We start from the raw sequence: 115,343 nt of genomic DNA on the forward strand, positions 1-115,343 counted from the left end.
GCGGCATCGAAGCAGAAGCCGCGATGCTCGGCCAGCCGCTCTCGATGCTGCTGCCCGACGTGGTTGGCTTCAAGCTCAAGGGCAAACTCCGCGAGGGCGTGACCTCCACCGACCTCGTGCTCACCGTCACCCAGATGCTGCGCAAGCTCGGCGTGGTCGGCAAGTTTGTCGAATTCTATGGCCCCGGCCTCGATTTCCTCTCGGTCGCCGACAAGGCGACGATCGGCAACATGGCTCCGGAATACGGTGCCACCTGCGGCTTCTTCCCGGTGGACAAGGCAGCGCTCGACTATCTCAAGACATCGGGCCGTGCGGCAGCGCGTGTCGCCTTGGTTGAAAAATATGCCAAGGCGCAGGGCCTGTTCCGCACGTCCGCCAGTAAGGACCCGGTCTTCACCGAGACCCTCGTGCTCGACTTGAAGGACGTGCAACCTTCACTCGCCGGTCCGAAGCGTCCGGAAGGCCGTGTGGCACTGGAATCCGTCGCAAGCGGTTTCGAAACCGCACTCACCAATGAGTACAAGAAGCCAAACGATCACGATCAGCGCTTCGCCGTCGAAGGCCGCACGCATGACTTGGGCCACGGTGACGTGGTGATCGCTGCGATCACCTCCTGCACCAACACCTCGAACCCAAGCGTTCTGATCGCCGCTGGATTGCTGGCCCGCAAGGCTGCAGCCAAGGGCCTGAAAGCCAAGCCTTGGGTGAAGACGTCGCTCGCTCCGGGCAGCCAGGTGGTCGCCGAGTATCTGGCGAATTCCGGTCTGCAGAAGGATCTCGACGCGGTTGGCTTCAACCTCGTCGGCTTCGGCTGCACCACCTGCATCGGCAACTCCGGTCCGCTGCCGGAAGAAATTTCGAAGACGATCAATGACAATGGCATCGTGGCCGCTGCCGTGCTGTCGGGTAACCGCAACTTCGAAGGCCGCGTGTCGCCGGACGTCCAGGCCAACTATCTCGCCTCGCCGCCGCTCGTGGTGGCTCATGCGCTTGCCGGCACGGTGACGAAGAATCTCGACACGGATCCGATCGGCACCGGCAAGGACGGCAAGCCGGTCTATCTCAAGGACATCTGGCCGACGTCGACGGAAATCAACGCCTTCATCAAGAAGTACGTCACCTCGACGATCTTCAAGAAGAAGTACGCCGATGTGTTCAAGGGCGACACCAACTGGCGCAAGATCAAGACCACGACGAGCGACACTTACAAGTGGAACATGAGCTCGACGTATGTGCAGAATCCACCCTACTTCGAAGGCATGAAGATGGAGCCCGAGCCGACGACCGATATCGTCGAGGCACGCATCCTTGCCATGTTCGGTGACAAGATCACCACCGACCACATCTCACCGGCAGGTTCGATCAAGCTGACCTCGCCGGCAGGCAAGTATCTCTCCGAGCATCAGGTGCGGCCGGCCGACTTCAACCAGTACGGCACGCGGCGCGGCAACCACGAAGTGATGATGCGCGGGACGTTCGCCAACATCCGCATCAAGAACCACATGCTGCAGGGCGCTGACGGAAACATTCCGGAAGGCGGCTTGACCAAGCACTGGCCCGACGGCGAACAGATGTCGATCTACGATGCCGCGATGAAGTACCAGGAGGAGCAGGTGCCGCTCGTGGTGTTCGCAGGTGCGGAATACGGCAATGGATCGTCGCGCGACTGGGCGGCCAAGGGCACGCGTCTGCTCGGCGTCCGCGCAGTGATTGCCCAAAGCTTCGAACGCATCCATCGTTCGAACCTGGTGGGCATGGGCGTGTTGCCGCTGACCTTCGAAGACGGAGCGTCGTGGCAGTCGATCGGCTTGAAGGGCGACGAAAAGGTCACCATTCGCGGCCTTCAGGGCGATCTCCGGCCGCGGCAGAAGCTGACGGCGGAAATCGTCGATGCCGGCGGTTCGCTGAAGAATGTTTCGCTGCTTTGCCGCATCGATACGCTCGACGAGCTCGAATATTACCGCAACGGCGGCATCCTGCATTACGTGCTGCGCAAGCTGGCCGCGTAATAGGGCTTGCCAACGCAACCGTGAACGGGCTCACTGCGACGTGAGTAGAAGCTTAAGGGAAGGCGGCCTATCACAGGGCCGCCTTCTTCGTAAGGCAACTGAGTCAAAATAGGATGCGACGTGGCTTATCGGGATTCCAGTGCTGATGCGAAAGCGGCGGGCAAACTTGCCCAGCTGTCGTGTCTGCTTGGAGTCTGTATGGTTTTTGCCGCGGTTACGCCTGCTGGAGCAGAACCGCGTGCGGTGGTTGAACTGTTTACCTCGCAAGGGTGCTCCTCATGTCCCCCTGCAGACAAGGTTCTGGGTGATCTCAGCAAGGATCCCTCTGTCATCGCATTGAGTTTGCCGATCGATTACTGGGACTATCTCGGTTGGAAGGACACGCTGGCGGACTCTCGTTTCAGCGCGCGTCAAAAAGCTTATTCGCACGTCCGAGGCGATCGTGGTGTCTATACGCCGCAGGCCATCGTCAACGGCTCTGCGAACGTCCTTGGCAGTGACAAGGCCGGTATTGAAACTGCAGTCAGCCGGACAAAGGGCGTCGATGGTGCGATGTCGGTGCCTGTGACGATGACGAGGTCTGGTAAGCAAATCAACGTATCGGTCGCGGCCTCGGATACCGCGGGTCGAAGCGGTGAAGTTTGGATCTGCGCGGTGTCGAAGGCGGTTCCGATTACAATCGCGAAGGGTGAAAACCGCGGACATCAGATCACGTATCACAACGTGGTACGGAATATGCTGAAGGTCGGCGACTGGAACGGCAGCGCGAATAGCTGGAGCGTGCCGATCGAGAACATCGCGCGTGATGGCGTCGATGCCGCCGCCGTGTACGTTCAGGACGGCAATCGCGACAAGCCCGGACCGATGCTCGGCGCGGCCTTTACCTCCCTTAACTAAATCAGAAATTTTTCAGTCGTGAGCGCGAGGCTGCAAGTGGCCTGGGCAGCAGGCTGTTACCTGCAACAGCTTCGGTGAATTCTTTCCTATGCAAAGCAAGGCGAGGACGATTGGCCTGCCAACAAAAAAGGCCAGCTTTCGCTGGCCGGAAGGATTGGGGATCTACCTGACTGCGAATTAGACCCGATCCTATCGACCCCGGGGGGCTGGGGGCTGAGGAATCCGGTGCCAAAAGGACCGGGTCAACGCAGTGCAGTGTTATTCGCAGCCCAGCACGGCGGCGTATGGGCCGAATTCAGGCAGCATTATGATTTCGACTAACTTGCGTGTGATAACTCGTTGAGCAGCCTCGTGGTCCGATTTTAGCATTCGCATCCTGTTACCGCAGGCACCTCTTGCGAATGTTGGAATCGCAGGACCACTAGAAATTGTAAGTTTCGAGTTTGGAGTTTGACATTCGCTTACCTGCGGCCCGGTGAATCGCGAATGTCAAATCCACTCCACTCGCTGTTCCAATGGCTATTTCAAGCTTGCAGGTCCCGGCAGACCGGAGGACTATGTCGGTTAAGTGACAGGAGGCGCCGATGAATCCGATATCAGGGGATACAGACCCAAGCGAGACCCGGGGGCAGGAGCGCAGCAGCACCACACCGCTCCCGCCCCAGAATGTCACGTTCAACCGCCTCGAACTGAATCGCATCCTCAACCTCTACGGGCGCATGGTCGCCGACGGTGAATGGCGTGACTACGCCATCGACTTTCTGAAGGACCGGGCGGTGTTTTCGATTTTCCGCCGAGCTTCGGAAGTGCCGATCTATCGCATCGAGAAAGACCCGCGCCTGGCGCGCAAGCAGGGTGCTTACAGCGTGATCGCGGCCAGTGGACAAATTCTCCGCCGGGGTCACGAACTGGAACGCGTGCTGCTGGTCATTGACCGCAAGCTGGCACTGGTGTGAGCCTGGTGTCCCGATTCGGAAGTTCGCACAGACGCGCGGCGTGCCCGGATGCGGACTTCGGAATCAAAGGGACACCGGCAAGTCTATAATCCTGGTGCCGCTTTTGGATTTGAAGTCCTTCATCGCGCTTGGGACTTCACACGGAAGAATTTCAAATCCGCGGCGCTAGGCCGGAACGGTGGTGGCGCCGGCCCCCAGCGCGCGTTGCATCATCACCGTATCGAGCCACCGCCCGAACTTGAACCCAACATCCGGGTGCGTGCCGATCATCTGGAATCCTGTCCGGGTGTGCAGGGCGACGGAGGCTGCATTCGCGGAGTCGCCAATGACCGCGATCATTTGGCGATAACCTCGCGCCTCCGACTGCGCGATCAGCTCGATCATCAAGGCCGTTCCAATGCCGCGCCGATGGCTTGCAGGCGCCAGATAGACGGAATTTTCCACGGTGAAGCGGTAGGCAGGCCGGGGGCGATAAGGCCCCGCATAGGCATAGCCCACCACGTGTCCCTCGAGCGTCGCCACGAGATAGGGAAAGCCTGCTTCCTGAAGCGACGTGAAGCGCCGGGTCATTTCAGCGACATCCGGAGGGGTCAGTTCGAAGGTCGCGGTGCCGGTGCGGACCTCGTGGTCATAGATGCGGGTGATGGCAGGGATATCCGCCGGAGCGGCGGATCGGATCGCGGGATTCGACATGCGGGCAGCTTAATTTTGTAGTCCGCAAAACAAAAGCCCCGGCTTTTGGCCGGGGCTTTCCGAAAATCGATCGATCCTGATTAATCGCGCTGTCCGAGCAGCTGCAGCAGCAGCGTGAACAGGTTGATGAAGTTCAGGTAAAGCGAGAGTGCGCCGGTGATTGCTGCACGCTCCGCGATGTCGCCGCCCTGGCCGGCGTAGCCGTAGATGTAGTCGTTCTTCAGGCGTTGCGTATCCCAGGCGGTGAGGCCCGCGAACACCAGCACGCCAACCACCGACACCACGAACTGCAGCATCGAGCTTGCCACGAAGATGTTCACCAGGCTCGCGATGATGATGCCGAACAGGCCCATCATCAGGAACGAGCCCATTCCCGTCATGTCACGCTTGGTGGTGTAGCCGTAGAGGCTCAGCGCACCGAACGAAGCCGCCGTGATGAAGAACACCCGCACGATCGAGGAGTGGGTGTAGACGAGGAAGATCGACGACAGCGAGATACCCATCAGCGCCGCGAACACCCAGAACAGCATCTGGGCTGTCGCGGGGCGCAGGCGGTTGATGCCGAACGAAATGGCGAACACCATCACGAGCGGCGCAAGGATGAATACCCACTTCAGCGGGCTGACGAACATGGCCACGCCGAACGACGTCAAATAGGTGCTGCCGATCCTGCCGGCGGCGCCGGCAGCATCAGGCGTCACCGCGCCCATGTAGACGCCAAGGGCGGCAAAGCCGGTGATGGCCAGGCCGATCGCCATATAGTTGTAGATCTTGAGCATGTACGAGCGCAGGCCCGCATCCACGGTCGCGGCATCAGCGCGCCCGGCGGCCCGGCCGAACGGAGAAGCATAATTACGGTCCAAGTCCGACATTGTCGAAACCTCTTGGTTGACTGACGAAAGCGAAGGGTCTGCGCCGTCAGCTGTGAGTCCTTCCCGGAGACCGAATTGATAGACCATTCCGTGATGGCATCAAGCCGAATTCCGAACCCGCTCGGTATGTGGGAAATTAACACACACGACGCAAGCTTGGGCGCGCGGCTGAATGTCGCAAAACCAGCATGCGCCTGCTACATATTGTCATAAGTTACGTAGCACGGTCGCTGGTTTTTGGTTAAGGGCAAGTAATGTTCCCGCGAGCCCGAGACCGACCGTCACGGCAAGAGCCGCCACGACCACGATGGCCGCGCTTCCGGCCTGCCAGACAAAGCTCAACGTCATCAGACGTGTCACGATCTGCCAGGCGGCGATCGAGCCCACAGCGACCCCGAAGATGGCGGTCGCAAGGCCGATGATGAGGTATTCGAGTGCATACGCGCCCATCAGCCGCACGCGTGTCGCACCGAGTGTTTTCAGGATCACCGCATCATAAACGCGATGCCGATGGCCGGCTGCCAGCGCCCCGCCCAGGACCAGAAGCGCTGAAATCAATGTCACCAGACTGGCCCCGCGAATGGCGAGGATGAGATTTGTGACAACTTTTCCGACGGACTCGAGGGCCTCGCGGACCCGGACGCTGGTCACATTGGGAAAGGCCGCCGCAACCGCCTTGACCAGTTTGGCGTCGGTCTCGGTGCTGGAGTTGAGCTCCGTCAAAGTTGCAAGGTCGGTATGCGGCGCGCCGGTGAAGGTTTTCGGCGAATAGACCAGGACGAAATTGATGCCGAGACTCTGCCAGTCCACATTCCGCAAGTTGCCGATCTTGGCGGTGATGTCGCGGCCGAGGACGTTCACGGTAATGTCATCGCCAATCTTGAGGTGGAGTCCTTCGGCGATCTTCTTCTCAAGCGAGACCAGCGGCGGTCCGCTGTAATCGGCGTCCCACCATTTTCCTTCCACCACCTTCGAGCCGCGTGGCACATCGGTGGCGTAAGTCAGACCACGGTCGCTCTGAAGGACCCAGGCGACATCAACGCCGGGCTTGAGTTCTTCGGCTCTCACGCCGTTGGCTGCCACGATACGTCCGCGCAACATCGGTACGGATTCGACGTTGGCGTTGGGTGCTTTCTCTTTCAGGAAATTCGTGAAATTTCCAGCCTGGGCCGAGGGAATGTCGATGAAATAGAAGGACGGTGCATGCTCCGGCAATGACGCGGCAAACTGCCGGCGAAGATTGCCGTCGATCTGGGTCACCGTCACCAGCACCGCGAGGCCAAGTCCGAGTGAGATCACCACCGATGGCGTTAAAGCGCCGGGGCGGTGAATGTTCGTGATCGCCAGCCGCAGCATGGTCAGGCGCGGGCGCGGCAGGCGCCGCGCCAAGGCCATCAGCGCAAATGCTGTTCCGCGCAGAACAATGAAAACGCCGATCGATGAGACGACAAAGACCGTCGCGACGCGCTTGTCGTAGGCCAGACCAATTGCGATCGCGACCAGAAGTGCAATCACACCCGCCATGAAAGCGAGATAGCGCCGCCGCGGCCAGTGAAATTCAGAGGCAACACTTTCGCGAAACAACGTCGCCACCGGTACATCGTGAACTTGAGACAGCGGCCACAGTCCGAAGGCGAGGGCGGTGAGAAGGCCGTAAACAAACGACAGTGCGAGTTCACCGGGATGGAATGTCGGATCGACCGGCAGCGGCAGGATATTCCCAAACACGCCGACGATGATAAACGGCAATGCAGCGCCGATTACGAGTCCGATCAGTGATCCGACAGCCGCAAGGATCATCACCTGTGTCAGATAAATGATGAAGACCTCGCGTCCGGTTGCACCGAGCGCCTTGAACGTTGCGACCACATCACGCCTGCGGTCGAGATGGCTTTTGACGGCATTGGCAACGCCGACACCGCCGACCAGGAGTGCGGCCAGGCCGACCAGCGTCAGAAATTGCGTGAACCGTGTGATGTTGCGCTCGAGCTGCGGTGACGCGTTGCTGCGGCTGCGGATTTCCCAACCTGCTTCGGGCAAAGCTTTCTGCGCTTCGTCCGTGAGGCTCTGGGACGCAAGCTCCGTATTTGCGTTATCTGGCAGGCGGACGCGATAGACCCAACGCACCAGTGAGCCGGGCTGCAACAGACCCGTTGCCCGCAAGGCGTCTTCGCTGACGAGGAAGCGCGGTCCCAGGCCGACGCCGGCCGCAAGCTTGTCAGGCTCCGCCTCGACGGCGCTGCGAATCTGGAAGGTGGCGTTTCCGACGGTGACCCTGTCACCAACCTTCAAACCAAGACGGGCCAGCAAAATCGGATCGGCACCGGCCCCGAATGTACCGTCACGCTGCGCCAGCAAATCATGAACCGGCATCTGCGGCGTCAACGACAGCTCACCGAGCATCGGATAGCTGCTGTCGACCGCCTTCAAATCGATCAGCGCAAATTCACCGCTGCTCGATCGCGCCATGGCGCGCAGGAATGCCGCGGAGGAGACCTGACCATGTGCGTCAAGAAAGCTGCGCTCTTGCGGGGTTGCTTCGCGTTGAATCAATGCGAAGGAGAGGTCGCCGCCGAGCAAGGTGCGGCCCTGATGCGCGAGCCCTTCGCTGAGGCTTCCGGCAACCGAGCCCACGCCGGCGATGGCCATCACTCCCAAGGCGATGCAGGCAATGAAAACGTAGAAGCCCCGTAAACCGCTGCGCAATTCGCGCACCGCGTAACGGAGTGCGAGGCCCAACATGTGATGAGCTGTCATTGACGTGCTTGCCGCTGTCACAGGGACGCCGTCTTTATCCGCTGCATGTCAGTTGCCGCTCCATCGATGCGGCCCGACCGCAGCCGGATCACGCGATCGCAGCGTTGCGCCAGATTGATATCGTGCGTGACCAGGACCAGCGTCATACCGCGCTCGAGATGCTTGGCGAATAACAGGTCGACGATCTGTTTGCCTGTGGTTTCATCGAGATTGCCGGTCGGTTCGTCCGCGACCAGGATGGCAGGGTCAGGTGCAAGCGCACGCGCCAGTGCGACGCGTTGCTGTTCGCCGCCGGACAGTTGCGCCGGATAGTGGTGCAAGCGTTCGCCGAGGCCAACGTCTGCCAGCTCTTTGGCGGCACGGATGGATGCATCCGTCCGGCCGGCAAGCTCCAGCGGAACAGCAACGTTCTCCAGCGCCGTCATGGTCGGAATCAGATGAAACGATTGAAAGACGATGCCGACATGCCGCCCGCGAAAGCGGGCAAGGTCATCTTCATCGAGGTCATTGAAAGAAATTCCATTGACCACCACCTTTCCGCTGTCAGGACGCTCTAATCCCGCCATGACCATGAGGAGGGTCGATTTTCCGGAGCCGGAGGGGCCGATCAGGCCGACGGTTTCGCCGGAAGCAACGCTCAGGCTTATGTCCTTCAGGATGTGAACGCGCGCGGCGCCGCTTCCAAGTGAAAGGTTAACGCCTGAAACAGCAATGGTGTCGGATGTTTCGCCCGCGGGCGACGGGGGTGCAATGAAATTGTCCATGGATATGTCATATGGGGCGCGGGGCCGCGTGGTCGAGAGGCTTGTGCGTGTGCTCATGGTCGCAGCGGCGGGGATAATGATGGCGATGTCGGGGCCGGCGCAGGCACAAACCTCCGATGTCAAAAATGTGAAGCCGATCAAGTTGGCAGTTCTCGGCGATTCATTGACGGCCGGCTACGGGTTGCCGGCGTCGGCGGCCTTCCCCGTTCGCTTGCAGAAAGCCCTGCAGGATAAAGGGATCGCGGCGGACGTCCTGAATGCCGGCGTGTCGGGCGATACCGCGACAGGCGGGCGCGATCGCCTCGACTGGTCCATTCCCGAGGGGACGGAAGCTGTGATTGTCGAGCTTGGCGCCAACGACGCGCTGCGTGGTGTAGATCCGGCGACGACCCGTGCGGCCCTCGACGACATCCTGAAAAGACTGAAGGCGCGGAACATCGCTGTCTTGTTGTGCGGCATGTATGCGCCGCCAAACCTCGGCGCGGACTACGGTACGAAGTTCAACGGCATTTATCCGGATCTTGCGAAAGCCTACGGTGTTCCGCTGTATCCATTCTTTCTGGACGGCGTTGCCGGTGACGCAAAACTGACCCAGCCCGATGGCCTGCATCCAACCGCCGCCGGCGTGGACGTGGTCGTTCAGCGCATTCTGCCCACCGTTGAGGCCTTTCTGAAGGATCGTGGGCCGAGCTGAAAGGATTTTTGCCGTTCCCGTGATGGTCGCTTCGCACTGTCATGGCACTGCGGTAAAAATGATGACGGGTGATTCGTGATCCTCTTCAGCATCGAGGAGACCTGTGATGCCACGTTTGTTCACCGGACTGGAAATTCCCTCCGACATTAGTGAGAAGCTTTCGAGTCTGCGCGGCGGATTGCCGGGCGCGCGCTGGATCGATCCTGAAAACTACCATGTGACGTTGCGCTTTATCGGCGATATCGACGGTCTGGCGGCAAACGAAATCGCGTCCACCCTGTTCCGAATCAATCGCAAGCCGTTCGAGGTCGAGCTGCAAGGCCTGCAGAGCTTCGGCGGCAAGAAGCCGCGCGCCGTGGTGGCATGCGTTGTACCAAGCCGGCCGCTGATGGAACTGCAATCGGAGCTCGAACGCCTGATGCAGCGCTTCGGGCTCGATCCTGAAGGACGCAAATTCATTCCCCACGTGACGTTGGCGCGGTTGCGGGATGCGTCCGACCGGGATGTTGCGGATTACCTGTCGCTGCGCGGCTATTTCCCGAAGCGCACTTTCATGGCCTCGCGCTTTGTTCTGTTCTCCTCCCGAACATCGGTGGGTGGCGGCCCCTACGTTGTCGAAGCCCCCTATGCGCTGAGTGCATAGAGAACATTGGCTCAGTAAAAATCGGCTATTGCAGGCCGCGTCCCATCTGGCGAGACCGCGATTCCGCGGTTTCGGCTCTTTGTAGTCTTGCATTTTTCGTGGCGTTGAGGCCGTTAGCGGGTCATGAACGCTCCGACGCCCGCCTCCTTCCGCAGGCATTATCAAGCTCTCGTTGCCGCTGGGACAATCGAGGCCGATCCGGCCCAGGCCCAGGCCGTCGAGGCTTTTTCGGCGCTTGAGGCGCGCCTCGCAGGCTACAAGCCGGGGCGCGGCGGACTGCTGCAACGCTTATTCGCCGACAAGGACGCGGCGCCTGTCCGCGGTCTCTACGTTCATGGCGAAGTGGGTCGTGGCAAGACCATGCTGATGGATCTGTTTTTCAACGACAGCTCCGTCGCCCACAAACGCCGCGCGCATTTCCATGAATTCATGGCCGACGTTCATGAGCGCATTCATGGCTTTCGCCAGAAGATCGAGCGCGAGGAGATCTCCGACAGCGATCCGGTGCGGCTCGCGGCCAATTCGATCTTCGATGAGGCGTGGCTGCTGTGCTTCGATGAATTTCACGTCACCGATATTGCGGACGCGATGATCCTCGGCCGGCTGTTTTCGCGGTTGTTCGAGCTGGGCACGGTGGTGGTTGCGACGTCGAACGTTGCGCCCGACGATCTCTACAAGGGCGGTCTCAACCGGGCGTTGTTCCTGCCTTTCATCGAGCAATTCAAGTCACGGATGGATGTGTTGCGGCTCGATGCGCGAACCGATTTCCGTCTGGAAAAGCTTGCCGGCATCAAAATGTGGCTGGTGCCCGCGGATGACACGGCCAAGGCAACCCTCGATCAGGCCTGGGTCAAGCTCACTGGCGGTGCTGCCACCAGGCCACGCGATATCACGATCAAAGGGCGGGTTCTCCACGTCCCGCATTCGGCGCACGGCGTTGCGCGCTTCACGTTTGCGGATTTGTGCGAGAAGCCGCTTGGGGCGTCGGATTATCTGCGGCTTGCGCGCGACTACCATACGTTGATCATCGACCGGATTCCGGCGATGGCCTACGAGCATCGCAATATCGCCAAGCGATTCATCACGCTGATCGATACGCTTTACGACAATGCCGTGAAGCTGATGGCGTCCGCCGACGTCGATCCGCTGTCGCTCTACAGTGCGACCGAAGGCATCGAGGCGAACGAATTCAAGCGAACCGCGTCGCGACTGATCGAAATGGGCTCCGAATCGTATCTTGCGCTGCCCCACGGCCGCAGCGATTCGACCGCCAGCGGCTCGACGACCGGCCTGGTTGAGACCTGATGTCGGGGCCGGCGGAATCGCGCGCCGGGCCCTTGAGCCGCTTTATTGAGCGTGGGGCGACTTGAACGCGTCCCGCGAAAGGTCTAACCAGCCATCCAGACTTTCCCTCCTTCCCAACGTCGACTTCAAAGGACAGATTTCCCATGGCACGTGACAAGATTGCGTTGATTGGCTCAGGTCAGATTGGTGGCACACTCGCACATCTCGTTGGCCTGAAAGAGTTGGGCGACGTGGTCATGTTCGATATCGCGGAAGGCATTCCGCAGGGTAAGTCCCTCGACATCGCGCAGTCGTCCCCGGTCGACGGCTTCGACGCCAACTTCTCCGGCGCAAACTCCTATGAAGCCATCGACGGCGCCAAGGTCGTGATCGTCACCGCCGGCGTCCCCCGCAAGCCGGGCATGAGCCGCGATGACCTTCTCAGCATCAATCTCAAGGTCATGGAGCAGGTCGGCGCGGGCATCAAGAAGTACGCCCCCGACGCCTTCGTGATCTGCATCACCAACCCGCTCGACGCCATGGTCTGGGCGCTACAGAAGGCCTGCGGACTGCCTCACAAGAAGGTCGTCGGCATGGCCGGCGTGCTGGACTCGTCCCGCTTCCGTTATTTCCTCGCTGACGAATTCAATGTGTCGGTCGAAGACGTCACCGCGTTCGTGCTCGGTGGCCACGGCGACACCATGGTGCCGCTGACCAAGTATTCGACGGTGGCCGGCATTCCGCTGCCTGATCTCGTGAAGATGGGCTGGACCTCGCAGGCTCGCATCGACGAGATCGTCGACCGCACCCGCAACGGCGGCGCCGAGATCGTCAATCTGCTCAAGACCGGTTCGGCCTTCTACGCGCCAGCCGCTTCCGCGATCGCGATGGCGGAAAGCTATCTGCGCGACAAGAAGCGCGTGCTGCCTTGCGCTGCGTATCTCAACGGCGAATACGGCGTGAAGGACATGTATGTCGGCGTTCCGGTTGTGATCGGAGCGAAGGGCGTCGAGCGCGTTGTCGAGATCGAACTGGCCGGCAAGGACCGTGAAGGCTTCGACAAGTCCGTCGGCGCCGTGCAGGGCCTGGTCGACGCCTGCAAGAAGATCGCTCCCGATCTTCTCGGCAAGTAAGGCACTCACTTCAGCACTGTTTGTCTGATTGAGCGCGATCTGGTGGGAAGTCTCTCTCCGGATCGCGCCCCAAAATCCTCAGAGGCGATCCATGAATATCCATGAATATCAGGCCAAAGCGGTGCTGAAGGAATTCGGCGTGCCCGTGTCACGCGGCGTGCCGATCCTGAAGGCGTCGGAAGCTGAAGCTGCAGCGAAAGAACTCGGCGGTCCGTTGTGGGTGGTGAAGAGCCAGATCCATGCCGGTGGCCGCGGCAAGGGCAAATTCAAAGAAGCATCGGCCGGCGACAAGGGTGGCGTCCGCCTCGCCAAGTCTGTCGATGAGGTAAAGCAGTTCGCACAGCAGATGCTCGGCGCGACGCTGGTGACGGTGCAGACCGGCCCGGCCGGCAAGCAGGTCAACCGTCTCTACATCGAAGAAGGCTCCGACATCGAGAAGGAGTTCTATCTCTCGGCTCTGGTCGATCGCGAAACGTCTGAAGTTGCTTTCGTCGTCTCCACCGAAGGCGGCATGGACATCGAGAAGGTCGCTCACGATACCCCCGAGAAGATCGTCACCTTCTCGGTCGATCCCGCCACCGGCGTGATGGCGCATCACGGCCGCACGGCTGCGCAGGCGCTGGGTCTCAAGGGTGATCTGGCCAAGCAGGCAGAAAAGCTGATCGCGCAGCTCTATGCAGCCTTCATCGCCAAGGACATGGCGATGCTCGAGATCAACCCGCTGATCATCACCAAAGACGGCAACCTGCGCTGCCTGGACGCCAAGATCTCGTTCGATTCGAACTCGCTGTATCGCCATCCGGACGTCGTCGCGCTACGCGACACCACGGAAGAGGATGCGAAGGAAATCGAAGCCTCCAAGTATGACCTCGCTTACATCGCGCTCGAAGGCACCATCGGTTGCATGGTGAATGGCGCGGGTCTTGCGATGGCGACCCTCGACATCATCAAGCTCTACGGCGAAAGCCCGGCCAACTTCCTCGACGTCGGCGGCGGCGCGACGGAAGAAAAGGTGACGGCGGCGTTCAAGATCATCACCGCTGACCCCAACGTGAAGGGCATTCTCGTCAACATCTTCGGCGGAATCATGAAGTGTGATGTCATTGCCGCTGGTGTGGTTGCCGCAGTGAAGGCAGTCGGCCTCAAGGTGCCTCTGGTCGTCCGCCTCGAGGGCACCAATGTCGAAGAAGGCAAGAAGATCATCCGTGAATCCGGCCTCAACGTTCTGCCCGCCGACGACCTCGACGACGCCGCGCAGAAGATCGTCAACGCCGTGAAGGGAAAGTAAGCCGATGTCCGTCCTGATCGACAAGAACACCAAAGTCATCTGCCAGGGCTTCACCGGCAAGAACGGCACCTTCCATTCGGAAGCAGCGATTGCCTATGGCACCAAGATGGTCGGCGGCACATCGCCGGGCAAAGGTGGCACCAAGCACCTTAACTTGCCGGTTTTCGATACTGTGTCCGAGGCCCGCGAAAAGACCGGCGCCGACGCCAGCGTGATCTACGTTCCGCCGCCAGGCGCGGCTGACGCGATCTGCGAGGCCATCGATGCCGAGATCCCGCTGATCGTCTGCATCACCGAAGGCATTCCGGTGCTCGACATGGTGCGGGTGAAGCGTTCGCTGTCGGGCTCCAAGTCGCGCCTGATCGGGCCGAACTGCCCGGGCGTCGTCACCGCCGGCGAATCCAAGATCGGCATCATGCCGGCGAACATCTTCAAGCCCGGCAATGTCGGCATCGTGTCGCGCTCCGGCACCCTGACCTATGAAGCCGTGTTCCAGACCACCCAGGCTGGCCTTGGCCAGACCTCGGCCGTCGGCATCGGCGGCGACCCGGTCAAGGGAACCGAGTTCATTGACGTGCTGGAATTGTTCCTCGCCGACGACAAGACTGAGTCGATCATCATGATCGGTGAAATTGGTGGCGCGGCTGAAGAAGAGGCGGCGCAGTTCCTCAAGGACGAAGCCAAGCGCGGCCGCAAGAAGCCGATGGTCGGCTTCATTGCCGGACGTACTGCACCTCCGGGTCGCCGTATGGGCCATGCCGGCGCGATCGTCTCCGGCGGCAAGGGTGATGCTGAGTCCAAGATTGCAGCGATGGAAGCCGCTGGGATCACCGTCTCGCCGTCGCCTGCTCGCCTCGGAACGACGCTTGTCGAAAAATTGAAAGGCTAGTTCAGTCCTTCGTTCTTTTCAGCGCGAAGTTTTACCCTAGATAGGGTAAAAGGTGCGGCCCAACTAAGATGCCGCCGCTCAAACCGGGCGATTTCTCCCGGTTTTTCCGCGCGATGCCAAGAATCAGGACGCGAACATGTCTCGCCAGGACGCGAATGCAAATTTCGCAATTACCTCCTTCCTCGACGGCGCCAACGCCACCTACATTGACGAACTCTACGCCCGCTACGAAAACGACCCTTCCTCGGTCGACGTCGAGTGGGCGGACTTCTTCAAGAGCCTGAAGGACCAGCCGGCGGATGTTCAGAAGAACGCCTCCGGCCCGTCCTGGGAAAAGGCCAACTGGCCCACAACCCCAAATGACGATCTGACGTCAGCGCTCGATGGCAACTGGGCCCAGGTCGAGAAGGCCGTCGGTGGCAAGATCGCGGCCAAGGCGCAGGTCCCCGGCAGCGGGTTCACCGCCGCCGATGTGCAGCAGGCGACGCGTGATTCGGTCCGCGCCCTGATGCTGATCCGCGCTTACCGCATGCGCGGCCATTTCCACGCCAATCTCGATCCGCTCGGCATCGAAGGCCAGAAGGATCACGAAGAGCTCGATCCCCGCTCTTACGGCTTCACCGACGCCGACCTCGACCGCAAGATTTTCCTCGATCATGTGCTGGGTCTGGAGACCGGGACGCTTCGCGAAATCGTCGCGATCTGCCAGCGCACTTACTGTCAGACGGTTGGCGTTGAATTCATGCATATCTCCAATCCGGCCCAGAAGGCCTGGATCCAGGAGCGCATCGAGGGTCCGGATAAGGAAATCAGCTTCACCCGTGAAGGTCGCCGCGCGATCCTGATGAAGCTCGTGGAAGCCGAAGGCTTCGAGAAATTCTGCGACATCAAGTTCACCGGCACCAAGCGCTTCGGTCTCGATGGCGCTGAAGCGCTGATCCCGGCGCTGGAACAGATCATCAAGCGTGGCGGCAATCTCGGCGTGAAGGACATCGTCGTCGGCATGCCGCATCGCGGGCGCCTGAACGTTCTGACCCAGGTCATGGGCAAGCCGCACCGCGCTCTGTTCCATGAATTCAAGGGTGGTTCGGCCAACCCCGACGAGGTCGAAGGTTCGGGCGACGTGAAGTACCACCTCGGTGCTTCGTCGGACCGTGAGTTCGACGGCAACAAGATCCACCTCTCGCTGACCGCCAACCCGTCGCACCTCGAAATCGTCGACCCGGTGGTGCTCGGCAAGGTGCGCGCCAAGCAGGACCAGAACGGTGATCCGCCGGATCAGCGCATCTCGGTGCTGCCGGTCCTGATGCACGGTGACGCCGCGTTTGCTGGCCAGGGCGTTGTGGCGGAATGTTTCGCGCTGTCGGATCTGAAGGGATATCGCACCGGCGGTTCGCTGCACTTCATCGTCAACAATCAGATCGGCTTCACGACCTATCCGCGCTACTCGCGCTCGTCGCCGTATCCGTCGGATGTGGCGAAGATGATCGACGCGCCGATCTTCCACGTGAACGGCGACGATCCGGAAGCGGTGGTGTTCGCCGCGAAGGTGGCGATCGAATACCGGCAGAAATTCCATAAGCCGGTCGTCATCGACATGTTCTGCTACCGTCGCCACGGCCACAACGAAGGCGACGAGCCCGGCTTCACCCAGCCGGTGATGTACAAGAAAATCGCGACCCATCCGTCGACGCTCGACATCTACGCCAAGCGCCTGATCGGCGATGGCGTCATGACCGAAGGCGAAGTCGAGAAGGCCAAGGCTGATTGGCGCGCACGGCTCGATGCCGAACTGGAAGCAGGTTCCGGCTACAAGCCGAACAAGGCTGACTGGCTCGACGGCAAGTGGGCAGGCTTCAAGTCGGCGGACCTGGGTGAAGATCCGCGCCGCGGTAACACCGGCGTGGCGATCAACGATCTCAAGGAGATCGGCCGCAAGATCACCAAGGTGCCGGATGGCTTCCGCGTTCACCGCACGGTGCAGCGCTTCCTGGAGAATCGCCTGAAGGCGATCGAGAACGGCGAAGGCATCGACTGGGCAACCGGTGAAGCCCTGGCGTTCTGTTCGTTGATGCAGGACGGTCATAACGTCCGCCTGTCGGGACAGGACTCCGAGCGCGGGACCTTCTCGCAGCGCCACACGGTGCTGTTCGATCAGGAAGACGAAAGCCGTTACACGCCGTTCAACCATCTCGGCGAAAATCAGGGACACTACGAGGTCATCAACTCGCTGCTCTCGGAAGAAGCGGTGCTCGGTTTCGAGTACGGCTATTCGCTGGCTGAACCGAACGCGCTGTCGATGTGGGAAGCGCAGTTCGGCGATTTCGCCAATGGCGCACAAGTGGTGTTCGACCAGTTCATCTCCTCGGGTGAGCGCAAGTGGCTGCGCATGTCCGGCTTGGTCTGTCTGCTGCCGCACGGCTACGAAGGCCAGGGACCGGAGCATTCGTCGGCCCGTCTCGAGCGCTTCCTGCAGATGTGCGCGGAAGACAACATGCAGGTCGCCAATTTGACGACGCCTGCGAACTACTTCCACATCCTGCGTCGTCAGCTGAAGCGCGAGATCCGCAAGCCGCTGATCCTGATGACCCCGAAGTCGCTGCTGCGCCACAAGCGCGCGGTGTCGAAGCTCGACGAACTCGGATCGGACACCTCGTTCCATCGCGTGCTGCGCGATGATGCGGAGAAGGGTGGCGAGCTCAAGCTCGTTCCCGACGACAAGATCCGTCGCGTGATCATCTGCTCCGGCAAAGTCTACTATGACCTGTTTGAGGAGCGCGAGAAGCGCGGCATCGACGACACGTATATCCTGCGTGTCGAGCAGCTGTATCCTGTGCCGCTGAAGACGCTGGTGCAGGAGCTTGAGCGCTTCAAGAAGGCTGAAGTGGTGTGGTGTCAGGAAGAGCCGCGCAACATGGGTGGCTGGTACTTCATCGAGCCGTACCTGGAATGGGTGCTCAACCAGATCGGTGCGACCCACAAGCGTCCACGCTACGCCGGCCGCGCCGCGGCCGCCGCGACTGCGACGGGTCTGATGTCGAAGCACCTGGCGCAACTCAAAGCGCTGCTCGACGAAGCTCTCGGCTGATCAACAGATGCCCGCGCCTTCCGCGGGCATCTAATTCTTCGGCATCTCTCGTTCCCGTCTTTTGATTTGTTTGAAGCGCTGACGGCGGGCCACGCCGCTCACGACGCAAGAGGAAGAAAAAATGGCTGAAATTCGCGTTCCGACACTCGGCGAGTCCGTCACCGAGGCTACCATTGGCCGCTGGTTCAAGAAGCCCGGCGATGCGGTGGCCGTTGATGAACCGTTGGTTGAGCTCGAAACCGACAAGGTGACCATCGAAGTCCCGGCGCCGTTTGCCGGCACGCTTGGCGAGATCGTTGCCAAGGATGGCGAGACGGTCGCAGTTGGCGCGCTGCTCGGTCAGATCACGGAAGGTGCGGGCGGCGCGAAGCCGGCTGCAGCAGCTCCTGCCGCGAAAGCTCCGGAAGCACCGAAGGCGGCACCCGCTGCGGCTGCGCCGGCCCCGGCACAGAAATCTCCGCCAGCTGACGCGCCGCAGGCGCCATCCGTGCGCAAGCTCTCCGCTGAAAGCGGCGTTGATGCCTCCACCGTGCCGGGCTCCGGCAAGGATGGTCGCGTGACCAAGGGCGACATGCTCGCCGCGATCGAGAAGGCTGCATCGTCACCGATGCCGGTGAGCCAACCGGCCGCGGTTCAGGTCCGTGCGCCGTCTCCGGCTGACGATGCTGCGCGTGAAGAACGCGTGAAGATGACGCGGCTCCGCCAGACCATCGCGCGCCGTCTCAAGGACGTGCAGAACACTGCGGCCATGCTCACGACCTTCAACGAGGTCGACATGACCAACCTGATGGCGCTGCGCGGCCACTACAAGGATCTGTTCGAGAAGAAGCACGCCACGAAGCTCGGCTTCATGGGCTTCTTCGTGAAGGCCTGCGTGCAGGCGCTCAAGGAAGTGCCGGCGGTCAACGCTGAAATCGACGGCGGCGATCTGGTTTACAAGAACTACTACCACATCGGCGTCGCGGTCGGCACCGACAAGGGTCTGGTCGTTCCGGTGGTGCGCGAATGCGACCACAAGTCGCTCGCCGACATCGAGAAGGGCATCGCGGACTTCGGCAAGAAGGCGCGCGACGGCCAGCTCAAGATCGAGGACATGCAGGGCGGCACCTTCACCATCTCGAACGGCGGTGTCTACGGCTCGCTGATGTCGACGCCGATCCTGAACGCGCCGCAGGCCGGCATCCTCGGCATGCACAAGATCCAGGAGCGGCCGGTGGCCGTCGGCGGCAAGATCGAGATCCGTCCGATGATGTATCTCGCGCTGTCCTACGATCACCGCGTCATCGATGGCAAGGAAGCAGTCACGTTCCTCGTCCGCGTCAAGGAAAGCCTGGAAGATCCAGCGCGACTGGTGCTGGATCTCTGATCAAGGTGCTTTGTGACTGACGAAACTCAAGCTAGTCCACCTTGGTTGTCGTCGGGACCTCCCGATGGCAGCCGGCCTCAATGGGATCAGGACGCAGCGGATGGCTTGGTCGGTCAGTTGGTTTTGACGGGGATTACTTATCTTGCGTCGGACGGAGAGACCGTGGAGTCGCAGGTCCAGTATTACGGCAGAGTCGTGAGTGCGAAGTCCGTTGGCATCGAGATTATGTGTGAGGGTAGATTGGCGGGGCAGACCATGACGTTGCCGCCGGACTTGCGCGCATTTCAGCCGGCGAGCCCTGGAGAATACAAACTGCGATCGACTGGAGAGACGGTCGAGAATCCTGATTTTACAGCCACTTGGACTGTCACAAGTCCGACGACATCATGATCTCACGGAACGGAATGAATTGTTGGGGGCAATTTTGACGGGACAGGTTGCAGTTGTTACGGGAGGCAGCCGCGGCATTGGCCGCGCTGCTGCCATTGGTGCCGCCAAGCTCGGCTACAAGGTCGTTGTCGGCTATGCCAGCAACGAGGCTGCGGCGCGCGAAGTCGTCTCTCAGATCGAAGCCAGCAACGGCAAAGCCATCGCGGTCAAATGCGATGTCGGCATCGAGGCCGACATCGTCAATCTGTTCAAGGCGGCGGATGGTTTCGGCAAGCTCGGCGCCCTGGTCAACAATGCGGGCGTCGTCGACAAGACAACGCGCGTGGATGAGATGTCCGCGGAACGCCTTGTGCGGATGATGAACATCAATATCGTCGGCAGCATCCTGTGCGCGCGGGAAGCGGTGAAGCGCATGTCGACCAAGCACGGCGGTCCAGGGGGCGTGATCGTCAATCTGTCGTCGGTTGCCGCAACGCTCGGCTCGCCGGGCCTTTACGTCGATTACGCAGCCTCCAAGGGCGCCATCGACACGTTCACCGTCGGTCTCGCCCGCGAGGTGAGCGATGAGGGTATCCGCGTCAACGCGATCCGTCCTGGTCTGATCGACACCGATATTCATGCAAGCGGTGGTGAGCCCGGCCGTGCGCAGAAACTCGCTCATACCATACCGATGAAACGTGTCGGGACCGCGGACGAAGTCGCCAATGCCGTCGTCTGGCTGATGTCCGACGAAGCGTCATATGTCACCGGTACAATTTTCGATGTCTCCGGCGGACGGTAATTTCCGTCACGTCTCTCTGAATGCAGGATAGTTACAATGGCCTCTTATGATCTCGTCATTATCGGCACAGGACCTGGTGGTTATGTCTGCGCGATTCGCGCAGCACAGCTCGGCATGAAGGTCGCGGTTGTCGAGAAATGGCCGACCTTCGGAGGCACGTGTCTCAATGTCGGGTGTATTCCCTCAAAGGCGCTGCTGCAGGCATCGGAGCGGTATGAGGAAGTCACTCATATGCTCCCGAAGATGGGCATTGAGGTTGGCAAGCCAAAGCTCGATCTCGCGACGATGATGAAGTTCAAGACCGATGGCGTCGATGGCAACGTCAAGGGTGTCGGCTTCCTGTTCAAGAAGAACAAGATCGATCCCTATCAGGGCACGGGCCGCATCGTTTCTGCCGGCAAGGTTGAAGTGAAGGGCGCTGACGGCAAGACCGAAATCCTGGAAACCAAGAATATCGTCATCGCCACGGGCTCCGATGTCGCCAAGCTGAAGGGCATCGAGATCGACGAAAAGCGTATCGTGTCGTCGACCGGTGCGTTGGTGCTCGACAAGGTGCCGGAGAAGATGCTGGTCATCGGCGCGGGCGTCATCGGCCTCGAACTCGGCTCGGTATGGCGACGGCTTGGGACGGAAGTGGTCGTTGTCGAATTCCTCGACCGCATCCTTCCCGGCATGGACGGCGAAGTGGCGAAGTCCTTCCAGCGCATCCTCGAGAAGCAGGGCATGACCTTCAAGCTCGGCACCAAGGTGACCGGCGTCGACAGCTCCGGCAAGCGACTCAAGGCGCAGGTCGAAGCCGCTGCCGGCGGCAAGGCCGAAACCATTGAGGCGGACGTGGTGTTGGTCGCGATCGGACGCGTGCCTTACACCGAGGGCCTCGGTCTGAAGGAAGCAGGCGTCGAGCTCGATCAACGCGGCCGCGTCCAGACCGATGGGCACTTCGCGACCAGCGTGAAAGGCATTTATGCCATCGGAGATGCGATTGCCGGGCCGATGCTGGCGCACAAGGCCGAAGACGAAGGCATCGCGATTGCCGAAATTCTCGCCGGCCAGGCCGGGCACACCAATTACGATGTGATCCCGAGCGTGGTGTACACCTCGCCGGAGGTTGCTTCGGTCGGAAAGACCGAGGAAGAATTGAAGCAGGCCGGCGTCGCCTATACGGTCGGCAAGTTTCCGTTCACGGCCAATGCGCGCACCAAGGTCAATCAGACCACCGATGGTTTCGTGAAGATCCTTGCGGATGCGAAAACCGACCGCGTGCTCGGTGCACACATTCTGGGCGCAGAAGCCGGCGAAATGATCCACGAATGCGCTGTTCTGATGGAATTCGGTGGTTCGGCTGAGGATCTGGCACGCACCTGCCATGCCCATCCGACCCGGTCCGAAGCCGTCAAGGAAGCCGCGCTTGCGGTCGGAAAACGCGCCATCCATATGTAACGTGATCCGGCGGAACGCCGGTCGCGAGGATGATGAGAGTGCGCAATGCGTCGGCTGCTTCGTCCGCTGTGGATTTTGCTTGCGCTGATCTTCCTGCTCGAGGCGTGGCTGTGGGATCGCGTCGAGCCGATCATTGCGCGCATCGTCGCGCTGATTCCGCTTCCCGCCTTTAAGCGGTGGCTGGCGGCACAGATCGATCATCTTTCGCCCGGGGCGACGCTGATCGTGTTTGCCGTGCCGCTGGTTGCGTTGTTTCCACTGAACCTTCTTGAGGCGTGGCTGCTGGCGCACAAGTATTTTGTCAGCGCGACGGTCCTGCTGGTGTTCCAGAAGATTCTGGGTGTTGGCGTTATCGCGTTCATCTTTGATGTGACGCGGGACAAGCTGTTGCAGATGGACTGGTTCCGCAGGCTCTATGAGTTCGTCCTGGATCTGCGCGCCCGCGCGACCGCCCTGGTCGCGCCATTCAAGGATGCCGTTCGGCGGTGGGTGGCGCGTTTGCGACGGCGAGCGTCGCTTGGCTTCGTTCAACGCCTGCGCCGCCGCATGCAGGCGTCGCGATCGTCGTCCTGAGTTCAGCTACATGATGTGAACGGCGTGGGGTGCGAACAGCCCGATCGCCGTAAACGCCAGTCCCGCGACCGTCAGCAGACCAGCAATCCACGCGAGTGCGATCATTCCGGTGATGATCGTTGCTGACGCTAGCACGATGCCGATCTGGAAGGCGGCAGATGCAAGCTCGTAGTGATGGTATCGCGCCATGGCGAGATCGCGTTCGTGCTCGGCGTGCTTGGCGCGTGCGGCCAGTTGTTCGGAGCCTTCGCCGGTTTCGGGCTCGGAGCGATACCGCGCCGCGGTTTTCTGCCAATCGTCGATCTGCTTCGCGAGTGCTGCTTTCTGCGCCTCATCGCCGGCGAGCCCGAGGCTCAGCTTGGCGTGTTCGGAGGTCGCCTGAACCACCGTGCGGCGAATGCTCTTGGCCTGGAAGAAGGCCCAGAGATTGGACGCCTCGACGTTCTTGCTGATGGATTCCGTCTGCGCCCCCTTGCCGAGCGTTTCAGAAAACGCGAGGAACAGGGCCATGACCGCGATCAGCAGTGCGATCTTCTTGTTGGAGCCGGATGCGTGTTCGGCGTGCTCCGCATGCTCCATGCTCTCGTGTGCGCTCATGGCAGGCAGTTCTCCCCATCGAATTGGTGGTCACGATTGACCGAACTGCATGCCCTGCGCAAGGGGCAGCTATGTGACATTGCACGACAAAATTCTGTCACGCGCGCGGGTGAGCCGTCTTGTAGACGTCAAGCAAGCGATCAGCGTCGACCCCTGTATAGATCTGTGTGGTCGACAGGGACGAGTGGCCGAGCAGCTCCTGGATGGCGCGAAGGTCGCCGCCGCGCGACAGCAGATGGGTCGCGAAAGAATGGCGCAGCGCGTGAGGGGTTGCGCTGTCGGGCAAGCCAAGTGCGCCGCGCAACCGCTCCATCGTCAACTGAATGATGCGTGGACTGAGCGGGCCACCGCGTGCGCCGACAAAAATCGGTTCGCTCGGCGCGATGGTGTGAGGGCACATCGCCAGATAATCCTGCACCAACTGAAGGACGGTCAGCAGGACCGGCACCATCCGCGTCTTGTTGCCCTTGCCGGTGACCACAATGACGTCGCCCTTGCCGGGCAGCGGCACATCGCGACGCTTAAGGCCGAGTGCTTCGGAGATGCGCAGGCCGGAGCCGTAAAGCAGTGCCATGACGGCCGCGTCCCGCGCCCAGATCCACGGCTCGCGGTTTTCGCCGGCGCGGATATCCGCATCGGCCATCTGCCGCGCCGACTCCATCTGGATCGGTTTCGGCAGGCTCTTGCCGATTTTAGGGGCACGGATCGCGGACAGGGCACCGACCTTGCCCTTGCCTTCGCGCTCGAGAAATTTTCCGAACGACCGCAACCCGGCAAGCGCCCGCATCAGCGAACGACCGCCGATGTCATCTGCGCGGCGGGACGACATGAAGGCCCGCACATCCGTCGCCTCGATGGTGGCAAATTGCTTCAGCGTCACGGCGCCGCCCCAATGCTCGCTGAGAAAGACCAGGCACTGACGCAGGTCGCGCGCATAGGCCTCCAGGGTTTTGGGTGACAGGCGTCGCTCCGCCCGCAGATGCGACAGCCAGTTCGTCATCTCCGTAAGAAGATCGGGCGTGGCGCAGGTCAGCTGCGCTGTGGTCGCATCCGGGCCGGTTGCGTCGGCGGCTTTGGCCATGTCTTATGTCCAATGCTAGATAGGAGCCACTTTATTGCTCCCTTTCCTTAACATCTCACCTCCTTCGGACCTTTCGCTGGCATGGCAAGACGAGTTGTCGACGTTCTCGTGCCGGTCGCCCTTAACCAGGCCTATTCCTATCGTGTTCCGGACGGTACCGATCTCAACCCGGGCGACGTTGTCAGCGTGCCGCTGGGCCCGCGCGAGGTCACGGCGGTGGTCTGGGCCGAGAACGGCAATCCCGACCCCCGCCTGCACAATCGCCTGAAGGAAACCGGCGATAAGCTCGATGTCCCTGCGCTAAAGCCGGAACTGCGAAGCTTCGTCGACTGGGTCGCCAATTACACGCTGTCGGCGCGTGGAATGGTGCTGCGGATGACATTGCGGATGGGCGAGCATCTTGGGCCTGAGCGGGTCCGGATGGGTGTGCGGCTCGTGGGCGCGCCGCCGCAACGCCTGACGCCCGCACGGCGCCGGCTGATCGATCTTCTCTCCGATGGCCTGCTGCACGCAAAGACCGAGGCCGCGAAGGAAGCGGGCGTCAGCGCCGGGGTCGTCGATGGACTTGTCGATGAAGGCACGCTGACCATCGAGCCGATGCCGCGCGAACTGGCCGCGCCTACGCCTGATCCATCCTTCGCGGAGCCGGATCTGTCGACTGACCAGCGTGCTGCGGCGGATATTTTGCGAGAGCTCGCCTCGAAGGACGAGTTCAACGTGGCGCTGCTGGACGGCGTCACGGGATCCGGCAAGACCGAGGTCTATTTCGAGGCGGTGGCCGAAATCATCCGTCGTGGCAAGCAGGCGATGATCCTGATGCCGGAGATCGCACTCACCGGTCAGTTTCTCGATCGATTCGCCTCACGCTTCGGCGTGCGGCCGATCGAATGGCATTCGGAACTGACGCCGCGGACGCGGGCGCGCAACTGGGCGGCCGTTGCGTCCGGCGAAGCACAGGTCGTGGTCGGCGCGCGCTCGGCGCTTTTTTTGCCTTACGCCAATCTCGGTCTCATCATTGTCGATGAAGAGCACGATCAGGCCTACAAGCAGGACGAAGGCGCGCATTATCACGCGCGTGACATGGCGGTGGTGCGCGGGCACATCGCGAAAATTCCCGTCGTGCTGTGTTCTGCGACGCCGTCGGTGGAAAGCGAAGTCAATGCGCGCAAGGGCCGTTATCGCCGGGTCGCGCTGCCGTCGCGCTTCGGCGGTCAGCACATGCCCCATATCGAGGCGATCGATCTCAAGCGCGAAGGACCTCAGCGCGGGAAATTCATCTCGCCGCGGTTGGCGGAAGAAATCAAAACCGCGGTCGAGCGCAAGGAACAGGCGCTGCTCTTTCTCAACCGTCGCGGCTATGCACCGCTGACGCTGTGCCGTGCCTGCGGACATCGGTTCGCTTGCACGATCTGCGACGCGTGGCTGGTGGACCATCGCTTTCGCCAGCGCCTCGTTTGCCATCACTGCGGTTTCTCGATGCCGCGCCCGCATCAATGCCCGCAATGCAGTGCGGAGGAATCGCTCGCGGCCATTGGTCCGGGCGTGGAGCGATTGCAGGAAGAAGCCGCGGCGCTGTTTCCCGATGCACGCACCATGGTGCTGTCGAGCGACCTGATCACGTCGGTCGAGACCATGCGCGCGGAACTGAATGAGATCGCAGAAGGCCGCGTCGATATCATCATCGGCACGCAACTCGTGGCGAAGGGGCATAATTTCCCTCGGCTTAATCTCGTCGGCGTCGTTGATGCCGATCTCGGGCTTGGCAACGGCGATCCGCGCGCCGCGGAGCGTACGTTCCAATTGCTCAATCAGGTGATCGGGCGCGCCGGCCGCGAGCAGGGGCGCGGCGTCGGCTATCTGCAGACGCATCAGCCGGAGCATCCGGTGATGAAGGCCCTGGTCGCCTCAGATCGCGAGGCATTTTATGCCAGCGAAATTGAATCGCGTGAGCGCGCGCTCTATCCGCCGTTTGGAAGGCTCGCGAGCTTCATTATTTCGGCGGGTGACCGACCAACGGCGGAAGGTTTTGCGCGAAAGCTGGCAGCTCTGGCGCCGCTCGATGAGCGGGTGCAGGTGCTTGGCCCAGCGGAGGCACCGCTCGCGGTGATCAAGGGGCGATATCGGTTCCGCCTGCTGGTGAAGTCTGCACGCAACGTGGACCTCTCAGACTATGTCCGCCACTGGATCGCCGGTGCGCCGAAGCCGACGGGCAATTTGAAGCTTGAGATCGATATCGATCCGCAAAGCTTTCTGTAGGCGCCGGCGTTCCGACAAGCGCAATGAAAAAGGCCGGCACAACCGGTGCCGGCCTTTTCAACGCAACTTAACTCATACGCCAACTTAACTCATACGCTACGTACGCTTTACGCTACTAACCTGTCAGATAAGCGCGACCATCGCGTTTTCCAGACGCCGCTTGGGCGGCTTCTGGCAGCTATGCGGTGCGCTTATTGGACTTCCGCGACGACGCGGCCGACACCACGGCCGGTCAGGCCGATTGCGCGGGCGGCGCCCTTCGAAAGATCGAGAACGCGGCCACGAACGAAAGGACCGCGGTCATTGACGGTGACAACGACGCTATGTCCGTTGTGGGTCACGCGCAGACGGGTGCCGAACGGCAGGCTCCGATGTGCGGCAGTCATGGCGTTCTGATTGAACCGTTGGCCCGAGGCAGTCTTGCTGCCGGATTCATTGCCGTAATAGGAGGCCATTCCTGAAAATGAGTGGCCGGAGCTGATTGAGGCATTGGCATCGCGCCAATCTCTACGAGGGCGGGCCTCACTCGCTGACGCAGTAAGAGCCACAGTGCCGGCAGCCAGCACAACCATCGAGGCATTCCGAATTGTCGCGCCTCGAAATGGCACGCCCTTGAGAGCGTTAATCATATAGCTAATCCCCTAATTGGTATTGCAATCCATCGCCTGGCTATATCGAGCCAGTTGTTACGACTTGCGGTGGATCATTCAATAATGAGGCATAAGCACGGCAATCAAATTCGTTCCATCGAACGGTACAATTATGTTTAAAATGCAGCGTTAACTTCTATGTTTTCCATAATCTGTATTTGTCGACAGTGAATACATCAGTATTACTTACCTATACTGTATAGTTCGTCGAATTATTGACAACCTCAAGTAAACGTAAAGAAACCGTAACCGCGCGAGATATGCGTTTGCGGAATGCTTGCGTGCCGTGAGAGGGACGTTCCGTTGAGTTTCTGCAACGCCAAGGCGTGACGCTGAGGCTGCTTGGCCGCTTGGTCTGTGAAGGCGGCCGGCCATGATTCGATTCCTAGGTCCGGAGGCCATTGACCCAGATCAAAGTGGGTGGGGAGGTTGGCGGCTAGGTGGTCGTGGCGATGGGCCGGCCGCTGCGACAAACCGGCGTCGTGAAAAACGCGTCTGTAAACGCCGTCATGTTGCACCTGCGCGCGCCCTATGTTAGCAAAACCGCGATTTTGGGCTGCTGGGTAGGTCGCTCCGGCCAAAAATCGAAGTCCCGCTTGAATTCCAAGGACTTGAATCGCTTGGTGCCTTCCCGGCACCGTACGCTGGCGATGGTCGTTTCCTTGGGCATTCATCAGCTAGAGAGCTTTTTTGTGGCAGCTGAAGATCCATCCGTATCAGGCGTGTCCGGTCGCTATGCGACGGCGCTGTTTGAACTGGCCCGCGACGCGAAATCCGTCGATGCCGTTAAGGCAGACCTCGACAAGTTTGACGCCATGCTGGCGGACAGCCCGGATCTCGTGAGGCTTGTTCGTAGCCCCGTTTTTACAGCCGATGCGCAAATCAAGGCGCTTTCCGCCGTGCTCGACAAAGCCGGCATCAGCGGCATTGCCGCGAATTTCCTCAAGGTCCTGACCGCCAATCGCCGGCTTTTTGCCGTCGCCGATGTCATCAGGGCCTTCCGTGCGCTGGTCGCCAAGTTCAAGGGCGAGGCCACCGCTGAAGTTACTGTCGCCGAGCCGCTCAGCGACAAGAATCTCGACGCCCTCAAGGCCGCACTGAAGTCAGTGTCGGGCAAGGACGTCGATCTCAACGTGAAGATCGATCCGTCAATCATCGGCGGGCTTGTCGTCAAGCTCGGCAGCCGCATGGTGGACAGCTCGCTTCGCACCAAACTCAATTCGATCAAGCACGCGATGAAAGAGGCAGGCTGATGGACATCCGCGCCGCGGAAATTTCCGCAATCCTCAAGGACCAGATCAAGAATTTCGGCCAGGAAGCTGAAGTCTCCGAGGTCGGTCAGGTTCTCTCGGTTGGCGACGGCATTGCCCGCGTCTACGGTCTCGACAACGTCCAGGCGGGCGAAATGGTCGAGTTCGAAAACGGTACGCGCGGCATGGCGTTGAACCTTGAAGGTGACAACGTCGGCGTCGTTATTTTCGGTGCCGACCGCGAGATCAAGGAAGGTCAGACCGTCAAGCGCACCCGCGCCATCGTCGACACGCCTGTCGGCAAGGGCCTGCTCGGCCGCGTCGTTGACGCGCTCGGCAATCCGATCGACGGCAAGGGGCCGATCCAGTCGACCGAACGCAAGCGCGTCGACGTCAAGGCGCCAGGCATTATCCCACGCAAGTCGGTGCATGAGCCGATGGCGAGCGGCCTCAAGGCCATCGACGCCCTGATCCCGGTTGGCCGTGGCCAGCGCGAGCTGATCATCGGCGACCGTCAGACCGGCAAGACCGCGATCGCGCTCGACACCATTCTGAACCAGAAGCCGCTGAACGTCGCCGGCGCGCCGGAGAGCCAGAAGCTCTACTGCGTGTACGTCGCGATCGGCCAGAAGCGTTCGACCGTTGCCCAGTTCGTGAAGGTGCTCGAAGAGCAGGGCGCGCTGGAATACTCCATCGTCGTCGCAGCGACCGCCTCGGATCCTGCGCCGATGCAGTACCTCGCGCCGTTCACCGGCTGCACCATGGGCGAGTACTTCCGCGACAACGGCATGCATGCCGTGATCATTTACGACGACTTGTCCAAGCAGGCCGTCGCCTACCGTCAGATGTCGCTGTTGCTGCGCCGTCCGCCGGGCCGCGAAGCTTATCCTGGCGACGTGTTCTACCTGCACTCCCGCCTTCTGGAGCGCGCCGCTAAGCTCAATGACGAGCATGGCAATGGTTCGCTGACCGCGCTGCCGGTGATCGAAACCCAGGCCAACGACGTGTCGGCCTACATCCCGACCAACGTGATCTCGATCACCGACGGCCAGATCTTCCTGGAAACCGATCTGTTCTTCCAAGGCATCCGTCCTGCCGTGAACGTCGGCCTGTCGGTGTCGCGCGTCGGATCGTCGGCACAGACCAAGGCGATGAAGAAGGTCGCCGGCAAGATCAAGGGCGAGCTCGCGCAGTACCGTGAAATGGCGGCGTTCGCGCAGTTCGGCTCGGATCTCGACGCGTCGACCCAGCGCCTGCTGGCACGCGGCTCGCGCCTCACCGAACTCCTGAAGCAGCCGCAGTTCTCGCCGCTGAAGATGGAAGAGCAGGTCGTCGTGATCTGGGCCGGCACCAACGGCTATCTCGACGGCATTCCGGTCAGCAAAGTCCGCGCCTTCGAGGACGGCCTGCTGTCGCTGATGCGCGGCAAGCACGTCGACATCCTCAATGCGATCCGCGACTCGCGCGATCTGTCGGATGACGTGGCCGGCAAGCTCAAGAGCGCAGTCGAAGCTTACGCCAAGACGTTCGCTTGATTTTTAAATGGCCGAAGTTCGCTTCGGCCATTCACGCCTCGTGCGTAAAAACATTTGAGACGGGATGCCCGGCGTGCGGCCGGGCATGACGACAGAGGGATTTGCGATCCAGCTAAGCGTTGGATCGTCAGGGTGAGATAAAGAATGGCGTCTCTCAAGGACATGCGCGTCCGCATCGCCTCCACCAAGGCGACGCAGAAGATCACCAAGGCCATGCAGATGGTGGCAGCGTCGAAGTTGCGCCGCGCCCAGACCGCTGCCGAAGCCGCGCGTCCTTACGCTGAGCGTATGGATGCGGTGATTTCCAATATTGCCGGCGCGGCCAAGGGTGGTTCCGCGCCCGTATTGCTCGCCGGTACCGGCAGCGACAAGGTGCATCTGCTGCTGGTTTGCACGGGCGAGCGCGGCTTGTCCGGTGCGTTCAACTCCTCGATCGTGCGTCTGGCGCGTGAACGTGCACTGGCGCTGATGAACCAGGGCAAAGAGGTCAAGTTCTTCTGTGTCGGACGCAAGGGCTATGAGCAGCTGCGCCGCCAGTTCGACAAGCAGATCGTCGGGCACACGGAGCTGCGCTCCGTGAAGGTGCTCGGCTACAAGAACGCGGACGAGATCGCGAAGAAGATTATCGCGATGTTCGAAGCGGGCGATTTCGATGTCTGCTCGCTGTTCTACTCCCGTTTCAAGTCGGTGATCGCACAACTGCCGACCGCACAGCAGATCATTCCGCTCGTGCTGGAGGAGAAAGACGAGGGCAAGAACGCCTCGAACGCGGTCTACGACTACGAGCCGGCCGAGGAGGAAATCCTCGCTGACCTGCTGCCGCGGAACCTCGCAGTGCAGATTTTCCGCGCTCTGCTCGAGAACAACGCCTCGTTCTATGGTGCGCAGATGACCGCCATGGATAACGCGACCCGCAACGCGGGCGACATGATCCGCAAGCAGACGCTGATCTACAACCGCACCCGTCAGGCGATGATTACGAAAGAACTCATCGAAATCATCTCCGGTGCAGAGGCAATCTGAGGAGAGTCACGATGGCTTATGTCACGAAGGCTACCACGTCAGGCGGACGCAACGGACGTGCGGTTCTCGAGAATGGCGGTCTCGCGCTCGCCATGGCTCTGCCGAAAGATCTCGGCGGCAACGGCGAGGGGCACAACCCGGAGCAGTTGTTCGCGCTCGGTTGGTCATCCTGCTTCGGCCAGGCCATCCTGGTGTTGGCCAAGAAGCACGGACTGGACGGCCAGGCCGCCAAGGTGACCTGCGAAGTCACGCTCAACGTCAATGACGGTGCGTTTTCCCTCGCAGCAGAAATGAAGGTCGCGCTTCCAGGTGCAGACAAGGACAAGCTGCAGGCGCTGATCGAAGACGCTCACACCATTTGCCCGTATTCGAAGGCGACCAAGGGCAACGTGCCCGTCAAATTGACCGCCGTTTAAAGTTTCAGACTTCAGGAGAGACTATCCATGGCTTCCCCCGCCAACCAGATTGGACGCATCACCCAGGTCATCGGCGCCGTCGTCGACGTGAAGTTCGACGGCTACCTTCCTGCAATTCTCAACGCCATCGAAACCAAGAACCAGGGCAACCGCCTTGTGCTCGAGGTTGCGCAGCATCTCGGTGAATCCACCGTGCGCGCGATCGCGATGGACACCACCGAAGGTCTGGTGCGCGGTCAGGAAGTCACTGACACCGGTTCACCGATCAAGGTGCCAGTGGGTGACGGTACGCTCGGCCGCATCATGAACGTCATCGGTGAGCCGGTGGACGAACAGGGCCCGGTCAAGGCTGACAGCACTCGCGCGATCCACCAGGAAGCGCCGCTCTACACCGATCAGTCGACCGAAGCGGAAATTCTCGTCACGGGCATCAAGGTCGTCGACCTGCTCGCGCCTTACGCCAAGGGCGGTAAGATCGGCCTGTTCGGCGGCGCCGGCGTCGGCAAGACCGTGCTCATTCAGGAGCTGATCAACAACGTTGCGAAGGCGCACGGTGGTTATTCGGTGTTCGCCGGCGTGGGTGAACGCACCCGTGAAGGCAACGACCTCTATCACGAGTTCATCGAATCCGGCGTGAACAAGAAGGGCGGCGGCGAGGGCTCCAAGTGCGCTCTCGTGTACGGCCAGATGAACGAGCCTCCGGGCGCTCGCGCCCGCGTCGGCCTCACCGGTCTGACGGTCGCTGAACACTTCCGCGATCAGGGCCAGGACGTGCTGTTCTTCGTCGACAACATCTTCCGCTTCACGCAGGCGGGCTCGGAAGTGTCGGCGCTGCTCGGCCGTATTCCTTCGGCGGTGGGTTATCAGCCGACGCTGGCGACCGACATGGGCGCTTTGCAGGAGCGCATCACCACCACCAACAAGGGTTCGATCACCTCGGTGCAGGCGATCTACGTGCCGGCCGACGACTTGACCGACCCGGCGCCTGCAACCTCGTTCGCCCACTTGGACGCGACGACCGTGTTGAACCGCGCGATTTCCGAAAAGGGCATCTACCCGGCGGTGGATCCGCTCGACTCGACGTCGCGCATGCTGTCGCCGCTGATCGTCGGCGAAGAGCACTACCAGACCGCGCGTATGGTTCAGCAGGTGCTGCAGCGCTACAAGTCGTTGCAGGACATCATCGCCATTCTCGGCATGGACGAACTGTCCGAAGAGGACAAGCTGACGGTGGCCCGCGCCCGCAAGATCGAGCGCTTCCTGTCGCAGCCGTTCCACGTCGCTGAAATCTTCACCGGTTCGCCGGGCAAGTTCGTCGACCTCGCCGACACCATCAAGGGCTTCAAGGGCCTTTGCGAAGGCAAGTACGATCACCTGCCGGAGGCTGCCTTCTACATGGTCGGCACCATTGAAGAGGCTGTCGAGAAGGGCAAGAAGCTCGCAGCAGAAGCGGCGTAATCACGATGGCCACATTTCACTTCGATCTTGTTTCCCCGGAAAAGATCGCCTTCTCGGGTGAAGTCGAGCAGGTCGATATTCCCGGCGTGGACGGGGATTTCGGCGTGATGGCTGGTCATTCGCCATTGGTGGCGAGCGTCCGTCCGGGCGTCATGACCGTCACCGTCGGCGGCAAGCACGAGAAGATCATCGTGCTTGGCGGCCTTGCGGAAATCTCTGAAAAGGGCCTCACGGTGCTCGCTGACACCGCGACATCTCTGGCCGAACTCGACAAGGTCGCGTTCGCTGCTCAAATCGCGGAGATGGAAGAAGGCCTGAAGGAAGAAGAGCCCGGCAATGCGCTTGACCGCGCAATCACCCGGCTCGATCACTTCAAGGCGATTCAGACCTACATCACCTCGACGGCGATGCATTGATCTGCGCTTCCATATGAATCGAAAAAGCCCCGCATCTGCGGGGCTTTTTTGTTGTGCAGCCTATTTGGCGGCGAACTTGGCGAATTCCTTGACCACGCGCTCGTAGACCGGCCGCTTGAACGGCACGATCAGCTCAGGAAGATTCTTCATGGGCTCCCAGCGCCAGTCGACGAACTCCGGTTTGTGTCCGGCAGGAGAGACGATGTTGATCTCGTGGTCCTTGCCGGTGAAGCGAATGGCGTACCATTTCTGCTTCTGACCTCGAAAGCGGCCCTTCCAGGCGCGGCCAGCCACCGTGCGCGGGATGTCATAGGTCAACCAGTCGGCGACCTCGGCGAGCTTCTCGACCGACCGGGCATTGGTTTCTTCGTAAAGCTCGCGTTTGGCAGCGGCCCAGGTGTCCTCGCCGGCATCGACGCCGCCCTGCGGCATCTGCCAGACATGGGTTTGGTCGACGTGCTCCGGGCCACCGGCGCGGCGCCCGATAAACACCAGCCCTTCCGTATTGATCAGCATCATCCCGACACAGGTCCGATAGGGCAGATCGTCGTAACGCGCCATCCTTTAAAATCCCTGGTCGTGAGCCGTTTCGGCGAGCGCTCCTGCGCCCGTGTGCTCCATGCTGCATGATCGAACCGGAGGCCGGTCCTGGCTTGGTGTGTGGTTCGGAAGTTCGCTACGATCTGCGCTGCAGTCTGAGGCGAACTTCGGAGTCACGACACTAGCTTGATTTTGGTTTCAGCATCACCGTTGTCAACGGCACAAGCATGATCCCGCGCGCCTCGAGCTGCTTGGCCCAGTTCCCGATCCGTTCGATCGACACCGGCAATGCGGACGCAACGCCGATGGCGGAGCCGCGCTCCCGTGCCAATGTCTCGAGTTTAGCGAGAGATCGGTCGATATCGAGGGGCGTGGGCAGCGTATCGATGGTCACGTCGGCCTTGGCGTACGGCATGCTGATGCTGTCGGCGAGAACGCCAGCAACGCTTCGCGAGACCGAGCCATCGTCGAGATAGGCCAGCCCGCGTTTACCGGCGTCCTGAATGATGGGCTTCATGACGGCATCGCTCGCCAAGAGGCGCGATCCCATGAAATTCGCGATGCCGACATAACCTTGGAACCGACTCATATGCCACGCAAGGCGGTCGAGGTTCTGTTCGGGACCGAGCGACGTCAGAAGAGTCTGCGGGCCGGGATCGTTGTCAGGATAATCGAACGGTTCCATCGGCACCTGAAGCAGCACCTCGTGCTTTTGCGCGCGGGCTCGCGTCACGAGCTTGGCGGGATCGGCACCATACGGCGTGAAAGCTAGGGTTACTGCGCCGGGAAGTTTGAGAATGGCTTCGGTCGTCTTGGCGGCGCCGACGCCGAGCCCTGTGATGACAATGGCGATGCTTGGCGTCTTCGCGGCGCGCGCGCGTTCGGCGTCGCTGCCGGCGGCATAGGCGCGGAACGGTTTCAGGCTGCCCGCGACAGTCGGAATCATGCCAAAGCGCGATGCTTCGAGCAGCTTCGGATTGATGTCGGCCGCCGGTGCTGACGAGTCATCGCTTTTGGCCGCGCCGTCGGAACCGCCTCCGATCACAACGTCCTGACGGCTGCCGCTCGAGCCATCGATGATCGTGACTGTTTGCTTCCCTGCGGCGTTTTGAGCTTCGCCGGCCGGCGCTTGGGCCTGCGGGGCCATGGTGGATGGTGGAGCAGATTTGTCGCCCGACGACGGCGCTTTGTAGGTGACCGTGGCGATCGGCTCACCGCCCAAGGGGTTGTTGTTGAAAATCGCGAACCCGAGAAAGGTCGCAAGAAAAAGACCGAACAGAGCGGTCAGTGCCTGCGGTGCGGTGAAGGGAAGCTGGAATCGCCGTCTGCGCGGCCGATCCTGCCCGAGTGGGGCGCTCAGATCGTCGGTGGTCACTGCCAATCAACCTCGCGAATCAATCGGTCGAATCCTAGCACGACCACGGCGAGCGGGCCGCACGCTGCGGCGTGAAACCAAGATAGTTTGCGGAGGCGGATACCAACGAAAAGGGCGGCCCGAAGGCCGCCCAAACCGGATTTAATGTTTTGTTCTAAGAGCCTGTCAGTTGGCAGCCTTGTTGCTCGCCTTGTCGGTAGGCGTCGGTGCCGAGGTGGTCTGTTTGATGCCGTGAAGCAGATCATCAGCCATCTTCAGAGCCTTGTCGTCCTTGGCATCCGGCGGCACGTAGGACTGCGAACCGGTCTCTTCCTGGCCTTCAGCCTTGAGATGGCCGCGCAATGACGCTTCGCCCTTGGTGTCGGTCTTCGACTTCAACTCATCAGGCACGTCCTGCAGAACTTCGATGTCCGGGATGATGCCCTTGGCCTGGATCGACTTGCCCGACGGCGTGAAGTAGCGCGCAGTGGTCAGCCGAAGCGCACCATTGCCCGAGCCAAGCGGGATGATGGTTTGCACCGATCCCTTGCCGAACGAACGGGTGCCGAGCAGCGTTGCGCGCTTGTGATCCTGCAAGGCGCCCGCGACGATTTCCGAAGCCGATGCGGAGCCGCCATTGATCAGAACGATCACCGGCTTGCCCTTGGCGAGGTCGCCAGGCTTGGCGGTCCGGCGCTGCGTTTCCTCGGCATTGCGGCCGCGGGTCGAGACGATCTCACCGCGATCGAGGAATGAGTCGGAGACCGATACGGCTTCCTCAAGCAGCCCGCCCGGGTTGTTGCGCAGGTCAAGGATGTAGCCCTTGATCTTGTCCGGACCGATCTGCTGGGTCAGGTTGGCCATCTCGCGCTTCAGGCCCTCAGTGGTCTGCTCGTTGAAGGTCGTGATGCGGATATAGGCGATGTCGTCGCTCTCGACGCGGGCGCGCACGGAGCGGACGCGGATGTTATCGCGGGTCAGGGTGACCTCGATCGGCTTGTCCTGTCCCTTGCGGACGATCTTCAGCCTGATCTTGGTGTTGATCGGGCCGCGCATCTTCTCGACGGCCTGGTTCAGGGTCAGACCTTGAACCGCCTCGTCGTCGAGGTTGGTGATGATGTCGTTGGCCATGATGCCGGCCTTCGACGCGGGCGTATCGTCGATCGGCGAAACGACCTTGATCAGGCCGTCTTCCATCGTGACTTCGATGCCGAGTCCACCGAATTCACCGCGCGTCTGCACCTGCATGTCACGGAAGCTCTTGGCATCCATGTAGCTGGAGTGTGGGTCAAGACCACTCAGCATGCCGCTGATGGCGGTTTCGACCAGTTTGCTGTCATCCGGCTTCTCGACGTAGTCGCTGCGGACGCGCTCAAACACGTCGCCGAACAGATTGAGTTGGCGATACGTGTCCGACGATGCGGCGCGCGCTGTCGATCCGACCAAAGCCGCGCGCGGCTGCGTCAGGAAGAGCGTTGCTGCCGCGCCTGCAGCGGCGCTGAGGAGGATAAGGGAAGTCTTACGCATCATCCGCGAACCTTTTCGCCTTGTTTTGCGGCCCACCATGGGCCCGAATCAATTGGAGTGCCGTCTTTCCGGAACTCGACATAGAGGACTGGCTGGCTGGGTGCCGCCGCTAGAATTGAAGCGACCTGAGACGTGCTTCCCATGGTCGCAACCGGCTCTCCCGTCAGAACAAACTGGCCGATGTTGACCGAAATACGTTCCATCCCGGCGATCAGTACATGATATCCGCCGCCCGCATTGAGGATCAAGAGTTGTCCATAGCTTCGGAAGGGTCCCGCATACACAACCCAGCCATCACACGGGGTTGTGACCTGAGCCCCCGGTCGCGTGGCTACGGAAATACCCTTTTCCTGGCCGCCAACGCCATCGGAACCGCCGAAATTCCGGATCTTGGTGCCGTTAACCGGCATCGGCAATAAACCCTTGGCGGACGCGAAAGCGATGGCCGGGCTGAGGCGGCCCGGATCCTTGAGGGCGCCGAGGTCCGGCTTGCCGTTCAATGCCACCGGGGTTCCCTTCAACTCCGCAGCGGCCGCAGCCTTCGCGGCCGCCTTCACGTCCTGCTCCATCTTCGCGATCAGGTCCTGAAGGCTGTCGGCCTGCCGTGACAGGTTGGCTGCGCGTTGCCGCTCGGCCTCCATATCCCTTTCAGCGTCGGCCTGGCTTTTCTGGCGTTCCTGGACCAGAGCGGCCAGCCGCGTGCGGTCGGAATTGAGCTTGTCGCGATCGGCGGCCAGCCTGTCGCGCTCCTCGGAAATATTCTTTCGTAGCGAAACGAGTTCACCCAGGTCGCTTGCGAGCTTTGTGGCGCGGGCGCGCATCTCTGGCACCACGGCGCCGAGCAGCATCGCGGTTCGCAGCGACTGCAGGGCATCCTCCGGCCTGACGATGAGCGCGGGCGGCGCCCGGCGTCCGGCTCGCTGGAGGGCGGCAAGCACCTCGGCGATCTCGTCGCGGCGCGATTCGAGCGAGGCACGTATCTGGAGCTCTCGCGCATCCAATGGCCGGAGCCGGCCTTCGGTGTCGGCCATCTGGCTTTCGACATCGCGGACGCGCCCTGCAACATCGATCAATTGCTGGTTCAGTTTGGCACGGTCTTGGCCAATGGCGGCGATGTCAGCCTTGAGCTTCTGCTCCTGCTCAGCTGCTTGTCTCTGCTGTTCGCGCGCGGCTTCGAGCTCTTGCGTTCGTTGCTTGATCGCCTCGGGGTCCGGTGCTGCGATCTGGGTCTTGTTGGTTTGGCTCTTGGCAGTCTGGGCAGCGGCCGTTGAAATCAAGAGACCGATCACGTCAACATGAGCCGCTTGCACGCATGACAAAGCCAGGGGCAATGCTGCGCCCTGCATCAACCTGCGCATCGTCAGCGGGTTTGCGGTGCTTATCGCGTGGGTCACGTGCGGTTCAATATGTCTGCCGACTCAAGCGCGGTGATAAGGGTGGCCGGACAAAATGGTCGCGGCCCGATAAATCTGTTCCAGTAACATGACACGCACCATCTGATGCGGCCAGGTCGCTTTGCCGAATGCGACGCTGAACTTTGCTTTGCGCCTCAATTCAGGCGAAAGTCCGTCCGCGCCGCCGATCAAAAAAACAGCATTTGGAACTGATTCGTCGCGCCAACGGCCAAGATGTCGTGCGAAAGTGGCGCTGTCGATAGTCTCCCCGCGCTCATCGAGGGCAATGATGGACGATTTGTCAGGAATCAGCGCCGTGATTGCCAGAGCTTCTTCGGCGATTCGTGCCGCCGCATCGCGTGCCCGGCTTTCCGGAATCTCGTGAATCTGGAGGCCGCGAAATCCGAGCTTGCGGCTGATGTCGTCAAAACGTTCGCGATAGCGTTCAGCGAGCTCCCGTTCGGGACCTTGCTTGAGGCGGCCGATGCCAATGACGATGACGTGCATGAGAGTCTTTAACATGCGCCACGGCAGCCGGACATGTGTTTGTTGTTTACGGTAAATCCGTCTCAGCCGATGGAGAGCCGAGTGCATTCGCGCGTACATCGGAGGGTTTTGCGCCGTAACGGCGTCGGAACGTGCGGTTGAAGTAGGACAGGTCGCGGAAGCCGACATCATAGGCGATGGCGCTGATCGCGCGCTTCGCCAGACGCGGATCGGACAACATCCGATGAGCCTGCATCAGGCGCTGCGTCAGAATGAATTCGGACACCGACAAACCTTCGGCTTCGAACAGCATGTTGACATAGCGGGCAGAGATGCCGTGGCGCTGTGCCAGCATCTCGGCAGACAGGTTTTGCCGAAAAAGGTCAGCCGCGATGTCATCCTTGATGGCACGCAGCCGCGCCATGCGCACGCCACGCTGTCCAGCGATCTGCGCACCGTCAGACGTTGCGCCGAGCGCCAGGCTGGCGAGATCGTGCATGTGCAGCACCACGGCGCGGCGCAACGCCGGTGTTGCCAGCGCGTCCATGTCCTCCATGATCCCGGCGTACCTGATCAGCATCTGCAAGGCGGGATTGTCGCGTGCAACGGCGCGAACAAGGGCTGCATCGACATCCGGTGTGAGTGACGACAGCAGTGATCGGTCAAGCCGGAAGTTCAGCAGGCGGGATGGCACATTGCCATAGAAAACCCCCGCCGAGCCATTCGATATCAGTGTCGCTTCGCCGTCCCGGATCGTGACTTCCCGTCCGATTTGCTGAAGCGTGCCGCAGCCCTGTGACGTGAAGACGAGAACGACATCGTCGTTATCGATCATTTCGGCGCTGTGGGTGTTGCGTGTCGGCGAAATGATGCCGGATGCAAGGCCGAAGCCCGACAGCCCGCGTACCGTGAAATCCAGTTCAAAAGGATGGTCGGGATGTGGATCTATCTCGAGCTGCATAACCTGGCGTCCGTAGGTTTCCCGGAACGCCTCCACACGGTCACGGCCTGAGAACGCTGCACTCGTCAGGTGCATCGTTATGAAGTCGTCATTCACCATTCACGCCCCCGCGCCAGAGGCGTTTTATTACCATGGGATTGGTGGCGGTGCCATTCAGGAGGGTTCAGCAACGCCGCAACTTCATCGAAGCTTGATTGCCGGCTTTCCGATGGCTGCGATCGGATTTTTCGCGAATTGCGCGGCCTTTAAGCAACGCGGCCCGTCAACTGTGTGGGTCGAACTTTCACGCGACGAGGGCTGGCCCGTATCGCGCGGAGCAACAAGGTGCGGGGAATTTGGCGCGCCAATTTTTGTGCCGCAGACATGCGGCACAAGACATGCGACGCAAAAGTTTCGCAGCCGAGGCCGCGATCAGGTGTGCGCTTTTCAGCGCGCGCGTTTTGCCGTCGGTTTGTCCGAGGTCCACATCTTTTCAAGATTGTAGAACTCACGGACTTCCGGTCTGAACACGTGAACGATCACATCGCCGGAGTCGATCAGCACCCAGTCGCAGGCGGTCAGGCCTTCGACGTGAGGAGCTGCGATTCCGCTCTCCTTGAGACCCTTGGCGACATTCTCCGCGATCGCGCCGACGTGGCGGTTGGCCCGCCCCGAGGTGACGATCATGTAGTCGGTGATGGAGGATTTGCCGCGGAGGTCGATGGTGACCGTCTCTTCCGCCTTCATGTCGTCAAGACGGGAGAGGATCAGGTTCAGCGTCTCGTCGGCGTCAGGGCGCGCCTTCAAGGCCGCTACAGGCATCGTTTCAGTACGAGCCTTGGACAATACAGACGTGGTCAGGGACCATTCCTTTCACTGTATCGCGAGCATCGAATCCTGATGCCCGCTTCATCATAAACACTTGGGGTTAACGTTTTCAATCTTCCAGAGTGGAACTTCAGTGCGGCGTAAAGTTCCTTGCTGAAAAACATCATGGGCTCTTCCAACTCCCATCCGGGTTCCGGAGACGAGTGGAAGAGAGGTCCGATTTGAGACCCGTCAGAAATGTCCACGCAGGTGCGCGGCGAGCAGCCAAGGTTCCCGCATCCCGCTCATCGACACGGTAATGCGCCAGCGTTTGTGCGGCCACAGAGGAGAGAGCGCGAAAGCTGTCGGGCGGGCGGTCGATCACGGCGATCGGCACCAGGTCTGCGATGCGTCGCCAGCTTTCCCAGCGATTGAATTGCGCAAGATTATCGGCGCCCATGATCCAGACAAAACGCACGCCGGAACAACGGCGACGCAGGTATGAAATCGTGTCCATTGTATACCGCGTGCCGATGACAGCTTCGAGACAGCTGACATCGATGCGCGGATCATTCGCCATTTTCTCCGCGGCAGCGACCCGGTCATCGAGCGTATGGAGGGCTTGTCCGCGCTTCAGCGGATTCCCCGGCGACACCAGCCACCAGATGCGGTCGAGCTTCAGACGCTTCAATGCAAACAGGCTGATCGCACGGTGAGCATCGTGCGGCGGATTGAATGATCCTCCCAGCAAGCCGATGCGCATGCCATCCGTATGAAACGGGATGTCATGAGGCTGATGAATCTCGGCGGGCAATGTCAGGTCGTTCACGGGCGCGTTTGGCCTGTGCCGTGAACGCGATATTTAAAGCTGGTCAGTTGCTCGACGCCGACCGGCCCTCTTGCGTGGAATTTGCCGGTCGCGATTCCGATCTCCGCACCGAAACCGAATTCTCCGCCGTCGGCGAACTGCGTCGAGGCATTGTGCAGAACGATGGCCGAGTCGACTTCGTTGAGAAACGTCTGAGCGGCCTTCGCGTCTTCGGTGACGATGGCGTCGGTATGGTGCGAACCGTAGCGTTCGATATGCGCGATCGCTTCATCAAGTCCGCCCACGACTTTCGCCGAGATGATCGCGTCTTCGTATTCGGTCGCCCAATCTTCTTCCGACACGGGCTTCACGCGGGCATCGACTGCACGCACGTCGTCTGTGCCGCGAACTTCACAGCCGGCATCGAGCAGCATCGTCACCAGCGGCTTGAGCTGGGTCGGCGCAACGGCCTTGTCGACCAGCAGAGTCTCGGTCGCGCCGCAGACGCCGGGACGCCGCATTTTGGCGTTGAGCACGATGGTCTTGGCCATGTCGAGTGATGCAGCCTTATCGACGAAGACGTGATTGACGCCTTCGAGATGTGCGAACACCGGCACGCGGGCTTCGTCCTGTACGCGGGCGACCAGGTTCTTGCCGCCACGCGGAACGATCACATCGATCGCACCCTGAAGTCCGGCCAGCATCAATCCAACCGCCGCACGATCGCGCGTCGGCACCAGCACGATTGCCTCTTCGGGCAGTCCCACTTTGCGCAGCCCTTCCACCAGGCATCGATGGATTGCGCTGCACGAGCGGAAACTGTCGGAGCCGCCGCGCAGGATCACGGCGTTGCCGGACTTGAGACAGAGCGCACCGGCGTCCGCTGCAACATTGGGGCGGCTTTCGAAGATCACGCCGATCACGCCGAGCGGCACGCGCACGCGTTCGATGGTCATGCCGTTGGGACGTGTCCAACTCTCCATCACTTTACCGACAGGATCGGCGATGTCGCGCACGACATCGATGCCCGCGGCCATCGCCTTGATGCGCGCTTCATTGAGCGCGAGACGGTCGACGAATGCCGTGCTTGAACCGGCAGCTTTCGCCTCTTCGACATCCTCCGCGTTGGCGGCGAGGATCGCGGAGGCATTGGCGCGGATGGCATCAGCCATCGCAGCCAGAGCCGCGTTCTTCTGCTCTGTTGGCGCGATCGCCAGCACGCGCGCGGCGCGGCACGCGCCGGCGGCAAGCTCCATCATGAGAGCATTGAGGTCTGTCGTGCCATCAAGGGCTTTGAGCGGGGCGGTCATGTCGGTCTATCTGGGGTGGAATTTACCTAAGGCCATGCCGTAGCACAGAAAATCCGGCGCTGCGAGATTTAGCAGGCATGGCAGCCCGGCGAGGGGTCGGCCAGTGGCCGATAACAACCCAGAAAGAGCTATTTAGCGCTGTCGGTGCCGCGAGGCCCGCCCACGACCAGGTCGTCCCGGTGGATCATCTCGGCCCGGCCGCTGACACCCAGGATCTGGGCAGCGTCCGACGACGACCGTCCTTTGATCTTCTCGGCGTTCTCGGCGTCATAGGCCACGAGGCCGCGCCCGATTTCATGGGTATCCGGTCCCCGGACCACCACGGCATCGCCGCGGGCAAATTGTCCATCCACCCGGATGACGCCGGCCGGAAGCAGGCTTTTGCCGGCGCGCAGCGCGGCGACCGCGCCGGCGTCGATGGTGAGTGTGCCTTTGGGCTCGAGCGATCCCGCAATCCAGCGCTTGCGCGCGGTGACGGGGTTGGCCGGCGTCAAAAACCATGTGCAAGCTCCACCATCGGCGATGGCCTGCAGCGGGTGTTCGATCTTGCCGGATGCGATCAGCATATGCGTGCCGGCGCTGGTTGCGATCTTCGCGGCCTCGATCTTGGTGCGCATGCCACCGCGCGAGAGTTCGGATTCGGCGGCGCCCGCCATCGCTTCGATGTCGGCGGTGACCGACTCCACGACGGGAATGAGCTTGGCGTTGGGATTGGCTGCTGGCGGCGCGGTGTAAAGCCCATCGATGTCGGAGAGCAGCACGAGCAGATCGGCGCTGGTCATGGTTGCGACGCGCGCGGCGAGACGGTCATTGTCGCCGTAGCGGATTTCATTGGTCGCAACGGTGTCGTTCTCGTTGATCACAGGCACCGCACGCCAATCGAGCAGTTTCGAGATGGTGGAGCGCGCGTTGAGATAGCGCCGCCGTTCCTCGGTGTCCTGCAGCGTGACGAGGATTTGTCCCGCACCGATGCCGTGAGCGCCGAGCACTTCGGACCAGATTCGCGCTAGCGCGATCTGCCCGACAGCGGCGGCAGCCTGACTTTCCTCGAGCTTCAACGTGCCGCTCGGCAGTTTGAGGCGGCTGCGGCCAAGAGCGATCGAGCCGGACGAGACGACGAGCACGTCCTTGCCGTCGTGGTGCAGTTTCGCGATGTCGGCCGCAAGCGCTGCAAGCCACGCGGCCCGCACTTCGCCGGCTTTCGCGTCGATCAACAGCGATGAGCCGACCTTGACGACGATGCGGCGGAATTTCTTCAGGGAGGGCTTCGACATGAGAACGCAGTGTTTGACGAAAATGAATGAGCTACAGAGAGAACGGGTCAGGAGCCGAGTGGCGACCAGCTTTTGGTTTCAGGTTCTTCATCGGCAATGGCGGGCGACTCGGTCGCCTTTCGTGCGTTGGCCGAGACGGGTGCCTCGTCGATCACCGTGATAAGTGCGCGCAGTGCCTCGGCGATACCTTCCCGCGATATACCAGAAATCAACAGCGGCGTCTTTTTTGCAGCGCGCTTCAGTCGTGCTTTCTGGTCTTTAAGATGTTCAGGCGAGACGGCATCGATCTTGTTGAGCGCGACGATTTCGATCTTGTCGGCAAGATGCTCGTCATAGGCTTCGAGTTCGGCGCGAACGGTCTTGTAGGCCTTGCCCGCATGCTCGCAGGTGGCATCGATAAGATGCAGCAAGACACGGCAGCGCTCGACATGGCCCAAGAACCTGTCGCCAAGCCCGACACCTTCGTGAGCGCCTTCGATCAATCCCGGAATGTCCGCGAGGACGAATTCGCGGCCATCGACGCTGACGACGCCGAGCTGTGGGTGCAGCGTCGTGAACGGGTAATCCGCGATCTTCGGTTTCGCCGCGCTAACGACAGACAGGAACGTCGATTTACCGGCATTGGGCAACCCGACAAGACCAGCGTCTGCGATCAGTTTCAGCCGCAACCAGATCCAACGTTCCTCGCCCGGTTGACCGGGATTGGCGTTGCGCGGCGCGCGGTTGGTCGAGCTCTTGAAGTGCGCATTGCCGAAGCCGCCATTGCCGCCTTCCGCCAGCACAAATTTCTCACCGACTTTCGTAAAGTCGTGAATGAGTGTTTCGCGATCTTCGTCGAAGATCTGCGTGCCGAGCGGGACCTTGAGCACAATGTCTTTGCCGCCCGCGCCGTGGCGATCCGACCCCATGCCGTTCACGCCCTTCTGGGCCTTGAAGTGCTGCTGGTAGCGATAGTCGATCAGGGTGTTGAGGCCATCCGCGACTTCGACGATCACGTCTCCGCCGCGCCCGCCGTTACCGCCGCTCGGTCCGCCGAACTCGATAAATTTCTCGCGGCGAAATGCCACGCAGCCGTTTCCGCCATCGCCGGAGCGAATATAGACCTTGGCTTCATCGAGGAATTTCATGGTTCATCCGTGACGGCGCGCGATCAGCAAAAATGCCTTTTGATCGCTGAAAATGCGGAAACCGGCCGCGCCGCTCGTTTCCGTTCAAGTCATATATGCGCCATGGGCGCCGCAGCGGCAACCGATTGATGCATGCTGGTAGGTTAATGGCTGCATTTGTGGCGGTTGCAGTAAACGCTTTGGGCCCGTAAACGGGATTTCTGGTGTCCCGACCGCCACACCAGCCGCATTTTGGTCCGATTCATCCCCGGCACAGCCATGTTCGCGAAAATCTCCGCCGATGCCAACAATCGCTCGGCCCGGCTCGCCGGCATTGGCCTGATGCTGCTCGGCATCTTTTTGTTCTCGTTTGGCGACGCGCTGGGAAAATTCATCGTCGGGACCTATTCGGTAGGACAATTGCTGTTCTTGCGCAGTATCGGATCGCTGATCCTGGTCTCGCCGCTGATCTGGCGCTATCGGGCGCAATTCACCAATTGGCAGCGGCCCGGTCTGCAGGTTCTCCGGGTGGTTCTGTCCTCGGCGGAAGTGGCCGCTTTTTTTGTTGCAGCGATCTACCTGCCGCTCGCCGATATCATCACCTACTACCTCGCAGCTCCGATCTTTGCGACGGCGGGCGCCGCGTTCTTCCTCGGCGAACACGTCGGCTGGCGACGTTGGGCCGCGATCGCGGTGGGATTTTGCGGCGTCCTGATTGCGCTGCAGCCCTCAACGCAGACCATCAGCTGGCCCGCGCTGATCGCGCTCGGCGGCAGCACGTCGTTTGCCGCCCTGATGCTGGTGACGCGTTTTCTGCGGGATACGCCGGACATCGTGCTCGCATCGAGCCAATTCGTCGGCACACTGGTGTTGGGTGGTTTGATCGCACCACTGGGTTGGGTGACACCATCATTCTCGCATCTTGGTTTCTTCTTGCTGGCCTCGTGCTTCTCCGTCGGCGCAGGTCTCAGTGTGAACCGCTCGCTGATACTCGCGCCGGCCAGCGTCGTGGTGCCGTATCAGTATTCCATGATCATCTGGGCGGTGATCTTCGGTTATGTCGCGTTCGCAGACGTTCCAGCGCCACACACGCTGGCGGGAGCCGGGATCATCATCGGCGCAGGGCTCTACATCTTTTTCCGCGAGCGCAGTCTTGCGCGGCAGGAGCCGGTGGTGGTGTCCCCGCCGGGCTAAGATGCCGTTGGCATAGCAACGGCAAAAGGCGTGCATTTCTGCCAGTTGTTCTGGGTGCGAATGGTTTCTAAGCATTGAGGAGCGTGACAATTCCGTCGCGCTGTGCCCGCCTCTATTGCACCTTCCAACAATTGCAGATGCCTTTTTCGTTCAAACGGCTGACCGGCGCGACGGCGAAATCTTCGACGTTGAAGGGCATTCTGTTCATGGTGGCGAGCGTATCGATTTTCTCGCTCGTCAACGCCTTCAGCAAGATGATGGTGGCGACGTATCCTCCGGCGCAGGTGTTTTTCATCCGCGGCTTCGGCGCGTTGGCGGTGCTGCTGCCGTTTCTCGCCCGCAACAACTTCGCCGCAGCGAGAGCCCTGCCGCGGCCGGGCCTGCAGGCGCTGCGGATGGCGTTCTCGGTGGCGGACGGCATGCTGTTCTTCACGGCGATCAAGTTCATTCCGCTGGCGGACGCCACCACCTGCTATCTTGCGGCGCCGATTTTCGTGACCGCGTTTTCGGCGATTCTCCTGCGGGAACAGGTCGGCTGGCGACGCTGGAGCGCGGTGGTTGTCGGCTTTATCGGTGTTCTGATTGCCCTGCGCCCGACAGGGGCAACCTTGTCCTGGCCGGCGCTGATCGCGCTTGCCGGCTGCCTGTGTCAGTCGATGTTCATGATCACCACGCGCTTCGTGCGGGGAACGTCCAATGTGTTTCTGGGCACGGCACAGGTCGTGGGGTCATTCCTGTTCGGCGGCCTTCTGTCCGCGTTCGTGTTTGTGCCGCCGACCTGGGCGATCGTGGGGTTGTTGATGCTCAGCGGCATCATCAACGTTGCGGGCATCCTGTGCATCAACCGGTCGCTGACGCTGGCGCCGGCGAGTGTTGTGGCGCCGTTTCAGTACACCATGATCATCTGGGCCATCGTGCTTGGCTTTCTGGTGTTCGGCGACGTGCCATCGCCGAACACCATGATCGGAGCCTTTATTGTCGCGTGCGCCGGCATCTACATTTTCCTGCGCGAACGTGTGGTCATGCACCGCGAGCCGGAGCCCAATCCGCCGACGGTGGTGTAGCGCAGAACCTTTTCAGGCGCCGCGCCGCATCGAGTTGCGCCAGCTTTTGATCGACGCCCAGACCGCGCGATCCAGTTTGAAGCAGTCGACCGGCGTCGATGAGCCGAGCGCGAGGAACCGATGCAGCTCGACACCGGTCCACTGGAAGCCGCACTTTTCCAGCACGTGACGGGACGCCGGGTTCAGGACGCGCGCGCCCGAGATCAGTCGCTCGATGGCGAATTCCTCGAAGGCATAATCGATCACCGCCCGCGCCGCTTCCGTCGCGTAGCCTTTGCCCCAGTGATCGACGCCGAGGCAGTAGCCAAGTTCGGGCGCGTTTTCATCTTCCCAACTGATACCGACGAGACCAACAGCAGTGCGCTCGCGCTCGATCAGGAAGACGGTGTCGATGGCGTTCGCGATCGTGGTCACGAACGTTGTGGCGTCGTCGAGCGTGTATGGATGCGGCACACGACGCAGGTTCATGGACACGCGTTTGTCGGCAACGACAGCGGCGATGGCTTTTACGTCCGCGAGTGTCGGCTGGCGCAAAACCAGTCGCTCGGTCTCGAGGACGACGGTTCTTGATTCCCGCAACGTGGGTGTTGGCACTTCCTGCAACATGGGTAGGCTCCTTGGGTTGCGCCCGCCCCCCATGAACGAGCGCGCAAAACGAAAGGGGAGGCCGGTTTCCCGTCTCCCCTTCGAGCCTTCCAGTTGCTCTGCCGGTTCAACGAGACCCGGCAGACGCGATGTGTCTACCGTTTATTCAGCCGCGGCCACCATCGGAATTACCGAGATGAACGTGCGGCCGTTGGCTTTGGCGCGGAATTCGACGCGGCCTTCGACCTTGGCGAATAGGGTATGATCAGTGCCCATGCCGACGTTCTGGCCGGGATGCCAGGTGGTGCCGCGCTGACGTGCAATGATGTTGCCCGGAATCACGTGCTCGCCGCCAAACGCCTTGATGCCAAGACGCTTACCTGCCGAGTCGCGTCCGTTGCGCGATGAACCGCCTGCTTTTTTGTGAGCCATGGCTCGTCTCCAAAATTCGTCTTTAAGCTATAGACCGATTCCTCGACGGAATCATTTCACTTTTTGTCGCTCTAGTGTCCCGATTCCGAAGTTCGCATCGTTTCGCTGCAGCTTCGTTTGCGAACTTCGGAATCGAAGGACACTAGCAAGTTATTGTTCTAGTGTGGCTTTGGTTCAGAAGTCCGCATTCCAGGCTCGCCGCACAAATGATGCGGACTTCTGAACCGCCACACTAGGCCTTCGGCGCAGCTTTTTTGGCTGCGGTCTTCGGGGCTGCTGCCTTCTTGGCCGGAGCCTTCTTTGCAGGCGCATCGCCGTCAGCCGGCGCAGCCTCGACCTTCTTTTCCTTCTTCGGGCGCGGTCCGACGCTCGGAGACTTGCCGTCGGTCAGGATCTCGGTGACGCGGATCACCGTGATTTCGTCACGATAGCCGCGCTTGCGCTTCGAATTCTTGCGGCGGCGCTTCTTGAAGGCGATCACCTTCGGGCCGCGCTTGTGGTCCAGCACTTCGGCCGCAACCGATGCGCCGGCAATAAACGGAGCTCCGAGCGTCGGCGTATCGCCGCCGACAACCATCACTTCGCCCAGTTGCACGATCGTGCCGACATCGCCGGTGATCTTGCCAATCTCAAGTACATCATTCGGAACGACGCGGAATTGCCGGCCGCCGGTTTTGATGACTGCGAACATCGTTCTATTCCTTCGTGTTCGATCCCAGCACTCGGACGACGTCCGGGCCGGCTTCTTATTCAGTCGTTATGGGTTCACCGCGATCAGTTGGATCGCGAAATTCTTGCTTGGCTTGCTATCAGGCAACCATGCAAAAACAAACGGCGCGAGAAATCCCACGCCGGATGGCCATGACTTACATCGGCCGGAAGCGGTGAGTCAAGGCAAAGGGGTCCAAAAACCGCCCAAACGGCAGCGATTTAGCGCATTTTGGAGCGATTTTAGCAGGCTGTCGCGCCAAATCGCCCATGAAACAAACGGAGTTCCTCGCCGTTGTCACTCGCTTCGAGGGTAAGGGAAAGAGGGACTATGGCCGAAGACACGTTGACGACCGCCGGGATCGGCAACCATGGGGCCTCGCGCCTGCCATCCGTCGACATCGACAGTTACAATATTGAGTTGAAGGACGATGAGGGCTTTCTGGGGGACCGCGCCAGCAAGGGCGCTTTCCAGGCGATCCTCGACAACTGGCGCAAGCCGCTCAAGAAAAACGGCGATGACCCGTTCGGCGCCAAATCATCCGAAGAAATCAGCAAGAAAAAGCTCGACGAAATTCTGATCGGCGACGACGTCGAGGCGTCGGCGCTGGTTCACAGCGCCATCGAGGATTTCGCCAAGGAGCTGGCCTATGTCACGACGCGGTTTCTGAAGACCAAGGCCTGGGACAAGACCGAAGCGATCATTGTCGGCGGTGGATTTCGTCAGAGCCGGATCGGCGAACTGGCCATCGCGCGCGCCGACATCATTCTGAAGGCGGACGGCCACAAGATACGGATGATTCCGATCCGCTTCCATCCTGATGAGGCGGGGCTGATCGGCTGCGCGCACCTCGCGCCGTCATGGATTTTCGAAGCTCATGATTCCATCCTGGCTGTCGACATCGGCGGCACCAATATCCGCTGCGGCGTGGTGGAAACCCGTCAGAAGAAGGCTGCGGATCTGTCCAAAGCCCAGGTCTGGAAGTCGGAGCTGTGGCGGCACGCGGATGATGAGCCGACCCGCGAGGGTGCGGTGAAAAAGCTCGCCAATATGCTGAAGGACCTGATCAAGCAGGCCGAAACCGAAGGGCTGAAGCTGGCGCCGTTTATCGGGATTTCCTGCCCCGGCGTCATCAAGGACGACGGCTCGATCGAGAAAGGCGCGCAGAACCTCCCGGGCAACTGGGAAAGCAGCAAGTTCAACTTACCTAGCAGCCTGATCGACGCGATCCCCTCCATCGGGGCGCACGACACGGCGGTGCTGATGCACAATGACGGCGTGGTGCAGGGCTTGAGCGAGATCCCGTTCATGCAGGACTACAAACGCTGGGGAATTTTGACCATCGGCACCGGGCTCGGCAATGCGCGCTTCACCATGCGTAATCCGCGCGAGAAGACCGACAAGAACGAGAAGAAAAAGGGGTAAGGGGCGGGCCTCATCTCGCGCGCGTCGCGCCTCGGGCGCAAAGCCGCCTTTGCCCGCAGGCGACCATCCTCGGCAGGGCGGATGCTCACCGGCCGCGAGCGTCGCGGGGGTGGGTCCGTCCCAGCCGCATAAAACCTCCCACTTTGCAGGAGGTTGCTTGCCGGGCCTGACCGTCGGGGCGCCTGCAAGAGCCGGAACGGCGCCTCATCAAACAGGGTGGGTTAATCGCTTCCGCGCCTTGTTTCTCCGGCCAACCTCGCATAGAACACGCCCAACCCGGCAGACCATCTGCTGATTTGGCGCCTGGAGAGGTGGCAGAGTGGTTGAATGTACCGCACTCGAAATGCGGCATAGGTGCAAGCCTATCGAGGGTTCGAATCCCTCCCTCTCCGCCAAGCTGACTTAATGACCGAAAAGTCCTGATCTCTCGGCGCTGTCTGATCTAGGTTTTCAGGCGCAATTGCTGCTCGTCCATCGTCATCCCGATGTCGAAGCCTTGATTTACGGACGACGCCAGTTCGTGGCGTCACACGAATATTTCGGCCTCCGAATCTACGAACGATGATGAGGATGTGTTCACGCCCACGGGCCGCGCCTGTTGGTCGCCGTCGACATGGATCGTGTGGTTACCGGGATCGAAGCTGTAAGCCCGACTTGAGCAAAACACTATCGTCCCTTGTAACGGCCGCCTTCAGCGTCGAGAAGCTCCATAGCGTCCCTCATCTTTATCATCGCTCTCGTTATATCGGCTCACGATGATCCCGTGCGCTTCTCAAATGGATGGCGCAATGCCTGCGCTGCAGGAATGTGAGGCATTCCACGACCGTTAGCCATTTTACAGCCGCGATGGGCATCGATCATCGCGTCGCCCACGGCAGATGATGTCTGCTTTGGTCGTGACTGTTGCTACCGTCCTCGTATCTCACAAGACCTCTGTAGTCCTCAACGGCGCCCGCTCAAAGATGGCGCCCGTTGCACGTAAGAACGTCAACCAAACAAAAAGACTGAAGGGAAGAACCTTATCATGACGACCAGACGAAGCTTTCTTAAACACGGTGTGGCGGCGGCCGCCGGTGTGATGTTTTGCGGCTGTGGCATGGTGCACAATGCCAATGCGCAACAATCCCGGCAGAAGCTGCCGGTGACCGTCAACGGCAAGCGCATCAAGACCATCGACGTTCATGCGCATTGCCACATCCGCGAAGCCGCCGCGTTGCTCGGGGCCGACGGTGAGAAAATCCATATTCTTCCGATCAACGGCGGCGACGAGGTCTACATCGGTGTAGAAAAGCGGCTCGCCGCCATGGATGCGCAAGCCGTTGATCTCGAGGTGCTGTCGATCAACCCGTATTGGTACGACCGTGATCGCGACCTGGCAGGTCAGATCGTCAAGATCCAGAACGAGAAGCTTGCGGAGCTCTGCGCGTCGAAGCCGGATCGCTTTGCAGCCTTCGCATCCCTCACCCTTCAGGCTCCGGACCTCGCGGTTCAGGAACTGGAAACAGCGATCAAGAAGCAGGGCCTCAAAGGCGCTGCCATCGGCGGCGCCGTTAACGGCGTGAATTTTTCCGACCCGAAATTCAACCCGGTATGGGCGAAGGCCGAAGAGTTGGGTGTGCCGCTTTTCATCCATCCCCAGGGCATCCCGGAGTTGACCAAACGGCTCGCCGGAAACGGTTGGCTCGGCAATACGATTGCAAATCCGCTCGAAACCACGATCGCCTTGTCTCATCTCATCTTCGAGGGGACGTTCGATCGCTATCCAGGATTGACGGTCATTGCCGCGCATGGCGGCGGCTATCTGCCGTCATACGCCGACCGTTCGGATCACGCCTGTCTGGTCGGCCCGAGAGCATGCGACCCCACTATCAAACTGAAAAAGACGCCGTCGGAATATCTCAACCAGATCTATTTCGATTCGCTGGTCTTCACACCGGAAGCCATCCGCCATCTGGCCGCGCAGGTCGGTGCCAAGCAGATCATTCTCGGCAGCGACTATCCCTATCCATGGCAATTGGCGCCCGTCGATCACATCTTCGCCTGCACGTCGTTGAGCGATGACGACAAGGCCGACATCCTGGGACGGACCGCCGCCAAGGTGCTCAGGCTGAGCTAAGAGCTGTATTAGGGGCGACGGCTCTGTTTGGGGCCGTCGTCTCCCGCGCTTCTGGCTACAAGGTCGCGACAATCCGATGACCCTTGTTCGTCATCGTCGCTGATTGCCGCTCGCGATAGCGACATCGTCGAAGCTTGGGCGACCGAAAATCAGATCGCGCCACGTGTTGAAGCCGAAGTGTCGTGCACGCGTGCGACCTTAGCGCACACCTAAACTGCCCCGAGTTCCAGTAACCAATTTTCAATGCACGTCGCCTAGGTTGAAGTCAGGCCAGTTACGCAACCAGAAAAGGGCGATTTCCTCAGTCAATCCGTCACCGCCCCCTCAGCGTTCCTGCGTTCAATCAATTCTCAAACCCGCCGGTCAACCCGCGCCGCAGTCTGCTGCGACGTTGGAATCGTTTGTCCGCGGCTGACTAGCACTCCTGACCTTTCCGTAAGAAAGCAAAGTGGAATGTCCATTACGAAGCGCTCGTTTCTCGCCGGGGCCACTGCGGTCTCAGCCTCTACCATTCTGACAGGCAAGCTTCGCGCTGAGCCCGTCAAATCGATCCGGATGGACTTTGCGACTTACAATCCGGTCAGCCTGATCCTGAAGAACAACGGCTTCCTGGAAAAAGAACTGGCCAGCGACGGCATCAACGTCGAGTGGCTTCCGAGCGCCGGCAGCAACGTTGCTCTCGACTTGCTGAAGACCAACAAGGCGGACTTCGGTTCGGCGGCGGGCGCGGCGGCTCTCATCGGGCGCGCCAATGGCAATCCTCTGAAGTCGGTGTTCGTGTTCTCGCGTCCGGAATGGACCGCTCTGGTGGTCGGTGCGTCGTCGCCACTGAAAAGCCTCACGGACATCAAAGGTAAAAAGGTCGCCGCCACGCCGGGAACGGATCCGCACATCTTCCTGCTGCGTGCCCTGGAAAGCGTCGGCATGACCGACAAGGACATCGTGCTGAAGCCGGTGCCGCACGCCGAAGGTCGGGCTGCTTTGGAAAAAGGCGAAGTCGATGCCTGGGCCGGCCTCGATCCGATCATGGCGCAGAGCGAGCTGGTGGCGAAGTCCCGCCTGCTGTTTCGCGATCCGGTGCTGAACACCTACGGCATTCTCAATGTCCGCGAAGCCTTCGCTGCAGCTAACCCCGAGTTGGTGAAGCGCGTGCTGAAGGTCTACGACCAGGCCAGGCTCTATGCGGATGAGAATCCCGATGAGCTGCGCGACACGCTGGCGGCGGCGGCCAAGATCGACGACGCCGTGGCGTCACGGCAACTGGAGCGGACGGACCTGCGCAACTCGATCATCGGCACCGCGCAACAGCGCATCATCACGGCTGCCGGTGAAGTGCTGAAGCAGAGCGGGATCATCCCCGCATCCGTCGATATCGATAAGGTCGTCACCAGCATGATCGACCGTTCTTTCGCTCCAGCCAAGGCCTGATCCCATGACAATGAAATTCGGCGTTCGCGAACGGCTTTGCGCAGCGTTTGCAACCATCGGACTGCTCCCCCTCGTTTCGGCTGGTGTTGCCTGGATCGCATTCGATCAGATGGATGGTGCGATCAACGATATCGCGCGGGCCAAGCTGCCTCAGATCGAGGGATCCCTGTCGCTTGCCCGGCGCGTGGATTCGCTGGTGAGCTACGGCTACCAGCTGTTGGATTCGCCATCGGATGCGGAGCGGCAGACCCGCGCGTCCGCGGTCGCCAAATCGCTATCCGGTGCAACGGGCGAATTGCAGACGCTGCGCGGCGGTGCGCTGGACAAGGAAGCTGCTTCGACCATCGAGTCGCGGTTGGCTGATCTCAACAAGGCGCTCACCCGCGCTGATACCGTCGTCGGTCAAACGCTGGCGGCACGATCGAAGCTCGCCGAGTTGCCGAAACGCGCGGCAGAGTACAACACCAAGTTGACTGCTGCTTTACGGCCGCTGGTGATCGAACGCGGCAACAGGACTGTTGGCTTGATCGGCGAGATGGCCTCGCCGTCGACGACGCCGGAAGCCCGCACCAAGGCTGCCCGCGCGCTCAAGGCGTTGGGATACGTGTCGCTGGCGCTGTCCAACATCGGTCAGTCGAGCGCCCGTCTGCAGACGGCATTTGTGCAAACGACGGTGGCGCCGAACGATACAGCTCTCAAGCCGATCCAGCAGAGCATCGCGCGTGAGATCGACGCCATGGCGATCGCGGTCGACGATCTGGATGGTGAAAGCCGCAAGGCGCTGGAACCATTTGTCGAAGCGTATGACAAACTGGCCAAGGAAAACTGGACCGGCCTTCGGCGCACTGAGTTGGCCGCCGATGCGGACCGCGTCTCGGTCATCGGCGAGAGCCGAACGGCCTCGACCGGTTTGAACGAGGCCGTCGCAGCGAATGTGAAGGTTGCCAAGGCGCAGGTTGCGGACGCGTCCGCCTCGGCGAGCGGGACCATCACCCAGAGCCGCCGCATGTTGCAGGCGACGGCGCTTGCCGCGCTGCTGCTGGCCGGCCTGATCGGCTGGCTCTATGTGGAGCGGAATATCGGACGGCGGCTGGTTGCGCTTGAACGCAGCATGCAGCGGATCGCGGATGGCGATTTGGAAACAGCTGGACCGGCAGCAAGTTCGGACGAAATCGGGCGCATGGCCAATGCGCTTGAAACCTTCCGCGCCAACGGGTTGCAGATGCAATCCCTGCAGCGCGAGCAGCAGACGTCGGAGCTGCGCGCTGCGGACCTTCGCAAGACGGACATGCAACGGCTGGCCGATGAGTTCGAAAGTGCGGTCGGCAAGATCATCCACACCGTCTCCTCTGCGGCATCCGAACTGGAAGCCTCGGCAAATACGCTGACATCAACCGCCGACCGGACCGAGTCTCTCTCGAACGTCGTGGCGTCGGCGTCGGAAGAAGCCTCGACCAACGTTCAATCGGTCGCATCGGCAACCGAAGAGATGGCGTCATCGGTCAATGAAATCAGCCGTCAGGTTCAAGAGTCCGCTCTGATCGCCAATGAGGCGGTGGAGCAGGCGCAGAAGACCAACGATCGTGTCGCGCAGCTGTCGAAAGCGGCGAGCCGAATCGGAGATGTTGTCGAACTGATCAACACCATTGCCGGGCAGACCAACCTTCTGGCTCTCAACGCCACGATCGAGGCGGCGCGTGCGGGCGATGCAGGCCGTGGCTTCGCCGTGGTGGCGTCCGAGGTCAAGGCGCTGGCTGAACAGACCGCGAAAGCAACCGGCGAGATCAGTCAGCAGATCAGCGGCATCCAGAGCGCGACCGACGAATCGGTGCTCTCCATCAAGGAAATCGGCGTCACCATCGGGCGGATGTCGGATATTTCGACCACGATCGCATCTGCGATCGAAGAACAGGGCGCCGCGACCCAGGAAATCTCGCGCAATGTGCAGCTGGCAGCGAAGGGCACCACGCAGGTAGCGTCGAGCATTGGCGATGTGCAGCGCGGCTCCAGCGAGACCGGATCGGCCTCCTCGCAAGTGCTGTCGTCCGCGCAGTCGCTTTCCCTTGAAAGCAACCGGCTGAAGCTCGAGGTGCAGAACTTCCTCGCGACCGTACGGGCCGCTTGACGACAACGAACGCGACTGGCCGCCGCTGCGGCCAGTCGCGTTCGATCCAGTCGTGTTTGAACCATGCGCCAAGCGGGCTCGGCTCCGCTGACAGCCCAGCCTTGTCCTTATTGGCTAAAAAAACGGCGCGTTTAGAAAACCGTCACTTGAATGGTAGATTTTTGCTGCGTACATTCGATTGGCGAATGAATTTTTCTTTCGCTGTGCGGAATTGTGGAATTTTTTCCTGAAAATTAAAAAAATTGAATTGGAGGGTTCTGCAGCCAAGCTGACCAACAGACGAAAAATCACCATCACAACGCCAAAACGAGAGATCGCGGCTTCGTCCTGGCAGGCGTGTCAGCACGTGAGCGTGATCATGAAATCATTCAATTCCTTAGGGGAAGCGAAGAATGCGGCAGCAACACCCGGTCGTCTACGACGAAAAAGAAACGCGCCTGGCCAATGAAATGGTCTTGGCGGAAGCGCGGCACATCGCCGAGCGCAAAGCGCAGGAAGAAGACTGCGACTGTAAAGAGGGCATGTTCCCTCAAGCCGGTCTGACGGATCGGCGCAAATTCCTGTTTGCTGCGGCGTCAGTCGCTGGCGTCGCGGGCTCTTCCGCCTTTGCACAGGCCGCTGAGCAAAAGGCGCCGCCCGGCGCATTTCATTTCGATGTGCCGGCGGACCCGACCAAGGAGCAGGGACGTGCCGTTGCCGCCGACGGCGGTTATGGTTCGCGCTCGCAGTTCGAAACGGAGGTGCGCTGGCGTTATCCGACGCCGAACGACCTGACGTCCTGGAGCATGACGCCGCTCGACAAGATGCTCGGCAACCTCACGCCCTCGGGCCTGCATTTCGAACGGCATCACGGCGGCATCCCGACGATCGATCCTGCCAAGCACAGTCTGATCATTCACGGCATGGTCGACACGCCGAAGAAATTCTCGATCAATGATCTGAAGCGTCTTCCATCGGTCACGCGCAAGCATTTCATCGAATGCTCGGGCAATGGACTGACCGAGTGGAATAAGCCGACGATGAAAACCGTGCAGGGCACGCACGGCCTGCTCAGCACCTCGGAATGGACCGGTGTGCAATTCGCCACCCTCGCACGCGAGATCGGCCTGAAGGAAGGCTCCGCCTGGGTGCTGGCCGAGGGCGCCGACGCTGCGGTGATGACGCGCAGCGTGCCGATGGAGAAGATGCTCAAGGATGCGCTGATCGCCTATGGACAGAACGGCGAGGCGCTGCGGCCCGAACAGGGCTATCCGCTGCGGTTGTTGCTGCCGGGTTATGAGGGCAACACGCACATCAAGTGGCTGCGTCGTCTTGAAATCAGCGACAAGCCGTTCATGACTCGCGAGGAGACGTCGAAATACACCGATCTTCTTGGCGACGGCAAAGCCCGTCAGTTCAGCCTCGACATGGATGCAAAGTCCGTCATTACGTTCCCATCCGGTGACATGAAGCTGCCGGGGGCGGGCTTCTACAACATCCAGGGATTTGCATGGAGCGGACGCGGCCGCATTCAGTCGGTCGATGTGTCCGTCGATGGCGGCAAGACCTGGTATCCGGCGCGGCTCGACTCCGTGCCTGAGCCGATCTGCACTGTGCGCTTCTCTTTCCCGTGGGTCTGGGATGGCAAACCGGCGGTGCTGCAAAGCCGCTGTACCGATGAGACCGGTTATGTGCAGCCGACGTTGAAGCAGTTGATCGCCATTCGCGGATCCAATGGTCCGTTCGGTTCGATCTACCATCTCAACGCCATTCAAAGCTGGGCCGTCAACGAAGCCGGGGATGTCGCCAATGTTCACGCCTAAGAACCTGTTGAAGTCTGCCGCTCTTCTCGCTTCGGTTCTGGTGTCGTCGGCTGCGTTTGCGCAAGGCGCCCCGACGCATTACGGCTTCGGCACTGCCGTGACGCCGCAGGATCTCGCCGGGAAGTTCTCGATTCCGCCGGACGGTCGGGGATTGCCGCCGGGCAGCGGTACGGCCGCGGCCGGCGCGAAAATCTTCGCCGAAAATTGCGTTGCCTGCCATGGCGAAAAGCTCGAGGGCAATCCTGCCGTGGGAGTCGGTGGTGATCGTCTCATCGGCGGCCGCGGCTCGCTGGCGACCAAGACGCCGGTCAAGACGGTGGAAAGCTATTGGCCGTACGCGACGACGCTGTTCGACTACATCAAGCGCGCCATGCCGTTCAGCGCACCGGGATCGCTGAAGGATGACGAAGTCTACGCCCTCGTCGCCTACATTCTGTCGGAAGCAAAGGTCATCAAGCCGACAGAGGTGATGGATGCAAAGACGTTGCCGAAGGTGGCGATGCCCAATCGCGATGGCTTCATTCCGGATGCGCGGCCGGAGCTTTCGCTCTACCGCTGACGGGATCTCGTCGCTGAGAATGGACGCACCGGATCGTTTTCCGTCCGCTCTTGGCTCTTTCAAACATGATGTCAATGCAGGGCTCGAGCGATCGGGCCCTGTATTTGTTTTGGGGGATTGTTGACCTGCTATGCGCCTGCCAAAAAGCATTGACATAATGTTGTATATACACCAATCTGTCCGCCAGAACCGTTTCCGAGCAGAACAATGGTCGACGACATTACCAACGAGATTACCCGGAACTGCCTGCTGACGCGGACGCGGCGCATCGCACGGGTCATCACCAGTATCTACGATGAGGAATACAGGCCGTTCGGAATCAATGCGCCTCAGGTCTCTTTGCTGGTGATGATTTCCAGGCTTGGCTCGGCGAGCCGCGCCGAGATCGGACGCCAGAACCATCAGGATCGATCGACCCTGACCCGAAACCTTCAGCTCATGATCTCGAACGGATGGATCGAAGAAGTTCCGCATGAAGAGGGCGGCCGAAAACGGGCCATCGTCCTGACCAAGGCAGGCAAGAAGTTACTCAATGACGTCGTGCCGGCGTGGCGGGCAGCGCAACGGCGAGGAAAAGCCTTGCTCGGCGAGAGCGGCGCCGCAGCCATCAAGAGCATTGCCGACGGGCTTTGATAAGGGTTGTCGTACGGGCTCGGGGTCGAGCAGTGTGTTCGTAATGTTGTATATACAATAATCAAAGCAGCGAGGTTCAAATGACAAACGTTAAAGCAGCGGCAGTCCAGATCAGCCCCGTCCTCTATAGCCGCGAGGGGACCGTCGATAAGGTGGTTCGCAAAATCCTCGACCTTGGCCGCCAAGGGGTGCAGTTCGCCACGTTCCCGGAGACGGTGATCCCCTATTATCCGTACTTCTCATTCGTGCAGTCGGCTTTCGAACTCAATCTCGGCAAGGAGCATCTGCGGTTGATCGACCAGGCAGTGACCGTGCCGTCGGCCGCCACGCAAGCCATCGGCGATGCCTGCAAGCAAGCACGCATGGTGGTGTCCATCGGCATCAATGAGCGCGATGGCGGAACGCTCTATAACACGCAGTTGCTGTTCGATGCGGATGGAACCTTGATCCAGCGCCGCCGCAAGATCAATCCGACCTATCATGAGCGCATGATCTGGGGGCAGGGCGACGGATCTGGATTGCGTGCCGTGGACAGCGCTGTAGGACGCATCGGCCAGCTCGCCTGCTGGGAGCACTATAATCCACTGGCCCGTTACGCGCTGATGGCTGATGGCGAACAGATTCATTCGGCCATGTATCCGGGCTCGTTCGCCGGCGATATCTTTGCGGAGCAGATGCAGGTCAATATTCGCCAGCATGCACTGGAGTCCGCCTGCTTCGTCGTCAACGCTACGGCCTGGCTCGATCCCGATCAGCAAGCCCAGATCATGAAAGATACAGGCTGCAGCATCGGCCCGATCTCAAGCGGCTGCTTTACGGCCATCGTCGCGCCGGATGGTTCGTTGATCGGTGAGCCGCTGCGTTCGGGAGAGGGCGAAGTCATCGCCGATCTCGACTTCACTCTGATCGACCGGCGCAAACGTCTGATGGATTCGCGCGGTCATTATAGCCGGCCAGAACTGCTGAGCTTGCTCATCGATCGGACGCCCACCTCGCACGTTCACGAGCGAAGCGCGCATCCCATAGCGCCTGTTGTCGCACAGAGAGAAGCCGTCGAGGTGTGATGGCCCGCCGGAAGCTGGACACACTCCTGCGCGGTCAGCGCAGGAGTGTTGCGGCTATAGCGGCGCTTGATGCTCAAGGTCTGCCGTGTAGACAGGTTAATACTAATGGAACCTCGGCGAAGACGGACGAGAGATACATTGCGATTTATCGATGCCGGTGGTCTAATATCGCTGTTGATTATAAGCGTATGAATTTCATAATTTTTCTTGGTGCACACACAGGGTGCAGACTAACCGCTGCCTCTGATGGGTCGGTCAGTGAATGGCGTTCCCTTGAAAAAGATATTGATTGTGTTTGGCACGAGGCCAGAGGCCATCAAGATGGCCCCGGTCGTATCAGAACTCCGTCAGAGCACTCGTCTGGACGTGAAAGTCTGCGTCACTGCTCAGCATCGGGAGATTTTAGATCAGGTCATAGAATTATTTGGCATGACGTGTGACTTCGATCTCGATGTCATGCGGCCGAACCAGACGCTGGATCAACTCACCGCACGCATCCTGACGGGGATGGGCGGCATCTTGGATGCCGAGAAACCGGATGTCGTGTTGGTTCACGGCGACACCACGACGACGCTTGCGACGTCTCTCGCGGCGTTCTATCGCCAAATTCCGGTTGGTCATGTGGAAGCCGGCTTGCGATCGGGATCGCTCTACGCCCCGTGGCCCGAGGAAATGAACCGGCGCGTGACAAGTCTTGCGACGCGATATCATTTTGCGCCCACTCCCCAGGCCAGAATGAACCTCGTTGCGGAGGGGATCGATGAGGCGTCCATCCATGTGACGGGCAACACCGTCATCGATGCCCTGTTGGACATGCGGGGGCGGATCGATGCGTCTGCGGACCGCCGCGCAGTCTTGGCAAAAAGGTTTCCGTTCGTGGGGCAGGACGGGCGTCGCATGATCCTCGTGACGGGACACAGGCGAGAAAATTTTGGCAACGGTTTCGAAAATATCTGTAACGCGCTGCTTCGTATCGTTCGGGAGCACGATGTCAGAATCGTCTATTCGGTGCATCCGAATCCAAACGTGCGAGAGCCTGTCGAGCGTCTGCTAGGCGCAAATGATCAGATCACGCTGATCGATCCGCAGGACTACGAGCCTTTCGTGTTCCTGATGCAGCAGTCGTATCTGATTATCACGGATTCCGGCGGTGTGCAGGAAGAGGCGCCGTCGCTTGGCAAGCCGGTTCTTGTGATGCGGGAGAAAACCGAACGGCCGGAGGCCGTCAATGCGGGCACCGTCATTTTGGTCGGGACCGACCCAGAGCGAATTTTCGGCGAGACATCGAAGTTGTTGACCGACACCGCTCACTATCAGGCGATGGCACAGGCCATAAATCCATACGGCGACGGCCTTGCTGCTTCACGGATTCGGTCAGTCCTGGAGAGCTAAGGGCACCGAAGGACGGGAATAGCAAATTCACTCTGAGGAAAGCGGTGCTCCATCGCTGGAGCGCCGTGTCATGGCGCCGTAAAATGACGACTGCCTGTCGGTTCAGTGACGCTTTGGATAAGGCGTCTGCTGCTGAATCTCCACTGCGCTTGGTTCCCAGACGCGCGGCTTGGGCTTTGCGGCAGCTGGCGCGGCTTGCTGAGGAGGAGTGTTTGCCGCGGTAGTTTGAGCCCGCGGCGCCGAATTTGCTGGTTGCGTCTGTTCTGGCGTATTGGCTTGATCGAGGCGGCCAGCGCGCACATTGACAGAAGTAACCGTCTGCGAATCGACATCGAAGGCGCATTCATAGCTCACCCGAACCCAGGACTTCGATGCGTCCATGAAGCGAACGGAGTCGCCTCGGAAACGGACGACGGCGTCGCTAGGTGATGATGGATCCGCTTGCTGGAAGATGCCGGGGCTTGGACGCGTAAGCCAATCAAAATCGCTGGGTGCCTTGGCTTCAATCTTGGGAGCGCAGAGTTCGCTTGCCCTCTGGGCATTGGCGCGTACGCAATTGGCGTCACACCTCGGTGGCGCCGCTTGTCCCACCTGAGCTGCCGATTGAACACCGCTTGGTGTTGCCACAGGAGGTGGGGTTTGCTGTGCGGAAGCCGCGGCGATGCCGAGTAGCAGGAAGGCCAGGACCGATCGTATCATTCTCAGGGACTCACATGACGCAGCGAGGCGGAATTGTTTCTGGTGCCGTGTTCGCAGCCGTTCGTATATTTCAGCGCAAGATGAAGTCAACGCTCCAATGGCGCTTTGGCGCGGCACTCGATTCCATCGTTTGATGTCGCAACCAATTCGACAACGGCTTTTGCATTATCTTCGAGATTGATTGTCACATGACCGACATCTGTTTGTGATCCGGCGGTCAGTTCAAAGTTGTTTCCCTGATTGATATTTGAGGAGCCGGAAGGGCCCGATTTCGTCACCATGAATCGGAATTTGCCTGCAACGGCTGTTGAACTCGTGATCGTGCCGGTCAGTCCAACTGAATGTCCCGCGTCGGTCCTGCGGATTTCGCATTGGAGCGGGCCGGAAGAGGCATGCGCTAGAACAGTCACAGTAGAATCCTCGGCGTAAGAGTTCGTGCAGGTCAACAAAGCTCCAGCCATTAACGTGAGCAGGGTTGCGACGAGGCTGCGCCAGATGCCTCCATGTCTCTGCTGATTATGTCTCTGCTGATCATGTCTTTGTTTATTGGTCGATTCGCGGAGCATTTTCCGGGCCTCCTTCCGGGCATCCAAGTGATGGATCTAATGAGACGCTGAAGTGATCGCTATCAACCCGAAGGGCTGCGTGTCGATGAGAAGAAAAGGGGCGCACCAGCGTGCGCCCCCAGCCGCCTACGATCAAATCAGTGCTTGAAGCCCTGCGTGATATTGACGGTGTTGCCCGAACCGTTCTGGAAGTAGGTGGCAGAGTTGTTGTTGCCATACTGGCCAACGTTCGCGGTGCTGTTGCCGCCGGTCTGCGTGCCGTTCACAGTGTTGTTGTTGCCAACCTGCGAAATCGTCGCAGACGCCAGCATCAAGCCGTTCTGGGTGCTGTTGATGGTGTTGTTATCACCGAGTTGATCGGCCAGGAGGGAAGCGTTGGCAACCGTCTGAGAGCTATTCAGGGAGTTGCCGTTGCCGGTCTGCGTAGCCACCAGATACCCATTGATGCCGCTCTGGAAGTTCGTCATGTGGTTGTCGTTACCGACCTGCGCGGTGGTGGCGAAATCATTCGTCCCCGCCTGCGTATTGGTAAGCGTGTTGCCGTTGCCGGTCTGGTTGCCGCCCGTGAGGGTATTGGACGAACCCGACTGGGTGTTGCTTACAGTGTTGCTTGCGCCGTTTTGGGCGGTGTTGAAGTTGTTATTCGCGCCGCTCTGGTTCGAGATGACGGAGTTGTTGTCGCCGAACTGGCTGGCATTCGCGTTCTGTGCGGAGCCGTTCTGATTGAGGATCAGGAGGTTGCCGGTGCCGCCGCCCTGGCCGAAGAATGCGATATGGCCATCCAATGGCGAGCCGCCGCTGTTGGTTTGGTTCACGCTGATGTTGCCGAAGGATCCCGACTGCGAGCCAAAAGCCGAGCTCGAGGCGCCGGTCTGGGTCACCGACAGCGTGCTGCTGGTCGATGACTGGTCGGTGCTCGATGAATTGCCCGATCCAGTCTGCACGACCGTGGTTGTCGAGCTCGCGCCGCCAGTCTGCGATGCGATGGCGAAGTTGCCCAGCGGGCCGGCGCCGCTTTGCGTCAGGTTGATCGTGTCGTTGGACGACGTGGCATCCTGGCTGGCATGGGCTTCGTTGGCGTCATTGCCTTGCGTCACGATGATCGTGTTGGTCGTGCCGCCCTGATCAATGCCGAACGTGTTGTTGTTGCCGCTCTGCGTCAGAGTGACTGTGCTGCCGGCGGTGGCGCTCTGGTTGACGACGCTGACATCGCCGGTTGGCGAGAAGTTCAGAGCCTTTGAGCTGTCAAACACGCCGTTGCCGTTGCCGGTCTGGGACAGCGTGACGGTGCTGCCGGTGCCGGACTGGGTGACGTCGGCGATGTTGTGCGCGCCAGACTGCACCAGCGAGCCGGGTACCTGATCGGTCGGCGTTGCACCCTTGAAGATATTGTTGTTGCCGGACTGCGTGACAGTCAGGTTGTTGCTGTCGCCGGCCTGAACGAGCGAATTGCTGATCGACTGCGGAGCGGTCGGATCAGCCTTTCCGGCGATGTTGCCGGTGCCTGTCTGATTGATGGTGACCACACCATTGTTGCCGGTCTGGTTGATGTTGGTCTGATTGTTGATGTCGTCCGCGAATGCGGTCGATGCGGCCAAGGCTGCGATCACGCTCACCGAGGCGAGTAAAAGATGCTTTTTCATTGAATGACTCCGTTACCGGGAGGTGGAATTTCCTCCCGCCTTCAGGCGCCAAAACAGCCAAGCCAGCCCCGGCACGTCCTTAACGCCCGGTAAATGCTAAATCACGCGCAAGTATAAATCTCAATGTAAAGAGGGTGAATTGTCGCAGTTAAAGTAAAATTTAATATTACTGAGGTAATTATGAAGTAAAACTGAAATATAAACGTCTTGTTCGCGACGAATATTTGTTGCAAAACTTACAAATTGAATTTCGACAACCAATAGGGGGAGGAAGGGGTCGTGAGACCCCTCCCTCGATGACTGCATTTAGTGTCTGCCCTGAGTAATGTTCACGGTATTGCCAGTGCCTGACTGCGTGTAGCTGGCGCTGTTCATGTTGCCGTATTGCGCAACATTCGCAGTGTTGTTGCTGCCGGTTTGCATACCGTTGACGACGTTGCTGCTTCCGTTCTGCGTAATGTTGGCAACCAGCATCACACCACCGCTTTGGGTGGAGGTGATAATGTTGTTGTTGCCATTCTGCGCAGTGATCAGCATTGCATCGGGCGAGCTCTGCGTATTGGTGAGCTGATTGCCCATACCGATCTGGGTCGCGATCGCAGTCTGCGATCCGGTGCCAAACTGGTTGCTGTTGATGTTATTGCCGTCACCGGTTTGCAGCGCGGTCAGCTTGGAGCCAATAGTTGACTGGCCGTTCGTGATCGTGTTGCCGTTGCCGCTCTGGCTGAGAATGAACGTCTCGTTCATGCCGGCCTGGTTGTTCGTCACAACGTTGTTGTTGCCGGTCTGTGCAGCCGGTGTTGCGATGGTGTTCGAACCGATTTGGATCGGGACGCCACCCGCGTAGTTGTTCGAGCTAATCTGAATGTTATTGAAGGAGTTGTGCTCGCCGGTCTGAGACAAAGCAACCGTGTTGAAACCACCGGACTGGCTCGACGTAAACGAGTTGGCGGTGCCGGCCTGGGAGACCGACAGGGTCAGGTTGTCGCCAAGCTGTGAAAGCGAAACCGAACCTTGGTTCGAGGCCGCACCCAGCGAGCCCTGATCGATGGTGACGGTGTTGCCGCTCTGTTGAGACATGCCCGTTTGCTGGGTGAAGACAGTGTTGCTGTCACCGATCTGCTGAACGCGAGCGGTTTGATAATCTCCAGCCTGGATGTTGGTGAGTTTGTTGCCGTTGCCTTGCTGGCCAATTGCGGTATTGCCGGTCAGCAGAACGCTCGATGTGCTGGCGGTCTGGTCGTTGCTGATGACGTTATTGTCGCCGCTCTGGTTGGTGTCGAAGCTGTTGCCGGATTTGGCCTGCGTCGACGTGATGCTGTTGGTGTTGCCCGTTTGAGAGGTGCGGGTATTGTTATCGTGGCCGCTCTGCGTGCTGTTGACGAAGTTTCCACCGCCATTTTGCGTGAGGCTGGCGGTCAGCGTCTTACCACCGCTCTGAGTGGAGTTGACGATGTTGCTGTTTCCAGCCTGCGTGGCGGTCAGCATCGCGCCTGGCGAGCTCTGGTTGTTGTTCAATAGATTGCTGTTACCGGTCTGGGTCACGGTGGCCGTCTGTGCGCCAGAGCCGAACTGATTGTTGTTGATGTTATTGCTGTCGCCGGTCTGCATCGCGGTCAGCGAAGAGCGCGCGGTCGACTGACCGTTCGTGATCACGTTGCCGTTGCCATTTTGACCAAAAATGAACGTTTCGTTCGCTCCGGCCTGGTTGCTGTTCACGACGTTGTTGCTGCCGATCTGTGCAGCCTGGGTCGGAATGTTGGCTCCCCCGATCACGAGCGGCTGACCGCCTGTGTAGTCGTTCTTGCCGAATTGCGTGTTGTTGAACGAGTTGTGATCTCCGGTCTGCGATACTTCAACCGTGCCGCCATTGTTCGACTGGTTGGAGTTGAATGTATTGGCAAGACCGGCTTGCGAGACCGACAGCGTCAGGTTGTCGCCCACCTGCGAAAGTGTGACTGAACCCTGATTGGAAGCTGCACCCAGCGAACCTTGCTCGATGGAGACGTTGTTGCCGCTCTGTTTGGACACGCCCGTCTGTTGGGTGAAGACGGTGTTGCTGTCGCCGATCTGCTGAACGCGAGCAGTCTGATAATCTCCAGCCTGGATATTGGTGAGCGTGTTGCCGTTGCCTTGTTGGCCAATTGCCGAATTGCCGGTCAGCAAGAAGCTCGAGGTGCTCTTTGTCTGGTCGTTGTTGATGATATTATTGTCGCCGTTCTGGTTCGTGTCGAAGCTGTTGCCGGATTTGGCTTGCATCGACGTGATGCTGTTTTTGTTGCCCGTTTGATCGGCGCGGGCATTGTTGTCGTGGCCGCTCTGCGACAGCGTGACGGTGCCGTTGTTGCCGTCCTGAGTGATATTAGCAGTGTTCCTCTTGCCCGACTGCACCAGCGAGCCAGGGGTACCATCGGTGGCAACACCCTGGAAAATATTGTTGTCGCCTGACTGCGTGACGGTCAGCGAATTGAGGTTGCCGGCCTGAACGAGCGAATTGCTGATCGACTGCTGAGCAGTTGGATCAGCCTTTCCGGCGATGTTGCCGTTACCGGTCTGATTGATGGTCACCGTGCCATTGGTGCCCGTCTGGTTGATGTTGGTCTGGTTGTTGATGTCGTCCGCGAATGCGGTCGATGCTGCCAAGGCCGCGATGACGCTGACCGAGGCCAATAAAAGATGTTTTTTCACTTGGATCACTCCATTACCGAGAGGTGAAATCCCCTCGCGCCTGCGAGCGTCCAACGCGGCCAAGCCAGCCCCGGCACGTCGTTAACGCCCGGTTAATGCTAAAACACGCGCAAGTATAAATCGCAATGTAAAGAGGATAGATTGCCGCACTTAAGGTAAAATTTAATATCAATGAAGTATTACGGAAATAAAAGTGAAAACTAACTGTAGATTTACTGAAGCAAAACTGTCGTGATTACTGCGCTTGCGCTCGGCAAGCGCGCATCGAGTTTTCTATTCAACCCTCGGACTTCTTCGCTGCCGGAAGCGGAGTTGCGGTGACCGACTCTTTCGACAGATAGCTTTGCAGCAATGCGCGGCCGCCCTTCTGATCGGCGAAATTCCAGATGCCTTTCTGCGCGCCCTGCATGACAGTGGCGTACACAGCCAGATCGATGGCCTGACGCACGGCGAGCTGCGTGGGCTCGGTGCGGGTGACTCCTGCTTCAGCCTGAAGAAGTTTATCGATCGAGACGAACTTGTAGACGTTGGCGCGCAGGCCGATTGAGTAGACCGTCTTCGTGGTCGTAATGCTTGTCAGGACTTCACCCGTCTGAACGGAAACAACGCGCATGGCGACGGTGACCGTGTCTTGCCGGTATTGCACGTCACCGCCGATGTTGAGGAAGTTCGCACCGACGCCACCGGTGATGACGTTGCCGTCGAAGCCGATGATGCCGCCTTCGATCAGAAGCCCGGCGAACCGTATCGGCGGCAGCGGACGTGCATTCTCGCCCTCAAATTCAGCGCGCGTCACCTTCACAAGCTGACGCTCGTTGAGGAGATCGCTGAGACCATTGCGCTCATCCACCGTGAACCAGCGTCCGTGCCCTGCACGCTGAAGTGCATCGATCACGAATCCGGATGCACCCTGCGTCACGGCGCGAGAAAACACCGCGACGTTATCATTAGGCTCGTTCTTGCCGGTCAAATCCTGAAATTGGTAGACGGCGACGTCGAGCTTTCGCTTGGGCGGAAGCAGATTTTCCAGATCAAGAGCGGTCGGCGAAGCCGGGGTCAGCACCGGTGCTTCCTCAAGCAACTCACGGCCTTTCGGCTCCGTAACACAACCGGCAAGCAACACGGCCAAGCCGACCAACGGCATAAATTTAACAGCAGACAACATCATCCAACTCTGACTCGTGATTTCAACCAGCGCTTGCCCTAATGGGTGCCCGTGGGAGGCGCGGGCACCGACACTTGGGTGATGGTCTGGCCATCGTTGATGGTGATGTCGATGGTGCCGTTGGGGTTCTTTGTGTAGGTAATCGTCGTCCCTCCGAACGTGAAGGTGCCGGTGCCCGTTGTGGCACTCGAGCCGAAAATTTGCTGCGTGATTTGATTGGCGAGCGAGGAGTAAAGCTGACTCGTCAATTGCTGCGCGAAGATCTGCCCGGGCGTAAGAGCGCCTCCGAGACCACCCGAACCGCTCGAACCTGATTGGGTGAATTGGTTCTGAGCCTGCGCCGAATTGAACAGGTTGGAACCGTTCAGCGGGTTGCCGCCGAACGTTGGATTGGTCGGCGTGTAAACAAGCGTGCCCGCCTGCGCAAAACCGGTCATCGCGACGATCACCGTGCATGCGAGAATGATCGGGCGAACAACGCTGCCGCTCACCGGACGAACTCGAGATGTCACGTTATCTTCTTCCATACTGTTGAACGGATATCGGCGCAGAGGCCGTTCCGATCACTTGAATTTGGTAGGACAGGCCGGATCCCACTTGAAGATTGTTGATCGTGTTGCCGCTGCCGTTCACACCAATCGATGTGGTGTTCGAATTGCCGATCTGTGTTGTCGTGACCGTATTCTGTCCACCGTTGACCGTCAGGTTCGACGAGTTTTGCGATCCGTTCTGATATTGATTGGTGATGTTGCCGCTGCCGCTGAGCGTGGCAGTTGCGGTATTCACCTGCCCAATCTGCGTCACCGTCGAAGACAAAGCGGGGGATCCAGAAGTTGCAATCGATTGTTGCGACGCGGCCTGGTTGATGAGTTGATAAGCAGAAAGATCGGTGTACGGATTCGGCGTGGTGGAATTGGCCTGCTGCGCAAGCGCGAAATCCGACGCGACGCAAACCGACGCGCATAAAAACATCGCGCCAAACGCAGTGAATGCGCTTCGCGCGCGGCGATATTTTTGAACCACTGGACCACTTCCCCGATGTTACGGGAAGGCGGTAGCACATGGCTCGCTACAGTTTTGCGACAATTCGATTGATGAGAGCGATCGGGCTCATCACGGGCAGGTGTGGCAGCGCTCGCATCAATGCATCGTGTTGCGATGAAATCGAATAACGCGGTGATGTCACCTCTTATCGGCTATCGAGTCTCTGGCTGAGGGCCAAAGCCAGCAGGGTGCATGCCGCGCCGGACAACAGGTAGGCGCCGGCAGCCAACAATCCAAAGTTGCTGGCGAGAAGGAGTGCCGCAAGCGGCGCGAAGCCGGCACCGAACAACCACGCGAAATCCGACGTCAGTGCGGATGCCGTGTAGCGGTTCGCCCGCGAAAAATTCGATGCGACCGATCCCGACGATTGTCCGAACGAGATGCCGAGCAGGACAAATCCGATGATCATGAACACGGCTTCACCGGCTTGGCCGCCATTGAGAAGTTGGGGTGCGAAGCCGCTGAAGGCCGCAATCGCTGCGGCTGAGGCCCCAAGCAATGTCCGGCGGCCAAGACGATCCGCGATCGGTCCGGACGCGATGATCGCTGCGACACCGAACGCCGCAGCGATCGTTTCGATAATCAGGAATCTACCGGGTCCTTCCTCGGTAAACAGGAACACCCATGAGAGCGGAAAGACCGTGACCATGTGGAACAGCGCGAAGCTGGCAAGCGGCGCAAACGTGCCGACGATGACGTTGCGTCCCTCCGCCCGCAGTGTTCTCGCCACGGGCTCGGGCTCCAGGTCCCGGCTCTCAAACAGTTGCGAATACTGCGGCGTCACGACGATCCGAAGCCGTGCGAACAGCGCAACGACATTGATCGCGAAAGCGACAAAGAACGGATAGCGCCAGCCCCAATCGAGAAAATCCGCTGCCGACAGCTTCGTGATGAAGAAGGCAAACAGAGCGCTGGCAACCATCAGGCCGAGCGGCGCACCGAGTTGAGGAATCATCGCGTACCAACCGCGCCGTCTTTCCGGCACATTCAGTGCCAGAAGCGGTGCCAATCCATCCCATGTTCCGCCAAGCGCCAATCCCTGACCGATGCGAAGCAGCGCGAGAAGCCAGGCTGAAGCCGAACCGATTTGATCGTGTCCCGGCAGGAATGCAACCGCCACCGTGGAGGTTCCCAGCATGAACAGCGCGATGGTCAGCTTGATGCCGCGGCCATAAACGCGATCGACCGCCATGAAAATCGTGGTGCCGATCGGCCGCACGATAAAGGCAAGCGCAAAGATCGCGAAAGAATAAAGCGTGCCGGTGAGTGGATCGAGATAAGGAAAGACCAGCTTCGGAAACACGACGACTGACGCGATGGCGTAGACAAAGAAATCGAAGAACTCCGACGTGCGTCCGATAATGACGCCGATCGCGATTTCGCCGGTGTTGACGCTGTCGTGAGCGTTCGCGCCGTGCGCCTCACGGCGCGGTGACGCAGAAGCTGCCATGTCCATGCTCATGATGATTTCGCGTCCTTCTCGGGAACATATTGAAGCAGAACAAGCCGCCGTCCGATCGTGCTCTTTTGGCATTGCGGGTTGTTTCGAGGGATTGGGCAAATTGTCCAATGTCTCTTTCGCCGCGCTGCAGCTACGCGAAATATCAGATGTGAAACTTTTATCGGCAGGACAGATCGTGCTCCGCTTTCGTCAATTGGCTGTATTGCCCCTCGTGGCGATGCTGGGAGCCTGCAAGGCAGTGGTTCTCTCTCCGTCCGGCGACGTCGCTGAACAGCAGCGGGATATCCTGATCCAGTCGACATCGCTGATGTTGCTGATCGTCGTGCCGGTCATGGCGCTGATCGCGATCGTGGCGTGGCGGTACCGCGAATCCAACACGACTGCCACATACGAGCCGGATTGGGATCACTCGACCCATCTCGAGCTCGTGATCTGGTCTATACCGCTGCTGATCGTCATCTGCATCGGGGCGATCACCTGGGCAAGTACGCATCTGCTGGATCCGTATCGCAGGCTTGATCGCATCGCAGCCGAACGTCCCATCCCTGCGAACACCAAGCCGTTGAGGGTCGATGTCGTTGCGCTCGATTGGAAGTGGCTGTTCATTTATCCCGAGTACAACATCGCGACCGTCAATGAGATGGCGGCGCCGGTCGACCGGCCCATCGACTTTCACATCACGTCATCTTCGGTGATGAATTCCTTCTTTGTGCCTGCGCTTGCGGGACAGGTCTATGCGATGCCTGCGATGCAGACCCAGTTGAAGGCGGTTATCAATAAGCCGGGTGTGTATGAGGGGTTCTCCGCCAACTACAGCGGCGCAGGTTTCTCCGGAATGCGCTTCACGTTTCTCGGCGTAGATGACGCGGACTTCGGCAGCTGGATTGCCAAGGCGCGGGCTGAACCGGCCAAGCTCGATCGTGCCGCGTATCTGCAGCTGGAAAAGCCGAGCGAGAATGATCCGGTTCGCCGCTACGCCGGCGTCGATTCGACGCTGTTCAACGCCATCATCAATATGTGCGTTGAATCCAGCAAGATGTGCATGAGCGAGATGTCGGCCATCGATGCGAAAGGCGGCCTCGGGCTTGCGGGGGCGAGGAATACGCTTCCTCTGACCTACGACAAATATGCGCAGCGCGGCGCGGTGTTTGGCGCCGATGCGGCCTATGTCGCCAGCCTTTGTACCGTCCAAGAAGGTACCGTCCAAGCAAGTGCCGTTCAAGGAACCGATACTCGCGCCGTGGAAGCGAAGGCTCTCCCGGTGCTTGATCTGTCGCGCCTCAAAGGTGCCGGCCTGCCGCCGCCGTCGTTCACGCCACTGCGGTCCTCGCCTTCGCTTTCGTTGAATGCGATCCGTCACCCGTCCAATACCTGATGCAGAATGAGCTTTGAGATGTTGAGCGACACTTCCTTCCTCAAGTTTGTTTTCGGCAGACTGACCTGGGATGCGATCCCGTACCATGAGCCGATCCTTGTCGTGACGTTCGCTGCTGTTGCGTTGGGCGGCATCGCTGTTGTCGGAGCGATCACCTATTACAGGCTATGGGGCTATCTCTGGAAAGAGTGGTTTACCAGCGTCGACCACAAGCGCATTGGCGTCATGTACATGGTGCTCGGCATCGTCATGTTGCTGCGCGGCTTTGCGGACGCGATCATGATGCGCCTTCAGCAGGCGATCGCCTTCGGTGCATCGCAAGGATATCTCCCCGCGCATCACTACGACCAGATTTTCACGGCTCACGGCGTCATCATGATTTTCTTCGTCGCCATGCCGTTGGTGACAGGACTGATGAATTATGTTGTGCCGCTGCAGATCGGCGCGCGAGACGTTTCCTTTCCCTTCCTGAACAACTTCAGCTTCTGGATGACGGTCGGCGGTGCTGCGCTGACGATGCTCTCATTGTTCGTTGGCGAGTATGCCCGCACGGGATGGCTGGCCTATCCGCCGCTGTCGGGAATTGCTTACAGTCCCGATGTCGGCGTCGACTATTACATCTGGGGTCTTCAGGTGGCCGGCGTGGGCACCACGCTATCGGGTATCAACCTGATCGCGACAATCGTGAAGATGCGCGCGCCGGGAATGACCCTGATGAGGATGCCGATCTTCACCTGGACCTCGCTGTGCACGAATATCCTGATCGTGGCGTCATTTCCCGTACTCACGGCGGTGCTGGCGCTGCTGACCCTCGATCGATACGTGGGCACCAATTTCTTCACGAACGACTTCGGCGGCAACCCGATGATGTACGTGAACCTGATCTGGATCTGGGGTCATCCGGAAGTTTACATTCTGGTATTGCCCGCATTCGGGATTTATTCCGAGGTTGCGTCGACGTTCTGCGGCAAGCGTCTCTTTGGCTACACGTCGATGGTCTACGCCACGGTGTGCATCACCATCCTGTCCTATCTGGTGTGGTTGCACCACTTCTTCACGATGGGCTCGGGGGCGAGTGTCAATTCGTTCTTCGGCATCACGACGATGATCATCTCGATTCCGACGGGAGCGAAGATCTTCAACTGGCTGTTCACGATGTACCGCGGGCGCATCCGGTTCGAGCTTCCGATGATGTGGACGGTCGGATTCATGCTGACCTTCGTGATCGGCGGCATGACCGGCGTGATGCTCGCGGTGCCGCCCGCCGACTTCGTCCTTCACAACAGCCTTTTCCTGATCGCGCACTTCCACAATGTGATCATCGGGGGTGTCGTGTTCGGTGCATTCGCCGGCATCAATTACTGGTTCCCCAAGGCATTCGGATTTCAGCTCGACAAGTTCTGGGGGAAGATGTCGTTCTGGTTCTGGCTCGTTGGATTTTATTTCGCATTCATGCCGCTCTATGTCCTGGGATTCATGGGCGCGACGCGGCGGCTGCGGCACTTCGACGATCCTTCCATGCAGATCTGGACCGTGATCGCAGCCTTCGGCGCGTTCCTGATCCTGCTCGGCATCCTGTCTTTCCTGGTGCAGATCTACGTCAGCATCCGCGATCGCAAGGCGCTGCAGGATGTGACCGGCGATCCCTGGAATGGCCGGACGCTGGAATGGTCAACATCCTCGCCGCCGCCGGCCTATAATTTCGCGTTCACGCCGGTGGTGCACGATCTTGATGCCTGGTGGGATATGAAGCGGCGCGGCTATGTGCGCCCGCTTGAAGGGTTCAAGTCTATTCACATGCCGAGCAACACCGGCGCGGGCGTGGTGCTTGCTGCGCTGAGCACCGTCTTCGGCTTTGCGATGATCTGGTACATGTGGTGGCTGGCGATCCTGAGCTTCGCCGGACTTCTCGCCGCGGTGATCGTGCACACGTTCAACTACAAGCGCGACTTCCATTTCCCGAAGGATGAAGTCGTACAAGCCGAGAACGAGCGTAGTCGCCGTCTCGCACTGGAGGCTTGAGCCGATGGATCTGGCGGTCGAAGACAATATGAGGGCACAGGCGCCCAGCTTCTATCTGGTGGACGAGCATCATGCCGAGGGCGGCAGCACGATGCTCGGCTTCTGGATCTACCTGATGAGCGACTGCCTCATCTTTGCGGTATTGTTCGCCACTTTCGGCGTGCTCGGCGGCAATTACGCTGCCGGACCTTCTCCGAAGGATTTGTTCGATCTGCGGCTGGTGGCGGTCAACACGTCGATGCTGCTGCTCTCATCGATCACCTACGGCTTCGCCATGCTGGCGATGGCAAAGGGACGTGTCGGCGCCATGCAAGGGTGGCTTGTTGCGACCGCTTTGTTCGGCTTTGCGTTCATCGGCATCGAATTGAACGAATTCGCGCACATGATCCACGAAGGCGCGACGCCGCAGCGCAGTGCTTTCCTCTCATCATTCTTCGCCCTGGTCGGTACGCACGGCCTCCACGTGACCTTTGGCCTGATCTGGCTGTTCACATTGATGACGCAGGTCGCGCGCCGTGGACTCATTCCCGCAAATATGCGCCGGCTGATGTGCCTCAGTATGTTCTGGCACTTCCTCGATGTGATCTGGATCGGTGTGTTCACGTTTGTCTATCTGATGGGAGTGCTTCGATGAGCACCAATGCCCACGCTGGTCACGCCTCGCGCGATCACGCTCATGCTGACGATCATACCCATGGCTCGCTGCGCAGTTACATGGTCGGTTTCTGGCTGTCGGTGATCCTGACCGCGATCCCGTTTTATCTCGTCATGAGCGGCGCGATCGAGAACAAGCAGCTGACGTCGATCATCGTCATGGCCTTTGCAGCAGCGCAGATCGTGGTCCACATGATCTGCTTCCTGCACATGAACGCGAAGTCCGAGAGCGGCTGGACGCTGATGGCGTTGCTCTTCACCATCATTATCGTTGTCATCACGCTCTCCGGCTCGCTGTGGGTGATGTATCACCTCAACGCCAACATGATGCTCGGTCACGACATGAGCCATATGCCATGATGATCACCTTCGAGACCCGCGAGGCCATGGCTGGAGGACGGACGTCTTCCCAGCCCGCCTCGCGTCTCGAAGACGAGTCACGGAGCCTTCCGCGGCCGTCCGTGCGAAAGCGGATCGCGCTTGGTGTTGCTGCCACCACGGTCTTTGCGATCCTCTGCGCTTTGGGGGTCTGGCAGCTTGAACGGCGGGTCTGGAAGCTTGATCTGATCGAGCGGGTCGATCGGCGCGTTCATGCGGCTGCGGTGCCGGCCCCCGGTCCGTCAGCGTGGGCTCACGTCAATGCAGCGGATGATGCGTATCGCCATGTTCAGGTGAAGGGACGATTCCTCGACAGCCGCGCAACCTTGGTCAAGGCAGTTACCGAGCGGGGCCCTGGCTATTGGGTCATGGCGCCGTTTCGCACCGGTGACGGCTTTTCGGTCCTGGTCAACCGGGGTTTTGTGCCTTCCGACCAAGACGTTCATGAAGCTCTCAAGGCCGGCCATGGTGAGACGGCCATCACCGGCTTGCTACGTGTGAGTGAGCCGGGCGGCGGATTTCTCCGGACCAACGATCCGGCGGCCGACCGCTGGTATTCACGCGATGTGGATGCGATCGCCCGCGCGCGCGGGATCAAGGATGTCGCGCCCTATTTTATTGATGCGGATGCCGCTGCGGACTCTCATGTGCTGCCGGTGGGGGGATTGACCGTTATCTCATTTCCGAACAACCATTTGGTTTATGCAATAACCTGGTTTGGCCTGGCGATCATGCTGCTGGGATGGATGACTTATGCTATGCGGCAGGAGTGGATCTTGCGGAAGCGGCACTCGGGGCGAGCCATCACCTAGAGTCTCGATTCCGAAGTTCGCGTCATTCCGCCGCCCGTTCGCCTGCGAACTTCGGAATCGAAGGACTCTAGCAAGTTATTGTTCTAGTGTGGCTTTGGTTCTGAAGTCCGCATTCCCGACTCGCCGCACGAATGATGCGGACTTCAGAACCGCCACACTAGGCGCGGTCGCGCAAATTTCAGTAGTGAAGCTGGATGATTTCCATTGATCACGTCACCGACAAGAAGAACTTGCTTCTTCTTGTTCAGCTTCGATGGCTCGCGGTCATCGGCCAGATCGTGACGATCCTTGTTGTGCAATTCTGGTTTGGAATTGCATTGCCGGTGACTGAACTGGCGATCGTCATCGCCTTCCTCGTCGGTCTCAATGTCTTCAGCCTGATCCGGCACTATCGCCACGAGATGGTGAGCAACACGGAGCTGTTTCTGGCTCTCTTGCTCGACGTCGCTGCTCTCACGGTCCAGCTTTATCTCACAGGCGGTGCGGCGAACCCCTTCATTTCGCTCTACCTTCTTCAGGTGACCCTGGGGGCGGTGCTGCTTGATGCCTGGTCGACCTGGACGCTGGTCGTCATCACCAGCGGCTGTTTCGTCTGGTTGAGCGTTGCTTACAGGGATATCTTTCACGAGCAGGGCAGTGGCTTCGCCAAGCTGCACATGCAGGGCACCTTTATCTGTTTCCTGCTGTCTGCGACACTCCTTGTCTTCTTCATCAGCCGCATCAATCGGAACCTTCGGGCGCGCGATGCTCATCTTGCAGGCTTGCGCCAGCAATCCGCTGAAGAGGATCACATCGTTCGGATGGGCCTGCTCGCGTCCGGCGCGGCGCATGAGCTCGGAACACCGCTTGCTACCTTGTCGGTGATCTTGAACGATTGGCAGCACATGCCATCTTTGAATGAGACCCCCGAAGTTTCGCAGGAAATCTCCGAGATGCAGCTGCAGGTGGAGCGATGCAAGGCTATCGTCTCCGGCATTCTGATGTCCTCTGGCGAAGCGCGAGGCGAGGGGACGCTGCGGACGTCCGTGAATACGTTCTTCGATACGCTGGCCGAGGAATGGCAGACAATCCGTTCGCCGGCGCGGTTCGACTACACGAACGGGTTTGGTGATGATGCGGTGATCGTATCTGACGCCACCTTGAAGCAGGTGATTTTCAATCTGTTTGACAATGCGTTGGAAGCATCACCAAAGTTGATCAGGGCACACGTTGCCCGGATCGACGACAACATCGTCCTGACGGTCAGAGATCAAGGACCAGGCTTCAGCAAGGCAATGCTGGCGTCATTCGGAAAGCCCTACCAGTCGAGCAAGGGGCGGCCCGGAAGCGGGCTTGGATTGTTTCTTGTCGTGAATGTTATTCGCAAGCTCGGTGGTGTGGTCACGGCGGAGAATGCGCCGACCGGAGGCGCAATTGTAACGCTGACATTGCCGCTGGATTCATTGTCACCCCGAGGTGGACATGGACACTGATCGCCGCCTTCTGATCGTTGAGGACGACGCTTCGTTTGCAAGAGCACTGGGCAAGTCGTTTGAGCGCCGCGGCTATGATGTCCGGCAGTGTCAACGTATCGAAGACCTGGAAACCCTTCTTGGCGGCTTTGCACCGCACTATGCCGTCATCGATCTCAAGCTGGCCAGCGGCTCCGGACTGGAATGCGTGAAGGTGCTGCACGCGCGTGATCCGGACATGAAGATCGTTGTCCTCACAGGATTTGCCAGCATCGCTACCGCAGTGGAAGCGATCAAGCTCGGTGCCTGTCACTATCTCGCAAAACCGTCGAACACGGACGACATCGAAGCCGCGTTCCGCAGGGCTGAAGGTGATGCCTCGGTTGAATTGTCCAGCCGACCGACCTCGATCAAGAACCTCGAGTGGGAGCATATCCACGAGGCCTTGGTGGATACCGAATTCAACATCTCCGAGACCGCCCGTCGTTTGGGGATGCACAGGCGGACGCTGGCCCGCAAGCTGGCGAAAATCCGGATGAAGTGAATTGCGCGGCTCAACTCACGAGTTGTGAAACGGCAACCCGACATGCCGACACCGGCACCCACTGATTGGCGCGATTGGAGAGAGTGGCCCGGCCCGGCACTGGATCGCACGGCTGTGCGTCTATAAGCGTTTCACGACCCGGACACCCAGGCGAATGTGGTCAAGACCGATTTCTCGGGCTGGGCGAGGAACTGTCCAGAGTATAAGGTGACGGCGGTTCAAATCCCGCCATCAAACGGGCCGAGCGAATGGCAGACGTCTTAATGAGGAACAGGCACGAAATTCACGGCGGATCGCGCCGGTCGTGGAAGCCGCGGAGTAATCTATGAAGTCGCCCGCTGTTTCGGTTCACCGCCGGATCTGGCGCGAGGGCGGCTTTAGCGAGGGCAGTCGTTCGATCCCCGAAGAGACGCCGATTGCCCTGACCTACAATGCTGGAACCTACGCTGTAATGATGGGGACACCGCAAGATCTCGAGGATTTTGCGGTGGGCTTCAGTTTGACCGAGGGGGTCGTCAAATCCTCGGCGGATATCCAGTCTCTCGACGTGGTGGCGCTGGATGAAGGCGTTGAGTTACGCATGTGGCTCGATCAGCCTCAGGCAGAGCGACTTAGAGAGCGCCGCCGGAATATCGCGGGTCCGACGGGTTGTGGGTTGTGCGGCATCGATTCTATCGTGGAAGCTGCGCGGCCTGCGACTATGGTCGGGGTTGGCCGCCATTTCTCGGCGGATCAAATTATGAAGGCTATGCAAAGCATCTCTTCGCTTCAGAAGCTGAACATCGAGACGCGTGCAGTGCACGCGGCCGCCTTCTGGAATCCGGAGCAAGGAGTTGTTGCACTGCGTGAGGACGTCGGCAGGCACAATGCACTCGACAAACTGACGGGGGCGTTGGCGAGGAATTCTGTTGATGCGAAAGAAGGCTTGGTACTGCTGACCAGCCGCGTCTCGGTCGAGATGGTCCAGAAGACTGCGGTGACCGGTGCAGCTGTGATGGTTTCGGTGTCGGCGCCAACGGCGTTAGCGGTCCGCATGGCCGATGAAGCGGGAATTACGCTGGCTGCGATTGCGCGTTCGGACGGATTTGAAGTGTTTACGCATCCCTATCGGATCGCTGATGGAGCTACTGCGCATGTCGCCTGACCGGCTTGTCTAGATGGTCAACCAGATTGGCCCGTTTTTTAAAAGTCAGGGCGAGGCCGCAGCCACGGCCAGCACTACTGAACACATTCAAAATTTTAGAATCCTCGAATGCGCTCCGCGATCCTGGCGCATCTCGAAGCAGGAGGATCGGGATTCAATCTCGACGTCCGTGATGCCGTGGAGGCTCTGAAACAATCAGGATTGTAAGTCGACAGAAAAGCCCGCAATAAGAAAAAAAGGGCAGCTGAATTTGCACCTTGGGGAGAAGTTGAATGACGACTATCGAACAGGCAGGCGCCTCTGGCGCCGGTGCCGGCATATTTGATCGCGAACGCATCATCGCAAAGGCCGGCTTCAATCGCTGGCTGGTCCCGCCGGCAGCACTTTGTATCCATCTTTGTATTGGCATGGCTTACGGCTTCAGCGTGTTCTGGCTGCCGTTGTCGCGCGCGATCGGTCTGACGGCTCCGAAGGCATGTCCGGATATGACGGTCATGCAGGAGTTGTTCACGACCACCTGTGACTGGCGTGTGTCCAGCCTGGGCTGGATGTACACACTCTTCTTCGTCGTGCTCGGTATCAGTGCTGCGATTTGGGGCGAGTGGCTGGAGCGGGTTGGTCCGCGGAAAGCAGGGTTCGTCGCCGCGCTGTGCTGGTCCGGCGGCCTCGTGCTGGGCGCGATCGGCATCTACACGCACCAGCTTTGGCTGATGTGGCTCGGATCGGGCGTCATCGGCGGCATCGGTCTTGGCCTGGGTTACATCTCGCCGGTGTCGACCCTGGTGAAGTGGTTCCCCGACCGTCGCGGCATGGCGACCGGCATGGCGATTATGGGCTTCGGTGGTGGTGCGATGATCGGCGCGCCGCTCGCCAACATCCTGATCAACCACTTCAAGTCGCCGACCGACGTTGGTGTGTGGCAGACCTTCCTGACCATGGGCGTGATCTATTCGGTGTTCATGATGATCGGTGCATTCTCGTACCGCATCACGCCTCCGAACTGGCGCCCCGAAGGATGGACGCCGGTTGAAAAGGCCAACACGATGATCACGACCGGTCACGTGCACCTCGACAACGCACACAAGACCAAGCAGTTCTGGCTGATCTGGTGGGCACTCTGTCTCAACGTGTCGGCGGGCATCGGTGTGATCGGTATGGCCTCGCCGATGCTGCAGGAGATCTTCGCGGGCAAATTGATCGGCCTGCCGGATGTATCCTTCAGCCAATTGACAGGTGACCAGCGTACGGCGATTGCGGGCATCGCGGCAGGTTTCGCCGGCCTGTTGTCGCTGTTCAACATCGGTGGCCGGTTCTTCTGGGCTTCGCTGTCGGACAAGCTGGGGCGCAAGAACACCTACTATACGTTCTTTATCCTGGGCATCATCCTCTACGCGTCGGTGCCTACCTTGGCGGCAACGGGCAACAAGATGCTGTTCGTGCTCGCCTTCGGCGTTATCCTGTCGATGTATGGCGGTGGCTTCTCGACCGTGCCGGCGTACCTCGCCGACATTTTCGGTACGCAGTTCGTGGGCGCGATCCATGGCCGCCTGCTGACGGCGTGGTCGACCGCTGGCATCATCGGTCCTGTGGTGGTGAACTACATCCGCGAATTCCAGATCGCGGCCGGTGTTCCGCGCTCTCAGGTCTATGACTTCACCATGTACATTCTGGTGGGCATGCTGGTGATCGGTCTGATCTGCAATATGCTGGTCAAGCCTTTGGCACCGCACTGGTTCATGAAGCCCGAGCAAGTCGCAGCTCTCCAGGCCAAGGGCACTGCGACCGCGACGGCCGGAGGCTCCTACGGCATCGGCAAGGGAGGTCTGGACGGCAAGGCTGCGCTGTTCTGGGCCTTCGTCGGTGTGCCGCTGGCATGGGGCGTCTGGCTGACCGTGTTAAGCGCGATCAAGATCTTCCACTAAGATCCGCGATCAAACACGCGGGCGGGATATGACGGTAAAGTGTCATATCCCGCGTCGCTTCATCAAATCGTTTTATCCGAACATTATTCTCAGGAGATACTTATGCTTCGTACTGGCATTTGCCTAGTGACTGCGCTCGCCATGGCTGGTTCGATTGTTACTGCTTCGGCTCAAACCACTGCGCCGGCGCCCGCACCAAAGACTTCAAAACTGAAGTTGACCAAGGAGCGCATGAAAGAAATGCGCGCCCACTGGAGCCAAAACAAAAGTAAGCTCAAAGCCTGCCGCAAAGACGTCAAAGCTAAGGGATTGGCCGGCGATGATCGCTGGTTCTACATCGAAGAGTGCATGGGCAAGAGCTGATATCGCTCTTTCAACGCAAAGGATCGACGAAGGCACGATGAAAATCGTGCCTTTTTCTTTGCGGTTCCATCAAGTTCAGCCAGGGTTTGAACGTTTTCCGCTCATGCCTCGTAGTTATACGAGGTTAACCATTAAGTCTTTGCACACTGGACCCCCCGTACTCCCGACGAGGCTGGGATTTTGGTGATTCGCGGGTTGGGGAACGCGCGGATCGCATGGGGCGGGGCGGTTCTGATGGAAGGTGCTGGGGGCTCAGAGCGATTGGCACGTCAGCCGACGTGCGCAGCTCCCTGTTTCATCTTGAGCCTTGTTCCAAACGGACATCCGGGACGGCATTCAGTCGGGGCAGCGGTTCGCCTCATTCCTCAAAAAGTAGCGTCGTGCGTTCGTCGTTCCAGGCATGAGACCTGTCTTGGGCTGAGCAAGATCTAATCCAAAGGGCTGAGAAAATGAGGTTCACGGTTAAAGCGAAGCTGGCCAGCGCTTTCGGCGCGGTCATCGTCCTCTCGATGATTTCGGGCGGGATTTCGTACTTGAAGCTGAGTCAGCTTGTGGAAACGTCAGCGACGCTCGTGCAGCGCGCGGGTCGTATCGACAAGGCCGGCGATCTTCAAAACCAGATCCTGTATCAGGTCCGGGCAGAAAAGAACCTCATTCTCGAGTCGAACGATGCGGAAATCACCCGGTTAGCGGAATCGATCAAGCATTACCGCAAGGAAGCAGCCCGCATCGGCGATGAAATCAAGGCTAGCGCGGCGACGGCGGCCGGTAAAAAGATCATGGAGAAGTTCTCCTCTTCGTTCGATAAAATGAACAGCATCGAGGATGAGATTATCCGGCTCGCGATACTCAATTCAAACAACCGGGCGGCCCAGACCTGGGCTACAGAAGGAGCGGCCGCCGTTAAGAATTTTTCTGACGCCGCCGATGCGTTGTTTAAAGACATAAACAAGTTGCCGGCGTCGATCGAGACCGCTCGCGCGATCTCATCGCTGTATATGGCCCGCCTCGAATCGTCGCGAACGCAGCGGTTCTTGATCGTCTCTTTCTCGGCAACGAGCCTGGAATCGTTGGATGGCGCCGTGAAAAGCATTGCCCCCTCCACCGCGGCCCTGAAGTCTGCTGCGCAGTCATTGTCCACGCAGATAACTCCGCTGGGACTTTCAGCGAGCAACCTGATCGCGCGTATCGATCAGTTGGAAAAAATCATCGTGCGAACGACTGACATCGTGAAGGATGGCGGTAACATCAAAGCGGCGGCACTCTCGGGCACCGAAGGTCGCAAAGCATCCGATGAGGCGATCGCCAACACGGTCGAGTATACAACCTTGGTCAAGAAGGCCATGGCCGATGCTGGCATGCAAGCCGAGCAGGATGGTGCGCAGGCGCAGATGCTGCTGATCGGAATTATTGCCGTGTCTCTGTTGATCGGTATTGGTTCCGCGGTGTGGATTGCCCTCAACATCAGCCGGGGCCTTGGCCGCGCCGTCGGTCTGGCCGATGCCGTCGCAATCGGTGATCTTAGCCAAAAGATCGATGCGACCAGCAACGACGAAGTCGGTGATCTCGTCAAGTCGCTGAATGCGATGACGGAAAATCTCAATGCGACGGCTCGAGTCGCGGACACGATTGCCAGCGGAAACTTGACGATCGATGTCAAGCGGTTGTCGGACAAGGACACGCTCGGCATGGCGCTCGAGCGCATGGTCGAAAAGCTCCGGGCCATCGTTGCCGAAGCGATCACTGCAGCGCAGAACGTGTCGGCAGGCAGCCAGGAGCTGTCGGCGAGCGCCGAGCAGTTGTCGCAGGGCGCGACCGAGCAGGCCTCGTCCGCCGAGGAAGCCTCCTCTTCGATGGAAGAGATGGCGGCCAATGTGAAACAGAACGCGGACAACGCCAACCAGACCGAGAAAATTGCCGCTCAGTCCGCCAAGGACGCCGAGGCCAGCGGTGAAGCCGTCAACCGCGCGGTCGAGGCCATGCAGACCATCGCGGAGAAGATCACCATCGTGCAGGAGATCGCACGCCAGACCGATCTGCTCGCGCTCAACGCGGCGGTGGAAGCTGCCCGCGCCGGTGAACACGGCAAGGGCTTCGCAGTGGTGGCCTCTGAAGTCCGCAAGCTCGCCGAACGCAGCCAGGCGGCGGCGGCTGAGATCGGCACGTTGTCGGTGGACACCGTCAAGGTGGCGCAGGAAGCCGGCAGCATGCTCGGCAAGCTGGTGCCGGACATCAAGAAGACCGCCGAACTGGTGGAAGAGATCACCTCGGCCTGCCGCGAGCAGGACGTCGGATCGTCCCAGATCAACCAGGCGATCCAGCAGCTCGACAAGGTCGGCCAGCAGAATGCCAGCGCCTCCGAGCAGGTGTCCTCGACCTCGGAAGAGCTTGCCTCGCAGGCCGAGCAGCTGCAGGCGACCATCTCCTACTTCAAAATTGATCATCACGGTCAAAGGGACGCAGGCTCTTCCACGGAGGGCTCGATCAACAAGGCCGTCAGCCAGCTGCGCAGCAAGGCGGCGAGCATGGCAGTGGGTGCGAAGAAGCCGGTGGCCAAACCTGCCCGCGCAGTCAGGGCAGCTGCCGGCGCGGGCGGCTTCGCTTTCTCGATGGGAGATGGCGAAGACGATCGCGACGCCGACTTCCAACGCTAAGTCACTGGCCGGCCTCGCTCTTGAAGCGAGGCCGGCTCTCTCCCTGTCCTGAGTGGAGCGCGGCATGGCCGAAACGGCGCAATATCTGACGCTCGGTCTCGCCGGCGAGACCTTCGGCATCTCGATCCGCAATGTCCGGGAAATTCTCGACATGCGGCCGATCTCGAAGCTGCCGCACGCCCCCGCGTTTCTGCTGGGCATGATCGATGTGCGCGGCAGCGGTTACCCGATTGTCGATCTGCGCACCAAGCTCGATCTGCCGCAGGTCGCAGCGACCGAGGCTACCCGCATCATTATTCTCGACGTGCCGCTGCAGGATCGCCTGGTCGGAGTTGGCTTCGTGGCGGATTGTGTGTTCGAAGTGACCGATATCGATGAAAGCCGGATCGAACCGGCTCCGTCGGTCGGCGGCCGCTGGAAGTCGGACTATCTCGCCGGCATTGGCCGCAAGGGCGACAAATTCGTCATGGTCTTCGATCTCGCGCGCCTCATGGCGACGCAGGACGTTCAAGACGGGAGTGCTGATGTGGCCGATTCGCCGTCAATTCAGCTTCAAATGGAAGACGTTTCGACGTCCGCGGACACAATAAACGATCCGCTTCCTGCATAAGCCTTGGAATTTCAGTCCTCTGACAAGAGAGCCCTTCGCCATATTTCTTGAGGAGGGGCAATTGGTTGTCCGCATCAAAGAGGACCGTGCGAGCCAATCATCAGACTTTATGCGACATTGTGAGTTTTGATTATCGCTGTAGTGTTCTGAAACTCCCGAATCAGGGTCGCTTATTGTTGCCAGCGTCAGCCCCCGAATAAGAAACGCAGAGCGCAATAAGACATGCACGGCCGCCGAACGTCCTTTTCATCTCGATCACTGCTGATGATCGCGGAAGACATGGGGCGGCTTGGATTATGGTCGTATAACGAGATGTCTCAGGACATCTCGTGGTCGCCCGGGATGCATAAGCTGCTCGGCACCGATCCTGCGTTTGACCAGCCTTCCTTCGATACATTCCTGCGAAATGTGCATCCTGATGATCAGGAGAAGCTGCACAAGGCGTATGAACTCTCCAGACAGGGCGTTTTTCCCGAACAGAGATTTCGAGTCATCCATCCAAATGGTCAGTTGCGTTGGCTCGCGTGCCGAGCGGAAGTTCTGTATGCCAAGGACGGCTCCTACCTGCAAAGCTCGGGTCTCATTGTCGATGTGACCGACCAGCAGACCCTGCTGGACCTGTTTCGCCGTAAGGAAAAGCGGCTCGATGCTTTGGCTGAAGTGTTCAATTTCAGCATGTGGTCGGCCGACCGGACCGGCGCATTGACAGCGTTCCCGCAATGGAGGCTGTTCGGGGTTTCGTCGCCGGCGAAGCTGCTGGATTGGGCCTGGCTTGATAGCGTGCCTGAAAATGAGCGGGAACAGGCCCGAGCGGGCTGGGAGCAAGCCGTCGCGGACGGGAAGCATTTCGTTTCAAGCATCAAATTCGTGTTTCGCTCGGCAGAAAAGCCCGTGAAATTGATGGTTTATGCTGCCCCGGTTCGAAACTCAGCGGGCATCGTCATCGAGTGGGCGGGATTGGTTGCAAAGCCTGCGGATGTGATGCGTGCTCCTCCTGACGTGCAACAAATAAAGGCGCCGCACATCAGAGCGGCCCGGGCGCTGCTGAATTGGTCCATCGAAGATCTTGCGAACAGAAGCAAGGCGTCAGTCTCCAGCATCCGCCGCGTCGAGAGCTGCGATACGTCTTCAATTCGCAGGCCTACTCTTGAAGCGATCAAAGCCGCTTTGGAAGATGGCGGGGTCATCTTCGGCAATCGGCACGGAACGATTTCCGTGGGCCTACGCAGTTAGCGTCACCGCTCCACGAGCGGCGCTTGTCTGCTCCGCAACTGGTTCCTGTGCAGGCACCAATGTCGTGGCATGCGATGTGCAAACCTTGACGACATCATCCCATCGGACAAGAAACGCATCCACGCAGGCCGGATCGAACTCTTTTTCCTTTTGGTTCTGAAGGTACTGCCGGGCCTGTTCAATCGGCATGGGATCCTTATAGGGCCGCTTTGTCGTCAGTGCGTCGAATACATCGGCGACCATCACGATTCGCGCCGCGATGGGGATGTCGTTTCCCTTGAGGCCGTTAGGGTAACCGCTGCCATCCCATCTCTCGTGATGAGCTTCAGCAATGATCGCAGCGAGTTGGATCAGTTCGCAATGGCTGTCGGCGAGGATATGTCCGCCGATCGCGGCGTGCGTCCGGATGGTTGCCATCTCCTCGGCGTCCAGCCGCCCGGGTTTCAGGAGAATGTTGTCGGGAATCGCAACCTTGCCGACGTCATGAAGTGGTGATGCCAGGTAAATGTCGCGGCACAATCGCTCGGACAAGCCGAGCTGTTCGGCGATGATCCGGCTGTATCTGGCGACCCGGAGCGTGTGATCGCCGGTGTCGTTATCGCGATATTCGACAGCGAGCGCGAGCCGCAGGATGATTTCCTCTTCGCGCTCCTGAAGCTTCTGCGTTGCAGCTTCGACCTGGCTGGCAAGTTCGGCCGCCTGATTGTTCAGCTTTCTGACCGCCGAGCCCAGCTTGATCAGATTGCGGAGCCGGACGCCAAATTCGATCGCCTGCGGGCGCTTCGGCAAAAAGTCGGTCGCGCCTGCTTCCAATGCCCGCAGACGAACAGCATCCGCTTCGATCGACGTAATCATCGCGATGGGAATATCGGCGAACTTCGGCAACGACCGAATTTCTCGAATTAAGGAAATCCCATCCATGCCGGGCATCTCATAGTCGACGAGCACGATATCGAAGCTCGTAGTGCGCGCGGCCGCGAGTGCTTCGAGAGGATCGCGAAACGTCGTCGCTTGAACAGAGCCGTCGGCTTCAACGAGGCGCTTCAGCAGATCGAGCACAGAGCGGCTGTCATCGACCAATAGCGCGTGGGTAAGCATGAGACGGCCTTTCTAGCCGGCGAAGTGATTTCACCCCGGACGCTAATCGGCACCGCTTAATATGGAACTAAATGCGGGAACCGTATTGATCGTATGGAGGTAACTCATTGCAGCAGCAGTGATGCAAAGCTGCCGAAGGACCAGATCTACGGAAATCATCGCTGAAAACCCAACAAAGCAGGTCAATCATTAAGGTGCGATCGATGGTAGCATTACTGCGTTGGTCTAACCTCCAAATGATCTGAACGATTTTTGCGCTTTTTCAAAAAGGCGCATGCCAGCACGCGGTAGCCTGATCAGGCGAAAGAACGGTTTTCGTTCAGGACCCGTATTTCTACGGGGATCGACGTTAGCATTTTGCTGATCATACCCATCAATACTCGCACCCGGGTGTGGGAATGAGTGATTCGTGCGTTGGGCGACGCGCGATTTGCTAGGCTTGGGGCGCAGGTGTTGATGGACAATGCTGAAGATTTGAAGCGACCGGTGCAGCTTCCGGCGGATTGCAGCATTGGCGCAATCCGCGGCGTATATGAGATGGTGCGGGATGCCTTTCGGCGTGAGAGCCGGGTGGAAATCGACTGTTCTGGTGTCGACAAAGCGGATGTGACGTCGGTCCAGCTGCTGCTGTCGACGGCGAAGACCGCCACTCTTGAGGGCCGTCCGCTGGTGCTCACCGCGCTATCGCCATCGCTTCGGACCACCTTCGAGCGTGCCGGATTGCCCGATGAGACCATGGGCGGACAAAGCGTCTCTCAGCAGAACAATCCTCAACATAGCGATGGCACGTGATGGGCAACATCCTCACAGTCGATGACTCGCCCAGTATTCGTCAGATGATCAAGGTCGTTCTGACGCCCGCTGGCCACACCGTACATGAAGCGGGCGACGGTGCGCAGGGCCTGGAGAGGGCCAAGGCCACCAAGATGGACCTCGTCATTACCGATCTGAACATGCCGGTGATGAATGGACTGGAGTTGATCAAGGCGTTGCGGGCCACGCCCTCCCTGCTTGGCTTGCCGATCGTATTTTTGACCACCGAATCCAGCGACACGCTGAAGCAGGAAGCCAAAGCCGCCGGCGCAACAGGCTGGATCACCAAGCCGTTTAAACCTGAGCAGTTGCTCGCTGTCGTCGGCAAGTTGGTGCGCGCATGACCTCGCTGGATCCTGTCGATATTTTCCGCCAGGAAGCCAGCGAGCTCTTCGAGGCGCTGGAAGGCGCTCTGCTCGATCTTTCTGTGCGCCCCGATGACCGCGAACTGGTCGACTCGGCTTTTCGCGCGCTGCATACCATCAAAGGGTCGGGAGCCATGTTTGGCTTCGACAAGGTGGCAGCGTTTACGCACGAATTTGAAACCGCTTTCGATCGTGTGCGCAAAGGCGAAATCAAGCCAACCGAGGACCTGATTTCGATTGCGCTCGCGGCAAAGGATTACATCCGCGCTCTGATCGAAGCGCCGGAGACGACAGATACCATCATCGGTGACGCGATTCTCGATGATCTCGGTCATCTCGTCGGGATGAAGGATTCAGGCCCGCCAGTCACTGCCCATGCGAAGCAAGGCGGCATTGTTATCGATGTGGGTCCGGAGCCCTCAGCCGCAGATGCATCGGAGGGCACGCAAACGGGTTGGCAGTTGCGGCTGGAGTTCGACAGCCAGATTCTGTGCAATGGCTCCAATCCGCTCGATTTCCTCGACGATCTGCGCAAGCTCGGCTCCTGCTTCGTGGTCGCGCTGACGGATGACGTGCCGACCCTCGAAGAGCTCGAGCCTGAATACTGTTTTCTGAAGTGGGACGTGACGCTGCATAGTCCCTGCGATCGGGCCGCGATCGATGACGTCTTCATGTTCGTGATGGACGAAATGAAGCTGACCGCCACCCCGATCTTTGGTGCTGAAACTCCGACGCTGGTGCCATCGGTGCCCCAGTCAACGGTCAGTGAAGCAGCCAACGCTGCGGTCGCCGAACCTTCCGTTGTTCCCGCGGGATCGGTCAAAGCTCCTGCCAGTGCGGATGCGTCCGCCGACAAGAAGCGGGATGAGGCCAAGCGCGAAGAGCCAAAGCGCGAGGATCGCGGCATCGCAACAGTCCGCGTCCAGGCCGAACGTCTTGACGAACTGATGGATCGCGTCGGTGAACTGGTGATCGCACAGGCACGATTGAGCCAGCTGGCCGCCACCGGTGAAGATCTGTCCATCAAGATGATCGCCGAGGAAATCGAGCGGTTGGCCGCCAGTCTGCGTGACACCACAATGGGTGCGCGCATGGTGCCGATTGGTTCGTTGTTCGGGCGTTTCCGCCGCCTCGTTCATGATCTGTCGCGCGATCTCGACAAGCCGGTTGATTTTGTCACCGCCGGTGAAGATACCGAGCTGGACAAGACCATGATCGAGTGCCTGGCCGATCCGCTGGTGCACCTGATCCGCAACGCCATCGATCACGGCATCGAGGACACGGCCAGCCGTGACGCCGCAGGCAAGACCGAACAAGGCCGGATCGAATTGACCGCGGTTCACTCCGGCGCTCAGGTGCTGGTGACGGTGAAAGACAACGGTGGTGGTCTCAATACTGCGCGCATCCGCGCCAAAGCCGAAGAGCAGGGGCTGATCGCCTCTGGGGCCGCAATGGCCGACCACGACATCCATCAGTTCTTGTTTCATCCGGGCTTCTCCACCGCGCAGACCATTTCTGCGCTGTCAGGACGCGGCGTCGGCATGGATGTGGTCAAGCGAACCATTGAGAATATGCGCGGCACCATCGATCTTTCGACCGTGCCTGGCCAGGGCACGATGGTGACGTTGCGATTGCCGCTCACTCTGGCGATCATCGAAGGTCTGCTGATCCGCGTCGGCGAGGGCCGTTATATTGTGCCGCTCTCCGCTGTCGAGGAATGCGTCGAGCTGACCGCTGCGGATGAACGCTCGCGCGGCCGCAATTTCCTCAATGTGCGCGGCGATCTCGTCCCATTCCTGCGGCTGCGTGACTTGTTTGGGATGCCCGGTGAGCCCGACCGTCACCAGAAGACGATCATCATTTCCACCGGTGAGACGCGGGTCGGTCTGGTTGCGGATCAGATCATCGGAAACCATCAGACTGTGATCAAGTCACTGTCAAAATTGCATTCAGAGGTGACGATGTTCTCCGGCGCCACCATTCTTGGCGACGGCTCGGCGGCACTCATTCTCGATGTCGCGCAGCTGGTCGCGCATGCACAATCGAACCAAGTCAACGAGGCCGCGTAATGAATCTGCAGCAGTCCGAGGGCAGTGCAGCCGCTGCGATCCACGATGACACGCTGATGCAGGTGGTCATGGTCGGGCTCGGCGAAGAGATGTTCGCGCTCGATGCCGAATTGGTACGGGAAATCATCGACCCTGTGCCGGCGACGAAGGTCGCGGGATCTCGTCCGTTCCTGCCGAGCGTCATCAATGTGCGCGGCAATGTCATTCCGCTGGCCGATTTGCGTATCCGCTTCGGCATGCCTCTCAGGGACAACACCGCTGAAACGCGCATTGTCGTGATCGAAATCATGGTTGGTGGGGACCCTGTGTTGGTGGGTGTCATTGCCGACAGGGTCTACGAGGTAACGGAAATCTCCAAGGCAGATGTCCAGCAGACTCCTCGTGTCGGCATGCAGTGGAAGCCTGAATTCATCTCTTTCATCACCAAGTGGCGCCAGGAATTCGTCATCGTTCCGAACCTGGAACGCATCCTTAATTGAATCCGAGGGCAGGGTATTAAAAATGCGCTTTACCATTAAAGCAAAGCTCGCCACGACGTTTGGCGCAGTGATTGTATTGTCGATGGTCGCCGGCGGCATTGCCTACGACAAATTGACCGCGCTGACGAACTATCAGGACATGCTGGCTCATCAGGCCGTCATTGCTGAAAAGCTAGGCGCCTTCCAGGACCGCATTCAGGGACAAGTTCGTTCCGAAAAGAATGTCGTGCTTTCCAGCGATGCCAAGGACATCGAGGCGTTTACCAAGAACATCAGCGAGCGCCGGGCGGAAGCCAACAAGCTGCGGGAAGAGATCTATGGCCTTGCCAGCGAGAGCAGCAAGAAGATCGTGGACCGTCTCTCGGCCAAGTTGGCGCGCGTCTATGAACTGGAAGATCAGGTTGTAAAGTTCGGAACTCAGAATTCGAACTACCGTGCTGCGCAGTTGTGGCGCTCCGAGGGATTGCTCGTCCTGAAGGATTTCAACGCCGCGATCGGTGCTGCCTCCGCTGAGATCGAAAAGAACAGGTCGGCAGAAGGGGCCCGTGAAGCTGCTTCGACGGTTGCGGCCGTGCGTGTCGAACTGGCAACCGCCCTGCGTTATGTCGCGGAGACGTTTGCGTCGGCTTCTCCGACCGAACTTGAGGCAGATCGAAAATCTGCCTTGGCCCAATTGGATCTCGCGAACGGCGCATTAACAAAAGCATCGGGTGCATTTACCGCTCTCGGTATTTCGGTGAAAGATATCGACGTCGCGAAGGACCGCCTCAAGTCTGTGACCTCGCGCGTTCTCGACATTGTCGGAGAAGCGGGCAACTTGAAGGGTGGCGCTCTGACCATGGGCGAGGGGCGACAGACGCTCAATGAAGCGCTGGCGATCCTCAACGAATATACCACCCATGTCGCGAAAAAGACGCAAGACATCACGGCTCAGGCCGCAGCGGAAGCCGCCTTCGCCAAGCTTCTTGTGATCTGCATTGTGATCGCGTCAACCTTGATCGGCATTGCGGCGGCGCTGTGGATCTCGATCGGCATCAGCCGTAATCTGAGCCGTGCGGTGAACCTTGCCGATTCCGTTGCCAAGGGTGACCTGACGGAAACGATCGCCGTCAAAACCAACGATGAGGTCGGCGACCTTCTGATGTCGTTGAATGGCACGGTCGAGCGCCTTCGCTCAGTCGTTGCCGAAGCGATCACTGCAGCGCAGAACGTGTCGGCGGGTAGCCAAGAATTGTCGGCGAGTGCCGAGCAGTTGTCGCAGGGCGCGACCGAGCAGGCCTCGTCCGCCGAGGAAGCCTCCTCTTCGATGGAAGAGATGGCGGCCAATGTGAAACAGAACGCGGACAACGCCAACCAGACCGAACGGATCGCGGCGCAGTCCGCCAAGGACGCCGAAGCCAGCGGCGAAGCCGTTGGACGAGCGGTTGAGGCCATGCAGACCATCGCGGAAAAGATCACCATCGTGCAGGAGATCGCACGTCAGACCGATCTGCTCGCGCTGAACGCGGCGGTGGAAGCTGCCCGCGCCGGTGAACACGGCAAGGGTTTTGCGGTGGTGGCCTCCGAAGTCCGCAAACTCGCCGAACGCAGCCAGGCGGCCGCGGCCGAAATCGGAGCTCTCTCGACCGAGACGGTCAAGGTGGCGCAGGAAGCCGGAACGATGTTGTCGAAGCTGGTGCCGGACATCAAGAAGACCGCCGAACTGGTGGAAGAAATCACCTCGGCCTGCCGTGAACAGGACGTCGGATCGTCCCAGATCAACCAGGCGATCCAGCAGCTCGACAAAGTCGGCCAGCAGAACGCCAGCGCCTCCGAGCAGGTGTCCTCGACCTCGGAAGAACTCGCCTCGCAGGCCGAGCAGCTGCAGGCGACCATCTCCTACTTCAAGATTGATCACGGCGCGCAAAAGGGTGCGATGCCTGCGGGGGCAATCGACACGGCCGTCAATCAGCTGCGCAGCAAGGCGGCGAGCATGGCGGCAGTTGAACGGGGTGCAAGGAAGCCGGTGGCCAAGCCTGCTCGCGCGGCCAAGGCCGCGAGCGGCGGCGGGGGCGGCTTCGCCTTCTCGATGGGCGACAGCGAAGACGATCGCGACGCCGACTTCCAACGCTAAGTAACTGCCGGCTTCGCCCTTGAAGCGAGGCCGGCTCTCTCCTTGTCCTGAGTGGAGCGCGACATGGCCGAAACGGCGCAATATCTGACGCTCGGTCTCGCCGGCGAGACCTTCGGCATCTCGATCCGCAATGTCCGGGAAATTCTCGACATGCGGCCGATCTCGAAGCTGCCGCACGCCCCCGAGTTCCTGTTGGGCATGATCGATGTGCGCGGCAGCGGCTACCCGATCGTCGATCTGCGCACCAAGCTCGATCTGCCGGCGGTGCCCGCGACCGAGGCCACCCGCATCATTATTCTCGACGTGCCGCTGCAGGATCGCCTGGTCGGCGTTGGCTTCGTGGCGGACTGTGTGTTCGAAGTGACCGATATCGATGAAAGCCGGATCGAACCGGCTCCGTCGGTCGGCGGCCGCTGGAAGTCGGACTATCTCGCGGGCATTGGCCGCAAGGGCGACAAGTTCGTGATGATCTTCGACCTCGCGCGCCTGATGGCGACGCAGGACATGTCCGTTTCCGCGGAATCGGAACTTAGCGAAACTGTCGCAGCCTGATTGAAGTGAGCTGCAATGTCCGGATCCGTAGCACGTTTAACAGACCGCCAGTTTCGTTCGATTGCCGAGCTGGTGGAAGGGCACGTTGGCATCAAGCTGCCGCCCGCCAAGCGCTTGATGCTTGAAGGACGGCTTCAGAAACGCGTTCGCGCGCTTAATCACTCCAGCGTCAATGAATATGCCGAGCGTTTGCTCGATGGTGATCATCTGGAAACAGAGCTTGTTCACCTCATTGATTGCGTCACGACCAACAAGACGGATTTCTTTCGGGAACCATCTCATTTCGAGTTTATCCGTGACATAGCCGTCCATGAGCTTCTGGGCCGGCGCGGTCGTGGCTCACAAGATCTGAAGATCTGGAGTGCGGCTTGTTCGACCGGGATGGAAGCCTATACAACAGCAATTGTTCTCGACAACATGCTGAGAAGCGGTTCGCGCTTTCAATTTCGGATCCTCGGAACCGATATTTCGACCAGCGTGCTACGCTTGGCAAAGCTCGGAATTTATTCGAAGGAGATGATCGCGCCTGTCCCGGACGAGTTGGCGAAGCGTTACTTTCTGAGATCCCGCGACAAGGCACGCTCCGAAGTTCGTATTGTTCCTGAGTTGCGGCGGACCGTCAATTTCATGCGAATGAATCTGATGGATTCGAAATATCCGGTGGATCGGGATGTCGACATCATCTTCTGCCGAAATGTCCTGATTTATTTCGACAAGGCCACCCAGCGAAAAGTCGTCGATCAGCTTTGCAGTCATCTCCGTCCTGGCGGATATCTTTTGGTGGGGCATTCGGAATCGATGATCCACCAGGGTTCTGTTGGCCTGAAACAGGTTCAGCCGACGATTTTCAAAATCGAGAGCAGGAGCTGATCGATGTTGAAGCAAAAGGTTCGTGTTCTGGTCGTCGATGACTCCGCATCGGTTCGCCAGATCCTTTCGACCATCCTGAACGAAGATCCTGAGATCGAGGTGATGGCCGCCGTGTCAGATCCATTCGCGGCGGCGAAGCGGCTGCAGGATGAACTGCCGGATGTGATCGTCCTTGATATCGAGATGCCGCGCATGGATGGGATGACGTTTCTGCGCAAGATCATGGCGCAGCGTCCAATCCCCGTGATCATTTGTTCGACACTGACCGAGCAGGGCTCCAATGTGATGTTCGAGGCGTTCGAGGCCGGCGCTGTGGACATCGTTCCAAAGCCCCGTGTCGATACGCGACAGGCTCTCATGGAGTCGTCGGGACGCCTGCGTGATGCCGTGAAATCCGCTGCTCGTGCACGGGTTCGTCCGCGCGCGGCGCGGCGGCCCGTGGAAGCAAAATTGACGGCCGATGCAATCATGCCCCCTCCGGTGGTCGGCCGGTCACGCCCCGAAACGGAACGTATCGTCTGCATTGGTGTTTCGACCGGCGGTACCGAGTCACTTCGGGATGTCCTGGAAGTTCTGCCGCGCGCCTGTCCCGGCATTCTCATTGTTCAGCACATGCCGCAGGGGTTTACCGCCGCTTTTGCAAAGCGGCTGAATGGGATCTGCGAGATCGACGTCAAGGAAGCCGAAGATGGCGAACCGGTGTTGCCGGGAACGGCATACATCGCGCCGGGAAGCAGGCATATGCTGCTGCAGCGGACCGGCGTTCGCTATCATATCGCGATCAAGGATGGTCCTCCTGTCTCGCGTCACCGGCCGTCAGCCGACGTTCTGTTTCGTTCGGCAGCACAATATGCAGGTAAAAATGCGCTCGGAATTATCATGACGGGCATGGGCGACGATGGCGCAAAGGGTTTGCTGGAAATGCGCAAGCTTGGCGCGACAACGCGTGCGCAGGACGAGGAAAGCTGTGTGGTCTTCGGGATGCCGAAGGAAGCCATCGCATGCGGTGCGGTTGAAAAAATTGTATCGCTGTCGAAAATTTCCAGAGAGATCATGCTCTGGCACGATGCGGGTCAGGCGGCTTAATGTCGATGTCAAGTTGCGCTTCAACCGATATCATCAACGTCGTCACGTCGGTCGAGGATGTCGTCTCCCAGATCGAGACGACGTTCGCGCAGGTTGGGAACCATCTTGGCCGCGGGCATGCGATATTCCAGGATCTCAACGGCGGACTTGCGCTTTTGTCGGACGAGTTGTCTGGAGCCAAGATTGAAGGCGCGACGACGGCTCTTCATGACATTGCCGCGAAGCTGACGGGACTTGCGGACGTGCTGCCGCAAGAGAGCGCGTTGCTTGGTGCTATCGGCGCCAGTGCCAACGAGGCCTCCAACGTTTTGAAGCCTCTAGTCAAGCAGATCCAGATGGTCATGATTATCGCGCGGAGTGCGCGGATCGAGGCAGCAGCGCTCGACACCAGTCAGGAAAGTTTTCTCGATTTCACTCAGGAAGCCTTTGAGCTGGCCAAGGCCGTGCAGGTATCCATCGATGCTTGCTCGGACGACCAGCAGCGACTTGTGGATGCGATCAATGTCGCTTTGAACCGCCAGCGGGAGTTCGAAGGGCGTTATCGTGCTCAGCTTCTGTCCGTCAGCGATGAATTGACCTCCGCGCATTCGGGAATGCAAAACCGCCAAGCGGATAGCGTGCGCCTTGCTGAACTCACAAGCGCGAGTACGAAAAGAATAGCGGAAGCGGTCGGTGTTGCGATTGTTTCCCTGCAAGCCGGTGACAGCACCCGGCAGCGCCTGGAACACGTGTGTCGGGGACTGCGCATCGCGGCCGGTTCGGAGCCCGGTCTCGTTCCGGCTGGTATTGATGTGCAAGCGGACGAACGCACGGCTCGTTTGATTTGCCAGCTTCAGGTCTCGCAGCTTAAGAGCTCTGCGACGAGCTTCGACGGTGATATCCGCGATATCGACCGCTCCCTGAGGGCGTTGGTTGCTGATGCGACCGAGATCGTCGGCAATGGCCGCTCGCTGTATGGCGGCGATGGCGACATGACATCGTTCCTGTCCACGATGAAGCAGGCGCTGGCTCAGGCTTCGGCGCTGATCAGCACGTGCGAGAGCTCCAGACACTCGGTCGAAGATGCGTTGTCGGTTGTTGAAGAGACGCTGGGAAAATTCCGGTCGGCCATTACGGCCCTGGCCGAAACCATCGTCGATATCATCCTGATCGGCATGAATGCGGGGCTTAAGGCCGCACAGCTCGGCGTCAAGGGGCGCGCATTTGTCGTGATTGCAAATGAACTCAAGGCGACGGCGGACAATATCTCCGCAGGTGCCGACCTGCTGAAGCCAATCCTTGATAACATCGAGGGATCCGCCGGCAGTCTCAAAGAACTTCGTGCGGAAGGCGATTCGTCGAAGATGACGGATCTGGAGCCATCGATCCTGCGCGCCATTCAAGAAATCGAAGCAGGAAACGGCCAGCTCAACCAGCTGATGGCCCGTCTTGTGCAAGAAGGTTCGCAGTTCGAGGCGCTGATGGCCGATGCACAGACATCGCTATCTGTCCTGAGCGGTAAATCTGCGACCCTTCCACAGACTGCGCGGCAATTGGAGGCTTCTCATGGAAGCCCGATCAAATTGTCCGCTGGCGAAGCGCCCACCGTCGACCATGTTTTCGACGATCTCTATGCGCAATACACCATGGTGAGCGAGCGGGATGTTCACCAGCAATTTGCACAGCGCGTTGGGCTATCCAGCAAGCCTGCGGTGAATGAGCCGGTGCAGGAACAGAACGGCGTCGACGACGTGTTGTTTTTCTAGTGCGCCGAACGATCATCGCACGTGGTGATCGTTCGGATATGCTGCAACGTCCCTAGTGACGATGTTTCTTTTTCTTGGGCTTTTTTCCAAACGCGGGCTTGTCGACCGTTGGCCAGCCTTGGGTGTCAGCAGCCTTGTTGCGTTTTGGCTTCTTGCTTGGCGGCGGTGCGTCCTTGAACTGGCGCGGCTCTTTGCCCCGCGACTTCTCTTCAAAGCGCGGCTTCTCTTCAAAAGGTCGCTTGTCTTTACGGCGTGGCGCCTCGTTGCTGTCACGGCGCGGAGCTTTTCGAAAATCTCGCTCAGCCGAAGTGTTCTCGCCCTGTGGCCCGCCAGGCAAAGCTTCGATCCGGATGTTGTCTTCCTTGTCCGGCCGCTTAATCTGTCGCGCGAATTCATCGGCGGCATGGACCGAAATCTCAAATTCGGTCGTGGTGTCGAGGATTCGGATCGTGCCGATGTCCTGTTTGCCGATATTGCCCCGGCGGCAGATCATCGGCAGCAGCCAGCGTGCCTCGGCATTCTTCCTTCTGCCGATCGCGGCGCGAAACCAGACGCTCCCTTCCGGGAGCCCGCGGGGCTTGCCTTTGGGGGCGCGATCGTTGTCGCCTCTGTCTCTGGTCCCTTTTCGCGTGCCGCGGTCTTCTTTCGGCCCGCGATCATCGCGCGAACGGCGGCCTTCGCCGGGATCAAGAATATCTTCCGGGGCAGGGAGCTGTGAGCGATACAATCGGGCCAGCGCTGTCGCGATGTCCTCACCCGAGCGCTCCGCAAGCAATGCGCGTGCGAAAACCATGTCGTCATCGGTTGCTTGCTCGCTGAACAGCGTGCTCTGCATCATGCGTTGTTGATCGAGCGTGCGGATCTCGTCGGCGGTCGCCGCCACGCCCCAGATGACGTCGATGTCGGCGATCTCCAGCAACAGATCAGCGCGTCGACGGCGCGCGGGCGGCACCAGCAAGACGCTGACGCCCTTCTTGCCGGCACGGCCCGTGCGGCCGGAACGGTGTTGCAGCACTTCCGGATCGTTCGGCAGGTCGGCGTGAATAACGAGTCCCAGATTTGGCAGGTCGATACCGCGCGCGGCGACGTCGGTGGCGACACAGATTCGCGAACGTCCATCGCGCAGGGACTGCAGCGCCTTGGTTCGCTCGTTCTGGGTCATTTCACCCGACAGCGCGACGACGGAGAACCCGCGCTCCAGCAGGGCTGCCTGCAAATGATTCACCGCATTGCGCGTGTTGCAGAACACGATCGCGGTCGGGGATTCGTAGAACCGCAAAGTGTTGACCACAGCGTGTTCGACATCGCTCGGCGCGACGCGGATGGCGCGATATTCAATATCTGCGTGACCACCTTCGCCACCGGTGACCTCGATACGGAAGGCGTCCTGCTGGTACTGCTTGGCAAGTGCGGCGATGCCGCGCGGTAAGGTCGCGGAGAACAGCAGGGTGCGTCGCGTGTCGGGAGTGGTCTCTAAGATAAACTCCATGTCTTCGCGAAAGCCGAGATCGAGCATTTCGTCGGCTTCGTCGAGGACGATGGCTTTCAGTTCGGAAATATCGAGCCGCTTGCGGCGAATATGATCGCATAGCCGCCCCGGCGTGCCGACAACGATATGCACACCGGCTTCAAGCGCGCGCATTTCCTGACGTGGATCCATGCCGCCGACGCAGGAGACGACGCGCGCGCCGGCGTGCTGGTAAAGCCAGGTGAGCTCGCGGTGAACCTGTAAGGCCAGTTCACGGGTTGGCGCGACGATCAGCGCCAGCGGCGCGTCAGCCTTTTGCAGCCGCTCGGCGTCTCCCAGCAAGTCGGCTGCGATGGCAAGGCCGTAAGCGACCGTTTTGCCCGAGCCTGTTTGTGCCGAGACCAGCAAGTCGCGGCCGGCGGCGTCCTCGGCGAGAACCGCCTTCTGAACCGGTGTCGGATCATTGTAATTGCGCTCGGCGAGGGCGCGGGCGAGCGGCGGACTTGCGGAAATGGATTTCACGGACGTCGGACCTTGAATGGCGGTGTTGCCAAGAAGCAATGGGAACGGATCGAGCGCGCACGGACACTAGTGTCCCGAATCCGAAGTTCGCCTCATCATGCAGAGCACTCTGTCGCGAACTTCGGATTCGAAAGGACACTAGCAAACCTATGATTCTCGTGTGGTTGAGGTTCAGAAGTTCGCTTGAAGAGCGCGCGGAGAAAATGAAGCGAACTTCTGAACCACCACACGAGCGTCTCGGCAGGTTCACGGGTTAGATGGATTGCGCGTGCTTTAGGCTACTTTTGCTCAAAGAGCCAATAAATACTGCGGAATACCGCGGCTTTGAGTCAAATGCCGCGCCAATCAGCCGAAATGCGGCGTTAAAGGGGCAAATCCGCCCTTTGCCGGCTGCTGGCGCTTACAAAAACGGCGCACATCGCTGTGCGCCGTTTGCGTTGAAGCTCGATCCGGCTGTTTAGCCGGCAGTCGTGACCGCGCGTTGTGCCATGACCTTGATGAGGTTGGCCCGATAGTCGGCGCTGCCATGGATATCCGCGATCAAGCCATTCGGCGAAATCGCCACCGAATCGATCGCGCTGGCCGCCCAGTTGGCCTTCAATGCAGCTTCGATGGCAGGCACACGCATCACGCCGTCCTGAGATGCACCGGTCGCGGCGACACGGACATCGCCGGCCTTTGCTTTTGCGACAAACACGCCGGTCAGTGCAAAGCGCGAAGCAGGATGTCGCATCTTCGCATAGGCCGCCTTCGCCGGGATCGGGAATACGACCTCGGTGATGATCTCGCCATCCTCAAGGGCCGTGCTGAACAGACCCTGGAAGAAGTCATCAGCCTTGATACTGCGCTTGTTGGTTTTCACCGTTGCATCGAGCGCACCACGGCTGCGGGATAGTCCGCAGCCGGGTCATTGTTAGCGATCGAGCCGCCGATGGTGCCGCGATAGCGCACGGCAGGGTCGCCGAGCACGGACGTCAGATGGACCAGAGCCGGAATGGCCTTCTTCACCTCGGCGTTGCTCAGAATGTCGTAGTAGGTCGTCGCCGCCTTGATGGTGAGCGTATCGCCGGTTGCCGAAATGCCGACCAGCGCCGGGATCTTGGCAAGGTCAATGACATCGGAGGGCTGTGCCAGCCGCTGTTTCATCACCGGGAGCAGCGTGTGGCCGCCGGCGAGATATTTTGAGTCCGAGCCCTTCTTGAACAGGGCAACGGCATCCTCGATGCTCGAGGGACGATGATATGTTGTCTCGTACATGATCTTCCTCCCCGCTCTTATTCTGCGGCCTGCTGTTGATGAATGGCGTGCCAAACCCGGTCGGGGCTGGCCGGCATCTCAAGCTTGTTGTTGCCGATGGCGTCGGTGATGGCATTGATCACCGCAGCGGATGATCCGATGGCGCCGGCTTCACCGCAGCCTTTGATACCAAGCGGATTGCCCGGGCAAAGCGTCGTGGTGTGCGACACCTTGAATGACGGCAGATCTTCCGCGCGTGGCATGGCGTAGTCCATGAACGACGCCGTCATGAGCTGGCCGCTCTTGTCGTAGACCGCGTGCTCAAGCAGGGCCTGTCCGATGCCCTGCGCAAGGCCGCCGTGCACCTGGCCTTCCACGATCATGGGGTTGATCAGCCGGCCGAAATCATCAGCCGCGACGAAGTTGATGAACTCCGTCTTGCCGGTGCCCGCATCGACTTCAACTTCGCAGATGTAGGAGCCCGCCGGGAAGGTGAAGTTGGTCGGGTCATAAAACGCGCTCTCCTTCAGGCCAGGCTCCATGCCCTCGGGGATATTGTGCGCGGTATAGGCGGCAAGGGCGACCATTGGAAAGGCAATAGATTTGTCGGTACCGGTCACCTTGAACTCGCCGTTCTCGATGACGATGTCGTTTTCCGAGGCTTCGAGCTGGTGCGCGACGATCTTCTTGGCCTTGGCCTCGATCTTTTCCATCGCTTTCACGATGGCCGACATGCCGACCGCGCCGGAGCGCGATCCGTACGTGCCCATGCCGAACTGTACCTTGTCGGTGTCGCCATGAACAATCGAGACCTGGTTGAGCGGAATGCCGAGACGGTCCGCAACGACCTGAGCGAACGTCGTTTCATGGCCCTGGCCATGGCTATGCGAGCCGGTCAGAATTTCGATGGTGCCGACCGGATTGACGCGGACTTCGGCGGATTCCCACAAGCCGACACCTGCACCGAGGCTGCCGACGGCTTTCGACGGAGCGATGCCGCAGGCTTCAATGTAGCAGGACAGGCCGATGCCGCGCAGCTTGCCTTCTTTTTTCGCCTTGTCTTTCCGCGCGGGGAAACCAGCATAGTCGATGGCCTTCAGCGCCGCGTCGAGCGAGGCGTTAAAGTCGCCCGTGTCGTAGGCCATAATCACCGGCGTCTGGTGCGGGAAGCTGGTGATGAAGTTCTTCCGGCGCAGGTCGGCCGGGTCGACCTTCAACTGCCGTGCGGCGGTTTCCATCAACCGCTCCATCACAAAGCTCGCCTCCGGGCGGCCCGCGCCGCGATAAGCGTCGACCGGCGTGGTGTTGGTGTAGACGCTGATGACCTCGGCGTAGATGTTCGGGATGTTGTACTGGCCCGACAGCAACGTTGCGTACAAATAGGTCGGGACCGACGACGAGAACAGCGACATGTAGGCGCCGAGATTGGCGTAGGTTTTCACCCGCAGGCCGATGATCTTGTTGTCCTTGTCGAAGGCCATCTCCGCCTTGGTGAGATGATCGCGGCCGTGCGCGTCGGTCAGGAACGCCTCGGTGCGGTCGGACGTCCATTTGACGGGGCGTTCGACGCGCTTGGAGGCCCACAGCGCCACCATTTCCTCGGGATAGATGAAGATCTTCGAGCCGAAGCCGCCGCCGACATCCGGCGCGATCACACGCAGCTTGTGCTCGGGGGCGATGTTATAGAACGCCGACAAGACCAAGCGTGCGACGTGGGGATTCTGCGACGTCGTATAGAGCGTGAAGTGCTCTTCCGCCGGATCATATTCCGCCACCGCTGCCCGCGGCTCCATGGCGTTAGGCGACAGGCGGTTATTGGTGATGTCCATGGCCACGACATTCGCGGCTTTCGTGAAGGCATCGTTGGTGGCGGCTTCGTCGCCGATCGTCCAATCGAAGATCACGTTGCCGGGGGCTTCAGGATGAAGCTGCGGTGCGCCGGAAGCGATTGCCGCGGTAATGTCTGCGGCTGCCGGCAGCTCCTCGTAGGTGACTTCAACGGCTTCGGCGGCATCGCGCGCCTGATTGCGCGTTTCCGCAATGACGACCGCGACCGCCTGCCCGACAAAGCGCACGATTTCCGGCGCCATCGCCGGCCATGCGCCCATTTTCATCGGCGAGCCGTCCTTGGAATGGATCATCCAGCCGCAAATCAGATTGCCGACCTTGTCGTCGACGATCTGCTGGCCGGTGAGGACATCAACAACGCCGGGCATATTCTTCGCGGCGGTGACATCGATTTTTTTGATTCTAGCGTGGGCGTGGGGGCTGCGGACGAAGCTCGCGTAAGTCATGCCGTGAAGGCGAACGTCGTCGGTGTAGCGACCCTTGCCTGTGATGAAGCGTTTGTCTTCCTTGCGCGCAACGCGTGCGCCGATACCTTCAATTCCCATATCTAATCTCCCTGCCGGAGCGTTTGATCCGCTGTTTCCATCGAAACGTCGCGGCTTTGAATGGCTTATCGATCGGATGAGCTGCTATTCGGCAGCCGCAGCCATCTTCATGCGTCCGGCTGCATCCAGCACAGACTTCACGATGTTGTGGTAGCCGGTGCAGCGGCAGATGTTGCCTTCCAGCTCCTGGCGAACCGTCGTCTCGTCGAGCTGATCGCCGTGGCGTTGAACGATATCGATGGCCGTCATGATCATGCCGGGCGTGCAATAGCCGCACTGCAGGCCATGATTGTCGCGAAACGCCGCCTGCATCGGATGCAATTCGTCGCCCCTGGAGATGCCCTCGATCGTCGTGACATTGGTGCCGTTGGCTTGTCCGACCAGTGTCGTGCAGGATTTCACCGCGCGGCCGTCGATATGAACCACACACGCGCCACATTGACTGGTGTCGCACCCGATATGAGTCCCGGTGAGGCCGAGATGATCACGCAGCAGATGAACGAGAAGCGTTCTGTCCTCAACGTCGGCAGAGACCGACTTGCCATTGATGGTGAGTTTGACTGTCGACACATGGACCTCCCTAAGAACTTCGACCCGAAGATTTTTTAATTGTTCTAATTAACAACCCGCCCGCAAAACTTTGCAACTTGGATTTTCGTTGCGGATGTCGTGTCGCAGTCATGCATCCACGCTTGAGCGTCCCGAGATTCGCTCATGATCAATCGTTGCGGATGATCTCGCAGATGCGAAAGGATTGTCTTTGTGCATTCCCATAATGCAGGGGAAGCGTTTGATCGCACGCAGCTTCTTGACTAGTGTCCCGATCCCGAAGTTCGCACAGACTTGCGGCTTCACGCGGAAGAACTTCAATCCGCGGCACTCGGTTTGCCGCCGATCGAACAGGCATGATGCCGCTAAAGGAGTGAGCGAAAACGTGATCGATAAGCGGGTAAAGACCGTGGCGGATGCCGTGGCCGGGGTGAAGGATGGAGCGACCGTCCTTGTTGCTGGATTTGGCACCGTCGGTGTCGCCAATAATCTGCTCGAAGCGCTGCACGAACAGGGAGCAAAGGACCTTACAGTTGTTGCGAACAACTCAGGCAACGGGGACTGGGGCCTTGCACGGTTGATCAATTCCGGCCGCGTTCGCAAGGTGATCTGTTCTTACCCGCGATCGGATGACTATAGCGCCTTCCTCAAGGCCTACCGCGCCAAGACTCTGGAGCTCGAGCTGGTCCCGCAGGGGACGATCAGCGAGCGGATGCGGTGTGCCGCGGCGGGTCTGGGCGGGTTTTTCTCGCCGGTCTCTGCGGGCACCAAGCTTGCCGACGGCAAGGAGCAGCGCATGATCGACGGTAAGCTTCACGTTTTTGAGAAGCCGTTGAAGGGCGACCTCGCGGTGGTGAAGGCTGCCAAGGCCGATCGCTGGGGCAATCTGATCTACAACAAATCCGCACGCAACTTTAATCCGGTTTGCGCCATGGCTGCTGAGCTGACCGCCGTGGAAGTGGATGAATTCGTCGAATTGGGGACGCTGGATCCGGAAGCTGTCGTGACACCCGGCATCTTCGTGGATCGCGTGGTGGTGGTTCCGGGAAAACAGACGGGAGACAAGCAATGACACCATTGAACCGGCGCCAGATGGCATGGCGCGCAGCGCAGGATCTCCACGAGGGCAACTTCGTCAATCTCGGCATCGGCATCCCGACGCTTGCGGCGAACTTCGTGCCGAAAACGCGTGAAGTGATCTTTCACAGCGAGAACGGTGTGCTCGGCCTTGGCGGTGCGCCAAAGCCCGGACACGAAGACCCGAACCTGATCGATGCCGGCAAGAACCTCACCACCCTGGTGACGGGCGGCGTTTATGTGCACCACGCTGACGCGTTTCTGATGATCCGCGGTGGTCATCTTGACGTCAGCCTGCTCGGTGCATTCGAGGTGTCGGAAAAGGGCGATCTCGCGAACTGGACCACGGAAGATGACGAATTTCCCCCGGGCGTGGGCGGCGCGATGGATCTTGCTGTCGGCGCCAAAGCGATCCGGGTGATCATGGAGCACGTCGACAAGAAGGGGCAGCCGCGCATCAAGTTCAACTGCAGCTATCCTTTGACGGCGGCAGGCGTCGTCAAGCGCATTTATACCAACTACGCTGTCATCGACGTCACGCCATCGGGATTGTCGGTGGTGGAAATGATTCCGGGAATGACGCTGGAAAAGCTCCAGACCATGACCGAGCCGCCGCTCAGGCTCGCGAACGATTACAAGGATCTCGCGCCGCCGGCCGAGGCTGCCTAGCTCACGCGCGCATCGTTTGTTGCATTCAAGCCCGAAGCCGTTCTCTGCTTCGGGCTTTTTGCTGTCATGTTCTTATCAATGTTCTGATGTCTGATTGCTCTCGGGAAAAGAGGTTCCTTCTCAGATTGTGGAACTTTTTTCCGCGTTTTGAATTGGCAGTGAGGAGCAGACGCACTCCTTCAGCGGAATGAACCTGGATCAACAGTCCGGGCTTTTTCCATTCGACATAGTCCCGTTCGGAAGCGCTTGACGCCCTGGGGCTGACTGTCTGTTCGGCCAGCAATCGCTTGCGACGTTACGAGAAGGGGCAAGAGTGAGGCTGGAAAGAGAGACAAACATCCAGGCGTCCCAGCAATCACGTCCTCCGGGTGTTTCAGCGGTGGCGAAAGCCGGCATTGTCGAGACTGACATTCCGGCAAGGCTCGATTCGCTCCGGTGGAGCGGTTTCCATACCCGCGTGATTGCCGCGCTGGGCATCACCTGGATTCTCGACGGCCTGGAAGTGACGCTGGCAGGCGCCCTGGCCGGCGCATTGAAGGAAAGCCCCGTCCTCAGATTCAGCAACACTGATATCGGGATTGCCACAAGCGCCTATCTCGCGGGTGCGGTGTTGGGTGCAATCGGCTTTGGATGGCTGACCGACCGTATCGGCCGAAAGAAGTTGTTCTTCATCACCCTTGCCGTCTATCTCACGGCCACCGCCGCCACTGCGTTCTCGTGGAATCTCGCAAGCTTTGCCGTCTTCCGCTTTCTGACCGGCGCAGGCATCGGCGGTGAATATACAGCGATCAATTCGACGATTCAGGAGCTCGTTCCTGCGCGCTATCGCGGCCGCACGGACTTGGTCGTCAACGGCAGCTTCTGGGTCGGCGCCGCGATTGGTGCAGTCAGCGCCATCGTCCTGCTTGATCCGAAGGTGATCGATCCTGAGCACGGCTGGCGGGTGGCGTTTTTTATCGGTGCGACGTTGGGTCTTGTCGTGTTGTTCATGCGGCTCTGGATTCCGGAAAGCCCACGCTGGCTGATGATCCACGGTCAACCTGAGCGTGCCGTCGCGATCGTCTCGGAGATCGAAGACGCTGTTGCGCAGCACCGTCGTCAGGACGCACCGCCGCTGCCGAAAATGAAGTTGAAGATGCGCACGCACACGCCGTTGCGCGAAGTGGCAACCACCTTGTTCGGCACCTACCGCAGCCGGTCGCTGGTTGGCCTGGCGCTGATGACAGCGCAGGCTTTTTTCTACAACGCCATTTTCTTTACGTATGCGCTGATCCTGACGGATTTCTTCGGAATTCCATCGGAGCATGTGGGTTGGTACATTTTGCCATTCGCCGCCGGGAATTTCCTTGGGCCCGTCATCCTCGGTCCGCTTTTCGACACGCTGGGTCGACGCAAGATGATCGCGTTGACTTACAGTGTGTCCGGACTTCTCCTCGCGATCTCCGGCTATCTGTTCTCGATCGGAATTCTTGATGCACAGACTCAAACAATCGCCTGGATGATTATCTTCTTCTTCGCATCTCCAGCTGCGAGCGCTGCGTATCTGACTGTGAGCGAGACGTTCCCGCTGGAGGTCCGTGCGTTGGCCATCGCACTGTTCTACGCCATCGGAACCGGTGTCGGCGGTGTGATTGGGCCCTCGTTGTTCGGTGTGTTAATCGATACCGGTTCGCGCAGCAGTGTGCTTGCCGGCTATCTGCTCGGATCCATTCTCATGCTTGCCGCCGCTGTCATCGCTTGGCGGTATGGCATCGATGCCGAGCGGAAATCTCTTGAAGATGTGGCGCGGCCGCTGGCTGCGCGGGAGTAATCGATGAGTGAGAACGTGACACCCTCTTCCAAACTTGAAAAGGACATCTTGCCCGCACCGGCGGGCATCGTGCCAGATCTCGATGAGACGGCCTTGCTGCTCGATATCGACGGAACGTTGATCGAACTCGCGCCGACGCCGCGCGATATCATCGTGCCACCGACGCTCGGCCCCACGTTGCTGGCATTGCACGACCGTCTCGACGGTGCGCTCGCGCTCGTGAGCGGGCGGTCCTTGACGGATATCGACGTGATCTTCGCTCCACTTCAGTTCCCCGCAGTCGGTGGTCACGGCGCGGAAATGCGATTGTCGGCCGACAATGAAGCGGTCGATACGCACGCGCCACCGATGGACAACGATCTCAAGCGCCGTTTCATCGCGATATCGCAGCTGAGTCCCGGTATTCTGCTTGAAGACAAAGGCTATTCGATCGCGCTGCACTATCGGTTGGCGCCGCAGTTCGAACGCGCGATTTATGAGGCGGTCTCAGCGATCAGAGCGGATCTTCCTGAAGCGCCGATCGATGTTCTTCCTGGAAAATCTGTCGTCGAAATCAAGCACAAGGGATTCACCAAGGCGACAGGCGTTCGCGAATTGATGAATCATGCGCCCTTTTCTGGCCGAAGGCCGATTTTTATAGGCGATGACGTGACCGATGAATCGGTGTTTGCGATCATGCCTTCGTTTCGCGGCGTCTCATTCTCGGTCGGCCGTCGCGCGCATGGTGTGAGCGGACATTTCAAGGCGCCGAAAGATGTCCGCGCATGGCTGACGCAGCTTCTCGACGATGAAGCACTCGCTGCAGAATAAGAAACATAAAAAGAATCTGCGCGCGCTCTTGTCTTGTGAATCACTTCAAAGTTTTCTTCTCAACATGAAGTCAACTCCAAATTACTGTGCGTGAAAGAGCGGAACTCGGTTCCATACTTCGGCGCGCCTAACTTTGACTTCATTTCGTCTGAATGGTGATCAGGAACCATATTGATGAACAGGTGTTAGTTTTGCTCTAGCAAAACTAGAAAGGGGCCCCTGTGGATCTTGTCGTCGTATCGAATCGCGTCGCGAGGGCCAAAGCAAACGAGCCTATGACGGGCGGTTTGGCAGCAGCGCTGTTGCCGGTGGTCGAAAAATCCGGCGCGATTTGGGTCGGCTCAAGTGGCCATGTCCGTGATGGTGCTCATAAGGATTCCTTTGCCGAAATTGAATCGCTCGGGGCAGGCGCATTAGCGTTGCTGGATCTGCCGGCGGCGCATTACGGCGGATACTACGAAGGTTTCGCGAATTCCGCATTGTGGCCTGCGCTGCATTCGCGTTCCGACCTCATTCGCGTGTCCCACGACGATTACCAATCCTATCGCGAAGTGAATGCCTTCATGGCGCGCTCGCTGATGCGTTTTCGCAAACCCAATACTGCATTCTGGATCCAGGATTACCATTTCCTTGCGCTCGGCGCGGAAATGCGGGATCTCGGTGTTCGCAATCCGATTGGCTTTTTTCTTCATACCCCGTGGCCGTCGCGCGCTGTCATGGAATGCGTGCCGCATCATCGCGAGCTGATCGAAGCGATGCTGGCCTATGACTTGATCGGGTTCCAGACGGATAACGATCGCGAGAATTTCGCGGATTGCCTGCAGTCCGATCTTGGGCTGCATGTCGAAAACGGAATTGCCACCTCACGGTTCGGAACCTCGCGTCTCGCGACGTTCCCGATCGGGATCGACGTTGACGGGTTCGCCGCCCAGGCTCAGCGCGCGTCATCGCATCCGGACGTGTCGCGGCTGCGGCGAAGCCTGCATGGCGAACGTCTCGCGATCGGGGTCGATCGCGTCGACTACTCGAAAGGGCTGGTTAATCGCATCAGCGCCTTTGATCGCCTGTTTGAGATGCAGCCGTCGCTGAAGCGCTCGGTGTCGTTCCTGCAGATTGCAACGCCTTCACGCGGGGGTATCGAGGCTTATAGCGCCTTGCAGGATGAACTTGCGAAGCAGGTGACCGATGTTAATGGGCGCCACGGTGAGGTGGATTGGACGCCGATCCGCTACCTCAGCAAAGGGTTTAGCCAAACCGTTCTCGCAGGGTTTTATCGCGCGGCGCAGGTTGGCGTCGTGACCCCGTTGCATGACGGAATGAATCTTGTGGCCAAGGAATATGTTGCAGCCCAAAATCCCATCGATCCGGGTGTTCTGGTGCTGTCGAAGTTCGCAGGCGCAGCGAACGAACTCGACACCGCCTTGCTGGTCAATCCGAACGACATTGACGGAATGGCGCGCGCCATTGGGATGGCGCTGGCGATGCCCGCTACGGAACGCCGGCTGCGGTGGGAGGCCATGATGGCCAAGCTGCGGTCGGGGACGATCCACCAGTGGTTCGCCGGATTTATCGCTGCCCTAGAGGCGACCCACCTGTCGCCCGACGAGCCTTCGACCCCGGAGGAGACCGCGGTTGTCCGGCCGCTTCGGTCGGCGAACGGTGCTTTCCTGCATTAAAGTCTGGGTGAAGCCGCCGGGAAACGTCTCAATCAGGCGAGCTGAGCGAAGGAATTGTGTCCTTAAATCAACGGTTTGTGGAATATTTGCCGTTGATGGCCGCTCTCCCTTGCAAAATCACGCGTGCCCCGTCATGACAGCGCATCCGGAGGGATGGCCGAGTGGCTTAAGGCGCACGCTTGGAAAGCGTGTGTGCGGGAAACCGTACCGTGAGTTCGAATCTCACTCCCTCCGCCATTGCGTATCGCGATAAGGGCGCTCCGCGAAGATGAGCGCGGACATCGAGCGGGCTCAGCCTTTTACTCCCAACAACTCCACATCGAAAATGAGAGTCGCATTCGGCGGGATAAGGCCGCCGCCGGCACCGCGTTCGCCATAGCCGAGCTGCGGCGGGATCACGAGCGTACGCTTGCCGCCGACCTTCATGGTGGCGACGCCTTCGTCCCAGCCCTTGATGACCTGTCCAGCGCCGACCCGAAACTCGAACGGCTGACCGCGATCGACGGACGAGTCGAACTTCTTGCCCTTGGCGCCATTGGTGTAGAGCCAGCCGGTGTAATGCACCACGGCGGTCTGTCCTTGCTTTGGTTGCGCGCCGGCACCGACCTGGGTGTCGGTCATCTGCAAGCCTGATGGCGTGGTAACGGGCTTTCCTTGCGCGAAGGCGGGGTTGGCGATGGCGATAGGTCCGATGCTGGTGAGGGCCAGCGCGGCGGCAGTCGCGAGAGCAGCGCGAGAGATGAGTCGCATCGGCGGTCCTTTCGGGGATGAGTGTATCTCTGGGTCAGAATGATAGAGTTTTTCTGTGTCAGCTACCCCCTGATCGCGGTGGGCTGGGTCGCGCAAAGCCTCGTTCTTCACATGTTCTTGCCGGTTCTTCGCGCCTCGGCAAACCTGCGAGAAGTCCTTATTTTCTTGGACACGCCGCACCGGTTTTGACCCGGGCCGCAGCCAGTGCTTCGGCAAGCTGTTGCGTGCCCGGAACGAGCTGACGGTCAGCGCCTGGAGCCCAGGCCCACGCCACCAGATGATCAGTGCCGATGTGCGTGACGATTTCATCCAACGATCGCCCGCTGTTGCGGGCGGGATCTTTGATCTGCGCGCAGATTTCGCCGGGTGTCTTCGATATTTATCTAGCCGCATTTATCGGTCACGGCTTCTTTCGTTCGATTTTGTAGAGCCGATTGTTCAGAGCGAACATCGCGCTGTCCGAATTGATGAAGTGAAAATCGAACGCGCCTTCGCAGCCGGTTTCGAGCGTCGCGATCTTCTTGCCATAGCCCAGCGCTGCAGCCTGCTTCGTAGGGTCCGTCAGACCGCCCTGAAAGAGCATGTCAGGATCATATTGCTTCATCTCGTAATGTGGCTTCCGGCACGTCAGCGGCCGAGGCGCATCGATGCGGTCGGCAGAAAAGGTGACCGCCTTTCCCACCAAGGCCTTGAGATCGGATTCGACGGGCTTGTCGTCCGGCCGAGCCCACGGTGCCGGCTGTGAGGCGGTGACGGTCCATTTGCCCATGAAGTTCGGGTTAGCTGCGTTTGCGACACTCGTGCCCAGCAGGACTAAAGCGAGCGCCATTGAACCGATCGTCGATGGAGTGGTCATGATCGCTGTGATCCTTGGAGGGAAGCGTTCCGACGGCGTACCGCCGTCCTGTCCATGAGTGTCGCGAGCGCTACGCCGGTTCAAAATGTCCGCATGTGGTGCTTTCGGATTCGTCCATCAAATTTCGTCTTCGGACAGATATACTTCGCGCGATTCGTCAAAGAGGGGCCAATGAACGAAACGCTGATTTCCGCCTGTCAGATGTTCATGATTCCAGCGACCATCCTGTTTGGTGCGCTGGGCGTCGCAAATAGCTACGCGCTGAAATTTCTCGTCTGCATCATGGGCGCCGCGACAACTGGACTTTGGATCTATCGTGTCTGGTATTGGACCGGTCTCTCGCTGCTGGATCGCAGGACCGCGCTGGGTCTCGCTGGCCTTTTCGCCGCGGCTTGGATCATCACGCTGCTGGTGCAGCTGAAGAACATGGTCGCTCCCGGTTACAACAGACGATGAGCGTCGCGCGAACGCCGGTTCCATTTCGCAGATTCGATTTACGTTTTTGGCGATACTGTGAAGTTCCAACGGAACATCCGCGATATGAAGGAACCATGCAGCGTCACAATCGCGTGAATCTCGAAAACACAAAAAAATTCAACAACTAAGAACGTGTGGCATTGCGCCGCCGCTCAAATTGTTGCGTTGCATCCGAACATTTACTTTTCTGCGCGTAAGCAAGATCGAAGACACACGTTTCGTTTGACCGATTCGTACGGCCAGGACGCGGGTGCCTTTGCATGTCTTGTGGAGCGACAAGAAAAAGGTGTGATGATGCAGACTCGGAATGCGTTCGTTGGAATGATTTTGCTGGCGGTTTCAGCTCCTTTGCTCGCCGGCTGCGACGAACCAACCTCAGCGGTGGCCGCCACACCTGTTGCTCCTGAAGTTAGCATCACAACGGTCGAGCCCAAGCCCCGGGCTCTTCTGCGCGAACTGCCCGGGCGAATCGCACCGACGCGTGTTGCTGACGTGCGTCCACGTGTCTCCGGCATCATCGTCGAGCGGCGCTTCGAGCAGGGCAGCGAAGTGAAGGCCGGCGACATCCTTTACAGGATCGATCCGCGTCCGTTTGAGGTCGAACTGCAGGCGGCGGAAGCGTCGCTGGCCAAGGCCAATGCCGCGTTCGAACAGGCATCGCTGCAGGCCAACCGTATCTCGACTCTCGTGCATCAGCGCGTTGTGTCTCAGGCCGAGCATGAGAACGCGAATGCGCGCATGTTGCAGGCCAAGGCGGATGTCGCCGCAGCGGAAGCCGAGGTGGCCCGTGCAAAGCTCAATCTGGAATACGCAACGATCCGTGCGCCGATCAGCGGCGTGATTGGCGCTGCGCTCGTGAGCGAAGGCGCCCTTGTTGTGCAGAACGACACCCAGAGCCTCGCGACGATCCAGCAGCTCGATTCCGTTTATGCCGACTTCACCCAGCCGATCAGCGACCTGAACAAGCTGCGGCGTGCGCTCGAGGCCGGCGATCTGGAACAGGTCGCGCCCGATAGCGCTGCGGTCAGACTCGTTCTCGACGACGGCACGCTCTATCCGCTGAAGGGCAAGTTGCTGTTCTCGGACGCAAAGGTCGACACCTATACCGGGCAGGTCACCTTGCGCGGCGAATTCAAGAACACCAAGCGTGAGTTGTTGCCGGGCATGTATGTCCGCGTGCTCATCGAGCAGGGCGTCGACACGGATGCGCTCGCAGTTCCGGAACAAGCGGTCCAGCGTACAGGCACTGGCGAAGCCGAAGTGTTCGTTGTGAAGGACGACAACCGCGTCGCCATCCAGCCCATACGTACGGGCAGCCAGCAGAACGGGCATTGGCTGGTGAATGATGGTCTGAAGCCAGGCGATCGCGTGGTCGTCGAGGGCTTCCAGAAGTTTACAGCGGGCGACAAGGTTGTGCCGAAGGCCTGGGCGGAAGTGCGCGCTGACGCGTCTGACGGAGTCAGCAACCCGACCGCGACCACAGAGCTTCACAAGTAGAACCATGCCGAGTTTTTTCATCGATCGCCCCATCTTCGCATGGGTGATTGCGCTGTTCATTTGCTTGATCGGCGCAATCTCGATTCCGTTCCTGGCTGTTGCGCAGTATCCGATCATCGCGCCGCCTTCGATCTCGATCAGCACGAGCTATCCGGGTGCGTCGCCGGAAAATCTCTACAACAGCGTGACGCGCCTGATCGAAGAGGAACTCAACGGCGCGTCCGGAATCCTGAATTTCGAATCCACCAGTGACTCGCTCGGTCAGGTGGAAATCATCGCGAATTTCGTGCCCGGGACGGATTCGAGCCTGGCCTCCGTCGAAGTCCAGAACCGCATCAAGAGGGTCGAATCCCGTCTGCCGCGCGCCGTGCTTCAGCAGGGCATCCTGATCGAGGAAGCATCCAGCGCGGTGCTGCAGATCATCACGCTACGCTCCACGGACGGCAGTCTCGACGAAGTGGGCCTCGGCGACTTCATGATCCGGAATGTGCTCGGCGAGATTCGCCGCATCCCGGGTGTCGGACGCGCCACGCTATATTCGACCGAGCGCGCGTTGCGCATCTGGGTCGATCCGGCCAAACTCGTGGGGTTCAATCTGACGGCGGACGACGTCACCAAGGCGATCACCGCGCAGAATGCCCAGGTTGCCTCCGGCAGTATCGGCGCGGAACCGAGCGCGAGCGACCAGAAGACGTCGGCGCTGGTGCTGGTGAAGGGGCAGCTCAGCTCGCCCGATGAATTCGGATCCATCGTTTTGCGTGCGAACCCCGATGGTTCGACCGTGCGGCTGCGCGACGTGGCGCGGATTGAAGTCGGTGGTCTGGGCTATCAGTTTACGACCCGGCTCAACGGCAAGCCGAGCGCGGGTCTCTCGGTGCTGCTGTCGCCCACGGGCAATGCACTGGCGACTGCGAGTGCCGTTGAAGAGAAGATGAAGGAACTCTCGAAGTTCTTCCCGGCCAATATCGCCTACGACATTCCCTACAACATCACCCCGGTGGTCGAAGCATCGATCGAGAAGGTACTGTCGACCCTGGTCGAGGCGGTCGTACTGGTGTTCATCGTGATGTTCCTGTTCCTGCAGAACATCCGCTACACCATCATTCCGACGATCGTGGTGCCCGTGGCGTTGCTGGGAACCTGTGCGACACTGCTGATGCTCGGCTATTCGATCAACATGCTGACGTTGTTCGGCATGGTGCTTGCCATCGGCATTCTGGTCGACGACGCCATCGTCGTCGTGGAAAACGTCGAACGCATCATGAGCGAGGAGGGACTTTCGCCGAAGGACGCCACGCGCAAGGCGATGTCCCAGATCACCAGCGCCATCATCGGCATCACGCTCGTGCTGGTGGCGGTGTTCGTGCCGATGGCGTTCTTCCCGGGGTCGGTGGGGATCATCTATCGCCAGTTCTCGGTCACGATGGTTGCCGCGATCAGCTTCTCCGCACTGATGGCGCTGTCGCTGACGCCGGCCCTGTGCGCCACGCTTCTAAAACCCATCGAGAAAGGTCACGAGCACGGCAAGAGCGGCGTGTTCGGCTGGATCAACCGCAAGCTCGATGCGATCAAGGAGCGCTATGCGTCCTTCGTGGGTTGGGAGTTGAAGCGAACCGGCCGGTTGATGGCGATCTACGCCATCCTGCTGGTCGGCCTGTCGTGGGCATTTGTGCGGATGCCGGGCGGCTTCCTGCCGGTCGACGACCAGGGCTTCTTCACCACGGACGTTCAGACGCCTTCGGATTCATCGTTCAATCGCACGGAAACCGTCGTTCAGAAGGTCGAAAAATATCTGCTCGAACGTCCGGGTGTCCAAGACGTTACGTTCCTGACCGGCTTCAGCTTCCTTGGTCAGGGCATGAACAGTGCGCAGGCCTTCATCACGCTGAAGGACTGGTCGGAACGCGGCGAGGGCGACACTGCCGCCGCGATCGTCGCAGACACCAACAAGGCGCTCTCGTCGGTTCGGGACGCGCGCATTTCTGCGCTGCAGCCGCCACCCATCGACAACCTCGGCAATTCGAGCGGGTTCAGCTTCCGTCTGCAGGACCGTGGCCAGAAGGGCTACAAGGCGCTGATGGACGCGACCGACGCGCTGCTCGCCAGCACCAAGCAGAATCCAATTCTGCAGAACGTGTATGTCGAAGGCTTGCCGCCCGCGCCGCAAGTCAATTTGGTGGTCGACCGAGAGAAGGCCGGCGCGTTCGGCGTCACCTTCGAGGACATCAACAACACGATCTCCACCAACCTCGGCTCGGCTTACATCAACGACTTCCCGAATCGCGGGCGCATGCAGCGTGTCATCGTGCAGAGCGACACGGCGAGCCGCATGACCGCCGACGACATCATGGCGTACAACGTGAAGAACAGCCGCGGCCAGCTCGTGCCGTTCTCGTCCTTCGCGACGGTCCAGTGGTCAAAAGGGCCGACCCAGATTGTCGGGTTCAACTACTATCCGTCCGTCCGCATCAGTGGCGAGGCCAAGCCCGGCTATACCAGTGGCGATGCCATCGCCGAGATGGAGAGGCTGGCGGACCAGTTGCCGCGTGGCTTCGGCTACGAGTGGACGGGCCAGTCGTTGCAGGAAAAGCTTTCCGGTTCCCAGGCTCCCTTCATTCTCGGCCTGTCGGCATTGGTCGTCTTCCTCTGCCTTGCCGCGCT

General features: G+C 59.7%; 97 protein-coding genes, 2 tRNA genes and 4 pseudogenes (2 of these 103 cut by a window edge). 67 read left to right on the plus strand and 36 right to left on the minus strand.

Annotated elements, in window-relative coordinates; all coding sequences use genetic code 11:
- The 3 genes from acnA to ACP0KA_RS11690 all read left to right on the plus strand — a co-directional run.
- Positions 1-2,009: the 3' portion of an aconitate hydratase AcnA gene (gene acnA / locus ACP0KA_RS11680; protein WP_424628952.1), read on the plus strand. Its footprint begins 712 nt before the window's first position; only the last 2,009 of its 2,721 coding nucleotides appear in the window; the start codon falls outside the window, past its left edge; the stop codon is at positions 2,007-2,009.
- Between the two features lie 198 nt (positions 2,010-2,207).
- Positions 2,208-2,906, plus strand: coding sequence for a DUF1223 domain-containing protein (locus ACP0KA_RS11685; protein ID WP_424628953.1), 699 nt, complete (start codon positions 2,208-2,210; stop codon positions 2,904-2,906).
- Positions 2,907-3,490: 584 nt separating this feature from the next.
- Complete coding sequence (locus ACP0KA_RS11690; RefSeq protein ID WP_424628954.1) at positions 3,491-3,862, plus strand: DUF2794 domain-containing protein; 372 nt, start codon at positions 3,491-3,493, stop codon at positions 3,860-3,862.
- Positions 3,863-4,027: 165 nt separating this feature from the next.
- Here ACP0KA_RS11690 and ACP0KA_RS11695 read toward each other — a convergent pair whose 3' ends face one another.
- The 4 genes from ACP0KA_RS11695 to ACP0KA_RS11710 form a co-directional block, all read right to left on the minus strand.
- Positions 4,028-4,555, minus strand: coding sequence for an N-acetyltransferase family protein (locus ACP0KA_RS11695; protein ID WP_424628955.1), 528 nt, complete (start codon positions 4,553-4,555; stop codon positions 4,028-4,030).
- Positions 4,556-4,635: 80 nt separating this feature from the next.
- Positions 4,636-5,427: a Bax inhibitor-1/YccA family protein gene (locus ACP0KA_RS11700; RefSeq protein ID WP_424628956.1), complete on the minus strand. Its 792-nt coding sequence runs from the start codon at positions 5,425-5,427 to the stop codon at positions 4,636-4,638.
- 207 nt (positions 5,428-5,634) lie between these two features.
- The gene (locus tag ACP0KA_RS11705; RefSeq protein WP_424628957.1) at positions 5,635-8,184 is read right to left on the minus strand and encodes an ABC transporter permease; all 2,550 of its coding nucleotides are present in this window, start codon (positions 8,182-8,184) and stop codon (positions 5,635-5,637) included.
- A gap of 17 nt (positions 8,185-8,201) precedes the next feature.
- Positions 8,202-8,948, minus strand: a complete 747-nt coding sequence (locus ACP0KA_RS11710) for an ABC transporter ATP-binding protein (protein ID WP_424628958.1) — start codon at positions 8,946-8,948, stop codon at positions 8,202-8,204.
- Here ACP0KA_RS11710 and ACP0KA_RS11715 point away from each other — a divergent pair.
- From ACP0KA_RS11715 to ACP0KA_RS11765, 11 genes are all read left to right on the plus strand, one after another.
- On the plus strand, positions 8,947-9,642 hold the full coding sequence (locus ACP0KA_RS11715; protein WP_424628959.1) for an arylesterase: 696 nt from the start codon (positions 8,947-8,949) through the stop codon (positions 9,640-9,642). The genes ACP0KA_RS11710 and ACP0KA_RS11715 overlap by 2 nt on opposite strands.
- Positions 9,643-9,748: 106 nt before the next feature.
- Positions 9,749-10,285 (plus strand): RNA 2',3'-cyclic phosphodiesterase, encoded by a 537-nt coding sequence (gene thpR, locus ACP0KA_RS11720; RefSeq protein ID WP_424628960.1) that lies wholly within the window; start codon positions 9,749-9,751, stop codon positions 10,283-10,285.
- A 123-nt stretch (positions 10,286-10,408) separates the two neighbouring features.
- Entirely contained in the window at positions 10,409-11,590 is a 1,182-nt protein-coding gene (gene zapE, locus ACP0KA_RS11725) for a cell division protein ZapE (RefSeq protein ID WP_424628961.1), read from the plus strand.
- A 143-nt stretch (positions 11,591-11,733) separates the two neighbouring features.
- Complete coding sequence (mdh, locus tag ACP0KA_RS11730) at positions 11,734-12,702, plus strand: malate dehydrogenase (RefSeq protein ID WP_424628962.1); 969 nt, start codon at positions 11,734-11,736, stop codon at positions 12,700-12,702.
- 91 nt (positions 12,703-12,793) lie between these two features.
- Positions 12,794-13,990 (plus strand): ADP-forming succinate--CoA ligase subunit beta, encoded by a 1,197-nt coding sequence (gene sucC / locus ACP0KA_RS11735; RefSeq protein WP_424628963.1) that lies wholly within the window; start codon positions 12,794-12,796, stop codon positions 13,988-13,990.
- A 4-nt stretch (positions 13,991-13,994) separates the two neighbouring features.
- Positions 13,995-14,879 (plus strand): succinate--CoA ligase subunit alpha, encoded by an 885-nt coding sequence (gene sucD, locus ACP0KA_RS11740; protein WP_424628964.1) that lies wholly within the window; start codon positions 13,995-13,997, stop codon positions 14,877-14,879.
- A gap of 136 nt (positions 14,880-15,015) precedes the next feature.
- The gene (locus ACP0KA_RS11745; RefSeq protein WP_424628965.1) at positions 15,016-17,967 is read left to right on the plus strand and encodes a 2-oxoglutarate dehydrogenase E1 component; all 2,952 of its coding nucleotides are present in this window, start codon (positions 15,016-15,018) and stop codon (positions 17,965-17,967) included.
- A gap of 121 nt (positions 17,968-18,088) precedes the next feature.
- A complete protein-coding gene (gene odhB / locus ACP0KA_RS11750) occupies positions 18,089-19,333 on the plus strand; it encodes a 2-oxoglutarate dehydrogenase complex dihydrolipoyllysine-residue succinyltransferase (protein WP_424628966.1) in 1,245 nt (414 codons plus the stop codon).
- A gap of 424 nt (positions 19,334-19,757) precedes the next feature.
- A complete protein-coding gene (locus ACP0KA_RS11755; protein ID WP_424631565.1) occupies positions 19,758-20,504 on the plus strand; it encodes an SDR family oxidoreductase in 747 nt (248 codons plus the stop codon).
- Between the two features lie 36 nt (positions 20,505-20,540).
- A complete protein-coding gene (gene lpdA, locus ACP0KA_RS11760; protein WP_424628967.1) occupies positions 20,541-21,944 on the plus strand; it encodes a dihydrolipoyl dehydrogenase in 1,404 nt (467 codons plus the stop codon).
- Between the two features lie 45 nt (positions 21,945-21,989).
- Positions 21,990-22,517 carry a hypothetical protein gene (locus ACP0KA_RS11765; RefSeq protein ID WP_424628968.1) on the plus strand — a complete coding sequence of 176 codons (528 nt, stop codon included), beginning with the start codon at positions 21,990-21,992 and terminating at the stop codon, positions 22,515-22,517.
- Between the two features lie 6 nt (positions 22,518-22,523).
- Here ACP0KA_RS11765 and ACP0KA_RS11770 read toward each other — a convergent pair whose 3' ends face one another.
- On the minus strand, positions 22,524-23,114 hold the full coding sequence (locus ACP0KA_RS11770; RefSeq protein WP_424628969.1) for a DUF4337 domain-containing protein: 591 nt from the start codon (positions 23,112-23,114) through the stop codon (positions 22,524-22,526).
- Between the two features lie 97 nt (positions 23,115-23,211).
- The gene (locus tag ACP0KA_RS11775; protein WP_424628970.1) at positions 23,212-24,195 is read right to left on the minus strand and encodes a tyrosine recombinase XerC; all 984 of its coding nucleotides are present in this window, start codon (positions 24,193-24,195) and stop codon (positions 23,212-23,214) included.
- An 81-nt stretch (positions 24,196-24,276) separates the two neighbouring features.
- Between ACP0KA_RS11775 and ACP0KA_RS11780 the strand changes: the two genes are divergently transcribed.
- Positions 24,277-26,451, plus strand: a complete 2,175-nt coding sequence (locus ACP0KA_RS11780) for a primosomal protein N' (RefSeq protein WP_424628971.1) — start codon at positions 24,277-24,279, stop codon at positions 26,449-26,451.
- A gap of 191 nt (positions 26,452-26,642) precedes the next feature.
- Here ACP0KA_RS11780 and ACP0KA_RS11785 read toward each other — a convergent pair whose 3' ends face one another.
- Positions 26,643-27,080 carry a septal ring lytic transglycosylase RlpA family protein gene (locus ACP0KA_RS11785; protein WP_424628972.1) on the minus strand — a complete coding sequence of 146 codons (438 nt, stop codon included), beginning with the start codon at positions 27,078-27,080 and terminating at the stop codon, positions 26,643-26,645.
- A 713-nt stretch (positions 27,081-27,793) separates the two neighbouring features.
- Between ACP0KA_RS11785 and ACP0KA_RS11790 the strand changes: the two genes are divergently transcribed.
- The 6 genes from ACP0KA_RS11790 (at position 27,794) to ACP0KA_RS11815 (ending at position 33,199) form a co-directional block, all read left to right on the plus strand.
- On the plus strand, positions 27,794-28,354 hold the full coding sequence (locus tag ACP0KA_RS11790; RefSeq protein ID WP_424628973.1) for a F0F1 ATP synthase subunit delta: 561 nt from the start codon (positions 27,794-27,796) through the stop codon (positions 28,352-28,354).
- Positions 28,354-29,886 (plus strand): F0F1 ATP synthase subunit alpha, encoded by a 1,533-nt coding sequence (atpA, locus tag ACP0KA_RS11795; RefSeq protein ID WP_424628974.1) that lies wholly within the window; start codon positions 28,354-28,356, stop codon positions 29,884-29,886. Before ACP0KA_RS11790 ends, atpA begins: the two co-directional genes overlap by 1 nt.
- Before the next feature lie 144 nt (positions 29,887-30,030).
- Entirely contained in the window at positions 30,031-30,909 is an 879-nt protein-coding gene (locus ACP0KA_RS11800; protein WP_424628975.1) for a F0F1 ATP synthase subunit gamma, read from the plus strand.
- Positions 30,910-30,920: 11 nt separating this feature from the next.
- Entirely contained in the window at positions 30,921-31,325 is a 405-nt protein-coding gene (locus tag ACP0KA_RS11805) for an organic hydroperoxide resistance protein (protein ID WP_424628976.1), read from the plus strand.
- A 27-nt stretch (positions 31,326-31,352) separates the two neighbouring features.
- Entirely contained in the window at positions 31,353-32,783 is a 1,431-nt protein-coding gene (gene atpD / locus ACP0KA_RS11810) for a F0F1 ATP synthase subunit beta (RefSeq protein WP_424628977.1), read from the plus strand.
- Positions 32,784-32,788: 5 nt separating this feature from the next.
- Positions 32,789-33,199: a F0F1 ATP synthase subunit epsilon gene (locus ACP0KA_RS11815; RefSeq protein ID WP_424628978.1), complete on the plus strand. Its 411-nt coding sequence runs from the start codon at positions 32,789-32,791 to the stop codon at positions 33,197-33,199.
- Positions 33,200-33,259: 60 nt separating this feature from the next.
- Here ACP0KA_RS11815 and ACP0KA_RS11820 read toward each other — a convergent pair whose 3' ends face one another.
- From ACP0KA_RS11820 to obgE, 11 genes are all read right to left on the minus strand, one after another.
- Entirely contained in the window at positions 33,260-33,760 is a 501-nt protein-coding gene (locus ACP0KA_RS11820; RefSeq protein ID WP_424628979.1) for an RNA pyrophosphohydrolase, read from the minus strand.
- A 160-nt stretch (positions 33,761-33,920) separates the two neighbouring features.
- Complete coding sequence (locus tag ACP0KA_RS11825) at positions 33,921-35,120, minus strand: divergent polysaccharide deacetylase family protein (RefSeq protein WP_424628980.1); 1,200 nt, start codon at positions 35,118-35,120, stop codon at positions 33,921-33,923.
- 159 nt (positions 35,121-35,279) lie between these two features.
- Positions 35,280-36,623: a S41 family peptidase gene (locus tag ACP0KA_RS11830; RefSeq protein WP_424628981.1), complete on the minus strand. Its 1,344-nt coding sequence runs from the start codon at positions 36,621-36,623 to the stop codon at positions 35,280-35,282.
- On the minus strand, positions 36,620-37,966 hold the full coding sequence (locus tag ACP0KA_RS11835) for a murein hydrolase activator EnvC family protein (RefSeq protein WP_424631566.1): 1,347 nt from the start codon (positions 37,964-37,966) through the stop codon (positions 36,620-36,622). The genes ACP0KA_RS11830 and ACP0KA_RS11835 overlap by 4 nt, the downstream gene beginning before the upstream one ends.
- 72 nt (positions 37,967-38,038) lie before the next feature.
- Entirely contained in the window at positions 38,039-38,521 is a 483-nt protein-coding gene (rlmH, locus tag ACP0KA_RS11840) for a 23S rRNA (pseudouridine(1915)-N(3))-methyltransferase RlmH (protein WP_424631567.1), read from the minus strand.
- A 46-nt stretch (positions 38,522-38,567) separates the two neighbouring features.
- Positions 38,568-39,560: a helix-turn-helix domain-containing protein gene (locus ACP0KA_RS11845; protein WP_424628982.1), complete on the minus strand. Its 993-nt coding sequence runs from the start codon at positions 39,558-39,560 to the stop codon at positions 38,568-38,570.
- Between the two features lie 327 nt (positions 39,561-39,887).
- Positions 39,888-40,262, minus strand: a complete 375-nt coding sequence (gene rsfS / locus ACP0KA_RS11850; RefSeq protein ID WP_424628983.1) for a ribosome silencing factor — start codon at positions 40,260-40,262, stop codon at positions 39,888-39,890.
- Between the two features lie 169 nt (positions 40,263-40,431).
- The gene (locus ACP0KA_RS11855; protein ID WP_424628984.1) at positions 40,432-41,076 is read right to left on the minus strand and encodes a nicotinate-nucleotide adenylyltransferase; all 645 of its coding nucleotides are present in this window, start codon (positions 41,074-41,076) and stop codon (positions 40,432-40,434) included.
- The gene (locus tag ACP0KA_RS11860; RefSeq protein ID WP_424628985.1) at positions 41,073-42,365 is read right to left on the minus strand and encodes a glutamate-5-semialdehyde dehydrogenase; all 1,293 of its coding nucleotides are present in this window, start codon (positions 42,363-42,365) and stop codon (positions 41,073-41,075) included. The genes ACP0KA_RS11855 and ACP0KA_RS11860 overlap by 4 nt, the downstream gene beginning before the upstream one ends.
- A 128-nt stretch (positions 42,366-42,493) precedes the next feature.
- Positions 42,494-43,639, minus strand: coding sequence for a glutamate 5-kinase (gene proB, locus ACP0KA_RS11865; protein ID WP_424628986.1), 1,146 nt, complete (start codon positions 43,637-43,639; stop codon positions 42,494-42,496).
- A gap of 47 nt (positions 43,640-43,686) precedes the next feature.
- Positions 43,687-44,766, minus strand: a complete 1,080-nt coding sequence (gene obgE / locus ACP0KA_RS11870) for a GTPase ObgE (protein WP_424628987.1) — start codon at positions 44,764-44,766, stop codon at positions 43,687-43,689.
- 258 nt (positions 44,767-45,024) lie between these two features.
- Here obgE and ACP0KA_RS11875 point away from each other — a divergent pair, with 258 nt between their 5' ends.
- Together ACP0KA_RS11875 and ACP0KA_RS11880 are read left to right on the plus strand one after the other, a co-directional pair.
- Positions 45,025-45,939 carry a DMT family transporter gene (locus tag ACP0KA_RS11875; protein WP_424628988.1) on the plus strand — a complete coding sequence of 305 codons (915 nt, stop codon included), beginning with the start codon at positions 45,025-45,027 and terminating at the stop codon, positions 45,937-45,939.
- A 137-nt stretch (positions 45,940-46,076) separates the two neighbouring features.
- Positions 46,077-47,003 (plus strand): DMT family transporter, encoded by a 927-nt coding sequence (locus ACP0KA_RS11880; protein ID WP_424628989.1) that lies wholly within the window; start codon positions 46,077-46,079, stop codon positions 47,001-47,003.
- A 12-nt stretch (positions 47,004-47,015) separates the two neighbouring features.
- Here the strand turns inward: ACP0KA_RS11880 and ACP0KA_RS11885 are convergent, their stop codons facing one another.
- The 3 genes from ACP0KA_RS11885 to rplU form a co-directional block, all read right to left on the minus strand.
- Positions 47,016-47,609 carry a GNAT family N-acetyltransferase gene (locus ACP0KA_RS11885; RefSeq protein WP_424628990.1) on the minus strand — a complete coding sequence of 198 codons (594 nt, stop codon included), beginning with the start codon at positions 47,607-47,609 and terminating at the stop codon, positions 47,016-47,018.
- A 141-nt stretch (positions 47,610-47,750) separates the two neighbouring features.
- On the minus strand, positions 47,751-48,020 hold the full coding sequence (rpmA, locus tag ACP0KA_RS11890; RefSeq protein ID WP_424628991.1) for a 50S ribosomal protein L27: 270 nt from the start codon (positions 48,018-48,020) through the stop codon (positions 47,751-47,753).
- A 232-nt stretch (positions 48,021-48,252) separates the two neighbouring features.
- Positions 48,253-48,711, minus strand: a complete 459-nt coding sequence (gene rplU, locus ACP0KA_RS11895; protein WP_424628992.1) for a 50S ribosomal protein L21 — start codon at positions 48,709-48,711, stop codon at positions 48,253-48,255.
- A 348-nt stretch (positions 48,712-49,059) separates the two neighbouring features.
- Between rplU and ACP0KA_RS11900 the strand changes: the two genes are divergently transcribed.
- The 10 genes from ACP0KA_RS11900 (at position 49,060) to wecB (ending at position 61,273) form a co-directional block, all read left to right on the plus strand.
- Positions 49,060-50,154, plus strand: coding sequence for an ROK family protein (locus ACP0KA_RS11900; protein ID WP_424628993.1), 1,095 nt, complete (start codon positions 49,060-49,062; stop codon positions 50,152-50,154).
- A 305-nt stretch (positions 50,155-50,459) separates the two neighbouring features.
- Positions 50,460-50,549: transfer RNA gene (locus tag ACP0KA_RS11905), tRNA-Ser, on the plus strand.
- 629 nt (positions 50,550-51,178) lie between these two features.
- Positions 51,179-52,270: an amidohydrolase family protein gene (locus ACP0KA_RS11910; RefSeq protein ID WP_424628994.1), complete on the plus strand. Its 1,092-nt coding sequence runs from the start codon at positions 51,179-51,181 to the stop codon at positions 52,268-52,270.
- Between the two features lie 453 nt (positions 52,271-52,723).
- Positions 52,724-53,698, plus strand: coding sequence for an aliphatic sulfonate ABC transporter substrate-binding protein (locus ACP0KA_RS11915; protein WP_424628995.1), 975 nt, complete (start codon positions 52,724-52,726; stop codon positions 53,696-53,698).
- Positions 53,699-53,702: 4 nt separating this feature from the next.
- Positions 53,703-55,823 carry a methyl-accepting chemotaxis protein gene (locus tag ACP0KA_RS11920; protein WP_424628996.1) on the plus strand — a complete coding sequence of 707 codons (2,121 nt, stop codon included), beginning with the start codon at positions 53,703-53,705 and terminating at the stop codon, positions 55,821-55,823.
- Between the two features lie 521 nt (positions 55,824-56,344).
- Positions 56,345-57,625 carry a sulfite dehydrogenase gene (soxC, locus tag ACP0KA_RS11925; protein ID WP_424631568.1) on the plus strand — a complete coding sequence of 427 codons (1,281 nt, stop codon included), beginning with the start codon at positions 56,345-56,347 and terminating at the stop codon, positions 57,623-57,625.
- A complete protein-coding gene (locus ACP0KA_RS11930; RefSeq protein ID WP_424628997.1) occupies positions 57,612-58,184 on the plus strand; it encodes a c-type cytochrome in 573 nt (190 codons plus the stop codon). The genes soxC and ACP0KA_RS11930 overlap by 14 nt, the downstream gene beginning before the upstream one ends.
- Positions 58,185-58,391: 207 nt before the next feature.
- Positions 58,392-58,817 carry a MarR family winged helix-turn-helix transcriptional regulator gene (locus ACP0KA_RS11935; RefSeq protein ID WP_424628998.1) on the plus strand — a complete coding sequence of 142 codons (426 nt, stop codon included), beginning with the start codon at positions 58,392-58,394 and terminating at the stop codon, positions 58,815-58,817.
- An 80-nt stretch (positions 58,818-58,897) separates the two neighbouring features.
- Entirely contained in the window at positions 58,898-59,881 is a 984-nt protein-coding gene (locus tag ACP0KA_RS11940; protein WP_424628999.1) for a nitrilase-related carbon-nitrogen hydrolase, read from the plus strand.
- 246 nt (positions 59,882-60,127) lie between these two features.
- A complete protein-coding gene (gene wecB / locus ACP0KA_RS11945; RefSeq protein ID WP_424629000.1) occupies positions 60,128-61,273 on the plus strand; it encodes a non-hydrolyzing UDP-N-acetylglucosamine 2-epimerase in 1,146 nt (381 codons plus the stop codon).
- A 785-nt stretch (positions 61,274-62,058) separates the two neighbouring features.
- Here the strand turns inward: wecB and csgH are convergent.
- The 7 genes from csgH to ACP0KA_RS11980 form a co-directional block, all read right to left on the minus strand.
- Positions 62,059-62,538, minus strand: coding sequence for a curli-like amyloid fiber formation chaperone CsgH (csgH, locus tag ACP0KA_RS11950; protein ID WP_424629001.1), 480 nt, complete (start codon positions 62,536-62,538; stop codon positions 62,059-62,061).
- A gap of 137 nt (positions 62,539-62,675) precedes the next feature.
- Positions 62,676-64,181, minus strand: coding sequence for a beta strand repeat-containing protein (locus tag ACP0KA_RS11955; RefSeq protein WP_424629002.1), 1,506 nt, complete (start codon positions 64,179-64,181; stop codon positions 62,676-62,678).
- 306 nt (positions 64,182-64,487) lie between these two features.
- Positions 64,488-66,869, minus strand: coding sequence for a beta strand repeat-containing protein (locus ACP0KA_RS11960; RefSeq protein WP_424629003.1), 2,382 nt, complete (start codon positions 66,867-66,869; stop codon positions 64,488-64,490).
- Positions 66,870-67,146: 277 nt separating this feature from the next.
- Positions 67,147-68,034: a CsgG/HfaB family protein gene (locus tag ACP0KA_RS11965; RefSeq protein WP_424629004.1), complete on the minus strand. Its 888-nt coding sequence runs from the start codon at positions 68,032-68,034 to the stop codon at positions 67,147-67,149.
- Between the two features lie 38 nt (positions 68,035-68,072).
- Positions 68,073-68,546, minus strand: a complete 474-nt coding sequence (locus tag ACP0KA_RS11970; protein WP_424629005.1) for a curli assembly protein CsgF — start codon at positions 68,544-68,546, stop codon at positions 68,073-68,075.
- A 1-nt stretch (position 68,547) separates the two neighbouring features.
- Positions 68,548-69,057 (minus strand): hypothetical protein, encoded by a 510-nt coding sequence (locus tag ACP0KA_RS11975; protein WP_424629006.1) that lies wholly within the window; start codon positions 69,055-69,057, stop codon positions 68,548-68,550.
- 166 nt (positions 69,058-69,223) lie between these two features.
- Positions 69,224-70,528, minus strand: a complete 1,305-nt coding sequence (locus ACP0KA_RS11980; RefSeq protein WP_424629007.1) for an MFS transporter — start codon at positions 70,526-70,528, stop codon at positions 69,224-69,226.
- Positions 70,529-70,757: 229 nt separating this feature from the next.
- Here ACP0KA_RS11980 and cyoA point away from each other — a divergent pair, with 229 nt between their 5' ends.
- The 15 genes and pseudogenes from cyoA to ACP0KA_RS12055 all read left to right on the plus strand — a co-directional run bounded on the left by cyoA (position 70,758) and on the right by ACP0KA_RS12055 (position 85,702).
- Positions 70,758-71,915, plus strand: a complete 1,158-nt coding sequence (cyoA, locus tag ACP0KA_RS11985; protein ID WP_424631569.1) for a ubiquinol oxidase subunit II — start codon at positions 70,758-70,760, stop codon at positions 71,913-71,915.
- An 18-nt stretch (positions 71,916-71,933) separates the two neighbouring features.
- Complete coding sequence (gene cyoB, locus ACP0KA_RS11990; RefSeq protein WP_424629008.1) at positions 71,934-73,937, plus strand: cytochrome o ubiquinol oxidase subunit I; 2,004 nt, start codon at positions 71,934-71,936, stop codon at positions 73,935-73,937.
- Positions 73,938-73,941: 4 nt separating this feature from the next.
- A complete protein-coding gene (gene cyoC / locus ACP0KA_RS11995) occupies positions 73,942-74,571 on the plus strand; it encodes a cytochrome o ubiquinol oxidase subunit III (protein ID WP_424629009.1) in 630 nt (209 codons plus the stop codon).
- Complete coding sequence (gene cyoD / locus ACP0KA_RS12000) at positions 74,568-74,951, plus strand: cytochrome o ubiquinol oxidase subunit IV (protein WP_424629010.1); 384 nt, start codon at positions 74,568-74,570, stop codon at positions 74,949-74,951. Before cyoC ends, cyoD begins: the two co-directional genes overlap by 4 nt.
- Entirely contained in the window at positions 74,951-75,781 is an 831-nt protein-coding gene (locus ACP0KA_RS12005; protein ID WP_424631570.1) for an SURF1 family protein, read from the plus strand. The genes cyoD and ACP0KA_RS12005 overlap by 1 nt, the downstream gene beginning before the upstream one ends.
- Before the next feature lie 194 nt (positions 75,782-75,975).
- Positions 75,976-77,253: an ATP-binding protein gene (locus ACP0KA_RS12010; RefSeq protein WP_424629011.1), complete on the plus strand. Its 1,278-nt coding sequence runs from the start codon at positions 75,976-75,978 to the stop codon at positions 77,251-77,253.
- Positions 77,243-77,776 (plus strand): response regulator transcription factor, encoded by a 534-nt coding sequence (locus ACP0KA_RS12015; protein ID WP_424629012.1) that lies wholly within the window; start codon positions 77,243-77,245, stop codon positions 77,774-77,776. Before ACP0KA_RS12010 ends, ACP0KA_RS12015 begins: the two co-directional genes overlap by 11 nt.
- A 129-nt stretch (positions 77,777-77,905) precedes the next feature.
- A pseudogene (locus tag ACP0KA_RS12020) lies at positions 77,906-78,098 on the plus strand (hypothetical protein); the annotation flags it as partial.
- A gap of 3 nt (positions 78,099-78,101) precedes the next feature.
- The gene (gene fdhD, locus ACP0KA_RS12025) at positions 78,102-78,920 is read left to right on the plus strand and encodes a formate dehydrogenase accessory sulfurtransferase FdhD (RefSeq protein WP_424629013.1); all 819 of its coding nucleotides are present in this window, start codon (positions 78,102-78,104) and stop codon (positions 78,918-78,920) included.
- Positions 78,921-78,933: 13 nt separating this feature from the next.
- Complete coding sequence (locus ACP0KA_RS12030) at positions 78,934-79,110, plus strand: formate dehydrogenase subunit delta (RefSeq protein WP_424629014.1); 177 nt, start codon at positions 78,934-78,936, stop codon at positions 79,108-79,110.
- A gap of 82 nt (positions 79,111-79,192) precedes the next feature.
- Positions 79,193-80,842: an OFA family MFS transporter gene (locus ACP0KA_RS12035; protein ID WP_424629015.1), complete on the plus strand. Its 1,650-nt coding sequence runs from the start codon at positions 79,193-79,195 to the stop codon at positions 80,840-80,842.
- Between the two features lie 102 nt (positions 80,843-80,944).
- On the plus strand, positions 80,945-81,205 hold the full coding sequence (locus ACP0KA_RS12040; protein ID WP_424629016.1) for a hypothetical protein: 261 nt from the start codon (positions 80,945-80,947) through the stop codon (positions 81,203-81,205).
- 449 nt (positions 81,206-81,654) lie between these two features.
- Entirely contained in the window at positions 81,655-83,859 is a 2,205-nt protein-coding gene (locus ACP0KA_RS12045) for a HAMP domain-containing methyl-accepting chemotaxis protein (RefSeq protein WP_424629017.1), read from the plus strand.
- Between the two features lie 64 nt (positions 83,860-83,923).
- A complete protein-coding gene (locus ACP0KA_RS12050) occupies positions 83,924-84,469 on the plus strand; it encodes a chemotaxis protein CheW (RefSeq protein ID WP_424629018.1) in 546 nt (181 codons plus the stop codon).
- A 264-nt stretch (positions 84,470-84,733) separates the two neighbouring features.
- A complete protein-coding gene (locus ACP0KA_RS12055) occupies positions 84,734-85,702 on the plus strand; it encodes a PAS domain-containing protein (RefSeq protein WP_424629019.1) in 969 nt (322 codons plus the stop codon).
- On the opposite strand, the gene ACP0KA_RS12060 is transcribed toward ACP0KA_RS12055, so the two are convergent.
- Positions 85,691-86,800, minus strand: a complete 1,110-nt coding sequence (locus tag ACP0KA_RS12060; protein WP_424629020.1) for an HD domain-containing phosphohydrolase — start codon at positions 86,798-86,800, stop codon at positions 85,691-85,693. The genes ACP0KA_RS12055 and ACP0KA_RS12060 overlap by 12 nt on opposite strands.
- A gap of 456 nt (positions 86,801-87,256) precedes the next feature.
- Between ACP0KA_RS12060 and ACP0KA_RS12065 the strand changes: the two genes are divergently transcribed.
- From ACP0KA_RS12065 to ACP0KA_RS12110, 10 genes and pseudogenes are all read left to right on the plus strand, one after another.
- Positions 87,257-87,592: an STAS domain-containing protein gene (locus ACP0KA_RS12065; protein WP_424629021.1), complete on the plus strand. Its 336-nt coding sequence runs from the start codon at positions 87,257-87,259 to the stop codon at positions 87,590-87,592.
- Entirely contained in the window at positions 87,592-87,957 is a 366-nt protein-coding gene (locus ACP0KA_RS12070) for a response regulator (protein WP_424629022.1), read from the plus strand. Before ACP0KA_RS12065 ends, ACP0KA_RS12070 begins: the two co-directional genes overlap by 1 nt.
- Positions 87,954-90,047, plus strand: a complete 2,094-nt coding sequence (locus ACP0KA_RS12075) for a chemotaxis protein CheA (RefSeq protein WP_424629023.1) — start codon at positions 87,954-87,956, stop codon at positions 90,045-90,047. The genes ACP0KA_RS12070 and ACP0KA_RS12075 overlap by 4 nt, the downstream gene beginning before the upstream one ends.
- Positions 90,047-90,526, plus strand: a complete 480-nt coding sequence (locus tag ACP0KA_RS12080) for a chemotaxis protein CheW (RefSeq protein ID WP_424629024.1) — start codon at positions 90,047-90,049, stop codon at positions 90,524-90,526. The genes ACP0KA_RS12075 and ACP0KA_RS12080 overlap by 1 nt, the downstream gene beginning before the upstream one ends.
- Before the next feature lie 22 nt (positions 90,527-90,548).
- A pseudogene (locus ACP0KA_RS12085) lies at positions 90,549-91,040 on the plus strand (MCP four helix bundle domain-containing protein); the annotation flags it as partial.
- A 489-nt stretch (positions 91,041-91,529) separates the two neighbouring features.
- Positions 91,530-92,639: pseudogene (locus ACP0KA_RS12090) on the plus strand (methyl-accepting chemotaxis protein); the annotation flags it as partial.
- Between the two features lie 63 nt (positions 92,640-92,702).
- Entirely contained in the window at positions 92,703-93,191 is a 489-nt protein-coding gene (locus ACP0KA_RS12095; protein WP_424629025.1) for a chemotaxis protein CheW, read from the plus strand.
- A 15-nt stretch (positions 93,192-93,206) separates the two neighbouring features.
- The gene (locus tag ACP0KA_RS12100) at positions 93,207-94,061 is read left to right on the plus strand and encodes a CheR family methyltransferase (protein WP_424629026.1); all 855 of its coding nucleotides are present in this window, start codon (positions 93,207-93,209) and stop codon (positions 94,059-94,061) included.
- 3 nt (positions 94,062-94,064) lie between these two features.
- The gene (locus ACP0KA_RS12105; RefSeq protein WP_424629027.1) at positions 94,065-95,147 is read left to right on the plus strand and encodes a protein-glutamate methylesterase/protein-glutamine glutaminase; all 1,083 of its coding nucleotides are present in this window, start codon (positions 94,065-94,067) and stop codon (positions 95,145-95,147) included.
- Positions 95,147-96,892 (plus strand): chemotaxis protein, encoded by a 1,746-nt coding sequence (locus ACP0KA_RS12110; protein WP_424629028.1) that lies wholly within the window; start codon positions 95,147-95,149, stop codon positions 96,890-96,892. Before ACP0KA_RS12105 ends, ACP0KA_RS12110 begins: the two co-directional genes overlap by 1 nt.
- Before the next feature lie 52 nt (positions 96,893-96,944).
- On the opposite strand, the gene ACP0KA_RS12115 is transcribed toward ACP0KA_RS12110, so the two are convergent.
- The 4 genes and pseudogenes from ACP0KA_RS12115 to ACP0KA_RS12130 all read right to left on the minus strand — a co-directional run bounded on the left by ACP0KA_RS12115 (position 96,945) and on the right by ACP0KA_RS12130 (position 103,081).
- The gene (locus tag ACP0KA_RS12115; RefSeq protein WP_424629029.1) at positions 96,945-98,882 is read right to left on the minus strand and encodes a DEAD/DEAH box helicase; all 1,938 of its coding nucleotides are present in this window, start codon (positions 98,880-98,882) and stop codon (positions 96,945-96,947) included.
- Between the two features lie 457 nt (positions 98,883-99,339).
- A pseudogene (locus ACP0KA_RS12120) lies at positions 99,340-100,139 on the minus strand (FAD binding domain-containing protein).
- A gap of 17 nt (positions 100,140-100,156) precedes the next feature.
- Positions 100,157-102,511 carry a xanthine dehydrogenase family protein molybdopterin-binding subunit gene (locus ACP0KA_RS12125; RefSeq protein ID WP_424629030.1) on the minus strand — a complete coding sequence of 785 codons (2,355 nt, stop codon included), beginning with the start codon at positions 102,509-102,511 and terminating at the stop codon, positions 100,157-100,159.
- A gap of 84 nt (positions 102,512-102,595) precedes the next feature.
- Positions 102,596-103,081: a (2Fe-2S)-binding protein gene (locus tag ACP0KA_RS12130; RefSeq protein ID WP_424629031.1), complete on the minus strand. Its 486-nt coding sequence runs from the start codon at positions 103,079-103,081 to the stop codon at positions 102,596-102,598.
- Positions 103,082-103,448: 367 nt separating this feature from the next.
- On the opposite strand from ACP0KA_RS12130, the gene ACP0KA_RS12135 reads away from it, so the two are divergent.
- The 6 genes from ACP0KA_RS12135 (at position 103,449) to ACP0KA_RS12160 (ending at position 109,339) form a co-directional block, all read left to right on the plus strand.
- A complete protein-coding gene (locus ACP0KA_RS12135; protein ID WP_424631571.1) occupies positions 103,449-104,132 on the plus strand; it encodes a 3-oxoacid CoA-transferase subunit A in 684 nt (227 codons plus the stop codon).
- On the plus strand, positions 104,129-104,806 hold the full coding sequence (locus ACP0KA_RS12140) for a 3-oxoacid CoA-transferase subunit B (protein ID WP_424629032.1): 678 nt from the start codon (positions 104,129-104,131) through the stop codon (positions 104,804-104,806). Before ACP0KA_RS12135 ends, ACP0KA_RS12140 begins: the two co-directional genes overlap by 4 nt.
- A gap of 337 nt (positions 104,807-105,143) precedes the next feature.
- Positions 105,144-106,616 carry an MFS transporter gene (locus ACP0KA_RS12145; RefSeq protein WP_424631572.1) on the plus strand — a complete coding sequence of 491 codons (1,473 nt, stop codon included), beginning with the start codon at positions 105,144-105,146 and terminating at the stop codon, positions 106,614-106,616.
- A 3-nt stretch (positions 106,617-106,619) separates the two neighbouring features.
- Positions 106,620-107,426, plus strand: a complete 807-nt coding sequence (otsB, locus tag ACP0KA_RS12150) for a trehalose-phosphatase (protein ID WP_424629033.1) — start codon at positions 106,620-106,622, stop codon at positions 107,424-107,426.
- A gap of 221 nt (positions 107,427-107,647) precedes the next feature.
- The gene (locus ACP0KA_RS12155) at positions 107,648-109,102 is read left to right on the plus strand and encodes a trehalose-6-phosphate synthase (RefSeq protein WP_424629034.1); all 1,455 of its coding nucleotides are present in this window, start codon (positions 107,648-107,650) and stop codon (positions 109,100-109,102) included.
- Positions 109,103-109,249: 147 nt separating this feature from the next.
- A tRNA-Ser gene (locus ACP0KA_RS12160) sits at positions 109,250-109,339 on the plus strand.
- A gap of 54 nt (positions 109,340-109,393) precedes the next feature.
- On the opposite strand, the gene ACP0KA_RS12165 is transcribed toward ACP0KA_RS12160, so the two are convergent.
- From ACP0KA_RS12165 to ACP0KA_RS12175, 3 genes are all read right to left on the minus strand, one after another.
- A complete protein-coding gene (locus tag ACP0KA_RS12165; protein WP_424629035.1) occupies positions 109,394-109,852 on the minus strand; it encodes an FKBP-type peptidyl-prolyl cis-trans isomerase in 459 nt (152 codons plus the stop codon).
- Between the two features lie 157 nt (positions 109,853-110,009).
- Positions 110,010-110,165: a hypothetical protein gene (locus tag ACP0KA_RS12170; RefSeq protein ID WP_424629036.1), complete on the minus strand. Its 156-nt coding sequence runs from the start codon at positions 110,163-110,165 to the stop codon at positions 110,010-110,012.
- An 87-nt stretch (positions 110,166-110,252) separates the two neighbouring features.
- Positions 110,253-110,708 carry a hypothetical protein gene (locus ACP0KA_RS12175; protein WP_424629037.1) on the minus strand — a complete coding sequence of 152 codons (456 nt, stop codon included), beginning with the start codon at positions 110,706-110,708 and terminating at the stop codon, positions 110,253-110,255.
- A 171-nt stretch (positions 110,709-110,879) separates the two neighbouring features.
- Here ACP0KA_RS12175 and ACP0KA_RS12180 point away from each other — a divergent pair, with 171 nt between their 5' ends.
- The 3 genes from ACP0KA_RS12180 to ACP0KA_RS12190 all read left to right on the plus strand — a co-directional run.
- Positions 110,880-111,164, plus strand: a complete 285-nt coding sequence (locus ACP0KA_RS12180; RefSeq protein ID WP_424629038.1) for a hypothetical protein — start codon at positions 110,880-110,882, stop codon at positions 111,162-111,164.
- A 312-nt stretch (positions 111,165-111,476) separates the two neighbouring features.
- Positions 111,477-112,682: an efflux RND transporter periplasmic adaptor subunit gene (locus tag ACP0KA_RS12185; RefSeq protein WP_424629039.1), complete on the plus strand. Its 1,206-nt coding sequence runs from the start codon at positions 111,477-111,479 to the stop codon at positions 112,680-112,682.
- A 4-nt stretch (positions 112,683-112,686) separates the two neighbouring features.
- Positions 112,687-115,343 carry the 5' portion of a multidrug efflux RND transporter permease subunit gene (locus ACP0KA_RS12190; RefSeq protein WP_424629040.1) on the plus strand. The gene runs 511 nt beyond the window's last position, so only the first 2,657 of its 3,168 coding nucleotides appear in the window; the start codon lies at positions 112,687-112,689; its stop codon lies beyond the right edge, outside the window.

This window comes from Bradyrhizobium sp. SYSU BS000235 (genome assembly GCF_049747295.1).
Lineage (GTDB): Bacteria > Pseudomonadota > Alphaproteobacteria > Rhizobiales > Xanthobacteraceae > Afipia.

What these genes read in the sequence shown, in the direction of transcription:
- ACP0KA_RS11685 (WP_424628953.1), top strand. Translation starts at nt 2,208, where the DNA reads ATGGTTTTTGCCGCGGTTACGCCTGCTGGAGCAGAACCGCGTGCGGTG.
- ACP0KA_RS11690 (WP_424628954.1), top strand. Translation starts at nt 3,491, where the DNA reads ATGAATCCGATATCAGGGGATACAGACCCAAGCGAGACCCGGGGGCAG.
- ACP0KA_RS11695 (WP_424628955.1), bottom strand. Translation starts at nt 4,555, where the DNA reads ATGTCGAATCCCGCGATCCGATCCGCCGCTCCGGCGGATATCCCTGCC.
- ACP0KA_RS11700 (WP_424628956.1), bottom strand. Translation starts at nt 5,427, where the DNA reads ATGTCGGACTTGGACCGTAATTATGCTTCTCCGTTCGGCCGGGCCGCC.
- ACP0KA_RS11705 (WP_424628957.1), bottom strand. Translation starts at nt 8,184, where the DNA reads ATGACAGCTCATCACATGTTGGGCCTCGCACTCCGTTACGCGGTGCGC.
- ACP0KA_RS11715 (WP_424628959.1), top strand. Translation starts at nt 8,947, where the DNA reads ATGGATATGTCATATGGGGCGCGGGGCCGCGTGGTCGAGAGGCTTGTG.
- ACP0KA_RS11710 (WP_424628958.1), bottom strand. Translation starts at nt 8,948, where the DNA reads ATGGACAATTTCATTGCACCCCCGTCGCCCGCGGGCGAAACATCCGAC.
- thpR (WP_424628960.1), top strand. Translation starts at nt 9,749, where the DNA reads ATGCCACGTTTGTTCACCGGACTGGAAATTCCCTCCGACATTAGTGAG.
- zapE (WP_424628961.1), top strand. Translation starts at nt 10,409, where the DNA reads ATGAACGCTCCGACGCCCGCCTCCTTCCGCAGGCATTATCAAGCTCTC.
- mdh (WP_424628962.1), top strand. Translation starts at nt 11,734, where the DNA reads ATGGCACGTGACAAGATTGCGTTGATTGGCTCAGGTCAGATTGGTGGC.
- sucC (WP_424628963.1), top strand. Translation starts at nt 12,794, where the DNA reads ATGAATATCCATGAATATCAGGCCAAAGCGGTGCTGAAGGAATTCGGC.
- sucD (WP_424628964.1), top strand. Translation starts at nt 13,995, where the DNA reads ATGTCCGTCCTGATCGACAAGAACACCAAAGTCATCTGCCAGGGCTTC.
- ACP0KA_RS11745 (WP_424628965.1), top strand. Translation starts at nt 15,016, where the DNA reads ATGTCTCGCCAGGACGCGAATGCAAATTTCGCAATTACCTCCTTCCTC.
- odhB (WP_424628966.1), top strand. Translation starts at nt 18,089, where the DNA reads ATGGCTGAAATTCGCGTTCCGACACTCGGCGAGTCCGTCACCGAGGCT.
- lpdA (WP_424628967.1), top strand. Translation starts at nt 20,541, where the DNA reads ATGGCCTCTTATGATCTCGTCATTATCGGCACAGGACCTGGTGGTTAT.
- ACP0KA_RS11765 (WP_424628968.1), top strand. Translation starts at nt 21,990, where the DNA reads ATGCGTCGGCTGCTTCGTCCGCTGTGGATTTTGCTTGCGCTGATCTTC.
- ACP0KA_RS11770 (WP_424628969.1), bottom strand. Translation starts at nt 23,114, where the DNA reads ATGAGCGCACACGAGAGCATGGAGCATGCGGAGCACGCCGAACACGCA.
- ACP0KA_RS11775 (WP_424628970.1), bottom strand. Translation starts at nt 24,195, where the DNA reads ATGGCCAAAGCCGCCGACGCAACCGGCCCGGATGCGACCACAGCGCAG.
- ACP0KA_RS11780 (WP_424628971.1), top strand. Translation starts at nt 24,277, where the DNA reads ATGGCAAGACGAGTTGTCGACGTTCTCGTGCCGGTCGCCCTTAACCAG.
- ACP0KA_RS11785 (WP_424628972.1), bottom strand. Translation starts at nt 27,080, where the DNA reads ATGATTAACGCTCTCAAGGGCGTGCCATTTCGAGGCGCGACAATTCGG.
- atpA (WP_424628974.1), top strand. Translation starts at nt 28,354, where the DNA reads ATGGACATCCGCGCCGCGGAAATTTCCGCAATCCTCAAGGACCAGATC.
- ACP0KA_RS11800 (WP_424628975.1), top strand. Translation starts at nt 30,031, where the DNA reads ATGGCGTCTCTCAAGGACATGCGCGTCCGCATCGCCTCCACCAAGGCG.
- ACP0KA_RS11805 (WP_424628976.1), top strand. Translation starts at nt 30,921, where the DNA reads ATGGCTTATGTCACGAAGGCTACCACGTCAGGCGGACGCAACGGACGT.
- atpD (WP_424628977.1), top strand. Translation starts at nt 31,353, where the DNA reads ATGGCTTCCCCCGCCAACCAGATTGGACGCATCACCCAGGTCATCGGC.
- ACP0KA_RS11815 (WP_424628978.1), top strand. Translation starts at nt 32,789, where the DNA reads ATGGCCACATTTCACTTCGATCTTGTTTCCCCGGAAAAGATCGCCTTC.
- ACP0KA_RS11820 (WP_424628979.1), bottom strand. Translation starts at nt 33,760, where the DNA reads ATGGCGCGTTACGACGATCTGCCCTATCGGACCTGTGTCGGGATGATG.
- ACP0KA_RS11830 (WP_424628981.1), bottom strand. Translation starts at nt 36,623, where the DNA reads ATGATGCGTAAGACTTCCCTTATCCTCCTCAGCGCCGCTGCAGGCGCG.
- ACP0KA_RS11835 (WP_424631566.1), bottom strand. Translation starts at nt 37,966, where the DNA reads ATGCAGGGCGCAGCATTGCCCCTGGCTTTGTCATGCGTGCAAGCGGCT.
- rlmH (WP_424631567.1), bottom strand. Translation starts at nt 38,521, where the DNA reads ATGCACGTCATCGTCATTGGCATCGGCCGCCTCAAGCAAGGTCCCGAA.
- ACP0KA_RS11845 (WP_424628982.1), bottom strand. Translation starts at nt 39,560, where the DNA reads ATGGTGAATGACGACTTCATAACGATGCACCTGACGAGTGCAGCGTTC.
- rsfS (WP_424628983.1), bottom strand. Translation starts at nt 40,262, where the DNA reads ATGCCTGTAGCGGCCTTGAAGGCGCGCCCTGACGCCGACGAGACGCTG.
- ACP0KA_RS11860 (WP_424628985.1), bottom strand. Translation starts at nt 42,365, where the DNA reads ATGACCGCCCCGCTCAAAGCCCTTGATGGCACGACAGACCTCAATGCT.
- proB (WP_424628986.1), bottom strand. Translation starts at nt 43,639, where the DNA reads ATGTCGAAGCCCTCCCTGAAGAAATTCCGCCGCATCGTCGTCAAGGTC.
- obgE (WP_424628987.1), bottom strand. Translation starts at nt 44,766, where the DNA reads ATGAAATTCCTCGATGAAGCCAAGGTCTATATTCGCTCCGGCGATGGC.
- ACP0KA_RS11875 (WP_424628988.1), top strand. Translation starts at nt 45,025, where the DNA reads ATGTTCGCGAAAATCTCCGCCGATGCCAACAATCGCTCGGCCCGGCTC.
- ACP0KA_RS11880 (WP_424628989.1), top strand. Translation starts at nt 46,077, where the DNA reads ATGCCTTTTTCGTTCAAACGGCTGACCGGCGCGACGGCGAAATCTTCG.
- ACP0KA_RS11885 (WP_424628990.1), bottom strand. Translation starts at nt 47,609, where the DNA reads ATGTTGCAGGAAGTGCCAACACCCACGTTGCGGGAATCAAGAACCGTC.
- rpmA (WP_424628991.1), bottom strand. Translation starts at nt 48,020, where the DNA reads ATGGCTCACAAAAAAGCAGGCGGTTCATCGCGCAACGGACGCGACTCG.
- rplU (WP_424628992.1), bottom strand. Translation starts at nt 48,711, where the DNA reads ATGTTCGCAGTCATCAAAACCGGCGGCCGGCAATTCCGCGTCGTTCCG.
- ACP0KA_RS11900 (WP_424628993.1), top strand. Translation starts at nt 49,060, where the DNA reads ATGGCCGAAGACACGTTGACGACCGCCGGGATCGGCAACCATGGGGCC.
- ACP0KA_RS11910 (WP_424628994.1), top strand. Translation starts at nt 51,179, where the DNA reads ATGACGACCAGACGAAGCTTTCTTAAACACGGTGTGGCGGCGGCCGCC.
- ACP0KA_RS11915 (WP_424628995.1), top strand. Translation starts at nt 52,724, where the DNA reads ATGTCCATTACGAAGCGCTCGTTTCTCGCCGGGGCCACTGCGGTCTCA.
- ACP0KA_RS11920 (WP_424628996.1), top strand. Translation starts at nt 53,703, where the DNA reads ATGACAATGAAATTCGGCGTTCGCGAACGGCTTTGCGCAGCGTTTGCA.
- soxC (WP_424631568.1), top strand. Translation starts at nt 56,345, where the DNA reads ATGTTCCCTCAAGCCGGTCTGACGGATCGGCGCAAATTCCTGTTTGCT.
- ACP0KA_RS11930 (WP_424628997.1), top strand. Translation starts at nt 57,612, where the DNA reads ATGTTCACGCCTAAGAACCTGTTGAAGTCTGCCGCTCTTCTCGCTTCG.
- ACP0KA_RS11935 (WP_424628998.1), top strand. Translation starts at nt 58,392, where the DNA reads ATGGTCGACGACATTACCAACGAGATTACCCGGAACTGCCTGCTGACG.
- ACP0KA_RS11940 (WP_424628999.1), top strand. Translation starts at nt 58,898, where the DNA reads ATGACAAACGTTAAAGCAGCGGCAGTCCAGATCAGCCCCGTCCTCTAT.
- wecB (WP_424629000.1), top strand. Translation starts at nt 60,128, where the DNA reads ATGGGTCGGTCAGTGAATGGCGTTCCCTTGAAAAAGATATTGATTGTG.
- csgH (WP_424629001.1), bottom strand. Translation starts at nt 62,538, where the DNA reads ATGCTCCGCGAATCGACCAATAAACAAAGACATGATCAGCAGAGACAT.
- ACP0KA_RS11955 (WP_424629002.1), bottom strand. Translation starts at nt 64,181, where the DNA reads ATGAAAAAGCATCTTTTACTCGCCTCGGTGAGCGTGATCGCAGCCTTG.
- ACP0KA_RS11965 (WP_424629004.1), bottom strand. Translation starts at nt 68,034, where the DNA reads ATGTTGTCTGCTGTTAAATTTATGCCGTTGGTCGGCTTGGCCGTGTTG.
- ACP0KA_RS11980 (WP_424629007.1), bottom strand. Translation starts at nt 70,528, where the DNA reads ATGGCAGCTTCTGCGTCACCGCGCCGTGAGGCGCACGGCGCGAACGCT.
- cyoA (WP_424631569.1), top strand. Translation starts at nt 70,758, where the DNA reads ATGCTGGGAGCCTGCAAGGCAGTGGTTCTCTCTCCGTCCGGCGACGTC.
- cyoB (WP_424629008.1), top strand. Translation starts at nt 71,934, where the DNA reads ATGTTGAGCGACACTTCCTTCCTCAAGTTTGTTTTCGGCAGACTGACC.
- cyoC (WP_424629009.1), top strand. Translation starts at nt 73,942, where the DNA reads ATGGATCTGGCGGTCGAAGACAATATGAGGGCACAGGCGCCCAGCTTC.
- cyoD (WP_424629010.1), top strand. Translation starts at nt 74,568, where the DNA reads ATGAGCACCAATGCCCACGCTGGTCACGCCTCGCGCGATCACGCTCAT.
- ACP0KA_RS12005 (WP_424631570.1), top strand. Translation starts at nt 74,951, where the DNA reads ATGATCACCTTCGAGACCCGCGAGGCCATGGCTGGAGGACGGACGTCT.
- ACP0KA_RS12010 (WP_424629011.1), top strand. Translation starts at nt 75,976, where the DNA reads ATGATTTCCATTGATCACGTCACCGACAAGAAGAACTTGCTTCTTCTT.
- ACP0KA_RS12015 (WP_424629012.1), top strand. Translation starts at nt 77,243, where the DNA reads ATGGACACTGATCGCCGCCTTCTGATCGTTGAGGACGACGCTTCGTTT.
- fdhD (WP_424629013.1), top strand. Translation starts at nt 78,102, where the DNA reads ATGAAGTCGCCCGCTGTTTCGGTTCACCGCCGGATCTGGCGCGAGGGC.
- ACP0KA_RS12030 (WP_424629014.1), top strand. Translation starts at nt 78,934, where the DNA reads ATGGTCAACCAGATTGGCCCGTTTTTTAAAAGTCAGGGCGAGGCCGCA.
- ACP0KA_RS12035 (WP_424629015.1), top strand. Translation starts at nt 79,193, where the DNA reads ATGACGACTATCGAACAGGCAGGCGCCTCTGGCGCCGGTGCCGGCATA.
- ACP0KA_RS12040 (WP_424629016.1), top strand. Translation starts at nt 80,945, where the DNA reads ATGCTTCGTACTGGCATTTGCCTAGTGACTGCGCTCGCCATGGCTGGT.
- ACP0KA_RS12045 (WP_424629017.1), top strand. Translation starts at nt 81,655, where the DNA reads ATGAGGTTCACGGTTAAAGCGAAGCTGGCCAGCGCTTTCGGCGCGGTC.
- ACP0KA_RS12050 (WP_424629018.1), top strand. Translation starts at nt 83,924, where the DNA reads ATGGCCGAAACGGCGCAATATCTGACGCTCGGTCTCGCCGGCGAGACC.
- ACP0KA_RS12055 (WP_424629019.1), top strand. Translation starts at nt 84,734, where the DNA reads ATGATCGCGGAAGACATGGGGCGGCTTGGATTATGGTCGTATAACGAG.
- ACP0KA_RS12060 (WP_424629020.1), bottom strand. Translation starts at nt 86,800, where the DNA reads ATGCTTACCCACGCGCTATTGGTCGATGACAGCCGCTCTGTGCTCGAT.
- ACP0KA_RS12065 (WP_424629021.1), top strand. Translation starts at nt 87,257, where the DNA reads ATGGACAATGCTGAAGATTTGAAGCGACCGGTGCAGCTTCCGGCGGAT.
- ACP0KA_RS12070 (WP_424629022.1), top strand. Translation starts at nt 87,592, where the DNA reads ATGGGCAACATCCTCACAGTCGATGACTCGCCCAGTATTCGTCAGATG.
- ACP0KA_RS12075 (WP_424629023.1), top strand. Translation starts at nt 87,954, where the DNA reads ATGACCTCGCTGGATCCTGTCGATATTTTCCGCCAGGAAGCCAGCGAG.
- ACP0KA_RS12080 (WP_424629024.1), top strand. Translation starts at nt 90,047, where the DNA reads ATGAATCTGCAGCAGTCCGAGGGCAGTGCAGCCGCTGCGATCCACGAT.
- ACP0KA_RS12095 (WP_424629025.1), top strand. Translation starts at nt 92,703, where the DNA reads ATGGCCGAAACGGCGCAATATCTGACGCTCGGTCTCGCCGGCGAGACC.
- ACP0KA_RS12100 (WP_424629026.1), top strand. Translation starts at nt 93,207, where the DNA reads ATGTCCGGATCCGTAGCACGTTTAACAGACCGCCAGTTTCGTTCGATT.
- ACP0KA_RS12105 (WP_424629027.1), top strand. Translation starts at nt 94,065, where the DNA reads ATGTTGAAGCAAAAGGTTCGTGTTCTGGTCGTCGATGACTCCGCATCG.
- ACP0KA_RS12110 (WP_424629028.1), top strand. Translation starts at nt 95,147, where the DNA reads ATGTCGATGTCAAGTTGCGCTTCAACCGATATCATCAACGTCGTCACG.
- ACP0KA_RS12125 (WP_424629030.1), bottom strand. Translation starts at nt 102,511, where the DNA reads ATGGGAATTGAAGGTATCGGCGCACGCGTTGCGCGCAAGGAAGACAAA.
- ACP0KA_RS12140 (WP_424629032.1), top strand. Translation starts at nt 104,129, where the DNA reads ATGACACCATTGAACCGGCGCCAGATGGCATGGCGCGCAGCGCAGGAT.
- otsB (WP_424629033.1), top strand. Translation starts at nt 106,620, where the DNA reads ATGAGTGAGAACGTGACACCCTCTTCCAAACTTGAAAAGGACATCTTG.
- ACP0KA_RS12165 (WP_424629035.1), bottom strand. Translation starts at nt 109,852, where the DNA reads ATGCGACTCATCTCTCGCGCTGCTCTCGCGACTGCCGCCGCGCTGGCC.
- ACP0KA_RS12175 (WP_424629037.1), bottom strand. Translation starts at nt 110,708, where the DNA reads ATGACCACTCCATCGACGATCGGTTCAATGGCGCTCGCTTTAGTCCTG.
- ACP0KA_RS12180 (WP_424629038.1), top strand. Translation starts at nt 110,880, where the DNA reads ATGAACGAAACGCTGATTTCCGCCTGTCAGATGTTCATGATTCCAGCG.
- ACP0KA_RS12185 (WP_424629039.1), top strand. Translation starts at nt 111,477, where the DNA reads ATGATGCAGACTCGGAATGCGTTCGTTGGAATGATTTTGCTGGCGGTT.